General features: G+C 73.3%; 102 protein-coding genes and 1 pseudogene (2 of these 103 only partly in view). 52 read left to right on the plus strand and 51 right to left on the minus strand.

The genetic code is table 11. The features are described from left to right. The 3 genes from ACE1OC_RS35210 to ACE1OC_RS35220 all read left to right on the plus strand — a co-directional run. Nucleotides 1–1383 carry the 3' portion of an APC family permease gene (locus ACE1OC_RS35210; protein ID WP_407840387.1) on the plus strand. 246 nt of this gene lie to the left of the window's left edge, so 1383 of the gene's 1629 nt are visible here — the last part of the coding sequence; its start codon lies beyond the left edge, outside the window; it ends in the stop codon at nucleotides 1381–1383. A 100-nt stretch (nucleotides 1384–1483) separates the two neighbouring features. Then, nucleotides 1484–1912 (plus strand): universal stress protein, encoded by a 429-nt coding sequence (locus ACE1OC_RS35215; protein WP_250745068.1) that lies wholly within the window; start codon nucleotides 1484–1486, stop codon nucleotides 1910–1912. A 313-nt stretch (nucleotides 1913–2225) separates the two neighbouring features. Beyond that, nucleotides 2226–3737 (plus strand): FUSC family protein, encoded by a 1512-nt coding sequence (locus ACE1OC_RS35220; protein WP_250745087.1) that lies wholly within the window; start codon nucleotides 2226–2228, stop codon nucleotides 3735–3737. Here the strand turns inward: ACE1OC_RS35220 and ACE1OC_RS35225 are convergent. After that, the gene (locus ACE1OC_RS35225) at nucleotides 3711–4739 is read right to left on the minus strand and encodes a LuxR C-terminal-related transcriptional regulator (protein WP_407840388.1); all 1029 of its coding nucleotides are present in this window, start codon (nucleotides 4737–4739) and stop codon (nucleotides 3711–3713) included. The two genes, ACE1OC_RS35220 and ACE1OC_RS35225, sit on opposite strands and share 27 nt — an antisense overlap. A 136-nt stretch (nucleotides 4740–4875) precedes the next feature. On the opposite strand from ACE1OC_RS35225, the gene ACE1OC_RS35230 reads away from it, so the two are divergent. From ACE1OC_RS35230 to ACE1OC_RS35240, 3 genes are all read left to right on the plus strand, one after another. Then, a complete protein-coding gene (locus tag ACE1OC_RS35230; protein WP_407840389.1) occupies nucleotides 4876–5169 on the plus strand; it encodes a hypothetical protein in 294 nt (97 codons plus the stop codon). A gap of 227 nt (nucleotides 5170–5396) precedes the next feature. Beyond that, nucleotides 5397–6554 (plus strand): nitric oxide synthase oxygenase, encoded by a 1158-nt coding sequence (locus ACE1OC_RS35235; RefSeq protein ID WP_407840390.1) that lies wholly within the window; start codon nucleotides 5397–5399, stop codon nucleotides 6552–6554. A gap of 56 nt (nucleotides 6555–6610) precedes the next feature. Next, entirely contained in the window at nucleotides 6611–7699 is a 1089-nt protein-coding gene (locus ACE1OC_RS35240; protein WP_407840391.1) for a lactonase family protein, read from the plus strand. Nucleotides 7700–7973: 274 nt separating this feature from the next. On the opposite strand, the gene ACE1OC_RS35245 is transcribed toward ACE1OC_RS35240, so the two are convergent. After that, complete coding sequence (locus ACE1OC_RS35245) at nucleotides 7974–8888, minus strand: sirohydrochlorin chelatase (RefSeq protein ID WP_407840392.1); 915 nt, start codon at nucleotides 8886–8888, stop codon at nucleotides 7974–7976. 132 nt (nucleotides 8889–9020) lie between these two features. After that, complete coding sequence (locus ACE1OC_RS35250) at nucleotides 9021–9707, minus strand: uracil-DNA glycosylase (RefSeq protein WP_254381347.1); 687 nt, start codon at nucleotides 9705–9707, stop codon at nucleotides 9021–9023. Between the two features lie 181 nt (nucleotides 9708–9888). On the opposite strand from ACE1OC_RS35250, the gene ACE1OC_RS35255 reads away from it, so the two are divergent. Next, nucleotides 9889–11523: a vWA domain-containing protein gene (locus tag ACE1OC_RS35255; RefSeq protein WP_407840393.1), complete on the plus strand. Its 1635-nt coding sequence runs from the start codon at nucleotides 9889–9891 to the stop codon at nucleotides 11521–11523. Nucleotides 11524–11589: 66 nt separating this feature from the next. On the opposite strand, the gene ACE1OC_RS35260 is transcribed toward ACE1OC_RS35255, so the two are convergent. Further along, on the minus strand, nucleotides 11590–12681 hold the full coding sequence (locus ACE1OC_RS35260) for a WD40/YVTN/BNR-like repeat-containing protein (protein ID WP_407840394.1): 1092 nt from the start codon (nucleotides 12679–12681) through the stop codon (nucleotides 11590–11592). A 202-nt stretch (nucleotides 12682–12883) separates the two neighbouring features. Between ACE1OC_RS35260 and ACE1OC_RS35265 the strand changes: the two genes are divergently transcribed. Then, nucleotides 12884–13984, plus strand: coding sequence for an NADH:flavin oxidoreductase/NADH oxidase (locus tag ACE1OC_RS35265; RefSeq protein WP_407840395.1), 1101 nt, complete (start codon nucleotides 12884–12886; stop codon nucleotides 13982–13984). 133 nt (nucleotides 13985–14117) lie between these two features. Beyond that, entirely contained in the window at nucleotides 14118–14465 is a 348-nt protein-coding gene (locus ACE1OC_RS35270) for an ArsR/SmtB family transcription factor (protein WP_407840396.1), read from the plus strand. A 39-nt stretch (nucleotides 14466–14504) separates the two neighbouring features. Here ACE1OC_RS35270 and ACE1OC_RS35275 read toward each other — a convergent pair whose 3' ends face one another. Then, on the minus strand, nucleotides 14505–15860 hold the full coding sequence (locus ACE1OC_RS35275; RefSeq protein WP_407840397.1) for an FAD-dependent oxidoreductase: 1356 nt from the start codon (nucleotides 15858–15860) through the stop codon (nucleotides 14505–14507). Nucleotides 15861–15912: 52 nt separating this feature from the next. Then, complete coding sequence (locus ACE1OC_RS35280; protein WP_407840398.1) at nucleotides 15913–16566, minus strand: DUF305 domain-containing protein; 654 nt, start codon at nucleotides 16564–16566, stop codon at nucleotides 15913–15915. An 85-nt stretch (nucleotides 16567–16651) separates the two neighbouring features. Here ACE1OC_RS35280 and ACE1OC_RS35285 point away from each other — a divergent pair, with 85 nt between their 5' ends. After that, nucleotides 16652–18133, plus strand: coding sequence for an LVIVD repeat-containing protein (locus ACE1OC_RS35285; protein ID WP_407840399.1), 1482 nt, complete (start codon nucleotides 16652–16654; stop codon nucleotides 18131–18133). On the opposite strand, the gene ACE1OC_RS35290 is transcribed toward ACE1OC_RS35285, so the two are convergent. The 4 genes from ACE1OC_RS35290 to ACE1OC_RS35305 form a co-directional block, all read right to left on the minus strand. After that, nucleotides 18124–18768 carry a TetR/AcrR family transcriptional regulator gene (locus tag ACE1OC_RS35290; protein ID WP_407840400.1) on the minus strand — a complete coding sequence of 215 codons (645 nt, stop codon included), beginning with the start codon at nucleotides 18766–18768 and terminating at the stop codon, nucleotides 18124–18126. The two genes, ACE1OC_RS35285 and ACE1OC_RS35290, sit on opposite strands and share 10 nt — an antisense overlap. A gap of 37 nt (nucleotides 18769–18805) precedes the next feature. Continuing rightward, a complete protein-coding gene (locus ACE1OC_RS35295) occupies nucleotides 18806–19570 on the minus strand; it encodes a phosphatase PAP2 family protein (RefSeq protein ID WP_407840401.1) in 765 nt (254 codons plus the stop codon). Nucleotides 19571–19676: 106 nt separating this feature from the next. Beyond that, nucleotides 19677–20615: a M56 family metallopeptidase gene (locus tag ACE1OC_RS35300; protein WP_407840402.1), complete on the minus strand. Its 939-nt coding sequence runs from the start codon at nucleotides 20613–20615 to the stop codon at nucleotides 19677–19679. Nucleotides 20616–20700: 85 nt separating this feature from the next. Next, on the minus strand, nucleotides 20701–21261 hold the full coding sequence (locus ACE1OC_RS35305) for a DUF5134 domain-containing protein (RefSeq protein WP_407840403.1): 561 nt from the start codon (nucleotides 21259–21261) through the stop codon (nucleotides 20701–20703). Nucleotides 21262–21395: 134 nt separating this feature from the next. Here ACE1OC_RS35305 and ACE1OC_RS35310 point away from each other — a divergent pair, with 134 nt between their 5' ends. Beyond that, nucleotides 21396–21938, plus strand: a complete 543-nt coding sequence (locus tag ACE1OC_RS35310; RefSeq protein WP_407840404.1) for a GNAT family N-acetyltransferase — start codon at nucleotides 21396–21398, stop codon at nucleotides 21936–21938. Between the two features lie 69 nt (nucleotides 21939–22007). On the opposite strand, the gene ACE1OC_RS35315 is transcribed toward ACE1OC_RS35310, so the two are convergent. Further along, nucleotides 22008–22700, minus strand: coding sequence for a glycerophosphodiester phosphodiesterase (locus ACE1OC_RS35315; RefSeq protein ID WP_407840405.1), 693 nt, complete (start codon nucleotides 22698–22700; stop codon nucleotides 22008–22010). A 192-nt stretch (nucleotides 22701–22892) separates the two neighbouring features. After that, a complete protein-coding gene (locus ACE1OC_RS35320; protein WP_407840406.1) occupies nucleotides 22893–23468 on the minus strand; it encodes a PadR family transcriptional regulator in 576 nt (191 codons plus the stop codon). Nucleotides 23469–23564: 96 nt separating this feature from the next. On the opposite strand from ACE1OC_RS35320, the gene ACE1OC_RS35325 reads away from it, so the two are divergent. From ACE1OC_RS35325 to ACE1OC_RS35350, 6 genes are all read left to right on the plus strand, one after another. Then, a complete protein-coding gene (locus tag ACE1OC_RS35325; protein ID WP_407840407.1) occupies nucleotides 23565–24692 on the plus strand; it encodes an LLM class flavin-dependent oxidoreductase in 1128 nt (375 codons plus the stop codon). Nucleotides 24693–24703: 11 nt separating this feature from the next. Then, nucleotides 24704–25798, plus strand: a complete 1095-nt coding sequence (locus ACE1OC_RS35330; protein ID WP_407840408.1) for an alpha/beta hydrolase — start codon at nucleotides 24704–24706, stop codon at nucleotides 25796–25798. Between the two features lie 81 nt (nucleotides 25799–25879). After that, nucleotides 25880–27295 (plus strand): DUF6421 family protein, encoded by a 1416-nt coding sequence (locus ACE1OC_RS35335; RefSeq protein ID WP_407840409.1) that lies wholly within the window; start codon nucleotides 25880–25882, stop codon nucleotides 27293–27295. Between the two features lie 26 nt (nucleotides 27296–27321). After that, nucleotides 27322–28083 (plus strand): SDR family NAD(P)-dependent oxidoreductase, encoded by a 762-nt coding sequence (locus tag ACE1OC_RS35340; RefSeq protein WP_250738887.1) that lies wholly within the window; start codon nucleotides 27322–27324, stop codon nucleotides 28081–28083. Then, the gene (locus tag ACE1OC_RS35345; protein ID WP_407840410.1) at nucleotides 28080–29183 is read left to right on the plus strand and encodes a threonine aldolase family protein; all 1104 of its coding nucleotides are present in this window, start codon (nucleotides 28080–28082) and stop codon (nucleotides 29181–29183) included. The genes ACE1OC_RS35340 and ACE1OC_RS35345 overlap by 4 nt, the downstream gene beginning before the upstream one ends. Before the next feature lie 51 nt (nucleotides 29184–29234). Further along, complete coding sequence (locus tag ACE1OC_RS35350) at nucleotides 29235–29834, plus strand: transglutaminase-like domain-containing protein (protein WP_407840411.1); 600 nt, start codon at nucleotides 29235–29237, stop codon at nucleotides 29832–29834. Here ACE1OC_RS35350 and ACE1OC_RS35355 read toward each other — a convergent pair. Beyond that, nucleotides 29770–31074: an MFS transporter gene (locus ACE1OC_RS35355; protein WP_407840412.1), complete on the minus strand. Its 1305-nt coding sequence runs from the start codon at nucleotides 31072–31074 to the stop codon at nucleotides 29770–29772. The genes ACE1OC_RS35350 and ACE1OC_RS35355 overlap by 65 nt on opposite strands. A gap of 251 nt (nucleotides 31075–31325) precedes the next feature. Here ACE1OC_RS35355 and ACE1OC_RS35360 point away from each other — a divergent pair, with 251 nt between their 5' ends. Continuing rightward, a complete protein-coding gene (locus ACE1OC_RS35360; RefSeq protein ID WP_407840413.1) occupies nucleotides 31326–32546 on the plus strand; it encodes an alginate lyase family protein in 1221 nt (406 codons plus the stop codon). Between the two features lie 85 nt (nucleotides 32547–32631). On the opposite strand, the gene ACE1OC_RS35365 is transcribed toward ACE1OC_RS35360, so the two are convergent. Next, nucleotides 32632–33354 carry a lysophospholipid acyltransferase family protein gene (locus ACE1OC_RS35365; protein WP_266959746.1) on the minus strand — a complete coding sequence of 241 codons (723 nt, stop codon included), beginning with the start codon at nucleotides 33352–33354 and terminating at the stop codon, nucleotides 32632–32634. 361 nt (nucleotides 33355–33715) lie between these two features. On the opposite strand from ACE1OC_RS35365, the gene ACE1OC_RS35370 reads away from it, so the two are divergent. From ACE1OC_RS35370 to ACE1OC_RS35390, 5 genes are all read left to right on the plus strand, one after another. Beyond that, on the plus strand, nucleotides 33716–34015 hold the full coding sequence (locus ACE1OC_RS35370) for a TlpA family protein disulfide reductase (protein ID WP_266960466.1): 300 nt from the start codon (nucleotides 33716–33718) through the stop codon (nucleotides 34013–34015). 181 nt (nucleotides 34016–34196) lie between these two features. Continuing rightward, on the plus strand, nucleotides 34197–34742 hold the full coding sequence (locus ACE1OC_RS35375) for a flavin reductase family protein (protein ID WP_407840414.1): 546 nt from the start codon (nucleotides 34197–34199) through the stop codon (nucleotides 34740–34742). A 201-nt stretch (nucleotides 34743–34943) separates the two neighbouring features. Further along, the gene (locus ACE1OC_RS35380; protein WP_407840415.1) at nucleotides 34944–35729 is read left to right on the plus strand and encodes an electron transfer flavoprotein subunit beta/FixA family protein; all 786 of its coding nucleotides are present in this window, start codon (nucleotides 34944–34946) and stop codon (nucleotides 35727–35729) included. Between the two features lie 60 nt (nucleotides 35730–35789). Then, the gene (locus tag ACE1OC_RS35385; RefSeq protein WP_250738899.1) at nucleotides 35790–36752 is read left to right on the plus strand and encodes an electron transfer flavoprotein subunit alpha/FixB family protein; all 963 of its coding nucleotides are present in this window, start codon (nucleotides 35790–35792) and stop codon (nucleotides 36750–36752) included. A gap of 183 nt (nucleotides 36753–36935) precedes the next feature. Further along, the gene (locus tag ACE1OC_RS35390) at nucleotides 36936–38234 is read left to right on the plus strand and encodes a DUF6986 family protein (protein WP_407840416.1); all 1299 of its coding nucleotides are present in this window, start codon (nucleotides 36936–36938) and stop codon (nucleotides 38232–38234) included. Nucleotides 38235–38303: 69 nt separating this feature from the next. Here ACE1OC_RS35390 and ACE1OC_RS35395 read toward each other — a convergent pair whose 3' ends face one another. Beyond that, nucleotides 38304–39290 carry a LacI family DNA-binding transcriptional regulator gene (locus tag ACE1OC_RS35395; protein WP_407841780.1) on the minus strand — a complete coding sequence of 329 codons (987 nt, stop codon included), beginning with the start codon at nucleotides 39288–39290 and terminating at the stop codon, nucleotides 38304–38306. 207 nt (nucleotides 39291–39497) lie between these two features. Between ACE1OC_RS35395 and ACE1OC_RS35400 the strand changes: the two genes are divergently transcribed. Then, entirely contained in the window at nucleotides 39498–40538 is a 1041-nt protein-coding gene (locus ACE1OC_RS35400) for an NUDIX hydrolase (RefSeq protein ID WP_407840417.1), read from the plus strand. A gap of 131 nt (nucleotides 40539–40669) precedes the next feature. On the opposite strand, the gene ACE1OC_RS35405 is transcribed toward ACE1OC_RS35400, so the two are convergent. Then, nucleotides 40670–41374, minus strand: a complete 705-nt coding sequence (locus tag ACE1OC_RS35405; RefSeq protein ID WP_407840418.1) for an MBL fold metallo-hydrolase — start codon at nucleotides 41372–41374, stop codon at nucleotides 40670–40672. 99 nt (nucleotides 41375–41473) lie between these two features. After that, nucleotides 41474–42838: a dipeptidase gene (locus tag ACE1OC_RS35410; RefSeq protein WP_407840419.1), complete on the minus strand. Its 1365-nt coding sequence runs from the start codon at nucleotides 42836–42838 to the stop codon at nucleotides 41474–41476. A gap of 301 nt (nucleotides 42839–43139) precedes the next feature. On the opposite strand from ACE1OC_RS35410, the gene ACE1OC_RS35415 reads away from it, so the two are divergent. Continuing rightward, a complete protein-coding gene (locus tag ACE1OC_RS35415) occupies nucleotides 43140–44435 on the plus strand; it encodes a geranylgeranyl reductase family protein (protein ID WP_407841781.1) in 1296 nt (431 codons plus the stop codon). A 139-nt stretch (nucleotides 44436–44574) separates the two neighbouring features. Here ACE1OC_RS35415 and ACE1OC_RS35420 read toward each other — a convergent pair whose 3' ends face one another. Then, nucleotides 44575–45033: a nitroreductase/quinone reductase family protein gene (locus ACE1OC_RS35420; RefSeq protein ID WP_407840420.1), complete on the minus strand. Its 459-nt coding sequence runs from the start codon at nucleotides 45031–45033 to the stop codon at nucleotides 44575–44577. Between the two features lie 148 nt (nucleotides 45034–45181). Here ACE1OC_RS35420 and ACE1OC_RS35425 point away from each other — a divergent pair, with 148 nt between their 5' ends. Together ACE1OC_RS35425 and ACE1OC_RS35430 are read left to right on the plus strand one after the other, a co-directional pair. Next, a complete protein-coding gene (locus ACE1OC_RS35425; RefSeq protein ID WP_407840421.1) occupies nucleotides 45182–45880 on the plus strand; it encodes a TetR/AcrR family transcriptional regulator in 699 nt (232 codons plus the stop codon). A gap of 220 nt (nucleotides 45881–46100) precedes the next feature. Then, nucleotides 46101–47078 carry a spherulation-specific family 4 protein gene (locus ACE1OC_RS35430; RefSeq protein WP_407840422.1) on the plus strand — a complete coding sequence of 326 codons (978 nt, stop codon included), beginning with the start codon at nucleotides 46101–46103 and terminating at the stop codon, nucleotides 47076–47078. Here the strand turns inward: ACE1OC_RS35430 and ACE1OC_RS35435 are convergent. From ACE1OC_RS35435 to ACE1OC_RS35445, 3 genes are all read right to left on the minus strand, one after another. Beyond that, nucleotides 47064–47468, minus strand: a complete 405-nt coding sequence (locus ACE1OC_RS35435) for a glyoxalase/bleomycin resistance/dioxygenase family protein (RefSeq protein WP_407840423.1) — start codon at nucleotides 47466–47468, stop codon at nucleotides 47064–47066. The two genes, ACE1OC_RS35430 and ACE1OC_RS35435, sit on opposite strands and share 15 nt — an antisense overlap. A gap of 28 nt (nucleotides 47469–47496) precedes the next feature. Next, complete coding sequence (locus ACE1OC_RS35440) at nucleotides 47497–47748, minus strand: DUF6332 family protein (protein ID WP_407840424.1); 252 nt, start codon at nucleotides 47746–47748, stop codon at nucleotides 47497–47499. A 68-nt stretch (nucleotides 47749–47816) separates the two neighbouring features. Further along, on the minus strand, nucleotides 47817–48572 hold the full coding sequence (locus ACE1OC_RS35445) for a maleylpyruvate isomerase family mycothiol-dependent enzyme (RefSeq protein ID WP_407840425.1): 756 nt from the start codon (nucleotides 48570–48572) through the stop codon (nucleotides 47817–47819). Between the two features lie 74 nt (nucleotides 48573–48646). On the opposite strand from ACE1OC_RS35445, the gene ACE1OC_RS35450 reads away from it, so the two are divergent. Together ACE1OC_RS35450 and ACE1OC_RS35455 are read left to right on the plus strand one after the other, a co-directional pair. Then, a complete protein-coding gene (locus tag ACE1OC_RS35450; protein ID WP_407840426.1) occupies nucleotides 48647–49324 on the plus strand; it encodes an alpha-ketoglutarate-dependent dioxygenase AlkB family protein in 678 nt (225 codons plus the stop codon). 43 nt (nucleotides 49325–49367) lie between these two features. After that, on the plus strand, nucleotides 49368–50771 hold the full coding sequence (locus ACE1OC_RS35455) for an ROK family transcriptional regulator (protein WP_407840427.1): 1404 nt from the start codon (nucleotides 49368–49370) through the stop codon (nucleotides 50769–50771). Nucleotides 50772–50816: 45 nt separating this feature from the next. Here ACE1OC_RS35455 and ACE1OC_RS35460 read toward each other — a convergent pair whose 3' ends face one another. Further along, nucleotides 50817–51437 (minus strand): ATP-binding protein, encoded by a 621-nt coding sequence (locus tag ACE1OC_RS35460; protein WP_407840428.1) that lies wholly within the window; start codon nucleotides 51435–51437, stop codon nucleotides 50817–50819. A 255-nt stretch (nucleotides 51438–51692) separates the two neighbouring features. On the opposite strand from ACE1OC_RS35460, the gene ACE1OC_RS35465 reads away from it, so the two are divergent. Both ACE1OC_RS35465 and ACE1OC_RS35470 read left to right on the plus strand, forming a co-directional pair. After that, entirely contained in the window at nucleotides 51693–52820 is a 1128-nt protein-coding gene (locus ACE1OC_RS35465; protein ID WP_407840429.1) for a PLP-dependent cysteine synthase family protein, read from the plus strand. 83 nt (nucleotides 52821–52903) lie between these two features. After that, a complete protein-coding gene (locus ACE1OC_RS35470; RefSeq protein WP_407840430.1) occupies nucleotides 52904–53602 on the plus strand; it encodes a hypothetical protein in 699 nt (232 codons plus the stop codon). Between the two features lie 248 nt (nucleotides 53603–53850). On the opposite strand, the gene ACE1OC_RS35475 is transcribed toward ACE1OC_RS35470, so the two are convergent. Further along, nucleotides 53851–54342, minus strand: a complete 492-nt coding sequence (locus tag ACE1OC_RS35475) for an SRPBCC family protein (RefSeq protein WP_407840431.1) — start codon at nucleotides 54340–54342, stop codon at nucleotides 53851–53853. Nucleotides 54343–54456: 114 nt separating this feature from the next. On the opposite strand from ACE1OC_RS35475, the gene ACE1OC_RS35480 reads away from it, so the two are divergent. Then, nucleotides 54457–54969, plus strand: a complete 513-nt coding sequence (locus ACE1OC_RS35480) for a GNAT family N-acetyltransferase (protein WP_407840432.1) — start codon at nucleotides 54457–54459, stop codon at nucleotides 54967–54969. 43 nt (nucleotides 54970–55012) lie between these two features. Here the strand turns inward: ACE1OC_RS35480 and ACE1OC_RS35485 are convergent, their stop codons facing one another. From ACE1OC_RS35485 to ACE1OC_RS35505, 5 genes are all read right to left on the minus strand, one after another. Further along, nucleotides 55013–57496, minus strand: a complete 2484-nt coding sequence (locus ACE1OC_RS35485) for a right-handed parallel beta-helix repeat-containing protein (RefSeq protein ID WP_407840433.1) — start codon at nucleotides 57494–57496, stop codon at nucleotides 55013–55015. A 105-nt stretch (nucleotides 57497–57601) separates the two neighbouring features. Then, on the minus strand, nucleotides 57602–58213 hold the full coding sequence (locus ACE1OC_RS35490) for a hypothetical protein (RefSeq protein ID WP_250738933.1): 612 nt from the start codon (nucleotides 58211–58213) through the stop codon (nucleotides 57602–57604). Nucleotides 58214–58484: 271 nt separating this feature from the next. Next, entirely contained in the window at nucleotides 58485–59309 is an 825-nt protein-coding gene (locus tag ACE1OC_RS35495) for an MOSC domain-containing protein (protein WP_407840434.1), read from the minus strand. Nucleotides 59310–59381: 72 nt separating this feature from the next. Further along, entirely contained in the window at nucleotides 59382–59966 is a 585-nt protein-coding gene (locus tag ACE1OC_RS35500; RefSeq protein ID WP_407840435.1) for a DUF6643 family protein, read from the minus strand. A 257-nt stretch (nucleotides 59967–60223) separates the two neighbouring features. Further along, entirely contained in the window at nucleotides 60224–61399 is a 1176-nt protein-coding gene (locus ACE1OC_RS35505) for a glycosyltransferase (RefSeq protein ID WP_407840436.1), read from the minus strand. 231 nt (nucleotides 61400–61630) lie between these two features. Between ACE1OC_RS35505 and ACE1OC_RS35510 the strand changes: the two genes are divergently transcribed. Next, nucleotides 61631–62449: a glutamate racemase gene (locus ACE1OC_RS35510; RefSeq protein ID WP_407840437.1), complete on the plus strand. Its 819-nt coding sequence runs from the start codon at nucleotides 61631–61633 to the stop codon at nucleotides 62447–62449. Nucleotides 62450–62499: 50 nt separating this feature from the next. Here the strand turns inward: ACE1OC_RS35510 and ACE1OC_RS35515 are convergent, their stop codons facing one another. Then, on the minus strand, nucleotides 62500–63438 hold the full coding sequence (locus tag ACE1OC_RS35515) for a GlxA family transcriptional regulator (RefSeq protein ID WP_407840438.1): 939 nt from the start codon (nucleotides 63436–63438) through the stop codon (nucleotides 62500–62502). A 222-nt stretch (nucleotides 63439–63660) separates the two neighbouring features. Between ACE1OC_RS35515 and ACE1OC_RS35520 the strand changes: the two genes are divergently transcribed. From ACE1OC_RS35520 to ACE1OC_RS35530, 3 genes are all read left to right on the plus strand, one after another. Continuing rightward, the gene (locus tag ACE1OC_RS35520) at nucleotides 63661–64350 is read left to right on the plus strand and encodes a DJ-1/PfpI family protein (protein ID WP_407840439.1); all 690 of its coding nucleotides are present in this window, start codon (nucleotides 63661–63663) and stop codon (nucleotides 64348–64350) included. A gap of 67 nt (nucleotides 64351–64417) precedes the next feature. Continuing rightward, nucleotides 64418–64768, plus strand: a complete 351-nt coding sequence (locus ACE1OC_RS35525; RefSeq protein WP_407840440.1) for a hypothetical protein — start codon at nucleotides 64418–64420, stop codon at nucleotides 64766–64768. Next, entirely contained in the window at nucleotides 64765–65301 is a 537-nt protein-coding gene (locus tag ACE1OC_RS35530; RefSeq protein WP_407840441.1) for a hypothetical protein, read from the plus strand. Before ACE1OC_RS35525 ends, ACE1OC_RS35530 begins: the two co-directional genes overlap by 4 nt. Here the strand turns inward: ACE1OC_RS35530 and ACE1OC_RS35535 are convergent. Together ACE1OC_RS35535 and ACE1OC_RS35540 are read right to left on the minus strand one after the other, a co-directional pair. Continuing rightward, nucleotides 65270–66259, minus strand: a complete 990-nt coding sequence (locus ACE1OC_RS35535; protein WP_407841782.1) for an ADP-ribosylglycohydrolase family protein — start codon at nucleotides 66257–66259, stop codon at nucleotides 65270–65272. The genes ACE1OC_RS35530 and ACE1OC_RS35535 overlap by 32 nt on opposite strands. 8 nt (nucleotides 66260–66267) lie before the next feature. Further along, nucleotides 66268–66867 carry a TetR/AcrR family transcriptional regulator gene (locus ACE1OC_RS35540; protein WP_407840442.1) on the minus strand — a complete coding sequence of 200 codons (600 nt, stop codon included), beginning with the start codon at nucleotides 66865–66867 and terminating at the stop codon, nucleotides 66268–66270. 93 nt (nucleotides 66868–66960) lie between these two features. Here ACE1OC_RS35540 and ACE1OC_RS35545 point away from each other — a divergent pair, with 93 nt between their 5' ends. The 4 genes from ACE1OC_RS35545 to ACE1OC_RS35560 all read left to right on the plus strand — a co-directional run bounded on the left by ACE1OC_RS35545 (nucleotide 66961) and on the right by ACE1OC_RS35560 (nucleotide 70784). Next, a complete protein-coding gene (locus ACE1OC_RS35545; RefSeq protein WP_407840443.1) occupies nucleotides 66961–68037 on the plus strand; it encodes an FAD-dependent oxidoreductase in 1077 nt (358 codons plus the stop codon). 73 nt (nucleotides 68038–68110) lie between these two features. Further along, complete coding sequence (locus tag ACE1OC_RS35550) at nucleotides 68111–68626, plus strand: hypothetical protein (RefSeq protein ID WP_407840444.1); 516 nt, start codon at nucleotides 68111–68113, stop codon at nucleotides 68624–68626. A 40-nt stretch (nucleotides 68627–68666) separates the two neighbouring features. Then, nucleotides 68667–70280, plus strand: a complete 1614-nt coding sequence (lnt, locus tag ACE1OC_RS35555) for an apolipoprotein N-acyltransferase (RefSeq protein ID WP_407840445.1) — start codon at nucleotides 68667–68669, stop codon at nucleotides 70278–70280. A gap of 9 nt (nucleotides 70281–70289) precedes the next feature. After that, nucleotides 70290–70784 carry an NUDIX hydrolase gene (locus tag ACE1OC_RS35560; RefSeq protein WP_407840446.1) on the plus strand — a complete coding sequence of 165 codons (495 nt, stop codon included), beginning with the start codon at nucleotides 70290–70292 and terminating at the stop codon, nucleotides 70782–70784. Here ACE1OC_RS35560 and ACE1OC_RS35565 read toward each other — a convergent pair. Then, nucleotides 70757–71551, minus strand: a complete 795-nt coding sequence (locus ACE1OC_RS35565; RefSeq protein WP_407840447.1) for a trypsin-like serine peptidase — start codon at nucleotides 71549–71551, stop codon at nucleotides 70757–70759. The genes ACE1OC_RS35560 and ACE1OC_RS35565 overlap by 28 nt on opposite strands. A 142-nt stretch (nucleotides 71552–71693) precedes the next feature. Continuing rightward, nucleotides 71694–73208, minus strand: a complete 1515-nt coding sequence (locus tag ACE1OC_RS35570; protein ID WP_407840448.1) for a hypothetical protein — start codon at nucleotides 73206–73208, stop codon at nucleotides 71694–71696. A 182-nt stretch (nucleotides 73209–73390) separates the two neighbouring features. Here ACE1OC_RS35570 and ACE1OC_RS35575 point away from each other — a divergent pair, with 182 nt between their 5' ends. Then, nucleotides 73391–74680, plus strand: coding sequence for an ATP-binding protein (locus ACE1OC_RS35575; protein ID WP_407840449.1), 1290 nt, complete (start codon nucleotides 73391–73393; stop codon nucleotides 74678–74680). A 340-nt stretch (nucleotides 74681–75020) separates the two neighbouring features. Further along, nucleotides 75021–75344 carry a DUF6191 domain-containing protein gene (locus ACE1OC_RS35580; RefSeq protein WP_407840450.1) on the plus strand — a complete coding sequence of 108 codons (324 nt, stop codon included), beginning with the start codon at nucleotides 75021–75023 and terminating at the stop codon, nucleotides 75342–75344. Here the strand turns inward: ACE1OC_RS35580 and ACE1OC_RS35585 are convergent. The 5 genes from ACE1OC_RS35585 to ACE1OC_RS35605 all read right to left on the minus strand — a co-directional run bounded on the left by ACE1OC_RS35585 (nucleotide 75341) and on the right by ACE1OC_RS35605 (nucleotide 80676). Continuing rightward, the gene (locus ACE1OC_RS35585; RefSeq protein WP_407840451.1) at nucleotides 75341–76036 is read right to left on the minus strand and encodes a hypothetical protein; all 696 of its coding nucleotides are present in this window, start codon (nucleotides 76034–76036) and stop codon (nucleotides 75341–75343) included. The genes ACE1OC_RS35580 and ACE1OC_RS35585 overlap by 4 nt on opposite strands. After that, nucleotides 76033–77658, minus strand: coding sequence for a serine/threonine-protein kinase (locus ACE1OC_RS35590; protein ID WP_407840452.1), 1626 nt, complete (start codon nucleotides 77656–77658; stop codon nucleotides 76033–76035). The genes ACE1OC_RS35585 and ACE1OC_RS35590 overlap by 4 nt, the downstream gene beginning before the upstream one ends. Nucleotides 77659–77770: 112 nt before the next feature. After that, nucleotides 77771–79027, minus strand: a complete 1257-nt coding sequence (locus ACE1OC_RS35595) for a Tm-1-like ATP-binding domain-containing protein (protein WP_407840453.1) — start codon at nucleotides 79025–79027, stop codon at nucleotides 77771–77773. A 48-nt stretch (nucleotides 79028–79075) separates the two neighbouring features. Then, nucleotides 79076–79552 carry an NUDIX domain-containing protein gene (locus ACE1OC_RS35600; RefSeq protein ID WP_407840454.1) on the minus strand — a complete coding sequence of 159 codons (477 nt, stop codon included), beginning with the start codon at nucleotides 79550–79552 and terminating at the stop codon, nucleotides 79076–79078. 71 nt (nucleotides 79553–79623) lie between these two features. Then, nucleotides 79624–80676 carry a cation diffusion facilitator family transporter gene (locus tag ACE1OC_RS35605; RefSeq protein WP_407840455.1) on the minus strand — a complete coding sequence of 351 codons (1053 nt, stop codon included), beginning with the start codon at nucleotides 80674–80676 and terminating at the stop codon, nucleotides 79624–79626. Nucleotides 80677–80845: 169 nt separating this feature from the next. Between ACE1OC_RS35605 and ACE1OC_RS35610 the strand changes: the two genes are divergently transcribed. The 3 genes from ACE1OC_RS35610 to ACE1OC_RS35620 are packed head-to-tail and all read left to right on the plus strand — an operon-like array spanning nucleotide 80846 to nucleotide 84812. Beyond that, entirely contained in the window at nucleotides 80846–83191 is a 2346-nt protein-coding gene (locus ACE1OC_RS35610) for an FHA domain-containing protein (RefSeq protein ID WP_407840456.1), read from the plus strand. Nucleotides 83192–83196: 5 nt separating this feature from the next. Continuing rightward, on the plus strand, nucleotides 83197–83814 hold the full coding sequence (locus tag ACE1OC_RS35615; protein WP_407840457.1) for a hypothetical protein: 618 nt from the start codon (nucleotides 83197–83199) through the stop codon (nucleotides 83812–83814). Continuing rightward, complete coding sequence (locus ACE1OC_RS35620; protein ID WP_407840458.1) at nucleotides 83814–84812, plus strand: serine/threonine-protein kinase; 999 nt, start codon at nucleotides 83814–83816, stop codon at nucleotides 84810–84812. Before ACE1OC_RS35615 ends, ACE1OC_RS35620 begins: the two co-directional genes overlap by 1 nt. Nucleotides 84813–84820: 8 nt before the next feature. Here ACE1OC_RS35620 and ACE1OC_RS35625 read toward each other — a convergent pair whose 3' ends face one another. After that, nucleotides 84821–85207, minus strand: a complete 387-nt coding sequence (locus ACE1OC_RS35625; RefSeq protein WP_407840459.1) for a hypothetical protein — start codon at nucleotides 85205–85207, stop codon at nucleotides 84821–84823. 165 nt (nucleotides 85208–85372) lie between these two features. After that, nucleotides 85373–86674, minus strand: coding sequence for a streptophobe family protein (locus ACE1OC_RS35630; RefSeq protein ID WP_407840460.1), 1302 nt, complete (start codon nucleotides 86672–86674; stop codon nucleotides 85373–85375). A gap of 200 nt (nucleotides 86675–86874) precedes the next feature. Between ACE1OC_RS35630 and ACE1OC_RS35635 the strand changes: the two are divergent. After that, nucleotides 86875–88209: pseudogene (locus ACE1OC_RS35635) on the plus strand (DUF6777 domain-containing protein); the annotation flags it as partial. Nucleotides 88210–88736: 527 nt separating this feature from the next. Here the strand turns inward: ACE1OC_RS35635 and ACE1OC_RS35640 are convergent. Both ACE1OC_RS35640 and ACE1OC_RS35645 read right to left on the minus strand, forming a co-directional pair. After that, on the minus strand, nucleotides 88737–89657 hold the full coding sequence (locus ACE1OC_RS35640) for a C40 family peptidase (RefSeq protein WP_407840461.1): 921 nt from the start codon (nucleotides 89655–89657) through the stop codon (nucleotides 88737–88739). Nucleotides 89658–89686: 29 nt separating this feature from the next. Continuing rightward, entirely contained in the window at nucleotides 89687–90820 is a 1134-nt protein-coding gene (locus ACE1OC_RS35645; protein WP_407840462.1) for an SPFH domain-containing protein, read from the minus strand. Nucleotides 90821–91351: 531 nt separating this feature from the next. On the opposite strand from ACE1OC_RS35645, the gene ACE1OC_RS35650 reads away from it, so the two are divergent. After that, the gene (locus ACE1OC_RS35650; protein ID WP_407840463.1) at nucleotides 91352–93493 is read left to right on the plus strand and encodes a SpoIIE family protein phosphatase; all 2142 of its coding nucleotides are present in this window, start codon (nucleotides 91352–91354) and stop codon (nucleotides 93491–93493) included. A 37-nt stretch (nucleotides 93494–93530) separates the two neighbouring features. Here the strand turns inward: ACE1OC_RS35650 and ACE1OC_RS35655 are convergent, their stop codons facing one another. Next, complete coding sequence (locus ACE1OC_RS35655; protein WP_407840464.1) at nucleotides 93531–94268, minus strand: DUF4328 domain-containing protein; 738 nt, start codon at nucleotides 94266–94268, stop codon at nucleotides 93531–93533. 230 nt (nucleotides 94269–94498) lie between these two features. Here ACE1OC_RS35655 and ACE1OC_RS35660 point away from each other — a divergent pair, with 230 nt between their 5' ends. The 3 genes from ACE1OC_RS35660 (at nucleotide 94499) to ACE1OC_RS35670 (ending at nucleotide 100401) form a co-directional block, all read left to right on the plus strand. Next, the gene (locus tag ACE1OC_RS35660) at nucleotides 94499–97351 is read left to right on the plus strand and encodes a phosphodiester glycosidase family protein (RefSeq protein WP_407840465.1); all 2853 of its coding nucleotides are present in this window, start codon (nucleotides 94499–94501) and stop codon (nucleotides 97349–97351) included. Nucleotides 97352–97460: 109 nt separating this feature from the next. Further along, nucleotides 97461–97877 (plus strand): VOC family protein, encoded by a 417-nt coding sequence (locus tag ACE1OC_RS35665; protein WP_266959843.1) that lies wholly within the window; start codon nucleotides 97461–97463, stop codon nucleotides 97875–97877. 133 nt (nucleotides 97878–98010) lie between these two features. Further along, the gene (locus ACE1OC_RS35670) at nucleotides 98011–100401 is read left to right on the plus strand and encodes an ATP-binding cassette domain-containing protein (RefSeq protein ID WP_407840466.1); all 2391 of its coding nucleotides are present in this window, start codon (nucleotides 98011–98013) and stop codon (nucleotides 100399–100401) included. A gap of 38 nt (nucleotides 100402–100439) precedes the next feature. On the opposite strand, the gene ACE1OC_RS35675 is transcribed toward ACE1OC_RS35670, so the two are convergent. The 3 genes from ACE1OC_RS35675 to ACE1OC_RS35685 form a co-directional block, all read right to left on the minus strand. After that, nucleotides 100440–102371, minus strand: coding sequence for an ABC transporter permease (locus tag ACE1OC_RS35675; protein WP_407840467.1), 1932 nt, complete (start codon nucleotides 102369–102371; stop codon nucleotides 100440–100442). Between the two features lie 151 nt (nucleotides 102372–102522). After that, nucleotides 102523–103338 (minus strand): molybdate ABC transporter substrate-binding protein, encoded by an 816-nt coding sequence (gene modA / locus ACE1OC_RS35680; RefSeq protein WP_407840468.1) that lies wholly within the window; start codon nucleotides 103336–103338, stop codon nucleotides 102523–102525. Between the two features lie 161 nt (nucleotides 103339–103499). Continuing rightward, nucleotides 103500–103895 carry a TOBE domain-containing protein gene (locus ACE1OC_RS35685; RefSeq protein WP_407840469.1) on the minus strand — a complete coding sequence of 132 codons (396 nt, stop codon included), beginning with the start codon at nucleotides 103893–103895 and terminating at the stop codon, nucleotides 103500–103502. Between the two features lie 149 nt (nucleotides 103896–104044). Here ACE1OC_RS35685 and ACE1OC_RS35690 point away from each other — a divergent pair, with 149 nt between their 5' ends. Continuing rightward, complete coding sequence (locus tag ACE1OC_RS35690) at nucleotides 104045–104434, plus strand: RNA-binding S4 domain-containing protein (protein WP_351442498.1); 390 nt, start codon at nucleotides 104045–104047, stop codon at nucleotides 104432–104434. A gap of 558 nt (nucleotides 104435–104992) precedes the next feature. Continuing rightward, on the plus strand, nucleotides 104993–108055 hold the full coding sequence (locus ACE1OC_RS35695; RefSeq protein ID WP_407840470.1) for a carbohydrate binding domain-containing protein: 3063 nt from the start codon (nucleotides 104993–104995) through the stop codon (nucleotides 108053–108055). Between the two features lie 57 nt (nucleotides 108056–108112). Here ACE1OC_RS35695 and ACE1OC_RS35700 read toward each other — a convergent pair whose 3' ends face one another. The 5 genes from ACE1OC_RS35700 to ACE1OC_RS35720 form a co-directional block, all read right to left on the minus strand. Beyond that, complete coding sequence (locus ACE1OC_RS35700; RefSeq protein ID WP_407840471.1) at nucleotides 108113–108853, minus strand: class I SAM-dependent DNA methyltransferase; 741 nt, start codon at nucleotides 108851–108853, stop codon at nucleotides 108113–108115. 67 nt (nucleotides 108854–108920) lie between these two features. Then, the gene (locus tag ACE1OC_RS35705; RefSeq protein WP_407840472.1) at nucleotides 108921–109322 is read right to left on the minus strand and encodes a response regulator transcription factor; all 402 of its coding nucleotides are present in this window, start codon (nucleotides 109320–109322) and stop codon (nucleotides 108921–108923) included. A 23-nt stretch (nucleotides 109323–109345) separates the two neighbouring features. After that, complete coding sequence (locus ACE1OC_RS35710; protein WP_407840473.1) at nucleotides 109346–109591, minus strand: response regulator transcription factor; 246 nt, start codon at nucleotides 109589–109591, stop codon at nucleotides 109346–109348. Continuing rightward, a complete protein-coding gene (locus ACE1OC_RS35715) occupies nucleotides 109588–110739 on the minus strand; it encodes a sensor histidine kinase (protein WP_407840474.1) in 1152 nt (383 codons plus the stop codon). The genes ACE1OC_RS35710 and ACE1OC_RS35715 overlap by 4 nt, the downstream gene beginning before the upstream one ends. Nucleotides 110740–110983: 244 nt before the next feature. Continuing rightward, nucleotides 110984–112295, minus strand: partial view of a plasma-membrane proton-efflux P-type ATPase gene (locus ACE1OC_RS35720; protein WP_407840475.1) — the 3' portion only. The gene runs 1265 nt beyond the window's last position; the window shows 1312 of its 2577 coding nt (coding positions 1266–2577); the start codon falls outside the window, past its right edge — the gene reads right to left on this strand; the stop codon is at nucleotides 110984–110986.

Below are 112295 nucleotides of genomic sequence, written 5' to 3' on the forward strand. Positions count from 1 at the left end.
GCGCTCGCCGGCATCTACGCACCCGGCGTCATGCTGGCCTCCTTCGTCCCGATGCTGCTGATCGCCGCCGCCTTCTACTACCTCAACAAGGTCGACCAGGACTGCGGGACCACCTTCTCGTGGGTGACGCGCGCCATGGGCCCCTGGGCGGGCTGGCTCGGCGGCTGGGCCATCGCGATGACCGGCGTCCTCGTCATCGGCTCGCTCGCCGACGTGGCCGTCCACTTCGGCCTGCTCGCCGCCGGACTCGACAGCTGGGCAGCGAACGAGGCACTGCGCCAGACCCTGACCGTCGTCGTGATCCTGGCCATGACCGCGGTCTGCGTCATCGGCACCGAGATGTCGGCCCGGCTCCAGGACGTCCTGATCCTCGCCCAGGTCTTCTTCCTGCTGGCCTTCGCCGTGGTCGCCCTCTACCGCGTCTACGCCGGCACCAGCAGCCTCGACGGCACCAGACCCGCGCTCGAGTGGCTCAACCCCTTCGGCGCCGGCGGCGCCGCCCTCACCGGCGGACTGCTGCTCGGCGTGTTCATCTACTGGGGCTGGGAATCGGCGGTCAACCTCACCGAGGAGGTCGAGAACTCGGCCACCGCACCCGGCAAGGCCGGCATCTGGTCCACCGTCGTCCTGCTGGTGACGTACCTGTCCGTCGGCTTCGCGGTCGTCGGCTACGCCGGGACGGAGTTCCTCGCCGAGAACGCCGGCGAGGAGGAGGCCGTCTTCGCGGTCCTCGCGCACGAGGTCATGGGCGGCTGGGACTGGATGGTCCTGCTCGCCGTCTGCACCTCCGCCCTCGCCTCCACCCAGACCACGATCATCCCCGCCTCCCGCACCGCCCTGTCCATGGCCCGCCGGCACGCGCTGCCGCCGAAGCTCTCGCACATCCACCCCCGGTTCCGGACCCCGGACGTGAGCACCTGGTGGGTGGCCGGCATCGCCATCGCCTGGTACCTCGCCGTCAACCAGATCAGCGAGAACGCCCTCCTGGACTCGCTGACCGCGCTCTCCCTGCTGATCTCGTTCTACTACGCGCTCACCGGCCTGGCCTGCGCCGTCTACTACCGCCGCCACCTGCTGGAGAGCATGCACAACTTCCTGCTCATCGGGCTCGGCCCGGTGCTCGGCGCCGGCCTGCTGGCCTGGCTGCTCGTGCAGTCGGTCGACGACATGTCCAACCCGGAGAACTCCGCGAGCGGCGTCTCCTGGTTCGGGCTCGGCCCGCCGCTGGTCATCGGGATCGGCATCGCCGTCGTCGGCGTCCTCGTCATGTGCTTCTGGCGGATCAGGGACGGCCGCTTCTGGCAGGAGCGCCGCGGCGTCGCCGACCCGGCCCTCGTCCACGCGCCCAAGAAGTCCCGGAGCGAGGCAGCCCCGAAGCCCTGAACGCCGCGGCCGCGCAGACCTGAACGGCGCAGCCCCACAGCCCCGAACGCCACAGCCCCACAGCCCCGCAGCACCGGCCGCAAGGCGGAGAGGAGCCCCGATGTCCGTCGTCCTCGGGTACGACGAGTCGCCCGGCGCCGAGCGCGCCCTGCGCGTGGCCCTGGAGGTGGCCACCGCCTTCGGCGAGCCGCTCGTCCTCGTCTACGGGGCCGCCGCCCCGGGCCTCACCGGTGAGGAGTACCGCGCGCACCAGGAGGCCGTCCGGGAAGCCGGTCGCAGCGCGCTCGCCCGGGCCGTGGAGGCCGCCGACGAGGCGGGCGTACCGTCCACGGTCGAGGTGGCCGACGCGAAACCGGCCCAGGCGCTGCTCGACGCCGCCGAACGGCACGACGCCCGGGTGATCATCGTGGGGAGCTGGGGCGACAGCCCGATCCGCGGCGCCCTGCTCGGATCCACCCCGCACAAGCTCCTGCACCTCTCCCCGGTCCCGGTCCTGTGCGTCCCGACCGAGCACGCTCCCGGGGACTGACCCGCCGCTCCGCCTTCGGCACGCGAACCGCGGTACGCCGCCCGGCGGGTCCGTTGGTCTTCCCGTGGCCGAAGATCACCGCCGCCTACTGTGCCATTGGCCCAGTGAACGCGGGCCGAGTTGAGCCATTGCCCCCGCGAATGCTTATCTGTGTCGTATCCATGTATCTACGGCGCCACGCAGCGCCGGACGGCAACGAAGCCGCTCCGGACCGTGGTGCCTTCGCCGTGCCCGTCCACCGCCCACCACCCCCGGGCGGACGCGGGCCCGGCGTGCTCCATCGCAAGGGGGGCGGCACACCGCCGTGAAGAGGATGTTCGTGGCTCCGGATCCGGGGCGCGCAAGACTCAGGAACGCGTCCCGCGCCGTCATCGGCGTCGCTCTCGCCGTGGCCGTGGCCGAGCTCTGCGGGCTCTCGCTCGTCGCGTCGATCACCGGGGGACTGGCCGCCCTGCTCGCCCTCTTCACCGTGACCGACTCGACCGTGCGCGCCCAGCGGGTGACCACCGCCCTGCTGCCGGCCGCCGGATTCCCCGTGCTGGCCCTGGCCACCACCCTGCACGGCGTACCCCTGGCCCGCGACGCGGTGTTCGTCGCCGTGGTGTTCGCCGGGGTCTACGCCCGCAGGTGGGGGGCGCGCGGCCACGCCCTCGGGATCTTCGCGTTCATGAACTTCTTCATCACGCAGTTCCTGCACGCCCGGCCCGGGCAGCTGCCCGAGCTCTACGCGGCCGTCGCGCTGGCCCTCCTGTCGGCCGGCGCCGTGCGGTTCGTGCTGTGGCCGATCGAGCGCCGCGTACCGCCCGCCGCCGTACCGCCCGCGCCGCCCGGCACCGGGCTGGCCCGGCCGACCACCCGCCAGGCCTTCCAGGCCACCGCCGCCTGCGCGGTCGCGCTGGGCATCGGCCAGGCCCTGTCGGAGGACCGCTGGTACTGGGCCGTCGGCACCACCTGGTGGATCTTCGTCAACACCACCTCGCGCGGCGAGACCCTGGTCCGCGGCTTCCGCCGGGTCGTGGGCACGGTGTTCGGGATCGGGGCGGGCCTGCTGATCGCCATCCCGCTGAACGGGGCGCCGGCGCCCACGGCCGCCCTGGTGGCGCTCTGCGTCTTCGGGATCTTCTACACCGCCGCCGTGTCCTACAGCTGGATGATGCTGGCCGTCACGGTGATGGCCGGCCTGCTCTACGGACTGCTGGGCGTACTCGATCCGGGTCTGCTCGTGCTGCGCCTGGAGCAGACGGCCGTCGGTGCGGTGTGCGCCGGGCTGGCCGTGATCCTGGTGCTCCCGGTGACCACCCACGCGACCAACGACATGTGGATCCAGCGTGCCCTGCGCTGCGTGCGCACCTGCACGGCCGAGGCCGCGGCCCGGCTGGCCGGCTCCCCGGTGGCCGACCCCGCGCCGCACGCCGCGGAGCTGGAACTCTTTCTGGGCCGGGTACGGCTCTCCCTGGCTCCGCTCGTCCACCCGCTGAGCCCCTACCGCGGCCGCAAGGCCAGGGCCCGCCGGGTGCTGGCGCTGCTCGACGAGTGCGCCGTGGAGGTCCGCGGGCTGGTCTCGGTGGCGGCGGACCCGGACGCGAGCCACGACGCCCGGCTCGCGGCGGCGTGCTGGCGCGTGGAGGCCGCGGTGGAAGCCCTGCTGACGCCGGAAGCGGAACGCGCAGCGGAGGCGGAGCTCCGGCCGGCCGGAGCGGCCGTCAACCCCGCGCGGCCCGCCTCGGGGCCCGCGCTGGCGCACCTGCACGGTCTGGAGCGGCTCCTCGCCCAGCTCGACGGACCCCTGCGCAGTGCGTCACGCTCCCCGCTGGTGGGCGCCTGACCCCGGCGTGCCGGGCGCGTCCCGGCCGGTGTCGAGGACTCCGGCCTTCGCGAGGCTGAAACCGAGTTCGGCCCTGCTGCGGCTTCCGAAGCGGGTCGAAGCGCGTTTGATGTGCGCGCCGATGGTGCGGGTGCTCAGGCCGAGGCGTTTGGAAATGGCATCGTCCGTATGCCCCTTCACCATGAGTTCCAGAATCGCGCGCTGGATTTCGTCGGTGAGCCGGGGAGGGCGTTGTCCCGTCGTGTCGAACTCGACGGGGACGGCCCGTTCCCACACGGCCTCGAAGGTTTTCGTGAGGTATTGGATCAGGCCGGGTTCGCGGATTTCCAGGGCGTACGCCTCCTTTCCGCTCTCGGCGAGGACCGCGATGAAGGCGGCCGACCGGTCGCACACGATGAGCCGCTCGAACCTCTCGCCCGCCGTCCGCACTTCGGCGCCCTCTTGGGTGACCCGTTCGATGTGGGCGAGCGTCGGGCCGTGCGCGCGGACGGTGTGGCCGTAGATGGTGCGCTGGCGGACTCCGCGGCCGGCCAGGGCGAGGTCGCGGGGCAGCGCGTCGGTCAGAGCTCCGGAGGGCCGGCCGCCCTCGGAGTGGGCGCTGAGCAGTTCCTCCGAGCAGGTCTCCAGGGCTCCCTGGACGGCGGTGTCGATGACCTCGCGGCCGATCAGCGGCTGTATGTGGGCCTGGTGGCGCTGGCGTTCGTGCCGGTAGACGGCGTCCAGCGGGGAGAGGGAGGCGATCAGGGTGTCGAGGGCGGCCCGCTGGTCCAGGATGGCCCGCTTGATCGGCCGCGCGAGGGTGATCGCGGCGACCGAGGGCGGTACCGGGAGGTGTTCGGGGGAGCCCTCCAGTTTCCGCAGCAGCCCGAAAGCGACCAGGCACCTCGGAACGGTCCCCGATAAGCCGCCCTCGCGTAATGCCCGTCGGTAGGCGGCCGCGCAGTCGCCGCAGACCGACGTGCAGCGGCCGTCCATGTCGGGATGTGCGGTGTTGGTGTTCATCTGGACCCCCTTCTTGTTCCGGCAATGCAAGATCAGGATGCCCCGGCCCGTTGGCTGGGGGGGAGCGGAACGGCAGGATCCTTCCTGCCTGGTGATCGCGAAATGACCCACATGACCGGTGGCGGGAGTGGCGACGGTGAAGCGAAACATTCGTTCCGAACGCAGGATTCCGCCCGCGGGACCGACCGAGGCGCTGGACCTGCTGGCCCGGGCGCGCAAGGCCGTGGACGAGGCGTACGGATCCGACGAGCAACTCGCCCGGGTGGCGCTGCACTTGATCGACTGCGCCGCCGACGCCTCGGCCCTGCTCTCCCGCGAAGGCGGCCTGGAGGCGGCCCGCGAGGCGCTGGGCTCCGCCCGCTCCGCGGTGGTCGCCGCCACCGCGGCGGTCCGCGTGATCCACGACGCTGACCGCGCCACCCGCCTCTGAGCCTCCGGTCCGAGCGTCCGGAGATGCCGCGGATGGTACGTCCGTCCCTGTCCCGTCCGCAGGCCGATCGATGAAGATCACACGGAGGAGTGTTCCGGGCGCGCCTTCCGCACACCGCTGACCTGCGGCGTGTACAACGGGTGATTGTTCATTGCACATTCATCCGGCATGGCGTCGTTATACGGCGCGCGGGGTGGACCTGGTCGGACAGGGGGTAACCGCCCGGAATGGAAATACTTCAAGAGTGCTCCAGCACCGCTCAGGTGTGGGAAGCGGCCGAGGAGTTCATCCGACTGTTCCACAGGGAGCACGCCGGCAGTGCGGACGCGGGTGATCCGCGCGAGCGGCTCGCCGCCGTACGGGCCGAGCTCGCCGATACGGGCACGTACCGGCACACTCCCGAGGAGCTGGAGCACGGCGCCCGCGTCGCGTGGCGCAACAGCAACCGCTGCATAGGCAGGCTGTACTGGAACTCGCTGCGCGTCCGCGACCGCCGCGAGCTCACCGACGCCGACGGGATCGCCGAAGAGTGCTTCGAGCACCTGCGCGAGGCGACCAACGGCGGCCGGGTCCGGCCCACCATCACGGTCTTCGCCCCCGACACCCCGGACCGTCCCGGCCCGGTCATCTGGAGCGAACAGCTGGTCCGGTACGCCGGCTACGGCGACCACCCCTCGATAACCGTCGGCGACGCCCGCAACGCCGAGCTCACGAGCGCCCTGCTCGCCCTCGGCTGGTCCCGCGGCCCCGGCACCCCCTTCGACCTCCTCCCGCTGGTCGTGCAGGGGGTCGACGACAAACCCCGCTGGTTCGACGTCCCGCAGGACGCCGTGCTGGAGGTGCCCATCGAGCACCCCGACGGAGCGGCGGGCGGTGACGGCTGGTCGGACTGGGGCCTGCGCTGGCACGCCGTACCCGCGATCTCCAACATGTGCCTGGAGATCGGCGGCATCCACTACCCGGCGGCGCCCTTCAACGGCTGGTACATGGGTACCGAGATCGGCGCCCGCAACCTCGCCGACACCGACCGCTACAACCTGCTGCCCGCGGTCGCCCGCCGCATGGGCCTCGACACCGCCAGCGACCGCTCCCTCTGGAAGGACCGCGCCCTCGTCGAGCTCAACCGGGCGGTGCTGCACTCCTTCGACCGGGCCAAGGTCACCATCGCCGACCACCACACGGAGTCCCGGCGCTTCCTGACCCACCTGGAGAAGGAGGAGCGCAAGGGCCGTGACGTGGGCGCGGACTGGTCCTGGATCGTGCCCCCCATCTCCGGATCCGCGACCCCGGTCTTCCACCGCACCTACGAGGACCGGCCGAGCTCGACCGCCTACGTCCACCACCCCGGCGCACAAGAACGGGCCCAAGGGCGGGATTTGGTCTAGACCCTTCTGTTACCGTCGCTCGGGAACGGATCCGGAACGGCGGAGAGGGGCCTCTCGTGGGCGACGCGGACAGTGGTGTGGGCGGTACGGACCGTACGGCCGACGGCGGCGGACACCGGGCCTGGATCGGCTCGTTCACCTCGGGGGGCGGCCGCGGTGTCACCACCGCGGCCGTGGATCCGGCCACCGGAGCGCTGACCCCGCTCTCTGCCACGGACGCCGTCGCGGACCCCTCGTACCTGGCCCACGACCCCGTCACCGGCGTGCTGTACGCCGTGAGCGAGACCGAACAGGGCGCCGTGGGCGCCTTCCGGACCGCCGCCGCGGGGCTCGTCCCCCTCGGCGCGGCCGTCCCCGTCGGCGGCTCCGGCCCCACCCACCTCGGCGTGGCCGGGCGCCGGCTGCTGACCGCCAACTACACCTCGGGCAGCGTCAGCAGCCTCCCGCTCGCCGCCGACGGCTCGATCGGGGAGCCCGCCGCCGTACTCGTCCACCAGGGCTCCGGCCCCGACGCCGGCCGGCAGAAGGGCCCGCACGCCCACCAGGTGCTGCCCGCCCCCGGCGGCCGCTGGGTGCTCAGCGTCGACCTCGGCACCGACTCGGTACGGGTCTGCGCGCTCGACCCCGCCACCGGAACCCCGGTGCTCCACGCCGAGACCGCGCTGCGCGCCGGAACCGGCCCCCGGCACCTCGCCTTCCACCCCTCCGGCGAGGTGGTCTACGTCCTGCACGAGCTGGAGCCGCAGCTGACCGTCTGCCGCTGGAACGGGCGGTCGGGTGAGCTCCAACCGGTCGACGAGGTTCCGGTCGCTTCCACGGGCGCTCCAGGGGCCGCAGCGGCCTACCCCTCGGCGGTCGTGACCTCGCCGGACGGCAGATTCGTCTGGGCGGCCGTCCGCGGAGCCGACGCCATCGCCACCTTCTCCCTCGCCGACGGCGCGGAGAAGCCGCTGCTCACGAGCACCGTGCCGTGCGGGGGCACGTGGCCGCGCGATCTCACCGCCGACCCCTCGGGGCGTCGGCTGTACGCGGCCAACGAGCGCTCCGGCGACGTCACCTGGTTCGACGTGGACCGGGCGACGGGCGAGCCGCGCCGGGCCGGCTCGGTGGCCGTGCCCGCCGCCACCTGCGTGGTCTTCGGGTAGGGGGTGTCCGCGAAGTCCCGTCGGCCGCCCGAAGGGCGGCCCCGCGGGGTCTGGTGCGTGCTCTCGGTGTGCCGGGCGGAAGTCCGTGTACTGGACGTACTCGGGATTTCGCCCGGTGCGCCGAGAGCACGTGCCAGGCGCCGCGGGGCAGGCGGGACTTCGCGGACACCCCCTAGGCCGTACCGCCGTACGTACGAGGGCCCGCGCCCCGGCTCGTCCGATTCGGAACGGTCCGGGGCGCGGGCCCTCGTGCGTACGGCATGAGCCGGGGAGGTCAGTGGGCGGCGGCGCCCAGGGTGATTCCGAGGGCGGCGGAGTACTGCGCGACGGCCAGCTTGCCGAGCGCGGGGTACGCGCCGAGCACGTCGGCGGCGCTGCAGCCGGCCTCCTTGCAGGCGGTGTCGAGGAGTCCCTCGGCGGCCTCCGGGCCGACCAGGTACGGCGCCAGCGCGAGCTGGGTCGAACCCTCGCGGCGGAGCTGGTCGGCGATCGCGGCCACCGAACCCTCCTCGTCCAGCGCGGCGGCCATCACCGGCACCGCGAGGCGGGCGGCCAGCAGCATGCCGGTGATGCCCGCGGCCTGCACGGCCTCCTCGCCACCGGTGGTGGCCAGGACGATGCCGTCGGCGGCCGTGGTCACGCTGAAGAGCCTGGCCCGGTCGGCGCGGGCGAGACCGGCCTCGGACAGCCGCACGTGCAGCCCCTCGGCGAGCAGCGGGTGCGGACCGAGCGGGTCGGCGAGTTCGGCGGCGGCCGAAGAGTCCATCAGGGCCTGGCGCATGCGGCGCAGCAGATCCCCGTCGGGGCCGGCCAGCAGGGGGACGACCACGGCGTCCGGGCCGGTCGGCGCGGGCACCTCCTGCCCGGCGGCGCGGGCGGCCTCCGCGCGGGCGGCGCGGTCGCGGGCGACGGCGGTCAGCACGCCGGACAGGGACGGGAACTCGGTGGCGTCGTCACCGTCGAGGAAACCGACCCGGGCGTCCAGGCCGGGCAGCTCGGAGCGGCCGATGCTGATGATCTCTTCCGCGATCCCCCGCGAGGCGGCGGAGGGGGCACCGGGCACGGCGAGCACCAGCGCGGGCGCGCCCTCGGGCGCCACCGCGGGCTCGGGCCGGCGGTGCCGTCCGGTCTGGCGGGGTCGCGGCATTCGTACGGGCAGGCCATTTGCGGGCCCAGTGGGGGAGCTCATGGCGCCGCATGCTACTGGTTTATCGAAACCGGGTGTTCGGGCAGGGCCTTCTCCGGCGGCATCTGTCCGTATTTATCCAAGGAATGTCAGATACCGTTCAACGATCCGGTCACCCTCCGGACACCTCCGTGGTCATCCCGCGGCGGGAAGCCGCCAGTCCACGGGCTGCGCGCCCTGGCGGACCAGCAGGTCGTTGGTCCTGCTGAACGGCCTGGAGCCGAAGAACCCGTTGTCCGCGGACATCGGGGAGGGGTGCACCGACTCCACGGCCGGCAGATCGCCCAGCAGCGGCCGGAGGTTGCGCGCCTCGCGCCCCCACAGCACCGACACCAGGGGCTTGCCGCGGGCCGCGAGCGCGCGGATGGCCTGCTCCGTCACGGCCTCCCAGCCCTTGCCGCGATGGGCGTTGGGCTTGCGCGGGGCGGTGGTGAGCGACCGGTTCAGCAGCAGGACGCCCTGCCGGGTCCACGGGGTCAGATCCCCGTTCCGGGGCCGTCCCGTGCCGAGATCGGCGTGCAGTTCGCGGAAGATGTTGTCCAGGCTCGGCGGCCACGGGCTGACTTCGGGAGCCACGGAGAAGGACAGGCCGATCGCGTGCCCCGGCGTCGGGTACGGATCCTGCCCGACGATCAGCACCTTCACCTCGTCGAAGGGCTGCTGGAACGCGCGCAGCACGTTCGCGCCCGCGGGGACGTAGGTCCTGCCCGCCGCGATCTCCGCGCGCAGGAAGTCGCCCATCGCGGCGATCTGCGCCGCCACCGGCTCCAGAGCCCGGGCCCAGCCCGGCTCGACGATCTCGTTCAACGGTCGCGCTGCCACGGTCGATCACTCTACTGGCCCAGTCCGCCGCCCGGCGCCACACCTCGGGAGGGCGCCGGGTCCCGCGGCGCCCCACCGGCCGTCCGTTGTCGCTTCGATACCTGTTCGCAACTGGTTCGATTGCTCCAACTCCCCGTCCCCGACGTCACATTCATCACCGACGACGTTCGAGGGAGACGGTATGGAGCCCCACGAGGACCGCACGCCCGGCACGCCCCGCACGCCCAGTACGCTCCGCACGCCCAGCGCCTCCGGCGCATCCCGCAGGGCCCGTCCGGCCCGGCGCAGAACGCGCGGCAGACTGGCCGCCGCGCTCCTCGCCGGCGGCCTCCTGCTGACCGGCTGCGGAGGCGGCGGCTCGAACCGCAGCGCCGACGGGGAATGGAAGGGCGGCGACTCCAAGCCGCGGCCGTCCGCCACCCGCCCCGGCGGAGAAAGCACGGAGGGCGAGAGCGACGGACGGCGCCCCACCGGACCGCCCGCCGACTACCTCTCCACCTTCGCGCTCGACGTGGACACCGCCAGCTACGGGTACGCCCGACGCACCCTCGGGGACGGCAAGCTCCCGGACCCCGCCACCGTGCGCCCCGAGGAGTTCGTCAACAGCTTCCGGCAGGACTACCAGGAACCCGACGGCGACGGCTTCTCCGTCACCGTGGACGGAGCCCGCACCGCCGAGGCGAACTGGTCGCTGGTCCGCGTCGGCCTCGCCACCCGGGTCGGCAACGGCGGGGCGGACGGCGCCGAGGCCCGGCCGCCCGCGGCGCTCACCTTCGTCGTGGACGTCTCCGGATCCATGGCGGAGCCGGGCCGCCTCGACCTCGTCCGCACCTCCATGGGCCTGATGACCGACGAGCTCCGCGAGGACGACTCGGTCGCCGTCGTCACCTTCAGCGGCAAGGCCGAGACCCGGCTGCCGATGACCCGGGTCGAAGGCCACCGCGACCGGATCCACGAGGTGATCGCCGCACTGCGCACCGCCGACTCGACCAACGTGGAGGCCGGGGTCACCCGCGGGTACGAGGTCGCGGTCGAGTCGCTGCGGCCCGGGGCCACCAACCGCGTCGTCCTGCTCTCCGACGCCCTGGCCAACACCGGGGCCACCTCCGCCGACACCATCCTGAAGCGGATCGGCGAGGCCCGGACCAAGCACGGGATCACCCTGTTCGGCGTGGGCGTGGGCAGCGAGTACAACGACGCCTTCATGGAACAGCTCGCCGACCGGGGCGACGGGCACACCACTTACGTCTCCGACAAGGAGGGCGCCCGCAAGGTGTTCTGCGAGGACCTCCCGGCGCAGGTGCAGCTGCGGGCCCGCGACGCGAAGGCGCAGGTGGCCTTCGATCCGCAGACCGTCGAACGGTTCCGGCTGATCGGCTACGACGACCGCCGCGTCGCCGACGGTGATTTCAGGAACGACGCCGTGGACGGGGGAGAGGTCGGCTCGGGCCACTCCGTGACCGCCCTGTACGCGGTACGGCTGCGCCCCGGCGCCACCGGACACCTGGCGACGGCGACGGTGCGCTGGCTGGACCCGCGCACCCGCGCGCCGCACGAGGAATCCGGCAAGATCGAGGCGGCGGCCCTGTCCGGCGACGTGTGGACCGCGGCGTCCACGCGCTTCCAGGTCACCGCGGTGGCCGCCTACTTCGCCTCCGCCCTGCGCGAGCGCGACGGCGGCTGGGAGCGGGTGCCGGGCGCCGTCCCGCTGGGGAGCCTGGCCGGGCACGCGGACCGGCTGGCCGGGAGCACCGAGGATCCGGCCGTGCGCCAGCTGGCGCAGGCCGTGCGCCAGGCCCGCGGACTCACCGGCTGAGGACCCCGAACCGGGTCGGGACCCGGGTCAGGACCCGGGTCCGCACGCCGCTACGGGGCGCCGCCGCTAACCGTGCAGCACGGCGGCCCGTACGCACAGGACGTCGGGGAGGTGCTCGGCCAGCAACTGCCAGCTGTCCCCGTCGTCTTGGCTGGCGTACAGCTCGCCGTTGCGGTTGCCGAAGTAGATCCCGGCCGGGTCCGCGTCGTCCGTGCAGAGCGCGTCGCGCAGCACCGTGCCGTAGTGGTCCCCGGCCGGGAGGCCCTTCGTCAGGGGCTCCCAGGTCGCGCCCGCGTCCTGGGTCCGGAAGACCCGGCAGCGGTGCTCCGCGGGGACGCGGTCGATGTCGGCGTTGAGCGGGAAGACGTAGGCGGTGCCGGGCCGGTGCGGGTGGGCGGCCACCGCGAAGCCGAAGTCGGAGGGCAGGCCGGCGCCGATGTCCGTCCAGCGGGTTCCGGCGTCGTCGCTGCGGTAGACGCCCCAGTGGTTCTGCAGGTACAGCCGGTCGGTGTTCCCGGCGTCCTGGGCGATCTTGTGCACGCACTGGCCGAACTCGGGGTCCGGCTCGGGCAGGAACACCGCCGAGACCCCGTGGTTGGACGGGGCCCAGCTCGCCCCGCCGTCCCTGGTCCGGAACACCCCGGCCGTGGAGACCGCCACCGTGACCAGGTCCGGGTCGCCCGGGTCGGTGATCACCGTGTGCAGGCCCTCGCCGCCGCCACCCGGGACCCACTTGTCCCGGGTCGGGTGCTCCCACAGGGGGCGGACCAGCTCGAAGGACTCGCCGCGGTCGGCGGAGCGGAACAGCGCGGCCGGCTCGGTCCCGGCGTAGACCACGCCGGGGGCCTCGGGCCCGGCCGGATGGAGCTGCCAGACCCGCTCCAGGGAGGCTCCGGTGTCCTCGGGGAACTTCACGGCGGCCGCGGCGGGCTCCCGCCAGGTCGCGCCCAGGTCGTCGGAGCTGAAGACGGACGGCCCCCAGTGCGTGCTGTCCCCGGCGACCAGGAGCCGGGGCGCGGCGCCGCGCCGGTCGATGGCGACGGCGGAGACCGCCTGGGCGTTGAAGTGGGGCTCCCCGAACTCCCAGGTGCCGCCGGAGCCCCGGCGGCCGATGAACAGTCCCTTGCGGGTCCCCGCGAGCAGTACCACGTCGGTCATGGCCGACACCTCCGGACGTCTTTGTCCTGCACGGCAGCTTTCCAGCCAGTCTGCACCCGGCCACTGACAGCGGCCGGGTGCCGCGCGCGAGCCCGCCCGATCATACGAAGAGTCTCGTACTACGAGAGATTTCGTAGTACGGTGATCCTCGTACTTAGCGGCCGGTTCCCCGGTGCGCTTCCAGTCGCCTCTGGAGACCCACATGAGTGCTGCCCCCGTATCCTTCGCCGCGCTGTTCCAGCCGTGGACCATCCGCTCGGTCACCGTGCCGAACCGGGTGTGGATGGCCGCGATGTGCCAGTACAGCGCCGAGCCGACCGGTCCGGACACCGGCGTGGCCAACTACTGGCACTTCGCGCACTACGCGGCCCGCGCCACCGGCGGTACCGGCCTGATCATCCAGGAGGCCACGGCCGTCTCCCCCGAGGGGCGGATCTCGCCGTATGACCTCGGCATCTGGAACGACACCCAGGTCGAGGCGCTGCGCCGGATCACCTCCTTCCTCAAGGGTCAGGGCGCGGTCCCCGGCATCCAGATCGCCCATGCCGGCCGCAAGGCCTCCACCGACCGCACCTGGAAGGGCGGGCAGCCCGTCGGCCCCGAGGCGCACGGCTGGCAGCCCAGTGCCCCGAGCCCCGTGCCGTTCTCCGAAGACCATCAGGTCCCGCACGAGCTGACGGTCGGGGAGATCCGGGACGTCGTGGAGCAGTTCGCGGCCGCAGCCCGGCGCTCGCTCGCCGCCGGCTACCAGGTGGTCGAGATCCACGGCGCCCACGGGTACCTGATCGGCGAGTTCCTCTCCCCGCACAGCAACAAGCGCACGGACGAGTACGGCGGCTCCTTCGAGAACCGCACCCGCCTCGCGCTCGAAGTCGTCGACGCCGTACGGGCGGTGTGGCCCGAGGAGCTGCCGCTGTTCTTCCGGATCTCCGCCACCGACTGGCTGGAGGAGGACGGCTGGACCGCGGACGAGACCGTCCGGCTGGCCGTGCTGCTCGAGCAGCACGGCGTGGACCTCCTCGACGTCTCCACCGGCGGCCTCGCCCCCGGAGTGACGATCCCGGTCGGCCCCGGCTACCAGGTGCCGTTCGCGGCCCGGGTCAAGGCCGAGACCACCCTCCCGGTCGCCGCCGTGGGTCTGATCACCGAGCCCGAGCAGGCCGAGAAGATCCTGGCCAACGGCGAGGCGGACGCCGTCCTGCTGGGCCGGGAGCTGCTGCGCGACCCGTTCTGGGCCCGCCGCGCGGCCGCCGAACTCGGCGCCGAGATCCGTACGCCCGTGCAGTACCACCGCTCCTGGTGAACAGGTGCGGCGCGGGGACGGGGGTCCCGCGCCGCACCCGCCGTTCGGCTCCGCTCCTACGATGGTTCTCGTACGATGGAGGCGCATACGGCGTCGTGGCAGCGCAGCATCACCCAGCGAGTGGAGTACGGACATGACGGAACGTGACGCGGCCCGTGTCCTCGCCCACCCCGAGGCCGCCGAGATCCGGCTCGAAGGCGTCCTGCACGCCCTCTCCGACCCGGTCCGGCTCTCCATCGTCCGCGACCTCGCGGCCACGGAAGCCGAGCTGGCCTGCTCGTACTTCGAGCTCCCGGTCACCAAGTCCACGACCACGCACCACTTCCGCGTCCTGCGCGAGAGCGGCGTCGTGCGCCAGTGCTACCGGGGTACGGCCAAGATGAACGGGCTGCGCCGTGCCGAGCTGGCGGAGCTGTTCCCCGGGCTCCTCGACGGGGTCCTCGCGGCCGCCGCCGCCGAGCAGGCGCGCGACGACGGCTGAGGCGCGCGACGACGGCTGAGGCGTGCGCGCCCCGGCGCGTCAGTCGGTGCCGCCCGCCGCCGCCAGCAGGCCCTCCCAGTCCGGGATCTTGACGGAACGCCGGCCCAGGGACCGCCCCAGCTCCGCCTCCGCCGTCTCGATGGCCAGCCACCCCGGCCACCGGACGGGTCGCAGCCCGGCCTCGCGCAGGGCCTCCAGCGGGTCCCGCTCCCGGTCGCGCCGGGCCAGCGCCCCCGCGTCCTGGAGCAGGGAGGAGGCCGTCTCCTTCGCACAGGGCCGGTTGGTGCCGATGACCCCGGTCGGGCCGCGCTTGATCCAGCCCGCCACGTACTCGCCGACGGAGGCGCGGCCCTCCCGGAGCACCCGGCCCGCCGCGTGCGGGACGGTACCGCGCCGCTCGTCGAAGGGCAGCCCGTCCAGCGGGACGCCCTGGTACCCCACCGAGCGCAGCACCAGCTGGGCCGGGACGTCCTCGTAGACCCCCGTGCCGGTGACCCCGCCCAGGCCGTCGGGGGCCGTCCGCTCGAACCGCATCCCGGTGACCCGGCCGTCCGGCCCGCCGAGCACTTCCACCGGGCGCAGGAAGAACCGCAGCGCGATCCGCCGGTCCCCGCCGCTCGCCGGAGCCGCCGCCCAGCCGCGCAGCACCTCCACGTTGCGCCGGTTCACGGCCGGCAGGGCCGCGCCCGGGTCCGCGTACGCCGGGTCGAGGGCCAGTTCCGCCGGGTCGGCCAGTGCGTCGACGCCCGGCAGGGTGCCCAGCTCGCGCAGCTCCTTGGTGGTGAACTTGCCCTGGGAGGGCCCGCGCCGGGCCACCATGTGGATCGCGCGCACCCCGCTGGCGCCGAGCGCCCCCAGGGCCGGCTGCGGCATGTCGGTGGGGGCCAGCTCCGGTACGCCCCGGGCCAGGATCCGCGTGACGTCGACCGCCACGTTCCCGGCGCCGACCACGATCGCCGCATCCACCCCGGGCAGCCCGAAGGCCTCGGCCGCGGCGTCCGGATGGCCGCTGTACCAGGAGACGAAGGCCGTGGCGGAATGCACCCCGGCGAGGTCCTCGCCGGGGATGCCGAGCATCCGGTCCCGGGCCGCGCCGACGCAGTAGACCACCGCGTGGTACAGCTCCAGCAGCCGGGCGGTGGACAGGGCGTCCCCGCCGACCTCGACGTTCCCGAGGAAGCGGATCCGCTCGTCCTCCAGCACGGTGCGCAGGCTGCCCTGAAGAGACTTGATCTTCTCGTGGTCGGGGGCCACCCCGTAGCGCACGAGCCCGTACGGAGCCGGCAGCCGGTCGAACACGTCGACCCGGATCCCCGGCACCTCACGCTGCTGTACGAGTGTCTGTGCGGCGTAGACCCCGCTGGGGCCCGATCCGACGACGGCGATACGAAGCACGGCGGAGCTCCTCCCGCAGGTGTTCCCAGCATGACACCGGGTGCCGGGGCCGTCAGCCCATCGCGCGCATCCGGTGGATCTCGGCGCTCTGCGTGGCCGCCACCTCGTTGGCCATCTCCTCCACGGCGGCGTTGTTGCCGGCGGCCAGGACCTCGCCGGTCATCTTCAGGGCGCCCTCGTGGTGGGCGGTCATCAGGGTGAGGAAGAGCCGGTCGAACTCCGGCCCCCTGGCCGCGGCCAGCTGCCCCAGCTGTTGCTCGGTGGCCATGCCGGGCATCGCCGCGTGGTCATGGCCTCCCGGGGCGGCGGTGGGTGCCGGGTTGCGGGCCACCCATCCCTCCATCGCGCCGATCTCGGGCTTCTGCGCGGCCGCGATGCGATCGGCGAGCCGCTTGACCCCCTCGGCGGAGGCCCGGTCGGGGGCCAGCGCACTCATGGTCAGGGCCTGCCCGTGGTGTTCGATCATGTTCCGCACGTACGCTCGGTCCGCCGCGTTGGGGCTGTCGTCGGGCAGCTCCCGGGCCGCTTGTTCGGGGGAGATGGTGCGCGCCTTCTCGCCGGGTCTGCCGGGGGCGATCACCGCCGCCTTGCCGTCCGCCGCGCCGTCCGCGCCGCCGCCGTCCGTGCAGCCGGCGAGGGGGAGCAGGAGCCCGAGGGTCAGGGCCGCTCCGACGATTCGCCCGAGTGAGACTTTCGCCATGTCCATGCAAAGGACCATACTGCCGGGGTCCGCGTTCCGTTCCCACCACGGGCGGAACCGATCGGACCCATGGGAGGGCACAGTGACCTCGATGCACACCAGCAGAGCGCGGCGCAGATCCCTGGGAGTGGCCGCAGCCGCGGCCGGACTCCTCACCACGTTACTGGCGGCCGGACCCGCGGCCGCCACCCCCGACCCGGGCGACCTGCTCCCGGGCGTGGGCGCGCCGCAGAGCGCCGCCACCGCGGCCGGCGCGGGACGGGAGTTGGCCCCCGGCGAGATACCCGGCCAGGACGAGATCGTCCACAGCCGGAACATCAAACCCTTGGCCAACATCCCGAGCACCGACCCGAACCAGATCAACTCCGACATGGCGTTCCAGGGCAAGTACGCCTACGCGGGCAACTACAACGGCTTCGTGATCTACGACATCGGCAACCCCAAGGCGCCGAAGAAGGTCACCGAAGTGCTCTGCCCCGGCGGGCAGAACGACATATCGGTAGACGGTGACCTGCTCTTCCTGTCCACCGACTCCTCGCGCAGCGACGACTCCTGCAACAGCGTCTCGCAGCCCGCCACGGAGAAGTCCTCGTGGGAGGGCATCAAGATCTTCGACATCAAGGACAAGAAGAACCCCAAGTACATCAAGTCCGTCGAGACCCCGTGCGGCTCCCACACCCACACGCTGGTGCCGGGCGGCCGGAACGCGTACCTCTACGTTTCCTCGTACAACCCGAACGACGCCTTCCCCGACTGCAAGCCGCCGCACGACGGCATCTCGGTCGTGAAGGTCCCCAAGAAGAACCCGACACAGGCCGCGGTCGTGGCCTTCCCGATCCTCTTCCCGGACGGCGGCAACCCGGGCGGGCCCACCAACCCGGGCGTCTCCAAGACCACGGGCTGCCACGACATCACCGTGCTGCCCTCCAAGGACCTCGCCGCCGGCGCCTGCATGGGCGACGGCATCCTCTTCGACATCAGCAAGCCCGAGGAACCGCGCGTCATCGACCGGGTCCAGGACAACGTGAACTTCGCGTTCTGGCACTCGGCCACCTTCAACGAGCGGGCGAACAAGGTGGTGTTCACCGACGAGCTGGGCGGCGGTGGCGGCGCCACCTGCAACGAGGCCACCGGCCCCACCCGGGGAGCCGACGGCATCTACGAGATCACCGGCCGCGGCGACCAGCGCAAGCTCGTCTTCAAGAGCTACTTCAAGATCCCGCGGATGCAGGCCGACACCGAGAACTGCGTGGCCCACAACGGCTCGCTGATCCCGGTCGGCGGCGGCCGCGACATCATGGTCCAGGCCTGGTACCAGGGCGGCATCTCCGTCTGGGAGTTCACCGATTCCACCAGCCCGAAGGAGATCGCCTACTTCGAGCGGGGCCCGCTGACCACCGACAAGCTCGGCCTCGGCGGCTCCTGGTCCGCGTACTACTACAACGGGCACATCTACTCGAACGACATCGTCAAGGGCCTCGACGTGCTGCGGCTCGACGACTGGCGCACCGACAGTGCCAAGTGGGTGTGGCTGGACCGGCTCAACGTGCAGACCCAGCCCGACTACCGCTGACGCGGAGAGGGAAACGTTCCGCCGGGCGGTCCACCGTCCGGCGGAACACCCAGCTCCCAGTCCAGCCCGTAGCGCTGGAACAGCTCGGCCCGCAGCCGGGCGGCCGGCATCGGAGCGCCCGGCAGCAGCACCGCCACCACCGCGCCCATCAGCAGCGCCCGCAGCAGCGGATAGTCGGTGTCCACGTCCGCCGATCCGTATCGGCCGACGGTGTCCCGCAGCAGCTCCGCGAGCCGCTGCTGCTCGGCGCACTGGACGAAACCCTCCGCCTGCAGGATCCCCGCCATGTGGGTCCGCATCAGCCGCGGCCGGTCCATGGCCAGCCCGAGGATCGCGTCGATCGCCCGGGCCAGGCGCTCCCTGCCCGCGTCGGGTCCGGCCGGCCGGGGCTCCCGCTCCAGCGCCGCCTCCAGCGTGAGGTGCATCAGCCGGTGCACGGCGGACTGCAGCAGCTGGCGCTTGCCCGGGAAGTAGTAGGACACCAGACCGCGGGCTGCTCCCGCCCGGTCGGCGATGTCGCCGAGGGTGGTGGCCTCGAAGCCGCGCTCCCCGACGAGCTCGACCGTGGCGTGCAGCAGCCGCTCCCGGGAACGCCTGCGCAATTCTTCATTGACCGATGCGCTGCGCGGGGACATGCTTGCTCCTGCGTTGACTGGCTCGCGGCCAGTATACTCAGCGCGCCGGACCGCCTGCTCTGGGCGACACGGGGGATCGCCCAGAGCAGGCACCGTCCGAGACCGCGAGCGCCACGATCACCGCACCGAGCAGCCAGCCCCCCAGGACGTCCGAGAACCAGTGGACGCCCAGGTAGATCCGGGTGAAGCCGACCCCGAGGACCGAGACCGTGGCCAGGAGCAGCGCCACGGCCGCGCGTGACCGCCCGGGCGGGCGGGAGTCCGGGTGGGGGAGCGGGCGGGAGGGCGAGCGGGAGACCCGGTCGGAGAACGGCCGGGCCGGCCCGCGCGCGACCAGCCACACGAGCAAGCCGCAGACCACCATCGCCGTCATGGCGTGCCCCGACGGATAGGCGGCGTAGTCCGCGGAGACGACGGGATCCGGCCATACCGGCCGCTCCCGTCCCACCCAGACCTTCAGCCCCTGGCTCACCGCCGAGGCCGCGAGGGTGGCCAGGGCGATCCGCAGCGCGCACCGGCCGTTGCCCCGCCACCACAGCAACAGGCAGGCAGCACCCGCCAGGGCCCGCATGGTCCACGGGTCCCAGACCCAGTCGCTGAGCACCCGCACCAGCCCGGTGACCCCGGGGTGGGAGACGGCGTAGGAGTGCAGATTCCGCGCGATCCGGCCGTCGAAGGACAGCAGCGGAGCCCAGCCGATGGCCACCAGGACCGTCAGCACGATCGCTGCGAGCGCGGCGAGCGCCACGGCGAACAGCGCGCACGCTCGTGAGGTCTGCAACCGTACGTGGGCGTTCCGCATCCGCCGATCCTCGCATCCGGCGGCGTCGATGCCCCGTAAGGGCGACTGCCCCGCGATCCGATAGGGACGGCGAAAGGGACGGCGAGAGGGACGGAGAAAGAGAGGCCTAGCTCAGCGCGCTGAGCCCCGGCCCGAAGGCCACCAGCACCGGAACCGCCGGAGCCAGCAGCGCCAGGGCCGTCAGCCGCATCCGGCGCACCGCCGACAGGCGCGGCGCCGCCGCCAGCAGCCGCCGGACCCGTTCGGGGACGTGCGCATGCGGCGCGGGGGACGGGCCGAAGACCCCGCGGTCCTCGTTCAGGCCGATCAGGGCCAGGGCCGTGGTCAGGCGCCCGTACCGGCGCGAGGCCACGTCGTCGGCCGCCAGCTCCACCAGCCGGTGCATCTGCGCCTCGAACGCGGCGAAGACCGGGACCTGCGGGAACCCCCCGGACAGCGCCCGCGAGCAGTGCAGCAGCCAGTCGTGCCGGGCCGCCGCGTGCCCCTGCTCGTGGGCCAGTACGGCGTCCAGCTGACTCCCCTTGAGCCGGCCCAGCGCCGCCGTCGTGACCACCAGCTGCGGGACCGGACCCGGCAGCCACCAGCTGTCGGGCCGCCGCCCCTCCAGCACCACGAGCCGCGCCCCGGTGGCCTGCTCCCCGGGCAACAGCGGGGCCCGCAGCAGCAGTTCGGCGCCCTGTGCCCGCCGCCGGGCGCGAGCCCGCAGGATCTCCCGGGCGAGCATCGCTCCGGTCCACAGCCCGCCGCCCGCCAGCGCGACGGCGGTTCCCGCGGCCCAGAGCCCGCCCGCGGCGTCCAGCGCGTAGGCGTCGACCACGCCGTTCGGAGCCGGGGCGAACAGCCTGCCCCGTACGGCCTGCCAGGCGGCGGCCGCGCTCAGCAGCATCGACAGCGCGAAGCACAGCAGGACGGCGCCGACCACGCACTGCCACACCCACAGGGCCACGACGGGTTCGTGCTCGGGCCATTGGGCCCGGGCCAGCAGGCGGGGTGCGAGCACCGCGGTCAGGGCGCCGAGCAGCAGGAGAACGGCGGGGACCATCATGGGCCTCAGCCTAGGAGCGTGCGACTACCTGCGGGTATGGTCCGGGCCAAGGGTGACGCAGGACACGTTTGCCCCGCCGGCGTCCTCACATCGTGAGCAGCATCGCCAACATCCCCATTCCCATGGCCAGTCGGCAGGCCCGGATCACTTCCGCCGGTCCTGCGGGCGCTCCGGTGGCCCCCGCGGCGCCGACGGTGACCAGCCGGGCGCCGCCCAGCACCACGTACCCGGCGTAGTAGAGGAGCAGCAGGCCGGTGAGGAGCGGCAGCCCGGCGCCCTGCCCGTGGGCGTGGCCGGCGGACCCCGGTGAGGCGCCCGCGCCGGTACCGGCGGCCAGCGCCATGTAGACCATGGTCAGCGAGCCCACCAGATGGTGCGCGTGGTGCGGACCGCCGCGCAGCAGCCACATCGCGTGCAGCGCCGCCGCGCAGAAGACCGCGCCGAGCACGGGCGCCTGCCAGTCGCCGCCCAACCGCAGCGGCACCGCCATCAGGGCCATGCCGAACCCCATCGCCGCCTCCCCGGCCGCCGGTCCGCCGCCGGCTCTCCCCGCGCGCCGCAGACAGTACGCCCCGCTCACCGCACAGAGCAGGACGAGGAGCCAGGCGGAGACGGAGGTGGAGAGGGACGTGGCGGGACCGTGCACGGCGGAACCTCCCGGTTCGTCGGCTTCACCGGAAGAGATGCCCCCTTCACACGGCCATCACGCCGGGCGCGGTTAGGCTCTGTGGGACAACCGGAAGACGCACGTCCCAGACCTCGCGCAGAACGGAGCCCTCGATGCCGAGCGCCGCCCCCCACGCCTTGACCTACCGCAGTGCCGTGGAGGGGGACGTCCCGGCGATCGTGGCGCTCGTGGAATCGGCGTACCGGGGAGACTCGAGCCGCGGGGGCTGGACCACCGAGGCGGACTTCCTGGACGGTCAGCGGACCGACGCCGAGGACGTGGCGGCCCGGATCGCCGCGCAGCCCGCGGGCCTGCTCCTCGTGGCGGAGCGCGACGGCGAGATCGTCTCCTGCTGCCACCTCGAGCACCGCGGTGATCACGTCTACTTCGGCCTGTTCGCGGTCCGCCCCGGCCGGCAGGGCGACGGGCTGGGCAAGGCGGTCATGCTGGAGGCGGAGCGCCGCGCCCGCGAACAGTGGGCGGCCAAGGAGATGCGGATGACCGTGATCACCGTACGGGAGGAGCTCATCGCCTTCTACGTGCGCCGCGGTTACGAGCGCACCGGCGAGTTGAGCCCCTTCCCCTACGGGGACGAGCGGTTCGGCGTTCCGCTCCGCGACGACCTGGCTTTCGAACTGCTCGTCAAGACGCTGTAGTCGCGGCGGCGGCCGTGGCGGCGGACGGGGCGGTGTGCCGCCCGACCCGCCGTCCGCCGTGCGCGGTCCTCAGGCGGTGAAGCGGCCCGTGGAGCGGATCTCGGGGAAGTCGGTGAGCACGCCGTCGAGTTCGAGGGCCCGCGCCAGCCGCAGCCGCTCCAGCGTGTTGACCGTCCATCCCGTCACGCGCAGCCCGGCCTCGTGCGCCGCCTCCACGGTGTGCAGGGTGAGGTGGCCGATGTTGAGGGCCACCGTCTCCGCGCCCGCCAGGGCGGCCCGGGCGACGACCTCCCCGGCGTCGGCCGGGGTCTGGTTCGCGTAGAGCACGGTCCGTACGCCCGGCACCAGCCGGGCCGCCTCCACGAGCACCTCGTCGCGGAAGGACGCCACTTCCACCCGGCCGGTCAGATCGCGGCGCAGCAGCAGCTCCGCGAAGGTCCCGACGGCGGCGAGGTCGTGGACCTGGATCCGGAGCGGGGCGCGGACCGCGTCGACGACCTCGTCCAGGACCGGCACGTGCTCGCCCTCTCCGGCGTCCAGCTCGCGCAGTTCGGCCAGGGTCAGATCGGCCACGGCTCCCGAACCGTCGGTGGTCCGGTCCACCTCGGCGTCGTGCAGGACGACGAGGGCGCCGTCCTTGCTGAGCCGCACGTCCAGCGCGACGACGTCCATGCCGGAACGTTCCGCGCGGACGAACGAGCGCAAGGTGTTCTCCGGTTCGACACCCATGACCCCGCGGTGCCCGATGGTGAGGAAAGTCAAGGTTCTCATCCTTCCGTCGACGGCGGCTCCCCGCGCGGTCGCGGTGTCCCGACCGGCCGCGCGCGATGTGAGGCGCATGCTAGTGCGCCCCGCATGCGATGAAACCGCCTTTGCAGGGGCTCCGCAACGCCGTCCGGCCGCTTCCCGACGGGGTTGCCGGGGGCTGGGGAGCGCCCGGCGCGGCGTGCGTGGTCACCCGGTGGTGGGCGCGTCCCCACCGGCTTGACGTTCCTGCCCGTCCTGCCCGTCCAGCCCGTCCAGGTCCGCCAGCAGCGCCCGGGTCAGCTCCAGTTCGGCCAGGTGCTGTCGCTCGCTCCAGCGCAGGGCGAGGACCGGGAACGCCCAGTCCGGCTCGGTGGCCGCGTGCGCCATGGCCTCCCGTACGGAGGCCAACTCCTCGGTGGTGCGCTCCAGATGCTCCGTCACCATCCCGCGCAGCCGCTCCGGCTCGGCCAGGTGCCCGAGCCAGACCCGCAGCAGCAGACCGTGCTTGAGCACCGGGGGGCCCGCCTCGGAGGCGTCGGAGGCCCAGCCGGCCAGTGCCTCGCGCCCGGCGGGGGTGATGCCGTAGCGGCGCTTGGCCCGCGCCTCTTCGGGCCCCGAGCGCACGGAGGCCGCGTAGCCGAGCTCCTCCAGGCGGCGCAGTTCGGCGTAGATCTGGCTGATGGCCGGGGACCAGTAGAAGAAGCGCAGCGAGGAGTCCGCCCACTTCTTCAGCTCGTAGCGGTCCGCTCCCCGGGGAAGGACAGCAGGCCGAGTACCGCCCACGCGGTCGGTGGAAGCTCTTGCTTCTTCGGCTTCTGACTACTAGTCATATTCCGAATTGAAGTGAGACCGGGTACGGGACGCAACCCTGGAGGCACCGTGAAATTCTCCGTGATCTTCGAAGCTCAGCTCGCCGACCCGACCGTGGAACGGGAGCACCAGGTCATCCGGGACTGCGTCGAGCAGGCCGTGCTCGCCGAGCAGATGGGGTTCGACCGGATCTGGGCCGTGGAGCACCACTCCTTGAAGTGGTACGCCCATATGTCCGCTCCCGAGATCTTCCTGACCTGGGTGGCGGCCCGGACCAACACCATACGCATCGGGCACGGAGTCGTGTGCATGCCCTTCGCCTTCAACCACCCCGTCCGGGTCGCCGAGCGGGCCGCGATGCTCGACCTGCTGTCCGGCGGGCGGGTCGACCTCGGGGCCGGGCGGGGCGGCACCGTGCAGGAGACCTCGCTGTGCGGGGTGGACAAGGACCGCACCACGGCGGAGGTGGAGGAGGCGCTGCGGATCATCGGGAAGGCGTGGCAGGAGGAGGAGCTGGAGTACCACGGGGAGCTCATCGACATCGATCCGCACCCCATCCTGCCGCGGCCGAGCCAGTGGCCCCATCCGCCGCTGTTCCTCGCGTGCAGCCGGGCCGAGACCCTGGTGCAGGCCGCGGAACTGGGCGTGGGGGCGTTGGTGATGGGATTCGCCGGGCCCGAGTCCATCGCGGGGATGCGCTCGGTCTACGACGCCGCGATCGCCGGCCGGGACGGCGGCCGCTTCGTCTCGACGGCCGTCAACGACCACTTCTCGGTGCTCTGCCCGACGATCGTGCTCGACGACCCCGACGAGGCCCGCCGGATCGGGATCCGGGGGCAGCGGTTCTTCGCGCAGTCCATCGGCCACTGGTACGGCGGGGCGGGGGTGCCGGACGAGGCGGTGGTCGCGGGCGCCGACGAGCGGGCGGAGATGCGCAGGGCGGCCGAGCAGGTGGTGGCCCGGCTGCACGAGCAGGACATCCCGGTGCGGCCCACCGCCACGGCCACCTTCAACGCGGACCACGCCTACGGGAGCGCCGACGAGGCGATCGCGTACGTGGAGCGGCTGCGGGAGGCGGGGGCCGACGAGATCATGTGCTTGATCCAGATGGGCACCGTGCCGCAGGAGGCCTGCCTGGAGACCCTGCGGCAGTGGGGCGAGAAGGTCATCCCGCACTTCGCGAACCAGCGGGCGTAGGGGGCGCCGCCATGACGGATGTGACTGCTGGGGTTGTTGCGGCGGACGGGGCCGACGGGGCCGACGGGGCTGGCGGGGCTGACCGGGCTGGCGGGGCCGACGGGGCCGACCGGGCTGGCGGGGCCGACCGCCTCGATCCCGCCGCCCGGCCCTACGTCGACGCGCTGGCCTCCCTCTTCCCCGACCTCGGGGGGCGGGTCACCGACGCCGACGAGGCCCGCCGGATCCTCGCCGCCGTGCCCTCGACGGCCCGGCCGGCCGTCGTGGGCGCCGTGGAGGACCGGGAGGTCCCCGGGCCGGCCGGGGCGCCGCCGGTCCCCGTGCGCGTCTACTACCCCGAACCGGAGCGGTGGCCGGGCTCCCGGCCGACCGTGGTGTTCTGCCACGGCGGCGGCTGGGTCCTGGGCGACCTCGACAGCTACGACGCCACCGCGCGGGCGCTCTGCCGGGCCTCCGGCGCCGTCCTGGTCTCCGTGGACTACCGGCGGGCGCCCGAGGCCCGCTTCCCCGCCGCCGTCCACGACGCCTACGCCGCCCTGTGCTGGGCCGGCGCACACCTCGACGAGCTCGGCGGGGACCCGGGCGCCCTGGTCGTGGTGGGCGACAGCGCCGGCGGGAACCTCGCCGCCGCCTCCTGCCGGCTGGCGCGCGACCGCGGGGGCCCGGCCGTCGCGCTCCAGGTGCTGATCTACCCGTGCCTGGACGCCGCCCGGGACACCGGGTCCTATCGGAGCAACGCCGAGGGCTACTTCCTGACCGCGGCGCACCTGCGCTGGTTCTGGGAGCAGTACCTCGGCCCCGGCGGCGACGGCGGCGATCCGCTGGCCTCCCCGCTCGCCGGGGACCCGCGAGGGCTGCCGCCCGCGTACGTGGTGGTCGCCGGCTGCGATCCGCTGCGGGACGAGGGGGTGGCGTACCACCACCGGCTGCTCGGGGCCGGGGTCCGTTCGGCCCTTGACTCGCACCCCGGAATGTTCCACGGGTTCCTCGCGCTCGCCGGGGTGCTCCCCGAGGCCCGTCACGCCTTGGCGCGACTGGGCGGAGTCATCGACTCCGCGCATACGAACGGGAAGACTTTCGGTGAAATGGGGGGTGACGCAGGATAATTTCCCGGATCTCCTCTTGAGTGGGAGAGCCTCACCCGTTTACGCTGTGCCGACGTGAGGTTCTCCTGTGGAGGAAGTGACATGACGGAAACTCTTGTGCCGGGCATCGGCGGTGCCGTGACGACCGCTGGTGTACGGGTGGTCGACCACCCGGCGTGGCCCGAGCTCAAGGCCGCCGTGGAGGAGATCCGGCCCTGGCAGTCGGCCGACGGCTCGATCGACTTCGAGAGCGAGGGCTCGCACATCCGCGAAGCCGCCCCGGCCGCGGTCGAGCGCGTGATCGAGGGCATTGAGGCGCTGTCGCCGCTGCTCCCGCACGCAGCCGCTTACCACCGCGCCCTCGTCGGCGACCTGCGCAAGTGGGCCGACGGCGGCTTCGGCGTGCCCGACTTCCTCGACTCCCTGCTGGCCTTCGCCCCGGCCGCCGAGCGCGCCGACGGGCTCCAGCACCTCGTGGTCTTCCCGATGTACACGCAGAACGGCAACCCGGACCGCAACCTCGAAGCCGTCGTGCTGAAGATGGTGTGGCCCGAGTGGCTCTCCGAGCTGGAGCGCACCCGGTACGACAACCCGCTCTTCCTCGGCATCACCTTCGAGGACTTCACCCCGGGCTACGACACGCACTCCGCCGTGCTCTTCCCGGAGACCATCGCGGTGCGCGAGGCCCCCGAGCGCTTCACCTGGGGCGGGATCTTCTGCGACCGCGAGGCCGCCCGCTACCGCAAGGTCACCGAGGCCGCCGTGGACATCCTGGGCATCGAGCTGCCCGAGGACATCGCCCGGATGGTCGAGGACCAGGAGCGCTGCGAGAAGGCCTTCGTCCTGTGGGACATGGTCCACGACCGCACCCACAGCCACGGCGACCTGCCGTTCGACCCCTTCATGATCAAGCAGCGCCAGCCGTTCTGGATGTACGGCCTGGAGGAGCTGCGCTGCGACCTCACTGCCTTCAAGGAGGCCGTGAAGCTGGAGTCCGAGGGCAACGAGCACGGCCGCGACGTGCAGTACGCCGTCCTCTTCGACCGGATGTTCCGCTTCCCGGTGTCCGGCGACCGCACCCGGAACTACGACGGCCTCGGCGGCCAGCTCCTCTTCGCGTACCTCCACAAGCACGACGTCGTGCGCTGGACGGACAACAAGCTGAAGATCGACTGGATGCGCGCCCCGCAGGTCACCAACCAGCTGTGTGCCGAGATCGAGGACCTCTACCGGGCCGGCATCGACCGCCCGAAGCTCGTCCACTGGTTTAAGGCGTACGACCTGGTCGCCGAGTACCTCGCCCCCCACCCGGGGTCCAAGTGGGCCAAGGGCCCCGACGCCCTGGACCTGACGCAGCCGCCGCGCAAGCTCGTGGACGACGTGCTTCCGGACGAGTTTCCGCTGAGCATGTTCTATGAGGCCCTGGCCAAGAAGCTCAAGGGCGTGATCGCCTCGACCAAGGGCATCACGGCAGGGAACGCCGCGGACCGCGAGACCGCTGCGCGGGTAGCCGCGTGAGCGCTCGCCCACAGGAGGCTGCACAGATGAACGGCTCCGGTAACGGAAACGGGAAGCTCCACGGGGCGGTAGTGGCGGTGGCGGGGGCCGGCGGGCCCGCGGGCCGCGCCACCCTGCTCCGCCTCGCCGAGGCGGGAGCCGTGGTCGTCGCCTCCGACGCCGACGCGGCCCGCCTCGCGGAAGCGGTGGACGCCGCGCGCTACGCCCACGGCGGCGCCACCATCACCGGTGACACCGTCGACCTGCTCGACCTGGACGCCACCAAGGCCTGGGCCGACCAGACCGAGAAGGAGTTCGGCCGCATCGACGGCCTGGTCCACCTCGTCGGCGGCTGGCGCGGCAGCACCACCTTCACGGACACCGACCTCGCGGACTGGGCCTTCCTGGAGAAGCTCCTCATCCGCACGGTCCAGCACACTTCGCTCGCCTTCCACGACGGACTGCTGCGCAGCGACCGCGGCCGCTACGTCCTGGTCAGCCAGTCCGGTGCGCACAAGCCGGTCGCCAACAACGCCGCGTACAACGCGGGCAAGGCGGCGGCCGAGGCCTGGACGCTCGCGATGGCGGATTCCTTCCGCAAGGCGGGTGGCGAGGACGGTCCGGGCGCCGCGGCTGCGATCCTGGTGATCAAGGCATTGGTGCACGACGCGATGCGCGCCGAGCGTCCCACTGCGAAGTTCGCGGGCTTCACCGACGTCAAGGAGCTGGCCGAGGCCATCGCCGGCGTCTGGGAGCGGCCCGCCACCGATGTGAACGGACAGCGCCTGTGGCTCACCCCCCAACCGTGAAGACCGGTGTCGTGAAGACCGCGATACGCAAGTCCGCGGCGAAGACCGACGCCCGCCGGCACCACGACCCGGCGGTACGCGGTTTCGCGAGCGACAACTACGCCGGGGTGCACCCGGAGATCCTCGCGGCCATCGCGCTCGCCAACGGGGGCCACCAGGTCTCCTACGGCGACGACGAGTACACCGAGCACCTGCAGCAGGTCTTCCGCGGCCACTTCGGCCCGCACGCCGAGGCCTACCCGGTCTTCAACGGCACCGGCGCCAACGTGACCGCCCTGCAGGCACTCACCGACCGCTGGGGCGCGGTGATCTGCGCCGAGTCGGCGCACGTCAACGTCGACGAGGGCGGTGCGCCCGAGCGGATGGCGGGCCTCAAGCTGCTCACCGTCCCCACCCCGGACGGCAAGCTCACCCCCGAGCTCATCGACCGGCAGGCCTGGGGCTGGGAGGACGAGCACCGGGCGATGCCGCAGGTCGTCTCGATCACCCAGAACACCGAGCTCGGCACGGTCTACACCGTGGACGAGATCCGTGCCATCTGCGAGCACGCGCACGCCAAGGGGATGAAGGTCCACCTCGACGGCGCCCGGATCGCCAATGCCGCGGCCTCGCTCGACGTGCCGATGCGCAGCTTCACCAACGCGGTCGGCGTGGACGTGCTGTCCTACGGCGGCACCAAGAACGGGATGATGGCCGGCGAGGCCGTCGTCGTGCTGAACCCGGACTCCGTCCGGCAGATGAAGCACATCCGCAAGATGTCGATGCAGCTCGCCTCCAAGATGCGCTTCGTGTCGGTGCAGCTCGAAGCGCTCCTCGCGAAGGACCTGTGGCTGCGCAACGCCCGCCACGCCAACGCGATGGCGCAGCGGCTGGCGGCCGGGGTGCGCGAGACGGACGGGGTGGAGATCCTCTACCCGGTGCAGGCGAACGCCGTGTTCGCGCGGCTGCCGCACGAGGTCTCGCGGCGGCTGCAGGAGCGCTACCGCTTCTACTTCTGGGACGAGATCGCGGGCGACGTCCGGTGGATGTGCAGCTACGACACCCAGGAAGAGGACGTGGACGGCTTCCTCCAGGCATTGAAGGAAGAGCTCGCACGCTAGCGGCATAAATCTATAGGCATGCAGTCGGATGCATGAGTATGCTCCTGGATCATGGAACTGATCCAGGAGCATTCCGACGTTACCGCCTATCTGGCCGCCGATGACGTGGTCGACCACGATCATCCGCTGGTCGACGAGACCGCCGACGCCCTGTGGACGGCCACGGGCGACGCATATTCATACGCCAAGGCGGCCTTCGAGTTCGTCCGCGACACCATCCCGCACTCCGCCGACTCCGGGGACGACCGCGTCTCCTGGCGCGCCTCCGACGTCCTGGCGACGCGCAACGGCATCTGCTACGCCAAATCCCACGCGCTGACCGCGCTGCTGCGCAACCGGGGCATCCCGGCCGGCCTCTGCTACCAGCTCCTGGGCGACGACGACGGATCGAACCTCGTCCTCCACGGCCTCGTCGCGCTGCGCCTGCCCGGCAGCGAGGGCTGGTCCCGGGTGGACCCCCGGGGCAACAAGCCGGGCGTGGACGCGCAGTTCACCCTGGACCACGAACAACTCGCCTTCCCCGTCCGCCCGGAGCTCGGCGAGATCGACTACCCCGGGCTGTACGCGGCCGCGCACCCGGCCCCGCTCAAGGCGCTTCGGGAGTCCGTGGACCGGGCGCAGTTGTGGCGGAACCTGCCGACGGCGCTCTAGGGCCTGTCGTCAAACTCCCGTCTGCCGCGCGACGCCTGGCACGCGCTCTGGCTGCGACCCTGCCCGGGTCCGCCGCCCGGGCGGGGCCGTGCGCCGCCACGGCGGTGTGCAGCAGGGCCGCTGCCAGTTGCAGGGCGGCGATCGCGAGCACCAGGATCCAGGGCGGTGCGGCGGCGGCGAGCCCCACGAGCGCGGCGCCCGTCGACGCGGCCGTCACCTTCAGTCCGGCACCGAGGGTGAACACCTGGGTCCGGGCCTCCTCGGGTGCGAACTCCGAGCGGATGCGCAGGGTGGCCGTCAGCAGCGGGCCGTCGCACACCCCGGCGGCCGCGAACGCCACCGCCGTGAGGGTGACGGACGGGGTGAACGCGGCAGCCGTCAGCGCCACCCCGGTCGCCGCCATGGCCCAGCGGGCCAGCCGGCCCGGCGGCACGGACGTGATCCGGCCCAGGGTCAGGGAGCCGGTCAGGGCGCCCAGGGCGAAGGCGGTCATGAGCACCCCGCCGCCTCCCGGGCTGCCGAGCGTGGTGGCCAGGAGCACCGCGGTGGTGGTGAGTGCCCCGATGCCCACGAAGGCCAGGGTCGTGGCCGAGGTGACGGCCCGCAGCTCCCGGACCCGCCACAGGGCGGCCAGTCCGGAACCCAGCCCGGCCCGGGGTGCGCCCGGGGCGGGCCCCGGGCCGGGGTTCGCGTAGGGGAGCGTCGCCGCCAGGGCCGCGGCCAGTGCGCCGGAAGCCGCGAGGAGGACCATCGCCGGCCCGGCCGAGCCGAAGGCCGCGACCAGGCTGACGGCCGCCGGAGCGGTGACCGCGGCGCCGTTGTAGGTCGACGCGTCCCAGCCGTACGCCCGGTCCCGCGCGGGACCCGGCGGGACCAGCCCCGCCACCAGGCTCGACAGCCCGCCCGTCACCATCGGCCCGCAGGAGCCGCCGAGGACCGCCACCGCGAGCACCACCGGTGTCGGAGCCCGCCCGAGCAGGAACGCCATTGCCGCCACGGCCGTGGTGAATCCCGCCAGGGTGCCCACGTGGAAGAGGCGGGGCCGGCGCGACCTGGCCGCGGCGGCGCCCGCGAGGGGAGCCGCGAGCACGTGCGGAGCCAGCCAGGCGGTCAGGACGAACGCGCCGTGGGCGGCGCTCCCGGTCCGCTCCAGGGCGAGCAGCACGACGGCCATGCCCATGCCCTCGGAGGCGAAGCGCGCCGCCAGTGCGGCGGCCAAGTACCGCCCGAGCCCCGGCATTCCGGCCCCTTTCGCCAGGTGACGTGGCAGAGGGGTGCGAGGTTACGCCATACAGGTGTAGGGCGAAAGGATCGCGGTTTTCGGTCAATAGGAAACTTTCCTGTCTGACATCGTTGTCGGCTTGGCATGCGCATGAGTATCTTCGGCCGCAGGATCCCCCCACGGACCCCAACGGACCCGCACGGACCCCAACGGACCCCAACGGACCCCAACGGACCCCCCACCTCCGACCTCCGACCGGAAGGCGCTTCATGCGTTACGGAGTCCCCGCCGGGCTGCTCGCCGCGGCCCTCGGCCTGGTCGCGGCGCTGACCCTCGCCCCCACCTCTGCCGCCGTCACCCCCGACACTCCGAACACCCCTGCCGCACTCGCCGCCGCCCCCACGGCCTTCGCCCATCCCGGAGTCCTGAACAGCCGCGCCCAACTGGACTTCGTACGGGCCAAGGTGCAGGCCGGGCAGCAGCCGTGGAAAGCGGCCTTCGACGACATGCTCGCGAGCCGGTACGGGTCGCTGTCCCGGACGCCCAAGCCGCGCGAGATCGTCGAATGCGGCTCCTACTCCAACCCCAACCTCGGCTGCTCCGACGAGCGGGAGGACGCCATAGCCGCGTACACCGACGCGCTCGCCTGGTACATCACCCGCGACGCCCGGTACGCGAAGAAGTCGATCGAGCTGATGGACGCCTGGTCCGCGCGGATCAAGGACCACACCAACAGCAACGCCCCGCTGCAGAGCGGCTGGGCGGGCTCCACCTGGCCGCGCGCCGCCGAGATCGTCAAGCACACCTACACCGGCGGCTGGCCCAACCAGGGGCGCTTCGCCATGATGCTGCGCGACGTCTACCTGCCCGAGGTGATCGGCGGGAAGCCGAACAGCAACGGCAACTGGGAACTGATCATGATGGACGCCGCCGTCGGCATCTCGGTCCACCTCGACGACCGCGCGAGCTACGACAAGGCGCTGGCGATCTACCTCGGCCGGGTGCCCGCCTACTTCTACCTGGCCTCCGACGGGCCGCAGCCGAAGTACCCGCCGCGCTCCACCATCGACACGAGGAGCGAGCTGATCGACTACTGGCACGGCCAGAGCACCTTCGTGGACGGTCTGGCGCAGGAGACCTGCCGGGACTTCGGCCACACCGGCATGGGCATCGCGGCGGCCCTGCACGTGGCCGAGACCTCGCGCATCCAAGGGCGCGACCTGTACCCGGAGTTCAAGGACCGGTTCCGGCACGCGCTGGGCTTCCACGCCAAGTACGAACTCGGTGAGGCCGTGCCCTCCTGGCTGTGCGGCGGGAGCCTCACCAAGGGCTTGGGTCCGGCCACGGAGGTCGGCTACAACGCCCTGCACACCCGGCTCGGCGTCACGATGGAGAACACCCGCCGGCTCACCGAGGGCCGCCGCCCGGCCGGCACCGAGAACCACTTCGAGGCGTGGGAGACGCTGACCCACGCGGAGAACCCGAACTGACGCCCGCACCCCCGGCGCAGGACCGCGGCCCCGCCCGATGGGCGGGGCCGCGGTCTGCCGCAGGCTCAGTGCGTCCCGGCGGGCCTCAGCCGGCTTCCTTGACCTGCGCCGGGGTCGGCGCGGTGCCGCCGAGGTGGGCCGGCAGCCACCAGGAGTCCTCGGCGCCCTTGGGCTTGGCCGGGTAGGCGGCCTGGGCGGCGTCCAGCAGTTCCTGCACCCGCTCGCGCAGCCGGCGGGTGATGGCCCCGGCGTACTGGTCGGCGGGCGCCTCCAGCGGCTCGCCCACCCGCATCGTCACCGGGATGTGGCTGCGCTTGAGGTCCTTGGGGCGGCCCTTGGTCCACATCCGCTGCGTCCCCCACAGCGCCACCGGGATCAGCGGGACGCCGGCTTCCTGGGCCATGCGCGCCGCACCGGACTTGAAGCTCTTGAGCGTGAAGGACTGGGAGATCGTCGCCTCCGGGAACACGCCGATGATCTCGCCGGAGCGCAGCGAGTCGAGCGCGTGCTGGTAGGCCGTCTCGCCCTGGGCGCGGTCCACCGGGATGTGCTTCATCGCGCGCATCAGCGGACCGGACACCTTGTGCCGGAACACCGACTCCTTCGCCATGAAGCGGACGAGCCGCTTCTGCGGGCGCGCGGTCAGCCCGGCGAAGATGAAGTCGAGGTAGCCGATGTGGTTCGACACCAGAACGGCCCCGCCCTTGCGCGGGATGTTCTCGGTGCCCTTCATGTCGATGCGGACGTCGAGCGCACGGAAGAGGGTGTGCGCGGCACCGATAACCGGGGGGTAGACGAGCTCAGCCATGGTGGGGAGACCCCGCTTTCTGCCTGGAGGTGCTCCCGGCCGGAAGTTACGGCAGCGTAGGTACGCGGCCATGGGGATCGTGCCCCATACGGGAGCCGCAGGCCAGCCCAGACGCCCGTGCACGGCGAGATTCTCGTCACGCCGGGAATGCGGAGGGTCCGCGAGGCGCTCCGATCAGCGTACGACCGTACCGGGATGATGGACGAGTGCCCGTACGGGCCAGGCGACGGCTGAGACGGGGGCGCGGGTGCGCGCAGGCGAGCGGGACGAGGGCGCGGACGGGACCGCGGACGGGACCGCGGACGGGACCGCGGACGGGACCGCCTGCGAGGCCGCGGGCGCGGGCCGGGACGACGGCCGGCTGGGCATCGCCGAACTGGGAGCCGAGCCGGGGGAGCGGGCCACGCTCGTGCAGTTCTCCAGTGCCTTCTGCCAGCCCTGCCGGGCCACCCGGCGGATCCTGGACGAGGTGGCGGCCATGGTCGGGGGCGTCCGGCACATCGAGATCGACGCCGAGAAGAACCTGGACCTCGTACGGGCCCTGGGCATCGTGAAGACCCCGACCGTACTGGTCCTGGACGCGGCCGGCCGGATCGTGCGGCGGGCCGCCGGGATGCCGCGCAAGGCGGACGTGATCGCTGCCCTGGGCGCCGCCGTGTGACGCGGGGCGCGGAACTCGCCCGGTGGCGGGCGCCGGGGGCGCCCGGTGAGCCGGTGCACGCGTCCGCACGCAGCGTGACGCGCCCTACATCTGACCGATGAGGCTTGACTGTGTACACGAGAGATCGCCAGGCTTGCGATATGCGGTATGAACTCCTGCTTTACGGACGGGGCACCTCCTGATGACGGCTCCGACGGCTCCTTCCCCGCGGGCCGGCGCAGGCCTGCCCGGCTCGCCCGCGCTGCTGCGCTCGGTGTTCCGCCGGCACGCCGCGGGCGTCGCCGTGATCACTGCCGAGAGCAGTGGCCGGCCGGCGGGATTCACCGCGACCTCGCTCAACTCCGTCTCGGCGGACCCCCCGCTCCTGTCGTTCACCATCGGCACCGGGTCCTCCAGCTGGCCCGCGATACGGGACTCGGAGCACCTCGGGGTCCACATACTCGGTGAGCACCAAGGGGAGTTGGCGGGCCTGTTCGCCCGCAGCGGGGCCGACCGCTTCGGTCCGGCGACCGACTGGGTGCCCGGCCCGCACGGGGTTCCGGTCCTGGGCGGCGTCCTGGCCTGGCTGGTGTGCCGGGTCGTGGCGCGGGTTCCGGCCGGCGAGCACCGGGTGATCATCGCGGAGGCGGTCGCCGGGGACCCGGCGGGGGATCCCGTGGGCGATCCGGCCGGGGAGGGCCGTCCGCTGCTGTACCACCAGGGGCGCTTCAACGCGTTGAGGGACTGAATCGTCCCTGCTGGGGCCGGTTCCGCCGGCGTTGGCCAGATCACAGTTCACCGGCCTTGCAACCTGGCGGAACCCGCTGTGTACTGACGAGTAACATTCCTGAACGGGGCGCGGGCCGCCCCGGCGGGAACGGCCCGAGATGGCGCCTATGCTGCCTGAACAAGGCGGTACCAGAAATGTCGATGCGGTAGGAGAGCCGGCGTGAGCCTGAGGATCGTTGTCTGTGTGAAGTACGTGCCCGACGCCACTGGCGACCGGCAGTTCACCGAAGACCTGACCGTCAACCGTGACGACGTCGACGGCCTGCTGTCGGAGCTCGACGAGTACGCCGTCGAGCAGGCGCTGCAGATCGCCGACGAGGCCGACGACGCGGAGATCACCGTCCTGACGGTGGGCCCCGAGGACGCGAAGGACGCGCTGCGCAAGGCGCTGTCCATGGGTGCCGACAAGGCCATCCACGTCGAGGACGACGACCTGCACGGCAGCGACGTCATGGCGACCTCGCTGGTGCTCGCCAAGGCGATCGAGAAGGCCGGTTACGACCTGGTCATCACGGGCATGGCCTCGACCGACGGCACCATGGGTGTCCTCCCGGCGATCCTGGCCGAGCGCCTGGGCGTCCCGCAGGTCACCCTGCTGTCCGAGGTCAAGGTCGAGGACGGTGTCGTGACCGGCCGCCGCGACGGCGACTCCGCGAGCGAGCAGCTGGAGGCTTCCCTCCCGGCGCTCGTCTCGGTGACGGACCAGTCGGGCGAGGCCCGCTACCCGTCCTTCAAGGGCATCATGGCCGCCAAGAAGAAGCCGGTGGAGGCCTGGGACCTGGAGGAGCTGGAGATCGAGTCCGACGAGGTCGGTCTCGAAGGCTCCTGGACCGCGGTCGACTCCGCGACCCAGCGTCCGGCCCGCACCGCCGGCACGATCGTCAAGGACGAGGGCGAGGGCGGCAAGTCGCTGGCCGCCTTCCTTGCGGAGCAGAAGTTCATCTAAGAGCTTCGGTCCCTTCCTCAAACGCCCCCTGACTACTTCGCATTCGCAGGAGCATCCCCAATGGCTGAAGTCCTCGTCTACGTCGACCACGTCGACGGCGCCGTCCGCAAGCCCACCCTCGAACTGCTGACGCTGGCCCGCCGCATCGGCGAGCCCGTCGCCGTCGCCCTCGGCGCCGGTGCCGAGGCCACCGCGGCCGTGCTCGCCGAGCACGGTGCCGTCAAGGTCCTCACCGCCGACGCTCCGGAGTTCTCCGACTACCTCGTCGTACCGAAGGTGGACGCGCTCCAGGCCGCGTACGCCGCCGTCTCCCCGGCGGCCGTGCTGCTCCCCTCCTCCGCGGAGAACAAGGAGATCGGCGCCCGCCTGGCCGTCCGCATCGGCTCCGGCATCATCACCGACGCCACCGACCTGGAGGCGGGTGACGAGGGTCCGGTCGCGACGCAGGCCGCGTTCGCCGCGTCCTTCAGCACCAAGTCCCGCGTCTCCAAGGGCACCCCGGTCATCACCGTGAAGCCGAACTCGGCCCCGGTCGAGGCCGCTCCGGCCGCCGGCACCGTCGAGGCGCTCGCCGTCACCTTCGGCGCCCTGGCCACCGGCACCAAGGTCACCTCCCGCACCCCGCGCGAGTCGACCGGCCGTCCCGAGCTGACCGAGGCCGCGATCGTGGTCTCCGGCGGCCGCGGCGTCAACGGCGCCGAGAACTTCCACATCATCGAGGCCCTCGCGGACTCCCTCGGTGCGGCCGTCGGCGCCTCGCGCGCCGCCGTGGACGCCGGCTGGTACCCGCACTCCAACCAGGTCGGCCAGACCGGCAAGTCGGTCTCCCCGCAGCTGTACATCGCCTCCGGCATCTCGGGCGCGATCCAGCACCGCGCGGGCATGCAGACGTCGAAGACGATCGTCGCGATCAACAAGGACGCCGAGGCCCCGATCTTCGACCTCGTCGACTACGGCGTGGTCGGCGACCTCTTCGCGGTCGTCCCCCAGCTGACCGACGAGATCAAGGCGCGCAAGGGCTAAAACCCTGCCGCAGGCGCTGACCTGCGGGTAAGTGGTCTCCGGGGCCGTGTGGTGTTTCTCACCGCACGGCCCCGAGTCGTTTGTCCAGGACGGCGGAGGGACCATTGACTGAGCGGAACCCCGTGACTAAATTCTGTAATGCGGATCTAAGATTCCGTGAAGCGGAAAAGAGGAGAGTGCACGATGGGTCAGCAGGAGAAGGTGGCGACGAGCCTCGCAGGCGCGGTCAGCGAGGGCATCAGCGCTTCCCTCAAGCCGGTGGACGCGGAACTCGCGCGCCACTACCCGGGCGACCCCGGCACCCGTCAGCCCATCCACACGGTCTACGTGCCCGGTGACGTCTTCGACGCGGACACCATCCGCACCTGGGGCGACCAGGCCCTCGCGGCCCTCGACGAGCACGCCCCGGACGCGGCCACCTTCGCCAAGGTGCTCGGCATCTCCGACGAGCTGGCGGTACCGGTCTACGACCGCGTCCGCGCCAAGCTCGCCTCCGAGCCCATCGAGGACCTCCGCGTCGACTTCGAGGACGGCTTCGGCGTCCGCTCCGACGAGGAGGAGGACCAGGCCGCGGCCCGCGCCGCCCGCCTCGTCGCCGAAGCCTTCTCCAACGGCACGAACGCCCCGTACATGGGCATCCGGATGAAGTGCATGGAGTCCAACGTCCGCGACCGCGGCATCCGGACCACCGACATCTTCCTCTCCGGCCTGCTCGCCCACGGCGGCCTGCCCGAGGGCCTGGTCCTGACCCTGCCCAAGGTCACCTACCCCGAGCAGGTCACGGCCTTCGTGCAGCTGCTGGAGGCCTTCGAGACCGCCCGCGGCCTGCGCCCGGGCCGGATCGGCTTCGAGATCCAGATCGAGACCAGCCAGTCCATCCTGGCCTCCGACGGCACCGCCGCGGTCGCCCGGATGATCGAGGCCTCCAAGGGCCGCGCCACCGGCCTGCACTACGGCACCTTCGACTACAGCGCCTGCGTCGGCGTCTCCGCCGCGTACCAGTCGAGCGACCACCCGGCCGCCGACCACGCCAAGGCGATCATGCAGGTCGCGGCCGCCGGCACCGGCGTGCGCGTCTCCGACGGCTCGACCAACGTCCTGCCGATCGGCACCACCGAGCACGTCCACGAGGCCTGGAAGCTGCACTACGGCCTCACCCGCCGCGCCCTGGCCCGTGCCTACTACCAGGGCTGGGACATGCACCCGGCGCACCTGCCGACCCGCTACGCGGCCGTCTTCGTCTTCTACCGCGAGGGCCTCGAAACCGCCGCCGCGCGCCTGAAGGCGTACGTCGCCAAGATCGAGGGCGACGTCATGGACGAGCCCGCCACCGCGAAGGCCCTGGCCGGCTACCTGGTCCGCGGCCTGGACTGCGGCGCCGTCGGCGCCGACGAGGTCACCGCCCTGACCGGCCTGACCCGCGCGGAGCTCGACGCCTTCGCCATCCCGCGCCGCTCGGCGACGCTGACGGCCACCGCCTGAGGCGAGTAGCCCCCGTACGAGGCCCGGCCGGTCTGCCCCCGGCCGGGCCTTCGGCGTACCCGGAGCTGCTCAGCAGACCGGTGGGAGCTCGCCCGAGCCGCGGGGGATCAGGCGGGTGGGGAGTTCGATGCGGGCCGGGGGGAGGTCGGCGCCCGCCAGGCGCTGGAAGAGGCGGTCCGTGGCCACCCGGCCCAGGGCCGCGGCGTCCTGGGCGATGACCGTGATGCCCGGGTTCAGCAGATCGGCGAGTTCGAAGTCGTCGAAGCCGACCAGGGCCACCGGGCGGGGCAGGGACGCGAGGACGCGCACGGCCGTGACCGTCACGCGGTTGTTGCCCGCGAAGAGGGCCGTGACCGGCTCCGGGCCGGACAGCATCGCCCGGGCGGCGGCCGAGACGCGCTCCGGTGCCGTCGTGCCGAGGGAGACCCAGGCCCCGTCGACCGGCAGGCCGGCGTCCGCCATGGCCGCGCGGTAGCCCCGCAGCCGCTCGGTCGCCGTGTGGATGTGCGGCTGGTCGCCGATGAAGCCGATCCGGCGGTGGCCGCCCGCGATCAGGTGCGCCACCCCGGTCACGGCGCCCCCGAAGCTGTCGGACAGCACCACGTCCGCGTCGATCCGGCCCGCCGGGCGGTCCACGAACACCGTGGCCACCCCGGCCCGGATCTCCGGCTCCAGGTAGCGGTGGTCGTCCCCGGCCGGGATCACCACGAGCCCGTCCACCCGGCGGGCGCACAGCGCGAGCGCCAACTCCCGCTCGCGCTCCGGGTCCTCGTCGCTGGAGCCGTTGATGAGCAGGGCGCCGTGGGCGCGGGCCACCTCTTCCACGGCCCGGTTGAGCGGCCCGTAGAAGGGGTCGGAGAGGTCCTCCAGGACCAGGCCGACGGTGGCGGTGCGCCCCTTGCGCAGCACCCGCGCGCTGTCGTTGCGGCGGAAACCGAGCGCGTCGATGGCCTCCTGGACCCGCCTCTCGGTGTCCGGGGTGACCCCCGGCTCCCCGTTGACCACGCGTGACACCGTTTTGAGGCCCACGCCGGCCCGGGCCGCCACGTCCTTCATGGTCGGCCGGTTGCCGTAGCGGGGCTCGGGCGGGCGGCGGGTGTGCGGCACGGTGTCGGACCTCCAGGGGGACGGGCGCTGCGGCGGTGCGGGCCCGGCGCTGCGGACAGGCCCCTGACCTTGAGGATAAGCACTCGGCGGAGCGCCGGGGTTTCCGTGGCAGGGTGGTGCGGGCAAGCCACTGGGGGCATCGGGAGAGGGGTAGACGTGATTGTCTGGATCAACGGCACCTTCGGCGCCGGGAAGAGCAGCACAGCGCGCGAGCTGACCGGCCTCCTGCCGGAGAGCACCTTGTTCGACCCGGAGTTCATCGGTGACGCGCTGCGCGTGCTGTTGCCGCGCAAACGCCTCGCGGAGGTGTCCGACTACCAGGACCTGCCGAGTTGGCGGCGGCTCGTCGTGGACACGGCGGCGGCGATGCTCGCGGAACTGGGCGGGGTGCTGGTGGTCCCCATGACGCTGCTGCGGCAGGAATACCGCGACGAGATCTTCGGCGGGCTGGCGGCGCGCAGGATCGCGGTGCGGCACGTCCTGCTCGCCCCGGGGGAAACGATCCTTCGGGAGCGGATCGCGACTCGGGAGGAGCCCGGGGCGGCGGCGGACGTGGACCTGCGGGTGCGGCAGTGGGCCTACGACCACATCCCGGCCTACCAGCACGCGCTGGGCTGGCTCGCGGCCGACGCGCACGTCATCGACAACGGGACCCTGACCGTACGGGAGACGGCCGAGCGGATCGCCGAGGCCGTACGCACCGACACGGCACGGGTCTGCGACATCGTGCAGACCCCGCAGCCGACGCGCGAGACGGTCGCGGCCGGGGTGCTGCTCTTCGACGACGCGGACCGGGTGCTTCTGGTGGACCCGACGTACAAACCGGGGTGGGAGTTCCCCGGCGGGGTCGTCGAGGCCGGGGAGGCACCGGCGTGCGCGGGGGTACGGGAGGTCGAGGAGGAACTCGGGCTCGTACTGGAGCGCCTCCCGGAGCTCCTGGTCGTGGACTGGGAGCCGCCGGGCCCCCCGGCGGGCTACGGCGGCCTGCGGCTGCTGTTCGACGGGGGCCGGCTGTCGGCGGCGCAGATCGGGCGGCTGCGGCTGCCCGGACCGGAGCTGCGGGCCTGGCGGTTCGTGACGGAGGAGGAGGCGGCGGACCTGCTGCCGCAGGTGCGCTACGAGAGGCTCCGGTGGGCCCTGCGGGCGCGCGAACGGGGCCGGGCGGCGTACCTGGAGGCGGGCCGGGCGGTGCCGTAGCAGGGCGCGGGCGCCAGGGCGCGGGGCGGGAGCACGAGGGCCGGGGCGCGGGCGCGGGGGCGGGAGCGTGAGGGACGGGGGCCGGGGAGCGGCCGGGGGCGGGTCGACCCCGGCCCGGCCCCTTGTCCGGATCAGGCGGTCGGGTCCGCTGCCGCTCGTGCTGCCGCCAGGAGGGTGGCCGCGGTGTCCGAGGTCACGGGGTCGCCGTGGCCGAAGCAGGCGACCGAAGGGGCCAGCGCGGCGAGGTGGAGCATCGACTCGACGGCCCGGGCGCGGTCCACGTTGAAGACGCCGAGCATCACCTGGCCGACACCGGCGACGCAGTCGCCCGTGAACAGCACGCCGTGCCGCGGGAGATGGACGCCGATGCTGCCCGGGGTGTGGCCCGGAGCGTGGACGACGACCGCGCCGTCGCCGAAGGGGAGTGCATCGCCGTCCTTCAGCTCCCTGTCCACCCGGGTCGGCGGGGCCTCGGGAACCGTCAGGCCGTGTGCGTACAGCGGGAGTTCCCAGTCCAGCAGTACCGGCTCCGGGACCGGCCGCTCGCCGCGGATCACCGGCGCGTCGAGCGCGTGGGCCAGCACCTCCGCGCCCCAGCGCGCGGCGAGTTCGCCCGCCGCTCCGACGTGGTCGCGGTGGCAGTGGGTCAGGACGATCCGCTCCAGCCGCTCCGGCAGCAGCCCGAGGGAACGTATCGCCCCTTCGATCGCGTCCGCCGAACCGGCGTGGCCCGCGTCGATCAGAGTCAGGGAGTCACCGTCGCGCCAGAGGTAGGCCTGGCCGATGGGGAAGCGGAGCATGTGGAGGCGGTCGGGAACGACTTCTACGAGATCCATCACCCGAACGTACGGGGACGAACCACGCCGCCGGCGGAGGTTGCGCCGGTGGCGTGGTTCGCCCGTAGCAGAGCGTTCGGGGAACCGCCCGCGACACCGTCAGGCGCGCTTGGACTCCGCGTAGTTGAGGAGGAACAGCGCCTCCGTGACCGACAGGCGCTCCAGCTCCTCCGGGGAAACGCTCTCGTTCACCGCGTGGATCTGCGCCTCCGGCTCGCTCAGGCCGATGAGCAGCATCTCCGCGTCCGGGTACAGCTCGGTCAGCGTGTTGCACAGGGGAATGGAGCCGCCCATGCCGCTGATCTGCATCTCCTGGCCCGGGTAGGCCACCTTCATGGCCTGCGCCATCGAGGCGTACGCGGGGCTGGTCGTGTCCGCCTGGAACGGCTGTCCCTGGCCGACGACTTCGAGCTCCAGGCGGGCCTTCCACGGGGTGTGCGCCACCAGGTGGGCCTCCAGCAGCTTGATCGCCTCCGCCGTGTCCACGCCCGGCGGCACCCTCAGGCTCACCAGCGCGCCCGCGCTCGCGTGCACCGAGGGGGTGGCACTGGCCAGCGGCGGGGAGTCGATGGCCAGCACGGTGACGGCCGGCCGGGCCCACAGCCGGTCCGCGATCGTGCCCTCGCCGATCAGCTCGACCCCGTCGAGCACCTTCGCGTCGGAGCGGTAGTCCGACTCCGGGTACTGGAGCCCCTCCCACACACCGTCCGAAGCCAGCCCGTCCACCGTGGTCGAGCCGTCCGGCGCGCGCAGGGAGGCCAGCAGCTGGATCAGGGCGGCCATCGCGTCGGGGGCGGCCCCGCCGAACATGCCGGAGTGCAGGTTGCCGCCCAGGGTGTCGATCTTGACCTTCAGCAGGCACATGCCGCGCAGGGTCGCGGTGACCGTCGGCAGGCCCGTACGGAAGTTGCCCGCGTCGCCGATCACGACGGCGTCGGCGGCCAGCAGTTCGGGGTGGGCCGTCGCGTACTGCTGGAGACCGCCGGTGCCCTGCTCCTCCGAACCCTCGACGATCACCTTCACGTTCACCGGGACGCCGCCGTTGGCCTTCAGGGCGCGCAGCGCGAGCAGGTGCAGGATGAACCCGCCCTTGCAGTCGGCGGTGCCGCGCCCGTACCAGCGGCCGTTCCGCTCGGTCAGCTCGAAGGCGGGGGAGATCCAGGCCGCGTCGTCCAGCGGGGGCTGCACGTCGTAGTGCGCGTACAGCAGGACGGTCGGGGCGTCCGCCGGGCCGGGCAGGAACCCGTACACCGACTGGGTGCCGTCGGGGGTGTCGAGCAGCGCCACGTCCTGGAAGCCCTCGGTGCGCAGCGCGTCGGCCACCCAGTTCGCGGCGGCCTGGCTCTCGCTCTGGGGGAAATGGGCCCAGTCCGCCACCGACTGGAAAGCCACCAGCTCGGACAGCTCCTGCTTGGCGCGGGGCATCAGCGAGGCGACGGTCTCGGCGATCGGATGAGACGGCATGGGCACGCTCCTCTTGGGTGCGACGTTGGTGTACGTGTACGGGTTACGTATACGCCTCCCGCATGCGCGGGGTGTGCGTATGCGGGCTACGGCAAAAGACTCTTCCGATCCTCGCACAACGGGGCAGTCGATCTCGCGCCGTAGGATTTCCCCGGCATCGGAGCAACGGCATGAACCGCATGATCAGGAGCAGCAGCACATCGTGAGCAGCGACGAGAGCGACAGCGGCGACGTACGCGACGCGGCGGCAGGACAGACCGCTCAGGGGGCGGACGCGCAGACGGCCGGGGCGACCGGCGAGGTGTGGGACGTGGTCGTGGTCGGGGCGGGGCCGGCCGGGTCCTCGGCCGCGCACGCGGCGGCCGCCGCCGGGCGGCGCGTTCTGCTGTTGGAGAAGGCGGAACTGCCCCGGTACAAGACCTGTGGCGGAGGCATCATCGGCCCCTCGCGCGATGCGCTGCCGCCGGGTTTCGTGCTCCCCTTCAAGGACCGCGTCCACGCGGTCACCTTTTCCCTGGACGGGAAGTACCCCCGGACCAGGCGCTCCAAGCAGATGTTGTTCGGGCTGATCAACCGGCCCGAGTTCGACGCGGCGCTGGTCGCCGAGGCGGAGAAGGCCGGCGCCACGGTCCGTACGGGTACGGCCGTCGCGCGGGTGGAACAGCACGGGGCGTCCGTGCCCGACCGGCGCACCGTCGCGGTGGTCCTCGCCGACGGCGAGACCGTGCTGGCCCGGGCCGTGGTCGGCGCGGACGGCAGCGCGAGCCGGATCGGCGCGCACGTCGGCGTCGAGATGGACCAGGTCGACCTCGGCCTGGAAGCGGAGATCCCCGTCCCGGAGACGGTCGCCGCGGACTGGAAGGGCCGGGTCCTCATCGACTGGGGGCCGCTGCCCGGCAGCTACGGCTGGGTCTTCCCCAAGGGCGACACCCTCACCGTCGGCGTCATCTCGGCGAAGGGCGAGGGCGCCGCCACCAAGCGGTACCTGGACGACTTCATCGCCCGGCTGGGCCTGTCCGGCTTCGAACCGGCCCTCTCCTCCGGGCACTTGACCCGCTGCCGGAAGCCCGGATCGCCGCTTTCGCGCGGGCGGGTCCTGGTCGCGGGCGACGCGGCCGGACTGCTGGAGCCGTGGACCCGGGAGGGAATCTCCTTCGCGCTGCGCTCGGGGCGGCTCGCCGGGGAGTGGGCCGTGAAGATCTCCGAGGCGCAGGACGCCGTGGACGCGCGCCGCCAGGCCCTCAACTACGCCTTCGCCGTCAAGGCAGGGCTGGGCGTGGAGATGGGCGTCGGCAAGCGGATGCTGGAACTCTTCGAGGCCAAGCCGGGCCTGCTGCACGCGGCGATCACCGGCTTCCGGCCGGCCTGGCTGGCCTTCGCGCGGATCGCGCGGGGGTCGCTGACGCTGGCCGAGATGGTGCGTACGTACCCGCTGGCGCGCAAGGCGCTGCACGTGCTGGATGCGCGACAGGCGCGGAGCCGGGGCGCGGGGCCGGGCGGGGCCGGCATCGAGTCCGGGTCGGAGTCGGAGTCGGGTTCCGGGTCCGGGTCCGGCTCCGAGGAGCTGGGCGGAGCCCAGGGAGGGGCCAAGGGCTGAGTCCGGGTCCGTTCCCGGGCTGAAGTCGCCGTCCCCGGTGGGAGAACGGCGGCGTCGAAGTGCGGAGTGTGGCGGTCTTGCCGGTATGCCGGTGAGGCCGCCGCCGCGTTTTCGGGGGTGGGTGGTCAGGGGTGGGTGGTCAGGGGGTGAGCGTGATGCGGAAGACCGGGTGGTCGGGGGCGGCGGCCCGGAGTTCGGGCTCGGAGGACTTTGCCGTGACCCCGTTGAAGAACCGGTTGACCTCCCAGCCCCACTTCTTCAGGTAGCCACGCAGCACGACGGCCTGCTCGGTGGGGTCGGTGATCTCGGTGACGGTGAAGGTCTGCACCGTGCGGCCCAGACGGAGTTCGCCGCCGCCCGCGGCGCGCATGTTGCGGACCCACTGGGAGTGGCCGCGGGCGGAGACCAGGTACTGGGTGCCGTCCTGGTGGTACGGGTTCACCGGGATCCGCTGCATCATGCCGGAGGTGCGGCCGCGCACCGACAGCTCGGCCGTTCCGGCCAGGCTCATGCCCAGGCGGGCGAGCTTGCCGATGAGGGCGTTGAAGCGGATCCCGAGCGGGCCGGCCTGGACGTAGTACGGCTTGGGCGCGTTCATGGTGGCCTCCGAGGCATTTGGGAGAGCACTGCTCTCGCTTGAGAACAGTGTGCACGGATCGCCGCTCCAAAACAAGAGCAGTGCTCTCTAAATGGAGCGTCGCTCTCGTCGGTGGGCAGTGCTCTGTCCGCGTGGCAGACTGACCCCCATGAGCACCGTGCGAGGGGCGAGGGAACGAGCCCGCATCGAAGTCACCGCCGCCATCAAGGACGAGGCGCGCCGCGCACTCGCGGCGGAGGGCGCAGCCAAGCTCTCGCTGCGCGCCGTCGCCCGCGAGCTGGGCATGGTCTCCTCCGCCCTCTACCGCTACTTCCCCAGCCGCGACGAGCTCCTCACGGCCCTCATCGTCGACGCCTACAACAGCGTCGGCGCCGCCGCCGAGGCCGCCGACTCCCGCTCGCTCGCCGCGGGCGGCACCCCCCGCGCCCGCTGGGCCGCGGTCTGCGCGGCCGTCCGCGCCTGGGCGCTGGAGCACCCGCACGAGTACGCCCTCATCTACGGCTCGCCCGTCCCCGGCTACACCGCCCCGCTCGACACCGTCGGCCCCGCCTCCCGCGTGGGCAACGCCCTCATCGGCATCGTGCGCGCCGCCTACGAGGGCCGCGGCATCGCCCTCCCGCCGCTCCCCGCCGAGCTGCGCCCCGAGGCCGCCCGCATGGCCGCGGACTTCGCCGAAGGACTGCCCCCCGAGGCCGCGGCAGCCCTGGTCGCCGCCTGGGCGCAGCTCGTCGGGCTGATCTCCTTCGAGCTGTTCGGCCAGTTCAACCGGGTCGTCGAGGACCGCGACACCTTCTTCGCGCACGCCGCCGGACAGCTGGCGCAGGGGGTCGGACTGCCCGCCGTATAGGGCCGGGCCGGGCCACGCAGGGCCGGGTCGGCGGGGGCCGGGGAAAGTTCGCTTGTCAGTTCCTCCTACGGAAGCAGGGGATTCGGCCCTGGTGCGCCCAGCGGCCCGTCTAGTGTTCCTCGGGCCGGGGTCGGGTCCTGTCCCGGTTGCCGTTCCCGGCGCCCGGCCACCGCCCCGGCGCCGTCCTGCCGTCGCCCCGCCGCCGCCCCGAGGAGCCGTCATGACCCGCGCCGCGAAGGCCGTTTACGCCGTCCTGGCCACCCTCTTACTCGCCGCGCCGGCGCCGGCCGTCACCGCGTCGGCGAGTTCGGAGCCGAGCCGCGCCCAGGCCCGGGACCGCACCCCGGCTCTCGCCCCGGCCCCGAGCCCCGCGGTGAGACCGACGCCCCGGGCGGCCGGCGTACGGGGCCTGGAGATAGCCGTCCCGGCCTACGTCTGGGCCGACGACCCGATGCTCGCCGATCTCACCGCCACCAGCCCGGCCGCCTCGGTCGTGGTCCTCAACCCGGGCAACGGCGACTCCCCGTTCGACGCCCCCTGGCAGGCCCGCGCCGACGTCCTGCGCACCGGCACCACCGCCACCGGCGAGAAGACCAAGGTGCTGGGCTACGTCCACACCGACCACGGCAACCGCGACATCGCGGCCGTGAAGGCCTCCGTGGACAACTACCTCAAGACTCCCGACGGCCGCCTCCACGTGGACGGCATCTTCTTCGACGTGGTCAGCCGCGACTGCGGTCCGGCCAACGCCACCCGCGACCACTACGCGGAGCTCCGCCGCTACGTGCAGGACACCATGGAAGCCGTGGCCCCCGGCACGTCGGACCTGGTCGTCAACAACCCCGGTACGGCCATTGCCGACTGCTACCTGGAGCCCGGCCGCCGCACCGCCGACGTCTTCGTCACCTTCGAGGACACGTACGCGGCCCACACGGGCGCTGGCTGGCTCGGCGGCAACGTCTTCAACGCACTCACCGGATACCGCTCCGGCGCCGAACTCGACCCGAGCGGCACCGCGTTCTGGCACCTCGTACACGACGTCCCGGACGCCTCCGCGATGCGCGCGACGCTCCGCACGGCCTTCGAACGCGGCGCGGGCTACGCCTACGCCACCAGCGCGCAGATGCCGAACCCCTGGGACGCCCAGCCCGGTTGGAAGTACCGCGCCCAGACCTCGTACGCCTCAACCCTGGGCTGAGCCGCGCTCCGTCCGCCCGACCGCGGTGATCTCGACGGTCCGGCCGTCGGGGTCCACGAGCCGGTGGCGCCCCGGGGCGAGCGGCGGACGCGCCGCGGACGCGTCCACGGCCAGCCCCAGCCGCAGGACGCCCGTGAGGCGGTCGTCGCCGGCGGGATAGAGCTCGAGGACCATGCCGTCCGGGAGGACGGCCGCGTAGTGGTCCGGCCCGCGGCCGTGGCGTTCCGCGGTGAACGCCAGGCCGAGGTCCGCGTAGAACCGGCGGCAGTCCTCCAACTGCGGCGTGTACAGCACCAGGAGCGAGACCCGGGCCGTGGACGCCCGTCCTTCACCGTCGGGGACGGCGACGCTCTCCGTCGGCGGGGCGGGCCGTACGGCCGGGGAATCCATGCGGCCCACTCCAGAAGCGCTCGGGGCCCTATCGGCCGTCGTTCTCGGGGCGGCGGGCGAAGCGCCACAGGACGTGGGTGATCCGGAGGAGGAACACCGTCGCGGCCAGGGCGCCGCCCACCGTCGCCAGGATCCGGCCGGTCGTGGGGGAGAGGTCGAAGGCCAGGGCGGGGGCGTACAGTGCCGCGAAGACCAGTCCGGCCGCGAAAACGCCACTGACGAAGGCGTACGCGATCTCGATGGTGATCGCGTCCCGGTCGGCCTGACTGCGTCGGTCCATGGGCGCAGTCTCGCCGCCCGAGCCGCGTCCCGACAAGGGCGCCCCCGGCGTTTCGGCATGCCAGGGGGTCAGATTCCGGCCTTGTCCGCCCAGAGCCGGGCCAGTTCCGCGTCGCCCGTCACGCCCGGTCCGGTGAGTGGCCGCCGGTTCCACAGGGCCGAGTAGAGCCAGGAGGCCTCGCCCGTCAGCGTGCAGTCCGCCTCCGCGTCGACCGTGCCGTAGGCGTCTCCACGTACCGTGCGCGCCGGCTCCTGAGACAGGTGTACGGTCCACACCGCGCCCGTGTCGCAGGCCCGTACCCGCATCACCCGCGGCTCCGCGGTCCGGACCCGGCTCCGCGGCCGTGCGTGGAACCCGGTCAGCAGCTCGTCCACCCCGTCCTCCGCGAAGCCGGGGTCCACCGGCCCGAAGGGCACGCCCAGCGCGGCTTCCGCGTCCATCCGGTGCACGGTGGTCTCGTGCGCCTGGCGCCGCGCCCAGAAGGCCAGCGGCGAAGGCGGCGCGGTCGGCAGGAAGGTCCAGCAGTGCACCTCGGCCGATGACCCGGAAAGGGTCCGTACCAGCGTCGCGTGGCCCTCGCGGAACCAGGCCAGCAGTTCGGAGCCCACCAGCTCCGGCGCGTCCGAGAACGGCGCCCGCTCGGTCAGACCCTGTGCAACGTACCCGGTGGCCCACCGGTGCACGGAGCCCGTGTGGCGCAGCAGATCGGCGACCCGCCACTGCGGACAGGTGGGCACCAGGGCATCCGTACCGGCCCGTTCGGCGACGTCGGCGAGCTGCTCGCCCTCGCGGGCCAGGGTCTGCACGTACCCGGTGATCTCCATGTCAGGAGTCTGGCAGCCGTCCGCGGGGACGGACAACGAAGGATGATGGGGTCACGGAGGAGGTGGCGGAGGTCGTGGAGCACCCGGACACGGAGCACTCGGACGGCGAGCTCTTCCCGCGAGAGCGGGCCGAGATCGTGCCCGGGGCCGTGCACGTGCCCGATTGGCTGGGGCCCGGGCGGCAACGGGAGCTGGTGGAGGCCTGCCGGGAATGGGCCCGGCCGCCCGCCGGGCTGCGTACGGTGCGCACGCCGGGCGGGGGGACGATGAGCGCCCGGCAGGTGTGCCTGGGGCTGCACTGGTACCCGTACGGATACGCGCCCACCGCCGTCGACGGGGACGGCGGGCCGGTCAAGGCGATGCCCGACTGGCTCGCACGGCTGGGACGCAGCGCCGTGGCCGCCGCGTACGGGCAGGATCCGGATCCGGGCGTCGCGTACGACATCGCCTTGGTCAACTTCTACGAGGGCGACTCCCGCATGGGCATGCACCGGGACGCCGAGGAGCGCTCGGAAGCCCCGGTGGTCTCGTTGAGCCTGGGTGATTCCTGCCTCTTCCGCTTCGGCAACACCGCCTCGCGCGGGCGTCCGTATCGGGACGTTGAGCTGCGCAGCGGGGATCTGTTCGTCTTCGGCGGGCCCGTCCGACGGGCCTTTCACGGGGTGCCGAAAGTCCTGCCCGGCACCGCTCCGCCGGGCCTTGGGCTGACCGGGCGGCTGAACATCACGCTCCGGGTCGGAGGGCTCGGCTAGCGGGCGGCGTCCTCGACCCTCCGATCATGCGAGGATCGCTGTCATGAACGGCAACGGGGCCCCGCGGCGGGTGGGGGATGTGACCACGGTGTCCGCTGGGACGGACGGGATGGGCGGGACGGACAGAGCGGAAGGGACGGGCGGGGTCGAAGGGGCCGGCACGGCCGAGGGATCCGACAGGGCCTCGACCTCGGCGTCGGCGTCGGCCTCCGCTTCGGCCTCCGCGTCCGCGGCAGCCGGCTCCGCACGGACCAAGCTGGAGCGGGGCCGCGGCGCGCTCGGGCCGGCGCTGGAGCTCGTCCACACCGGCCGGGCCCCGACGCGCGCGGTCCTGACGGCGGAGCTCGGTGTCACCCGCGCCACCGCCGGAGCCGTCGCCGCCGAGCTGGAGGCGCTCGGCCTGATCCGCGTGGACTCCCGCCCCGGCGGGGCCGGCGGAACCCAGGGCCGCCCCTCGCACCGGCTCTCCGTGGACGAGAACGGCCCGGTGGCCCTGGCCGCGCAGGTGCACTCGGACGGGTTCCGGGCCGCCCTGGTCGGGCTCGGCGGCCGGATCGTCGCCACGGCTCCCGGAAGGGTGCCCGTGTCGGCCGACCCGGCGCAGGTCCTCCGCGCGGTCGTCGAAGCCGGGGCCGCGTTGCTCGCGCAGACCGGCCGTCGGTGCATCGGCGCCGGCCTCGCGGTGCCCTCGGCGGTCGCGGAGCCGGAGGGCACGGCGCTGAACCCGCTGCACCTGGCCTGGCCCGCCGGTTCCCCCGTGCGGGCCATCTTCGCCGACTGCGTGAAGGAGGCCGGCATCGACGGCCCGGCGCTGACCGGCAACGACGTGAACCTCGCCGCGCTCGCCGAGCACCGGCACGGCGCGGGCCGCAGCGCGCAGCACCTGCTGTGCGTGGCCACCGGGCACCGCGGGGTCGGCGGGGCGCTGGTCCTGGACGGCCGTCTGCACAGCGGGAGTTCGGGCCTGGCCCTGGAGGTCGGCCACCTCACCGTGAACCCCGAGGGGCGCGCCTGCCACTGCGGCAGCCGCGGCTGCCTCGACGTGGAGGCCGACCCGCTGGCCTTCCTCACCGCCGCCGGGCGCACCCCGGGCCCCGAGGTGTCCCTGCTCCAGCAGGCCCGTGACCTGCTCCGCGAGGAGTCGGCGGACCCGGGGGTGCGGGCCGCCACCGAGGAGCTCATCGACCGGCTCGGCCTGGGCCTCGCCGGCCTGGTCAACATCCTGAACCCGGACCGGATCATCCTGGGCGGACTGCACCGCGAGCTGCTCTACGCCGACCCCGAGCGGCTGCGCGCGGTGGTCGCGGACCGCAGCCTGTGGGGCCGCAGCGGCGGCGTGCCGATCCTGCCGTGCACGCTCGACCACAACAGCCTGGTCGGCGCCGCCGAGCTGGCGTGGCAGCCGGTGCTGGACGACCCCCTCGGGACCCTGGGCACGGCGGCCTGACTTCAGGCCTCGACGACCCCTCCGGGCGGCTGCCGCGGCCGGAGGCTACCCGGGCCGGGCGCCGACCGAGGCGGTCACCGACAGGCCGGCGGAGACCGGCTCGGGGGGTGCGGCGACGGGCGGGGCCGGCGCGGGACCCCGTACGGGCTTCTTCTCGGGCAGGAGCGCCGGCCGCTCGGCCAGGAGCACCGGGTGGCGTTCCGGGGCGGCCGGGCCGGGGGCGGCGCGCAGGGAGAACCACACCACCTTGCCCGGGCAGTCCTCCTGCTGCCGGGCCCCCCACGCCTCGCTGAGGGCCTCCACGAGCGCGAGCCCGCGGCCGGAGGTCTCCAGGGCGTCGACCGGTGATGTGCCCGCGGGGCGGGCGGCCCCGGACGCCTCGGCGGTCCCGGAGTGCCGGAGCATCGGGAGGCGGGGGTCGCTGTCGTAGACGGAGACGGTCAGCCGGCCGAGGCGGAGTTCGATCTCGACGGTGCACGTCTTGTCCGGCTGCGCATGGCGGTGGACGTTGCTGAGCAGCTCCGTCACACCGAGCGCAGCCCGGTCTATGAGCGGATCGAGCTGCCAGTGGCGCAGTTGCGCTGAAACGATTCGGCGGATCTGTCCGATCCGCAAGGGCAGGGCCTGCAGTTCGACGACGCAGTGCCTGCGGGAATGACTGATCACGGCTGCGACTCCCCGACATCAGTGTTACGGGTGCTGCACCCTCGGTGACGCCTCCCCAGGGTCACCCACTGTGGGCCGGTGTGCAACCGAACGCGACCGAAAGGCATCCGCATGGATACCCAAAGTGACCGTTTGTGCAGGTGAGGGGGGTACATTGCGAAAGCGGACGGAGCAAGGCGAATCGGCGCCGGGCCGGCCGAGGGCTCGGGGACATCGGGACATCGGGACATCAGGACATATGAAGGAGCACGGCGCATGAGCACCACCGGGACGACCGCCACGACCATCGACGTCGACCGCAGCGACGCGGATTACCGCGCGTGGCTGAAAGAGGCCGTCCGCAAGGTTCAGGCGGACGCGAACCGCTCGGCCGACACCCACCTGCTGCGCTTCCCGCTCCCCGAGGCCTGGGGCATCGACCTCTACCTCAAGGACGAGTCCACCCACCCGACGGGCTCCCTCAAGCACCGCCTCGCCCGCTCCCTGTTCCTCTACGCCCTCTGCAACGGCTGGATCCGCCCCGGCCGCCCCGTCATCGAGGCCTCGTCCGGTTCCACCGCCGTCTCGGAGGCGTACTTCGCCAAGCTGATCGGCGTCCCGTTCATCGCCGTCATGCCGCGGACGACGAGCCCCGAGAAGTGCCGGCTCATCGAGTTCCACGGCGGCGAGTGTCACTTCGTCGACGACTCGATGAAGATGTACGAGGAGTCGGCCGAGCTGGCCGCCCGCACCGGCGGCCACTACATGGACCAGTTCACGTACGCGGAGCGGGCGACGGACTGGCGCGGCAACAACAACATCGCCGAATCGATGTACCAGCAGCTGCGGTTGGAGCGTTACCCCGAGCCCGCCTGGATCGTGGCCACGGCCGGCACCGGCGGCACCTCCGCGACGATCGCCCGCTACGTGCACTACATGCAGCACGACACCCGCATCTGCGTCCCGGACCCGGAGAACTCCTGCTTCTTCGACGGCTGGACCCGCAACGACCCGCACGCGACGAGCGATTGCGGCTCGCGCATCGAGGGCATCGGCCGGCCCCGGATGGAGCCGAGCTTCGTCCCCGGTGCCATCGACCGGATGATGCGCGTCCCGGACGCCGCGAGCGTCGCCGCGTGCCGTGCGCTGGAGCGGGTGATCGGCCGCAAGGCCGGCGGCTCCACCGGTACCGGGGTGTGGAGCGCGCTGAAGATCATCTCGGAGATGGTGGCGGAGGGCCGCACGGGCAGTGTCGTGACCCTGCTCTGCGACGGGGGCGAGCGCTACCTCGACAAGTACTACTCCGACGCGTGGCTGGCGGAGCAGGGGCTCGACATCACCCCGTACGCGCGGACGCTCGACACCATGCTGGCCACCGGCGTGTGGAGCGAACCCGTCGGCTGAAACGTTTCCCTGTCCGGGACCGGCGTCGCTGGCTACGCTGTGCTGACTTCGGGCGCGGGGCGGGCAGTGCGGGGCGGGGAGCGATGGCGGAGAACGCGGGCAGCGGCGGCGGCAGCGGCGGCGACGGTTCCGGGAGCGGCAGCGGTACGAGTGGCGAAGGCGCGGCCGGCACAGGGCCGTTGACCTGTCCCCGGTGCGGCCGGGAGGACCAGGTGCTCGGCGTGTCCGCCGCGTACCTGCGCTCCAAGGCGAAGATGCGGGTGGAGCGCGGTGGCGGCGAGGACGACAGCGTCACGACCCGCGAGGAGAACTCGGCGCTGGCCAAGGCCCTCGCGGTCGCTCCCGACGAGCCGGACAACGGCACCGCGGGCTGCCTCGGCGTGCTGCTCATTCTCGCCTCGATCGGCGCCTTCGTCTGGAGTGCGATCGAGGGGAAGTGGTTCGAGGACGGCAGTACGTTCCCGCGCCTCTACGGGACCGACGGCGGCGGCCCCTTCGCGGTCGACCCACCCGCGACCTATCTCGTCTGGATCGGTGCGGCCCTGCTGCTCGTCGGCATCGTCCTCCTCGCCCTCTCGGGCCGGGCCGTACGGGCCTGGCGCCGCCGGACCGAACCGGGCCGGGTGGCCGCCGACCGCGTCTGGGCGGACGGCTGGTACTGCGGCCGTTGCGGCACGGTCCACTTCGCGGGCGAACGGGCCCTGACCCTGCAGGAGTTCCGGACCCGCGTCTGGTCGGCGGGCGGCTACGGGGACCTGGCGATGCGGCACCCCGCGGTCTGAAGCGGTGACGGGCCCGTGGCGGGGAAACCCGTGGGCACGGCGGCGCCGGCTGCTTACGCTGTGCGGACTTCGAGCACGACGCGCCTCGGGGGGAACCGCGGCGGGCATCGAGTGCAACAGGCCGGAGCGGGACTCGGGGGCGGGCGCGCCCCGTGCGTGCCCCACTTCCGTCGGTCCGACCAACTGCGGCCGGTCCAGGCGGTGTTCCACTTCGAAGGAGAGTCCGCGGCGCTGACGCTCCAGGAGTCCTACTGGTCCGCCCCCCGCCGCCGCTCCGCCAGCCGCAGGTCCAGCGTGCGGACCGCCGAGCGGAACGAGTGGCCGAGCCCCGGCCGGGCCGCGGTGAGGGCGAAGCGCACGGCGGTCGGGCCGTCCGCGGCGAAGGTCCACTGGACGTGGGTGCCGGAGCCGGAGGGGGTGAGGAGCCACTCCTCCAGCAGGGCCCGTATGCCGGGGGCGTTGGTCGTGTCGACCCGGTACGCGTAGCGCCGCTCCGGATCCGCGGCCATGATCGTTTCCTGGAACCGGATCCCGCCGGCCAGTTTGATCTCGCGCCCGGCGCCGCCGTGCGTGGGCCGGGCCAGGGTGACGGCCCGGAACCAGCTCGGCCAGCCCTCGACCTCCTCGGCCAGCGCCCGGTACACGTCCTCGGGAGCGGCCGTGGTCCGGCCGGCGAAGACCAGGCGGGTGGGGGCGACCTCGATGAAGTCCAGTCCTACGGGGCGGAGTCGGCGGGCCATGGCGGCACTCCCTCGGTTCGGCGAACGGACGGTGGCATCCGGCGGGCTGTCACCTTAGCTGTCGGTCCGTCAGTTGTCCGCCGTGGGGTCGGTCGGCGCGGGACAATGTCGTACATGCTTATCAGAGCAGCACACACCGGCGAGCTGTCCCTCCTGCAGGACATCGAGCGGGCCTCCGGTGAATGCTTCCGGACCATCGGCATGCCGGAGATCGCCGACGACGAGCCGCTTCCGCTGGAGGAACTCCTCGGCTACCGGCGGGCCGGCCTGGCCTGGGTCGCGGCCGAAGGCGCCGGGGCGGGCACCCCGGTGGCCTATCTCCTCGCCGACCGGGTCGACGGGAACCTCCACGTCGAGCAGGTGTCGGTGCATCCGCACTGCGCTCACCGCCGCATCGGACGGTCCCTGCTGGAACACCTCGCGGAGCGGGCCCGGGCGGAGGGCGCCGCCGCGCTGACCCTCACGACCTTCACCGACGTGCCGTGGAACGCCCCGTACTACTCCCGATGCGGATTCCGGACCCTGGACGAGAGCGGCCTCGGGCCCGGCCTGCGCGACATCCGCGACCGTGAGGCCGTGCACGGGCTCGACCGCTGGCCCCGGGTGTGCATGCGCCGCGACGTGTGAAGGCGCGTGCGGGGCCGGCGGTCGGCGGGGCCCGCGGTCAGGGTCACAGGTCCGGGAGGTCCGCCGGGTACAGCAGGGTGAGATCGTCCTTGCTCGGCTCCGACAGCTGCGCGACCCGCCCCGCGTGCCGCTCGACCATCGACTCGAAGGTCTGGCGTGCGGTGCGGCCGTTGCCGAAGGCGGGCCCCTTGGGCAGGTCGGTGAAGTACGTCAGCAGGGCGTCGGAGGTCTTCTCGCCGAGCAGGTACTCGTGCTCCTCGGCCTGCTGTTCCACGATCCGCAGCAGCTCCTCGGGCCCGTAGTCCCCGAAGGTGATGGTCCGGGAGAAACGGGAGGCCACCCCCGGGTTCACGGTGAGGAAGCGGTCCATCTCCTCCGTGTACCCGGCGACGATCACCACCACCGCGTCCCGGTGGTCCTCCATCAGCTTCACCAGGGTGTCGATCGCCTCGCGCCCGAAGTCACGGCCCGAATCCTCGGGCGCCAGCGCGTACGCCTCGTCGATGAACAGCACCCCGCCGCGCGCCCGGTCGAAGGCCTCCTGGGTGCGGATCGCGGTGGACCCGATGTGCTCGCCGACCAGGTCGACCCGGGACACCTCCACGAGGTGGCCGCGCTCCAGCACCCCGAGGGAGGCCAGGATCTCCCCGTACAACCGGGCCACAGTGGTCTTGCCGGTACCGGGGGAGCCGGTGAAGACCAGGTGGCGGCGGACCGAGGCGGCCTTGAGCCCCGCCTGTTGGCGGCGCCGGCCCACCTCGATCATGTCGGTGAGCGCACGGACCTCGCGCTTGACGCTGTCCAGTCCCACGAGCGCGTCGAGGTGCCCCAGCACCTCGACCGAACCACGGGCGGCGGGCTGCCCGGTGGTGCCGGAGTCCGGTTCGTCGGCCGGCCGCTGGGCCGGCACCCGCTCGGCCGTGCCCACCGCAGCGGGGCCCGGAGCCGCCGACACCGTACGGATCCCCGTACGGATCCCCGTACGCTCCCCATCCGCCCCCACGCCCGCACCGGACCCGGCGCCCGCGCCGGAGGGGGACCGGGCGGCGAGGCGCGGTCCGGACTCGTCGCTCGTGCAGTCCTCGGCGAGCGGGCCGTCCTCCGCGAACTCGTAGCCCCCGCGCGCACAGCGCTCGGTGTGGCAGCGGTGCAGGGAGGTGCGGCAGCCGTCGATGACGTGGAAACCGAAGCCCGCGCTGCCCGTGACCCGGCACGCCGTGAAGGTGCCGCGCCCACCGGCGGACACGTAGAAGCCGGCTTCGGCGGGGGAGGTGACCGTGCACCGCTCCAGCGCGGGATCCGCGCCCTTGGTGACGATCACGCCGGTCTGGACGGAGTCGATGGAGCAGTTGGCGAGGGTGCCGCCGCTGCCGTGATCGCGGAACCAGGCCCCCGTCGCCGCCTCCCGGATCCGGCAGTCGTCCAGCTGGGCCGTCGCCCCGTCGCTCACCGAGACGGCGGTGTTGCGCACTTGGGAGATGTCGCTGTCCACGACGTCCACGCGCGAACCCCGGTCCAGGACGAACAGCGCGTCCGGTACGTCGTGCACCCGGCAGGAGTCCAGCGAGACCCCGGCTCCGTCGCTGATCCAGACGGCCGGATAGTCGCCGGTGCTGTCGTGGATCTCGCAGGAGTCGGCGACGACGCGGGTACCCGGATCCCACACGGACAGACCGTTGCGGCCGAAACGGCGGACGCTGGTGCGGCTGAGCGTGAGCACCGAGCGGGAGCGCAGGTCCACCGCGTTCTCGGGGATGTCGTGGATGTCGCAGCCGGCGAGCGTGAGCACGGCGTCCGTGTCGAGGGTGACCCCGTCGGCCGAGGTGCGGTGGACCGCGCAGTCGGTGAGCACGGCCGTGGCCCGGGCGGCGATCTGCACGCCCGCGCCCTTGATCTCGTAGACCTCGCAGCCCAGCGCCTCCAGGCCCGAGCCGTCCCCGGTCACGGCGATGCCGGCGCCCGTGGCGTGGTGGATCCGGCAGCGCTCCAGCCGTGGGCGGCCACCGCCGCGCACCGAAACCCCGGTCTGGCCGGCGGCCACGACCTCGCAGTCGGCGAACACTCCGCCGCCGCCGTCCAGTACGGCGATCCCGATCCCGGCCGGATTCTCCACCGTGCAGCGCCGCACCAGCGGCCGCGCACCGCTCCCGCGGACCTCGATGCCGGCCGCCGACCGGGTGCTCACGCGCAGGTCGGTGAGTTCGGGGGAGCCGTCCTCGACGAGGAGCGCGGGCGCCGTGGGGTCCTGGCCCTCCAGGTGGAGGTCCTGGACGACGGCCGAAGCGCGGACGGTCAGCGCGACCCCGTCGAGCGGTGCGATCCGCACCGAACCCAGCGACCCCTCGGGGCCGCGCAGGGTCACGGCGTGGTGCAGCACCAGATTCTCCCGGTACGTGCCCGGCGCGATGGACAGGACGTCGCCGTCGCCCGCCACGGCCAGTGCGGCGGTCAGCGTCGGATAATCACCGGAGCGGCGACGCCACCGCGAGGAACCGCCGTGCGTCACCTGGACCGTGCCCTGAGCCATGGTGCTGTCGTGCCCCCACCCTCGTGTTCCGTAAGTCCGCCTGCCGGCCGGAGCTGCGGCTCCGGCGCTCCACCGTAGCGCGCGCGGGGCAGGTGAGTTGCCAGGTCAGCTGCCCGCATCCGCCCGGCCCCAGTCCGGCCCCGCCGCGGCCCACGCGCGGTCCAGCCGGATGTACCGCCGATGCATGAGCCTTCGTACGACCAGACGGCGAAGCGTCTCGACGAGCGCGGCGATGCCCAGGGCCGCCGCGAGCCCCGCCACGCCCGCGTGGAAACTGGCCGAGGAGGGGTCGAGGGGCTGTCCGACGAGCCGGCCGTGCGTATCGGTCCATATCCGGAATCGGTCGCCGGGATGCGGCGGCTCCTCCGCGGCCGGCACCGTCCCCTGGTGGTTGCTGCCGTCGGGCGCCGTCCACGACGCGACGATCTGCGTGCGCTGCGGGGTCTGGCGCTGCGCCGCCGGATCGGTGGCCGCACCGAGGAGCGGATCCGGGGTCGGCCGGACCACCACCGCCGGTACGAGATGGCGCTCCTCCCGCTGTTCGCGCGCGGCCCGCTGCAGCGTGCCGTCCACCCGCACGCCGGCGGCCCAGCCGATGGCCGGAGCCACCAACAGGACGCACAGCAGCGCCGCGAAGGCCATCCAGGCCTCGAATAGATCCGTCTGGCGGCGCAGCGGATTGCGCCGCCAGCGCCACACTCCCATTGCTGTCCGCACGGTCCGGCTCCCCCTACTTGTGCCAGTCTGCGCCTGCCTGCCGTCCCAGCCTCCCGCATGCCCCGGCCACCCGCATTCCGGGACGCGCGAGACGTGTGTCACCCGATCCGGCGCTCACCTCCCGAATGTTCCAACGGGCAGGCGGTGGCGGTTGGTTCCAGGGGGACGCGAGAGTCGCTCGAAGGTGTCATTCCGGGTGGTCTCACCGGCCCCTCCCGCAGCTTCTCGGCCTCCGGCGGCTTCTCGGCGCCGGGTAGGGCCGCGGGCGTCCTCACGCCAGGACGCGCACCTCGTCGCCGACCCGCAGCGTCCCCAGCCGCACCGGCACCAGCAGCCGGCCGAAGGCCAGCGACTTCCCGATCCGCCGGTGCCTGGCCAGGGTCTGGAGCGGCTCCTTGCCGCGGATCGCCGTCGTCTGGTCGGTGGTCGTCACGACACAGCGTCCGCACTCGCGCGCCCCGCGGAAGACGGCGTCGCCGATCGCGACGCGCTCCCAGCCGTCCTCGGCCCACGCCTCCGCTCCGGACACCACCACGTTCGGGCGGAACCGGTTCATCGGGAGGGGGCCCTCGCCGGGATGGGATCCCCGGGCGATCAGCGCGTTGAGCGCGTCCAGCGAGGCGAGGGTGGTGATCAGCAGCGGATAGCCGTCGGCGAGGCTCACGGTCTCGCCGGGCAGCGCGTACGCGGGATCGACCGGCCGGCGGACGGCCGGGTCGTCCAGGTGCACCAGGTGTGCCGGTACGCCCAGGTACGCGGTGAACCAGTCGGCCGCGGCGCGCGCCGCCGCCACGGTCTCGATCTTCTTGCCGAAGAGCATCACCGGCTCCAGCGGACCCCGCTGCGGGACCTCCACCGTCAGATCCGCCATGCCCGGCGCCGAGACCTCGAACCCGCCGCCCCCCAGCGGACGGGCCCGTGCCAAGGCCAGCCTCGGCTGCTGGCGTTGGGTGATGACCGTGCCCTCCCCGTCCACCACCGCCCACCTGCGGTCGCCGGACAGACCCCAGGGCTCCACGGCCACCTCGTCGGGTGCCGTCCCCGCCACCGATTTGACGGGATGGACGTGGAGCGCCTGGACACGCAGATTCACCATGGGGAAATACTGCCAGCCGTCCTCACGGACTCCGCGGCGACCTCGTCGAAGAGGGCCGGCCGGCCGTGGCGGTCAGTAACCGCGCCCCTGGGGCTGGTACGGACGTCCGTACGGGTCCTCGAACGAGGCGGCCGGGACGGGCGCGGGCTGCGCCTGCATCGGACGCGGCGCGGCCGGGCGCATGGCCTCGTACCCGGTGCTCGTGGCGACCGGGCGGGGCTGCTGCGGCTGGGGCTGCGGAACGTAACCCGTGCGGGCCGCGAACGGCTGCGGCTGCTGCGGAACGTACGGCACCGGCGCCTGCTGGAGCGGCATCGGCATCGACATGGGCTGCGGCATCGGGGCCATCTGCTGCATGTGCGGCATCTGCTGGGGTGCGGCCTGCTGCTGGTACGGGTACCCGTACGCCGGGGCCGGTTGTTGTTGCGGGCGGGCGGGCGGCAGCGCTGCCGGCAGTGCGGGGAGCGCGGACGCGAGGGCCGGGAGGTACCCACCGCTCGAGTAGCCGGCGCTCGGCGAGTCGTAGGCGGCGGGGACGCGGATCGGGGCGATCTGCGGGGTGCCGCGTTCGGCGACGAGGGAGTCGTAGATAGGGGTGTCCGGGAAGGAGGGCGCGGAGTAGTAACCGCCGCCATAAGTGGAGCGGGGGGAGGTCATGGACCTAAGTTAAGCCCACGACTTCACCGGGTCCATAGCGAGGTGCCGTCAACACCGCCCTGACCTGCATATTCGCAGGTCAGGGCCACAGCTTTCACTTCACGTTCACGTGCACGTTTTGGTCACTTCCGCCCCGTCTTGCTCCTACTCGTACTCACCGGTTGGGTGTTGCACGAATGTGGCGCCGGCTTCGCGCTGACGAGGCGTCACAACCCCGTGACCTCGGACGACGTGAAGTCGAAGGACGAAGTCCGGTTTCAGGCGTCGCCGGGGCGGGCATAGGTACGGCCCTTCCATGCCGCTCCGCGCCCGCGGTAGTGCTGCACGGCCGAGTCGACGGTCATCAGGAGGTAGAGCAGCGCGGTGAGCGGGAGCAGCGGTGCGAGGGCCGCCGGCTGGCGGTAGTAGCGCAGCATCGGCAGGTACGTGCCGGCCATCAGCAGCCAGGCCAGGCCCCCGGCCCAGGCGACGGCGGGCCGGCCGGAGGCGAGGCCCGCGAGCAGCGCCGCCGGCGGCACGAGGTACACCAGGACCAGCCCGGCCACCGTCCCGGTCAGGAGGGCGGGGTGGTGGCGCAGTTGCGCGTAGGCGCTGCGGGAGACCATCCGCCACAGGTCCGCGAGGGAGCTGTACGGGCGCACGCTGTCCACCCGCTCCGCGAGGCCGAGCCAGATCCGCCCGCCGGTGCGCTGGACCGCCCGGGCGAGCGAGACGTCGTCGATGACGGCCTGCCGGATCGACTCCGGGACCCCGGCCCGCACGGCCGCCTCGGTGCGCAGCAGGACGCACCCGCCGGCGGCGGCCGCGGTCCGGGCGGCGGGGCGGTTGATCCACCGGAAGGGGTAGAGCTGGGCGAAGAAGTACACGAAGGCCGGAACGATCAGCCGCTCCCAGACACTGACGGCACGCAGCCGGGCCATCTGGGAGACCAGGTCGAGGTCGGCCGTCGTCGCGGCGCAGACCAGCTCGCGCAGGCTGTCGGGCGCGTGGGCGATGTCTGCGTCGGTGAGGAGGAGGTAGTCGGGGACGGGGCCCGCGCCGGAGCGGGCGTGGGTGATGCCGTGTCGCAGCGCCCAGAGCTTGCCGGTCCAGCCCGCGCCGGGCTCGCCGGGGGAGAGGACCGTCAGGGGCAGCCCGCCGGGGTGCGCGTCGGCGAGCCGCCGGGCGAGGCCGGCCGTGCCGTCCGTGCTGCCGTCGTCGACCAGGATGACCTCGGCCTCGCCGGGATAGTCCTGTGCGAGGAGCGAGGGCAGGCTGTGCGGCAGCACCTCGGCCTCGTCCCTGGCCGGGACCACGATCGCGACGGACGGCCAGCGGGCGGGGGCGTGCCGGGCGGGCAGGCGCGTATCGGTCCGCCAGAACATGCCTTGGCCGAGGGCGAGCCAGAGCCAGACGGCGAGCGAGGCGCACGCGGCGACGAGGAGGTAACCCATCCCGGCAGTCTGCCGGGAGCGGCACCGCGGGGGGTGCCGGGACACCGGGGTTCGGCCGTCCGGATCGGGGCGGGGGCACGGGTGCGGGGGCACGGGTGCGGGGCACGGGTGGGGCGGCACCGACAGCCCCCGGGCGGGAGTGCGGTCGCCCGGGACCGCTTCGCCGTCGGGTGGGGGGTCGGCCGGGCCCGTTGCCCCGGGTGGAGCGGGGGGATCGATTAAGGTGACCAAGTGAAGATCGCCCTCATGGACTCCGGTATCGGCCTCCTCGCGGCGGCCGCCGCGCTGCGGCGGCTGCGGCCGGACGCGGAGCTGGTGCTGTCCAGCGACCCCGACGGGATGCCCTGGGGCCCGAGGACTCCGCAGGACCTCACCGGGCGGGCCCTCACCGTGGCGCGGGCCGCCGCCGCGCACCGGCCGGACGCGCTGATCGTCGCCTGCAACACCGCTTCCGTACACGCCCTGCCCGCGCTGCGCGCCGAGCTGGAGCCGTCGATCCCGGTCATCGGGACCGTACCGGCGATCAAGCCCGCCGCGGCCGCCGGAGGGCGCGTGGCCATCTGGGCCACCCCCGCCACCACCGGCAGCCCCTACCAGCGCGGCCTGATCCGCGACTTCGCCGACGGGGCGCGCGTCACCGAGGTGCCCTGCCCGGGACTGGCCGACGCCGTCGAGTCCGGCGACGAGGCCGCCGTCGTACGGACCGTCGCCGCGGCCGCCGCGCTGACCCCGGCCGACGTCACCGACGTGGTGCTCGGCTGCACCCACTACGAGCTGGTCGAAGCCCCCATCCGGGCCGCGCTCGACCGGCGCACCGGCGGTGGCGCGTACGTGTTCCACGGCTCCGCCGAACCCGTCGCCGTCCAGGCCCTGCGCCGCCTCGGCCTCCGCCCGGAGCCCGGCCTGCCGTACGCCGGCGGCCTGACCGTCCTGCTCAGCGGCCGCCCCGGCACGCTTCCCGGGGCCGCCCTCAAGTACGCCGAAGGCCGCCTGCTGACCGGGCGGAGCGCGGGCGTGGGGGAAGTGGTCGGAGGATCCGTCTCGGGCTGACCCCCGAGGGCGCGGACCTCACAGGGTGCGGACCTCAGAGGGTGCGGACCTCAGCTGAACGCGCGGCGGTAGGCGTGGGGGCTGACCCCGGTGGTGCGCTTGAAGCGGTCGCGGAAGGCGGTGGGCGAACCGAAGCCGACCTGGGTGCCGATGCGTTCGACGGAATGCTGCGTGGTCTCCAGGAGGTGCTGCGCCTGGCGGATGCGGGCGCGGTGGAGCCACTGGAGCGGGGTGCTGCCGGTCTGTTCGCGGAAGTGGCGGATCAGGGTCCGGGTGCTGGTTCCGGCGCGGGCGGCGATGTCGGCGAGCGTGAGGTCGGAGGCCAGGTTCTCCTGTAGCCAGGAGAGCAGGGGTTCCAGCACGGAACCCCGCGGGGTGGGCACGTGGTCGTGCACGATGAACTGCGCCTGCCCGCCCTCCCGCTCCAGGGGCATGACGGACAGCCGGGCCGCGTCGGCGGCGACCGCCGAGCCGTAGTCCTTGCGGATCATGTGCAGGCACAGGTCCAGGCCCGCGGCGGCGCCGGCCGAGGTGAGGATCCGGCCGTTGTCGACGTACAGGACGTCCGGGTCGACCTCGATGTCCGGATAGGTGGCGGCGAGGAGATCGGCCGCCATCCAATGGGTCGTCGCCCGCAGGCCGTTCAGGAGTCCGGTGGCGGCCAGCGGGAACGTCCCCGAGCAGACGGAGGCGATGCGCGTGCCCTGCTCGGCCGCCGCCAGCAGCGCGGCGCGGACGGCGGGGGCGAGCGGGGCCGTGGGTACGTCGGTACCGGGCACGATGATCGTGTCCGCGCCCTGGAGTCCGTCCAGCCCCCACGGTGCGCGCAGGCCGAAGGAACCCGCGTCGACCTCCGGCTGCTCCGCGCACACCCGGATCTGGTAGCCCGGACGGCCGTCCGGTAGGCGGGTACGGCTGAAGACCTCGATCGGGGTGGCCAGATCGAAGGGGATCACCCGGTCCAGGGCGAGGACGGCGACAGTGTGCATGGCCGGAACATACCCGGTTGCCGCGTTCCCCGGATGGGCCTGGTGATCCTGGGACCGCATCTTCGTGCAGGTCGGAGGAGTCTGCGAGCCGGGAGGAGGTCGTGGCGTTATCCCGTTGGAAGGTGTCATTAATGCCACTGGGGCGGGGGGCGCAGGACCCATAGCGTCGAGGGCGAGCCCGGACCGGCACGGACCGGGCCGCCGCACGCGGAGGAACCCTTCATGCACGCCCAGATCGTCCTGTTCGACGGCTTCGATCCCCTCGACGTCATCGCCCCTTACGAGGTCCTCCACGCCGGGGGCACCGCATCCGGCGGCGCGGTGAGCGTGGAGCTGGTCTCCGCCGAAGGGCCGCGCGAGGTGGTCAGCGGCACCGGGGGCCTGGTGCTGCGCGCCACGGGCGCCCTGGACCTCGACCGTGCGGGCCTGGTCCTGGTCCCCGGGGCCTTGGGCCGTGTCGGAGAACCCGGCGAGGTCCCGGACCTGGACGCGGGCGAGGGGCAGCGGCGGCAGGACGAGTTCATCCCCGTCCTGATCGGGCGCACCCTGACCACCGAGCTGCCCGCGCTGCTCGGGGCGGCGATGGCCAACCCGCGGATGACGGTCGCCGCGGTGTGCGGGGGCTCGCTCGTGCTGGCCATGGCCGGCCTGCTGGAGGGCCGCCACGCCACCACCCACCATCTGGGCCTAGACGTGCTCGACGCCACCGGTGCCCACGCCGTGCGCGCCCGCCTCGTCGACGACGGGGACCTCGTCACCGGCGGCGGCGTCACCTCCGGGCTGGACCTGGGCCTGTACCTGCTGGAGCGGGAGGTGGGTCCGAGGGTCGCGCAGGCCGTGGAGGAACTGTTCGCCCATGAACGCCGCGGCACCGTCTGGCGCGCGCGGGGCCCGGCCCCCGTCGGCTTCTGACCGGCGCACCAGGTACCCGCGGCCCCGCCCGCTCCGCACCCCTGCACCTCTACGAAAGAACCACAGCATGTCCGTTGAAGGAACCTGGGACCTGACCGTCTCCACGCCCATCGGCCGGATCAACGCCGTAGTCGAGCTCCTGCGCCAGGACGGCGTCCTGACCGGGATCGCCCGCGGGGCGGGGGAGGAGGTCCCCCTCGCCGACCTCACCCTCACCTGCGACCCAGACCTCGACGGCGACCGCCTCACCTGGAAGCAGGCCGTCGCCAAGCCGATGCGCCTGAACCTGGCCTTCGCCGTGACGGTGACCGGCGACGCCCTGGCCGGGACCTCCAAGGCCGGCCGCCTCCCGGCGTCCAAAGTCACGGGCCGGCGCCGCGCCACCGGCGTCGGGACGGACGCGGAGCCGCGCCCGTGACGAAGCTCTTCCTCTCCCTGCACGTCCTCGCCGCCGTCCTGGCCATCGGTCCGGTCGCCGTCGCCGCGAGCATGTTCCCCGCGGCGCTGCGCCGCGCCACCAGCGCGGCGAGTACCGGTGCGGCGAGTACCGGCGCGTCGGCTGCCGGTGCCCCGGGTGACCGCGACGCCCTGGCGAACCTGCGGCTGCTGCACCGCGTGTGCCGTGTCTACGCGGCCGTCGGCACCGCGGTTCCCGTCCTCGGGTTCTTCACGGCCAGCAGCCTCGGAGTCCTCGGCAGCGGGTGGCTGATCGCCTCGATCGTGCTGACCACCGCCGCGGCCGCCGTCCTCGCCCTGCTGATCCTCCCGGGCCAGGACGCCGCCCTCATCGCCCTGCCGGAGCCGGAGCGGGAGCCGGTGCCGGAGCAGGGACCCGCTCCCGCCGCCCGGTCCGCCGCTCGCCTCGCGATGCTCACCGGGGTCTTCAACCTGCTGTGGGCCACCGTGACCGTCCTGATGATCATCCGCCCGGGCTCCACCACGGGAGCCTGACGGTTCCGCTCCCGCCGCCCGGGGTCCATGCCTCCCCGGCGGCGGAGGCCGCTCCGGCCGTCGCGAGGCGCCGGGCGAGTTCCCGTAGCGCGGCGGCGTCCACCACGTGGTCCCCGTAGCCCGGCACGGGTACGTGCAGCGGGGTCGTCCAGGCCTCCGGGACCGCCGCCGCGCCGTACCGTGCCCCGGCCAGGGTTCCGGTCACCGCCGCCACCGTGTCGGTGTCGCCGCCCAGGTCCACGGCGGCCCGTACGGCCTGCGCGAAGCCCGTCGTGGTGCGCAGCGCCCACACCGCCGAGCCCAGGCAGGGCCACACCGCCCCGTTGAACTCGGTGGCCAGGTCCGGATGCCAGTCCGGGGCCAGGACCCGGGCGTACCGCTCGCGGTGGTCGAGGTGGACCTGCTCCAGCGTCGCGGGCAGCGCGCCGAGCGGGTCACCGCCGTCCAGGGCCACGCGTACGAGCTCGTGCAGGACGGCCGTCCCTTCCCAGGCGGCCCGGTCCCCGTGGGTGAGCGCGGCGATCCGCCGGGCGGCGTCCATGGTCGCGTCCCGCCCGGCGGGGGCGAAGTACACCGCCGAGGTCGAGGCGCGCATCAGGGAACCGTTGCCCGCCGCCCGCGCGTTGACCTGGAAGTGCAGCGCGGCGGCCAGGTCCCACGGGTCGCCGCTGGTCAGCACGATCTCGGTCTGGAGCCCGATGTCCTTGGGGTCCCCGGCCGCCCAGCGCCGGAACCGGTCGAAGACGTCGGGGAGTTCCAGCCCGCCGCACTCCAGCAGCGATGCGCCGACCAGCACCGCCATCTGCGTGTCGTCGGTGGCCTCCCCCGGATCCCAGCCACCGCCCCCGCGCATCTCCTCACCGCGGGCACCCAGCTGCCCGGCGGGCCCGAACTCGTAGGGAGCCCCGAGCGCGTCCCCGGCCGCCGATCCGAGCACGGCGCCGACGGCGCGGTCCATCCGGTCGGTCACGGGCCCTCCTCCTTCGGCCCGGGGCATACGCGGTCCAGCAGGCCGCGGGCGAAGGCGTCCAGGTCGTCCAGCCCGGCCGCGGCCAGGGTGGCCGGGGCTCCCGTCAGGAGGTGGAGGACGGCTCCGTGCAGGGCGAGGGTGAGGGCGCGGGCCCGCTCCGGACCGGCCGGCAGTCCGGCGGCGGCCAGCAGCTGCCCGAACGCCGCGAAGTCCGCCGCCGCGATCGGGTCCAGCAGTGCGGCCAGCCACGGTCGACGGGTCGCCTCCGCCTGGAGCTCCATGTACGCCACGACGCGCGGCCGGCCGGCTCCGGCCGTATCGCGGAGCAGTCCGGCGAGCAGCGCGGCGAGTCCGGCCCGGTCGCCGGGACCCGGGCCGGCCCCGGCGAGCCGGGCGGCGAGTTCCCGGTACTGCTCCAGGCAGCGCTCGGCGACCGCGCGCAGCAGTTCCTCGCGGGTCGGGAAGTAGTTCTTGGCGGTGCCGAGCGGCACGCCGGCCGCCGCGTCGACGGCCCGGTGCGTCAGGCCCCGCCCGCCCGCCTCGGAGAGCACGGCGACGGCCGCGTCGCGCAGCCGGTCCCTTCGGTCCTGGTTCACCTTGTCAGCTTAACCACATCTGTGGTACCACAGATGTGGCACCACAGGTGTGGTGGTCGATCGGGCTGGGGAGCGGCGAGCGAGGGGTGCGCCATGGGCGTGAGCGCGGGGGACAGGGGCGCGGAGAAGGGCTCCGCGCTGGTCGTCGGCGCCGGGGTGGGCGGTCTGGCCACCGCCATCGGCCTGCGGCGGGCCGGGTGGGAGGTGGCCGTCCTGGAGCGCCGGGCCGAGCCGGAGCGGTACGGAACCGCCTTCGGCATCCACCCCACGGCCCAGACGGCCCTGGACCGGCTCGGCCTGGGCGACGCGCTCCGGGCGCGCGCGGTCCCGTACCGCGACGCGCAGATCCGGCGCCCCGACGGCCGGGTGCTGGCCGCGCTCCCCCTTGAGCGGATCGAACGCAAGGAGGGCCGACCCGAACTCCTCATCTCGCGGCCCTACTTGATGGACGCGCTGCACGCCGAGCTGATCCGGCTCGGCGGCACGGAGATCGCGTACGGGCGGGCGTACGAGGCTTCGGCCGCGCGGGGCGCCGACCTCCTCGTCGGCGCCGACGGGATCAACAGCGCGGTCCGCGCCGCCCGCTTCGAGGGCGGGAGCCGGCCGCGCGAGCTCGGCTCCACGGCCTGGATCGGCACCGCCGGGTTCGAGACCGGCGTCTACGGCGAGACCTGGGGCCGGGGCCGCTTCTTCGGGATGACCCCGGTCGAACCCGGGCGCACCAACTGGTACGCCACCGTTCCCGAGGCCACCACGGCCGAGGAACTGCGGGCCGCCTTCGCCGACTGGCACGACCCCGTCCCGCGCGTGCTCGCCGACACCGACCCGCAGACCTGGATCCGCTACCGGATGCGCCACCTCCACCCGGCGCTGCCCTCCTTCACCCGCACGGCCGGGCCCGGACCGGTCGCGCTCGTCGGCGACGCGGCCCACGCCATGACCCCGAACCTCGGCCAGGGCGCCTGCACCGCGCTCCTCGACGCGGAGGCCCTCACCCGGGCCGTCGCCGCCCACGGCCCCGGCGGCCTGCCCGCCGCACTGCGCGCGTACGACGGCGAACGCCGCCGCAGCGCTCAGCGGGTGGCATTCGGCTCCCGAACCCTGCACCGCTTCATCACCGTCCGCCGCCCGGCCCTGCGCGACGCGCTCGTCGGTCTGCTGCCGGGTTAGCCCGCCCCGGTCCACGTCATTCGTATCGAGAGGGTCGGTGGCGGCCCTGCGGAACGTGAGTACGCTGCTACACATGACGGGTCACCCGCCGGGACCGCTCTGGACGGGCCGGGCATCCAACCGTGTGCAGTGGCTGCTCGCCGGAGCCGGTGCGGCCTTTCTGGCGCTCGGGATCGAGATCGCCGTCGACCACGCCTGGGGCGCCGGTATCGTCGCGCTGCTCATGGCGGTGATCGGCTGTCTCGCCGCGGGCCTGCTCATCCTCTTCGGCACCCTCGCCTTCGTGCACGCCGCCGTCACCGTCGACGCCGAGGCCGTCGAGGTGCGCTGCGGGCACATCGGGCTGCCGCGCCGCAGGATCCGTCTCACGGACGTGGAGGCCGCCGAGTACCTGCCCCGGATCACCCCCCAGCAGTGGGGCGGCTGGGGCTACCGCTGGCGCCCCGAGCGGGGGACCGCCGTCATCGTCCGGCGCGGCGAGGGCGTGGAGCTGCGGCTCGGCGACGGCAAGCTGTTCACCGTCACGGTCGACGACGCGGAGAACGCGGTCCGTGTGATCCGCACCCATCTGCGCACCCTGGCCCACTGACGCCGCCGCCGGCACAGCGAGGGGACGTACACTCCGCCAGATGAGCAGCAGTGCGACCCGCGCGGCCGGGAACGATGCCGGGAACGACCAAGGGCAGGGGCCGGTGCCGGAGACGGAGACCCTGGCGGGATCGCCCGCGCGGCGGTGGGCCGGCCGGCTCGCGCGGCCCGCGTGCGCCGTCCTCTCCGGAGTGCTCCTCTACCTCAGCTTCCCGCCCCGCACCCTGTGGTGGCTGGCCCCCCTCGCCCTCGCCCTGCTCGGCTGGTGCCTGTACGGGCGCCGCGCGCGGGCCGGTTTCGGCCTCGGCGTGCTGCACGGCCTCGGCTTCCTGCTGCCGCTGCTCGTCTGGACCGGCGAGGGCGTCGGCCCGGTGCCGTGGCTGGCGCTCGTCACCCTCGAATCCCTGCTGATCGGCCTCACCGCCCTCGGCATCGCCCTCGTCAGCCGGCTCCCCGGCTGGCCGCTGTGGGGCGCCGCCGTCTGGATCGCCGGCGAGGCGCTGCGCGCCCGGGCCCCCTTCGGCGGTTTCCCCTGGGGCAAGCTCGCCTTCGGCCAGCCCGACGGGGTCTTCCTGCCGCTGGCCGCGCTCGGCGGCACCCCGCTGCTCTCCTTCGCCGTGGCCCTGTGCGGATTCGGGCTGTACGAGGTGCTGCGCGTCGGCGCCGACACCCGCCGGGCCACCGCCGCACTGCTCGCGGCCACCGCCGTGGCCGCCCCGCTCGCCGGGGCGCTGGCCGCCCGGCCGCTCGTCTCGGACGCCGCCGAGGACGGCACCGTGACGGCCGCCGTCATCCAGGGCAACGTCCCGCGCGCCGGATTCGACTTCAACGCCCAGCGCCGCCAGGTCCTGGACAACCACGCCAACCGCACGATCCAGCTCGCCGAGGACATCAAGCTCGGCAAGGTCGCGAAACCGGACTTCGTCGTCTGGCCGGAGAACTCCTCGGACATCGACCCGTATGCCGAGCCCGATGCCTACGCCGTCATCGACAACGCGGTCAAGACCATCGGGGTGCCCGTCGCCATCGGCTCCGTGCTGGCACCGGAGACCGGCCCGCTGCGCAACACGATGATCCTGTGGGACCCGGTCAAGGGCCCCGTCGACACCTATGACAAGCGCAAGATCCAGCCCTTCGGCGAGCGCATCCCGATGCGCTCCTTCGTCCGTCTCTTCAGCTCCGACGTGGACCGGGTCCGGCGCGACTTCGGCCCCGGCAAGGAGCCCGGGGTCTTCGACATGGCGGGCAGCGGGGTCGGCATGGTCACCTGCTACGAGGCCGCCTTCGACGACGCCGTCCGCTCCACCGTCCAGGCCGGAGCCCAGGTCATCGCCGTGCCCAGCAACAACGCCACCTTCGGCCGCACCGAGATGACCTACCAGCAGCTCGCCATGGACCGGGTGCGGGCCGTGGAGCACAGCCGGACGGTCCTGGTGCCCGTCACCAGCGGGGTCAGCGCCGTGATCCGTCCCGACGGCGAGATCGTGCAGCAGACGAAGATGTTCACGGCCGACGCCCTGGTCGCGGAGATCCCGCTGCGCTCCACGCAGACCCCGGCCACCCGCTTCGGCCCGCTCGCCGAGTACCTCCTGCTGGCCGTGGCCGCGGCCGGACTCGGCTGGTCCTTCGCACGCCGGATGCGCAGGGCCTCGTAGGGTCGGGGCATGACCACACCTGACTTCATCCGCACCCTGCGCGCCACCGCGGGTCACCAGTTGCTGCTGCTGCCCGGGGTGACCGCAGTCGTCGTCGACGACCGGGGGCAGGTCCTGCTGGGCCGGCGCGCCGACACCGGCCGCTGGTCGGTGGTCGGCGGGATCGCGGAGCCGGGGGAGCAGCCGGCCGACACGGCGGTGCGCGAGGTGTACGAGGAGACGGCCGTGCGGTGCGTACCGGAACGGGTGGTGCTGGTGCAGATGCTCCCGCCGATCACCTACCCGAACGGGGACGTCTGCCAGTTCCAGGACATCACCTTCCGCTGCCGGGCCACGGGCGGGCAGGCGGCACGGGTCAACGACAACGAGTCGCTGGAGGTGGCCTGGTTCGAACCGGACGCGCTGCCGGAGCCGCTGGAGTCCTTCGCGGTGGACCGGATCCGCCAGGCGCTGAAGGACGAGCCGACCTGGTTCGCTCAGCCGTTGTCGGACGCCTCGCGGTAGAGCTCCACCGCCTGATCGCCCATGACCGCGCTGTACGAGACCTCCGGCACGGTCCCGCCGCCCTCGTAACCCCCGAGGACGCCCGCCAGGGCGCCGTCGACGAGCCAGGGGCTGCCACTGGTGCCGCCGCTGAGGTCCGGGCACTCGATGCGGCGCTGGGTCTCGGAGAAGAGCGTCGTCGCGTTGGCGCAGTACAACGGGGACTCGTCGCCGCTCGGGTAGCCCACGATGGACACCGTGGCGTCGGCCGGCTGCTGCGCGACGACCGGGAAGCCCCCGACCACGTCCTCGACCCGCCGGCCGTCCGCCTGCCCGCCGTCCACCGGGGTCACCGTCGCGAAGGCGATGTCCTCGTCGGGGTCCTCGCCGTCCGTCCAGCCCGGAGCCACGTACGTGCCGGTCAGCTTCCACAGACCGTACGGTGCCTCGCCGTCGCGGTAGCCCGGGGCGAAGAAGGTGGTGTCCGGGCTGCCCAGGCAGTGGGCGGCGGTGACGATCACGTCCCGGTCCTGGCTGCGCACCACGGAAGCCGTGCAGAAGTGGCCGCCGTCGAGGCCGCCCGCGAAGAGCGCACCGACCCGCCCGGCCGTCCCGTCGGCCGCGGCCGTGACCGTGACGCCGAGCGGCGGTTCGGCCGACGCGTCGGGGACGTCGACGCTGAGCAGGGCCGTCATGGCGGCCAGGGCGAGCAGGATCCGTGCAGCGCGCCGGCCACGGGCACGGGCGCGGGAGCGGCGGTCCGGTCGGGAGGGGAGGCACTGGATCATGCTCCGAGCCTCACGCGCGAACCTGTGACCGGAGCCGGGGAATCCGTATGAATCCGCTGTGAATCGGCGGGCCGAGGAGGACGGGGAGGCGGGCGGGGCGTCGGGCGGCCCGTGTGCGGAGGGTCGGGCAGGCCGACCGGCGTCAGCCGCGCCGCTCGTACACCGTCACCCGGCGGCCGCGCACCTGCCGGTCCTCCACCACGGTGAACTCGGCCCGCAGGACCCCCGCCTTCGCCCGGTCCGCCGGGGATCCCGGGGGCTTCGCCGCCTTCCCCGAGTCCGTCACCAGGAGGACCCGCCGCTGCTCCCGCAGGGCCGCGGAGATCCGTGCCGGGTCGGCCTCCTCGCCCTTGAGGGTCCCCGACTCCGCGGGGCCCCGGGACAGGGCGATGTCCTTCAGGCCGGCGAACGCCCCGGGCGAGACCAACGCAGTGTCCCGCCGGGCCGCCGGGGCGAAGAGCACCGCGTCACCGTCCCGCTTCAGCGCGGACACCTCCCCGGCCACCGCCAGCACGTCGTCCACCCGGCTGGCCGGAGACCTGTCGGCCAGGGCCACGGGCAGCAGCGCCACCGCCGAGACCGCGAACGCGACGGGCACGAGTGCGCCCGACGCCCTCGGGTACCGGGGGGCGAGGGCCCGTACGGCCGTGCCCAGCGCCGCGCCGATCAGCAGGGCCAGACCCAGCATGGAGAACAGTACGTACCGGTCCAGGAACAGCGGCTGGACCAGGGAGACGGCGGCCAGCCCCAGCAGGGGCACCGCCAGCAGCGGCAGTCCGACCGAGGCCGCCGTCAGCCGGGCCGGGAGACCGGTGCGCGGCCCGCCCGCGAGGTCCGCCCACGCACCCAGCGCGCCCACCGCCAGCAGGACGCCCGGGCCGATCATCATGTGCCAGGTCAGCGGCGGGATCCAGGACACCTGCCCGGACTGGGTCCGGCTGAACAGGATCAGCGGCAGCGCCCCCGCCACGGCCGCCGCCGAGGCGAGCAGCCAGGGCGCCACGACGCCGCGCCGGGCCCGCACCCACCACAGGGTCACCGCGTGGGCGGGCAGGATCAGCAGGGAGAACCAGTTCAGCAGGGCGCAGACCAGCACGAGAGCCCCGTACGCCGTCCAGCGCGGCCCGGTCCGCCGCCCGGGACCGGCTCCGCTGCCGGCTCCGTCACCGTCTTCGGCTCCGGGGCCCGCGATCAGCGAGACGAGCAGCAGGGTCGACAGTCCGGCCCCGCCCGCGATCAGCGCGTACGACCGGCCCTCCTGGAGCTGGAACTGCACGGCCGGCAGCAGCCCGAGGGCCAGCCCGCCGCCCAGCCCCGCCCACGGACCCGCCAGCCGGCGTCCGATCAGCGCCACACAGCCGGCGGCGACCGCAACGGCCAGCACCGAGGGCAGGCGCAGGGTGGTCGTGCTCGCCCCGAACACCTCGAAGAGCAGGTGCATCAGCAGGTAGTACAGCCCGTGGACCGCGTCCACGTTGCCGAGCAGGTGCCAGATCTCACCGGGGGAGCGCTCCGCCACCTGCCAGGTTGCGGCCTCGTCCCGCCACACGCTGTTCTGCCGGGAGAGCCCCCACATCCCGAGCGACAGGGTCCAGAGGACCGGCACCAGCCACACGAGATACGGCCGTCGGACACCGGTGGATATGTGGGAACTCATGAAAGCGTGACGATCCTCGAGCAGCCGTTCGGGCGGAAAGCACCAGTCTATGGACGATGCGGAGGGTTCCCGGACCGGCTGTTGTGCACGACGGAGCGTGATCAAGGGGCCCGCCCGCCCCTAGCCTCGCGGCAGCAAGGTGCGCAACAGGCACGCAGAGCACGAACGAGGGGCGGTACCCGGTGAACTGGCTGATCCACGACTACCGCGAGAGCGATCTCGCGGCCGTTGTCCATCTGATCGACACCACGGCCGAACTCGGCCAGGAGTCGGTCTTCTCACTCGCCGAATGCATCAGCGCCCTCACCGACCGGCAGCCCTGCGTGGTCGCCGTCCACCAGGGCGTCCCCATCGGCGCCGCCCTCGCCTGCGTCACCGGCGAACGCGCCTGGGTCATGCGCATCGCCATCGCCGCCGGCTGGCGCGGCCGCGGCCTGGCCAGCGCGCTGCTCGTGGAGCTGGAGCGACGGCTGATCGCCGCCCGCGTCGGGCGCATCGCGTACGTCCTGCCCGAGGAGGACCTGCTCGGAGAGGGACTGCTCAACGCGGGCTATACCCGGCAGCCCGCCGTCGCCTACTTCGAGAAGACCGAGCCGCTGCACGGCCCGGCCGCCGGCCTCCTGGACGACCTCGGCGGCCGCTTCCTGCCGAGCGACCTGTGGGCCAAGGTCGCCGGCATGGAGACCGAGAAGGACCTCATCGAGCGGCGCGTGGTCCTGCCGCTCGCCGAGCCCGAGCGGGCCGCCGCGCACGGGGTGCGGCCGCCGCGCGCCATCACCCTCTTCGGCCCGCCCGGCACCGGGAAGACCACCTTCGCCCGGGCCATCGCCTCCCGGCTCGGCTGGCCCTTCGTGGAACTGCTGCCCTCCCGCCTCGCCGACGAGGGCAACCTCGCGGCCGCGCTGCGCGACGCGTTCGCCCGCATCGCCGAGCTGGAACGGGTGCTCGTCTTCATCGACGAGGTTGAGGAGATCGCGCCCGTGCGCACCGAGCCAGCGCAGCCCGGCGGGATCCACGGCGTGACCAACGAGCTGCTCAAGCTGATACCCGGCTTCCGCGAGGGCGACGAACGGCTGCTGGTCTGCGCGACCAACTCCATCCGCTCCCTCGACCCGGCCTTCCTGCGCCCCGGCCGCTTCGACTACCTGATCCCGATCGGCACCCCGGACCCGGGCGCCCGCGCCGCGATCTGGGCCCGGTACACGGCGGGCCGTCCCGATGTGGACGTGGCGGCGCTGGTGGAGGCGACCGAACTGTTCACCCCGGCCGACATCGAGCACGCGGCCCGGATCGCCGCGCAGGTGTCCTTCGAGCGGGACCTGGAGGCGGTGGGAGCGCGCGGCGCGGCGGCGGCCCAACTGGGCGCGAGCACGGAGGACTACCTGGCGGCGGTGGCGCAGTGCCGGCCGACGGTGACGCCGGAGATGACGGGAGAGTTCGCGGCGGACATCACCGCGCACGCCCGCTTCTGACGGGGAGGCGCCCGGAAGGGAGCCGCCCGAGCTGCCTGCACGCCACGGACGGGCAGGCGGAAATGGCCCGCAGCCACTCCCCAAAGCGGCTGCGGGCCTCCCGCGCGGACTTGGCATCCGTGCGGGACGGCCACGTTCCTTTGGGGTGTATCGCCGGCTGGAACGTGGCTGCAAGGGTGCCGTGAGGGCCGCATCCCTGATGCCCTCGCCAACACATTCGAGTCAACCAGGGCGGGGGTGGCGGCGCCTCGGCCGCACGGCCACGATCCTCCCGGCCGGAAGGACCGGTCGGCGGGCCCGGGCCGTTGGCCGAAAGGAGGACCGGGGTTAGGGTCGGGCCATGGCCTTCGTCGTTTTCATGACCCTCCCGGGGCTGGCGCTGCTGCTCACGGCCATCGCCTTCCTCGACCTCGCACTGGAGCGCGCGGGCCGCGCCGGCCTGCTGCCCTGGCGCTGGAACGGCCGCAAGGGACAGATGTCCTCGACGGGCTTCGAGCAGCTGCACGCGAGCTTCTCGCCCGGAAAGCAGAACGAGCTCAAGGAGCGGCAGAGCGCGCTGATCATGCGCGACGACGAGGAGGACGGCGCCCCGCCCCGGTCCCGCGTGGACCTCGACGGAGGGGGCGCGGTGATCCGGCTGCCCGCCCCCGGCTCCCGCCCCTAGGGACGGCAGCGGTACGTGAACTCCGCTGCGGCTGTGCGCCGTACGGGAGAGACGAGCTCGAGCTCGGCCTTCGCGGGGTAGGTGCCCGCGCCCTGGAAGGTCCACAGCAAGTGCAGCCGGGCCTCCTTCCGGCCGCTCGGCACCCGCTCCCTGAGCTGCTCGGAGCGCGTGCCGTCACTGCGCAGCCAGCGGTACGTGAGGACCCCCGGCCGCCCGTTGGTCCGTACGACGGCCACCACGTCGGCGGTCCCGTCGCAGCCGGGCCCCCCGGCAGCGGCCGCGTCAGTTGACACCGCCAGGTCCCGGACCTCCAGAGCCGGGCCGTAGCGCTGCCAGCCCAGGTAGCAGAGGACCCCGATCAGGACCACGGCGGCCAGGGTGTAGCGCCGCCACTCGCCGCGTCGGCGGGGAGCGGGGACGGGGAACAGCGGGAACGGCGCGGGCAGTGCGGCCGTCACCCCGGGCCCGAAGCGCAGGACCGAACCCTCGACCCGGTCGGGCACGGCACCGACCGGTACGTCGAACCGTGCGGTCGGGCCGGTCCGTTCGGCCGTACCGGACCAGTCGGTGCCGCCGGCGAGGCCGAGCCGTTCGGTCCGCTCCGTGCCCCCGGGCGGACCGGTGATCCAGTGGCTGCCGAGCACGGTGGCGCTGTAGTCGTCGTCGCCCTGCGGGGCGTGGGGATCGCTCATGCCGGCTTGCACCCCCGGATGTAGATGCTCTGGACGGAACTCTGGTTGGCGGCGGCCGGCTGCGTGGTGGCGCGGACGCTCCAGTAGCAGCCGGCGCCCTGCGCGAAGGTGTGCGCCAGGGTCTGGGTACCGGGGCTTCCGGCTCCGAACGCGACCGTCTGGCGGCCGTCGGGCACGGTCAGGGCGCCCTTGTCGTCACCGGTGAACCACTCGACGACCAGGGTGTACGGGCCCGCGCCGTCGCTCTCCACGGAGAAGCCGGCCTCGGTGGCACCCGGGCCCGTCTGCCGGAAGGAGGTGACGTTCACCGCGGAGATCTTGACCTTCGGGGACGGAGACGGGGTCGGTGTCGGTGTGGGGGTCGCGGACGGAGTCGGGGACTTGGTCACCGTCCAGCTCGGCTTCGGCGTCGGTGTCGCCGTGGGGGTCGGCATCGTGTAGCTCGGACTCGGGCTCGCCGACGGCGACGCGGACGGTGTCGGTGTGGCCGTGGCCGTCGGTGACGCGGAAAGGCTCGGTCCGGGCGCCGGACCGACCGGGCCCGGCGTCGACGCGCTCGACGTCGCGAAGGCGTTGAGCGCCATCGCGCCGCCCGGCTCGGAGCCCATCGCCTGGTAGCCGAGCACGGCCACCAGCCCGAGCACGAGCGCCGCTCCCGCCGCGAGCAGCCCGCGCCCGCCCGGGGACCAGCCCGGGGGAGGCGGCGGCAGGACCGTGGTGGCCAGCGCGGTGGCGCCCTGCGCCGGGGCGCCCGCCGAGGGGAACAGCAGGGGCAGCAGGGCCGCCAGCGCGGCCAGCTTGCGCTGTCCGCGCTCCTCCCAATGGGGCCCGTACGCCGCCAGGGCCACCGCCTCCAGCTCCGCGACGAACGCGTCGGCGTCCTCGGGCCGTTGTTCGGGGGCCTTCGCCAGTCCCCGCCGGATCAGCGGGCGCACCGGCTCGGGTGCCTCGGTCTCCGGGACCGGAGCCTCGATGTGCTGGACCGCGAGCTCCGCGAAGTTCTGCCCGTCGTACGGCTTGCGGCCGGTCAGGCATTCGAAGAAGGTCGCCGTCGCCGCGTACACGTCGGCCTCGGGCGACGCGGGCCGGCCCTGCCACTGCTCCGGGGCCATGTACGCGGGGGTGCCCGCCGCCCCGGGCGTCGTGCCCAGGGGGGTGGCGATCCCGAAGTCCACCAGCTTGGAGGTCCCGTTGGCCGCGACCAGGACGTTCGCCGGCTTGTAGTCCCGGTGGACCACACCGGCCCGGTGGGCGTCGGCCAGCCCCAGCAGGGAGCCCTTCAGCAGCACCAGTGCCGCTTCCGGTCCGGTCCGTCCGCACTGCCCCAGCAGGGCGTTCAGCGGGATGCCGTCGACGAGCTCCATGACGATCGCAGCGCCGCCGGGCGCCTCGACGTACTCGTACAGCCCGACCACGTAGGGGGAGCGCAGGGCGCCGAGCAGTTGGGCCTCGGCCCGGAACTCCCGGACGAAGACCGGGTTCTCGAGCATCCGGTCGTTCAGGTACTTCACCGCGACGGCCGTGCCGGTGCCCTCGTGGACCGCGAGGACCACGCGGCCGCTGGCGCCCGAACCGAGCTCGCGGACCTCCGAGTAACCGGGAACCGACCACACGCCGTTCATGCCTTCCCCCTTGCCGTGGCGTGACCGCGCCCCGGAGCCGGTCGTTCCAGGGACCGGCCATCACCTGGGACACATTTCCGCCACGGCCGGTTCCCTGTCCAGGGGTCGGGCGTCAGGCCGCCGCCGCCCGCGCCCCGATCATGGAGTGCAGCCGGTCGGCCGCCGCCCGTCCGAACTCCGGATCGTTGATGTGCGTGTCGTAGTCGTGGATCCGGGCGGCGCTGCCCCGCAGCCCGTCGCGCAGTGCCGAGAACAGCGCCCCGTCGGCGTCGGGGTCGTGGTAGGGCCCGCCGGGGGCGCCGAGCGTGGACAGTCCGCGCAGGGGGACGCAGACGGCCGTGGGGCCGGTGGCCGCACGGAGTTTGGCGGCGACCCGGCGGCCGAGTTCGGCGCACTCGGCCTCGGTCGTACGGATCACCGTGATCGAGGGATTGTGGACGCGGACCCGGCGGTACCGGACCCGTTCGGGCAGGTTCTCCATCGGGCCGAACTTCACCATGTCCAGCGCCCCCAGGCTCACCACCTGCGGGATCCCGGCCCGCCCGGCGGCGCTGAGCCGGTCGGGACCGGCGGTGAGGATGCCGCCGCACAGGTCGTCGGCGAGCTCGCTGAGGGTGAGGTCGAGGACACCCGCGAAGACGCCCTGGCCGGCCAGGGTCTCCAGGGTCCGGCCGCCGGTGCCGCTGACGTGGAAGACCAGGACCTCGTAGCCCAGTTCGGTCAGCCGTTCCCGGGCCGCGTCCACGCCGATCGTGGTCACGCCCGCCATGCTCGCCGCGATCAGCGGCCGGGGTCCCGAGCCCAGCAGGGCCGACCGGGGCGACTCCGAGGCGGAGCGCGCGAAGGACTCGGCCATCCCGGCCACGGCCGCGACGGCATTGGTCAGGACCGGCGCCGAGATGCTGTTGATCCCCGCGATGTCCACGACGCTGTACATCATCGTGATGTCCGCCGATCCGACGTACGGGGCCACGTCCCCGGACGCCATGGAGGAGACCATCACCTTCGGGACGCCGAGCGGCAGGGCGCGCATCGCCCGAGTGGCGATGGAGGTCCCGCCGCTGCCCCCGATCGCGAGGACTCCGTGCAGCCGGCCCTCGGCGTGCAGGCGTAAGAGGGTCGCTTCCGCGCCCCGGGCCATCGTGGTCACGGCCGCACCCCGGTCGGCGGCCGTGCGCAGTTCGGACAGTTCCGTTCCCGCGGCCCGCGCAACCGCTTCGCGCGGTACGTCGGCGGGCACCCGGGGCTCGTTCATGATTCCTGTGTCGACCGTGATCACTTCGACGCCGGCGCGCAGCAGCCTCTCGCGCAACCAGCCGTACTCCACACCCTTGGTGTCCAGGGTTCCCACCAGCACGACGTTCGTCATACGTGCAATGTCCATGCAGGTGGGGTTTGTTGGCAAGTAAAGGTCGGGTCAACCCTCGTTCGCCAGGAGGTCCAACAGCCTTTCCAGGAAGGGAATCTGAGACACCACCAGCTTGGTTCTGGCCACCGCGGGAGCGAACCACTCGACCCGGTCCAGCTCGGGGAACTCCTCCGTCCGCCCCGACTTCGGCGGCCATTCCATGGTGAAGGTGCCGGGCACCGCGAGGGCCGGATCCAGGTCCGCGCGCACCGCCCAGATGGTCACGAGCTTCCCGCCGATCATCCGCACCTCGCCCAGCGGCAGGTACGGACCCTCCGGCGGGGGCAGCCCGATCTCCTCGGTGAACTCCCGGCGGGCGGCGTCGCGCGGGGTCTCCTCGGGCCCGTACTCGCCCTTCGGGATCGACCAGGCCCCCGCGTCGCGGCGCTCCCAGAGCGGGCCGCCCATATGGCCGAGCAGGATCTCCACCCCGGATCCGGGGTGCGGGCGGAACAGGAGCAGTCCGGCGCTGCGCTTCGCGGTCATGGGCCCATCCCTACCCCGTCCGGGCGCGGCTCAGGCAGCGGCCCGGGCCGGGGCCCGGGCCGGGGCGGGGCTCAGTGGTCGTGCGGGCCCTGGCGGTGGACCGGGCCGTGGGCGTCCGCGCAGTGCGTGTCGGCGGCCCGGTCCTCGCCGGGGCGGCCGACCGTGAGGAGGGAGTCCTGGGCGTGGTCCACCTGGAGGGTGGTGTGCGTGATCCCGTACTCCTTCGCGAGCAGGGCCTCCAGGTCCCGGCGCACGGCGTGGCAGTCGCCCTCCGGGGCCACCAGCACGTGCGCGGACAGCGCGGCCTGCCCGGAGGTGATGGTCCAGATGTGCAGGTCGTGGACCTCCGTGACCGGCGGCTGGCCGACCAGGCGGTCGCCGACCGTGTCCGGGTCCACGTGGGCCGGGGCGGCCTCCAGCAGGATCCGGCCGGACTCGCGGACCAGCCCGTAGCCCGCCTTGACCATCAGGACCACCACGACGAGCGAGGCGATCGAGTCGGCCTGCCGGAACCCGGTGGTGAGCACGATGAGACCGGCGACGGCGGTGCCGATGAAGGCGAACAGGTCGTTGAGGATGTGCTGGTAGGCGCCCTCGACGGCCAGGGAGGTGCGGTTCGCCTTCGAGATGCACCAGGCCGCCGCGATGTTGACGACGATGCCCGCCAGCGCCGTCACCAGCACCAGCCCGCCCTCCACGGGCGGCGGATCCAGCAGCCGGCGTACGGCCTCGTACGCCAGCCAGACCGCCAGCAGCAGCAGGGTGAGGCCGTTGGCCTGCGCGGAGAGTATCTCCGCGCGCTTGAGGCCGTACGTGAAACCACCGCGCGCCGGCCTGGCGGCCAGCCGCATCGCGATCAGCGCGAGGACGATCGAGACGGCGTCCGTCAGCATGTGCGCGGCGTCGGAGATCAGGGCCAGGGAGTGCGCCAGGACGCCGATGACCACCTCGATGGCCATGAAGCCCGTGATCAGGCCGAGGGCGATGCCGAGCCAGCGCCGGTCGGCGTCGGCGGCGACCCCGTGGCTGTGCCCCGCGTGACCGTGCCCCGCGTGACCGTGGCCTTCGTGACCGGCGGTACCGATGGTGTCGTGGTCGTGGGGCGCGTGATCGTGCGCGCTCATGGTGTCCCCCGTGAGTCGTGGCGAATCGCTCGCGCGTTCCGCTTCGCCTGAAGTGAAGCGCACCTCGGGGCGATGGGCAAAGGCTGCAACGGGGACCGTTGTCATTACCCATAACGCAGGTCTGACCTGCGGTTATGCCGGGCGCGCCGGATCGTGGGAAAATCGCCCCATGGCCCAGCGCCCCGGTGTGCCGACCGCGCCAGAGCTCCTCCTGGAAACGGACAGGGGCTCCACCGCGATGAGCCCGCGCCGGACGTACCACGTCGGCCGGGACCCCCTCTGCGAGATCTGCCTCGACGACGCCCGCGTCTCCTGGCACCACGCGATCCTGCGTCCGGACGGCGACCACTGGACGCTGGAGGACGAGGACAGCACCAACGGAACGTGGGTCGACGGCCACCGCGTCCGCGAGTGGGCGGTCGGCGTCGGCAGCGAACTGCGCTTCGGCAGCGCCGCCGACGGACCGCGCGTCCGCTTCGCCGAACCCGCCGCCGCCCGGCCCTCCTCGGTCTCCCGCCCGGACATGACCACCACCTTCCGGCGGCCGACCTCGGTCCGCCCGCTGGCCCCCCAGGCCGCCGTCCGCATCGGCCGCGCCCCCGACAACGACTTCGTCATCGACGACCTCGTCGTCTCCCGCCACCACGCCGAACTGCGCGCCCGCCCCGATGGCAGGTACGAGATCGCGGACCTCGGCAGCCACAACGGCACGTACCTCAACGGCGCCCGCCTCACCGGGGCCGCCGCCATCGGCGAGGGCGACATCGTCGGCATCGGCCACTCCGCCTTCTGCCTGGTCGGCGACCAGCTCCAGGAGTACGTGGACACCGGCGAGGTCTCCCTCGACGTCCAGGACCTGCGCGTGGCCGTCGACAACGGCCGCAAGACCCTCCTCGACGGCGTCTCGTTCCCCGTCGGCGCCACCACCCTGCTCGCGGTGGTCGGCCCCAGCGGCGCCGGCAAGTCCACCCTGCTCGGCGCGCTGACCGGCCTGCGCCCGGCCGACCACGGCACCGTCCTCTACGACGGCCGCGACCTCTACCGGGACTACGCCGAGCTGCGCAGCCGCATCGGCCTCGTCCCGCAGGACGACATCCTGCACGCCCAGCTCACCGTGCGCCGCGCCCTCGCCTACGCAGCCGAGCTGCGCTTCCCGCAGGACACCGCCAAGGCCGAACGCGAGGCCCGGGTCGACGAGGTGATCGGCGAACTCGGCCTCCAGCAGCGCGCCGACCAGCCCATCCACAGCCTCTCCGGCGGCCAGCGCAAGCGCGTCTCCGTCGCCCTGGAACTGCTGACCAAGCCCTCCCTGCTCTTCCTGGACGAACCCACCTCCGGGCTCGACCCGGGCATGGACCGCTCGGTGATGAACATGCTGCGCGGCCTCGCCGACGACGGCCGCACGGTCATCGTCGTCACCCACAGCGTGCTCAACCTGAGCGTCTGCGACCGCCTCCTGGTCCTCGCTCCCGGCGGCCGCATCGCGTACTACGGGCCCCCGGACGAGGCGCTCGGCTTCTTCGGCTTCGAACAGTGGCCCGAGGCCTTCGAAGCCTTCGAGAACGAGCGCGAGCGCGACTGGGCCGGGGAGCACCGCGCCTCGCCGCTGCACCGCCGCTACGTCGACGTCGCCGGCCGGGTCCCGCTCGCGGGGGCCGGCGACAGGGCCGCGGGGATCGCGCCCAAGCCGCCGCCCAAGGCGCAGAGCTGGGGCTCGCAGCTCTCCACCCTGATCCGCCGGTACGCCGCCGTGCTCAGCGCCGACCGCACCTTCCTGATCATCATGGTCGCCCTGCCGTTCGTCATGGGTGCCATGGCCCGGGCCCTGGCCGGCAGCGAACTCAACGCGGAGACGGCGCTCAACGCCCTGTTCATCCTGTGCGTGGGCGGGGTCCTGACCGGAGCCGCCAACGCCGTCCGCGAACTGGTCAAGGAACGCGTCATCTACCAGCGCGAACGTGCCGTGGGGCTCTCCCGGTCGGCCTACCTGATGTCCAAGGTGGTGGTCCTCGGCGCCATCACCGTCGGCCAGGCGGTGGTCCTCACCCTCGTCGGCCTCGCCGGGGTCAAGACCAACGCCCCCGGCGGCAAGGGCCTCTTCCTGCCCCCGCTGATCGAGATCACCCTCGTCGTCGCCCTGCTGTCCGTCACCGCCATGGTGCTCGGACTGCTGATCTCCGCCCTGGTGACCAAGGAAGAGGTCACCATGCCGCTGCTGGTCCTGCTCACCATCGTGCAGGTCGTCTTCTGCGGCTCCCTGCTGAAACTCACCGGGGTCCCCGTCATCGAACAGTTCGCCTGGTTCGTGCCGGCCCGCTGGGCCATGGGCGCGATGTCGGCAACCATCGACCTCGGAGCCATCGTGCCCGGCAAGATCACACAGGACCCGATGTTCGACCACAAGCCCCGCTTGTGGCTCACGGAGGTGGCGGCGCTCGTCGGACTGGCCGTGCTGTTCGGCGTACTCGTGGGCCGGGTGCTGCGCCGCCACGAGCCGGCCATCATGCGGAAGTAGCCGCGATGACCAGCCCCGGCCAAGCCGCGGAATTCCGGCCCACCCACATCGTTCCGCAGGACGGACTCCCCGCATGGGAGACCCCGGACCTGTCCCGCCCGACGGTGGCGCTCGACGCCTTCCTCCCCGTGCGGCTGCTGACCCGGCGCGGGGAATGGGGGGAGGTCCTGTGCGCCAACGGATGGTCCGCCTGGGTCGACGGGCGCCTGCTCCTCGCCGTGCCGCAGCCCCCGCCGACCGGCGGGCGCCCGCTGACGCGCGTCGAGGACCCGCAGCCGCTGCTCACGCGGTGTGCCGAGGATCTGGAGCGCTACCGGCGGGCCGTCACCGACCTCGCCTCCGGGCGGCTCGACCCCGAATCCTTCCGGCGGTCCCTGCGGGGACTGCGCGTCGGCGTCGTCGTCGACGGGGAGTCCGTGTGGCTCTACGACGAGACGGCGGGACGGTGGATGTACGGGGACGGGAGCCGCCTGGCCACCTACGCGGTCGTCGCGGGACCCGGTGCCCCGCCCGTGCCGCAGACGCCGCCGCCGGAAGCCGACACCGAGGGCCGTGGCGACGTACGAGACGTTCCGCACGAGCCCACGAAGATCGTGGAGCTGCCCCGGCCGGAGGCGGGCTGATGGGCTCCGAACCGGCTGCGGAGCCGTTCCGCGGGCGGGAGTCCGACCTGCGGGGGCGGCAGATCGCCGGGTACGTGGTGGAGGCCGAGATCGGGCGCGGGGGGATGGCGGTCGTCTACCGCGCGCACGACGTACGGCTGGACCGGACGGTCGCCCTGAAGCTCCTCGCGCCCGAACTGGCGCGCAACGACGTCTTCCGGAAGCGGTTCGCGCACGAGTCGAAGGTGGCGGCGGCCATCGACCACCCGCACATCGTGCCCGTCTTCGAGGCGGGGGAGACCGACGGGATGCTGTACATCGCCATGCGGTACGTGCCCGGCCAGGACCTGCGGGCCATGCTCGACCGGACGGGCCCGCTGCCCGTGGAGGCGGCGGCCCGGATCGCCGGCCAGGTCGCCTCGGCCCTGGACGCGGCGCACGCCCACGACCTGGTGCACCGGGACGTGAAGCCCGGCAACATCCTGGTCGCGGGCGGCACCGACAGCGAACACCCCGAGCACGTCTACCTGACCGACTTCGGGCTCACGAAGAAATCGCTGTCGCTGACCGGGTTCACGAGCGTCGGGCAGTTCGTCGGGACCCTGGACTACGTGGCGCCCGAGCAGATCGCCGGGAAACCGGTCGACGGCCGGTGCGACGTCTACAGCCTGGGGTGCGTGGTCTACGAGACCCTGGCCGGCGGCCCGCCCTTCGAGCGCGACGACGACATGGCGCTGCTCTGGGCCCACCAGTACGATCCGCCGCCGGCGGTGTCCACGCGGCGGGAGGGACTCCCGCCGGGGGTGGACGAGGTGCTGGCCCGGGCCCTCGCGAAGGCGCCCGAGGACCGGTGGGGGAGCTGCCTGGAGTTCACGGGGGCGCTGCGGCACGCGGGTGCGGGGGAGGGCCCGGGCCCCGGGGTGGCGGCGTTCGTCCGTGTGCCCGACCGTGCGCCCGCCCGGGCGGCTTCCGACGGGCCGCCGCCACCGCCGCCCAGGTGGGCGCTGCCGGTGTTCTAGTTCCGGCCCTAGTCCTGGTCGGGGGAGGGCGCGCACACGACGTGGGCCGTGACCTCGGCGTGTGCGGCCGAGGCGTACCAGCCCTTGCGGCCGTGTGCGTCGACGACGGGGTGGGAGGCCAGGACGGTGTGCCGGAGGGTGCCGTCGCGGCCGTGGTCCCAGTGGGTGGTGGAGTACCCGCCGGACTGCACGGCCGTTCCGCGCGGGCAGAACACCCTGCTGACGGACACCGCCTGCGCGGAGGAGTCCTTGCGGCCGGTGTCGCCGGAGAGGTGGCGGGCGCCGGGGCCGGTCGCCTGCGTGGGCAGGGCGGTGGAGAGGGTCAGGGCCAGTGCGGAGAGGGAGATCAGGCCAGCGGCGTGAAGCGGCCGGAACAGGCCTTTGGTCATGTTCACGGAGACGAGCGTGTCATGCGGAAACGATCCCCCGATGAGCCGATGTGCGTCCGTTCACTCGAACGGCGCAACGGGTGGGCGGGGTGGGCGGCCGGTGCGGGCGGCCTGGTCAGGGGGTCAGCGGGTCAGCGGGTCAGGAGGTCAGCGGGCCAGCGGGTCAGCGGGTCAGCGGGCGGCGGGACCGGCCTGCTCGGCGGGGGTCCGGCGGCCGGGTTCGCCCCGGCGGCGGGGGAGCAGGGCGCCCAGGAAACCCGCCACGGCGCCCGCGAGGAAGGCGAGCCCGACCGTGCGCCAGAGCAGCGGGCGCAGCTCCACGTTGCCGCTGAGGTCGTCGACGTCGCCGAGACCCAGCAGGGTGAGGCCGAACTGGGCCTGGATCCGGGCCAGCAGGCAGACCACCAGGGTGGCCAGGGCCAGGGCGACGGCCAGGTGGAGGGCGTGCTGCCAGGGACGGACGTGCGCGGGCGAGCGGGCGGCGGCCAGGGCCCCGGCGGCGAGCAGGAGGACGACGGCCAGCACGACGAGCCACCACGCCCGGGAGTCCCGCTCGGCGAGCGAGGCCACGTCGATGGTGGACAGGTCCGAGGCCGCGCCGGAGTCCCGGCCGGTGACGCGCAGCACCTCGTCCAGGACCCGCGGTACGGGCAGCCCGAACGGACCCTCCGCCTTGCCCTCCCAGGCCCCGCCGAAGCCGAGGGTCAGGGCGGGCCAGACCAGGTTGGGCAGGCCCAGCAGGATGACCGCCAGGGTGCGGTCCGCGTGCCCCTGGGTCCCCGCCACGACCAGGCCGACCCCGATCCCGAGGACGACGTACGCGAGGAGCAGTGCGACCACGGCGAAGGCCGCGGGCCGCACCGCCGCGTGGAAGCGGACCAGCCCCGTCGGGAGCGGTGCGCGCCGGGACACCAGCAGGGAGACCAGCAACAGGCCCAGGATCCACAGCAGTCCGTAGCCGAGGCTGGCGGGGATCGCGGCCTCGAAGCCCACCTTGGGGCCGGCGTCGAGGACTTCGCCGATGTCGCCGAGGACCGAATCGCCGGTGGAGACCGTGAAGTTCTGGCGGGACAGCAGGGCGACTCCGGTCAGTGCCGCCAGCCAGAGGAGCACCAAGGGCGCGGCGCGGGCGAGGAGTTCGCGCACGCCCGCCACGGCACGGTTGTGCAGGGGGCGCAGGAAGAGCCAGCCGGTGGTCAGCGCGCCGGCCAGGCTGACGGAGAGGGGGAGTACGGACAGGCTCGCGTCGGCCCCCGCCAGGAAGCCGGCCCCGCCCGTCACCTCGACCGACCCGCCCGCGGCCATCAGGACGACGGCGGCCACGACGTGCGGGAACGCGCCGCCGGGCAGATCGCCCGCGCCGGCGAGGGCCAGCCCCGCGGCGCCGACGACGGCCATCACCGCGAAGCCCGCGAGGACCGCGACGAGGGCGTCGCGCCAGGCTCGCGCGGCCGGTGCCGTTGGATGGCTCACCCTGCCACCGTAGGCAGCTCCGCTTGCGGCCACCACCCGGACGGCGCACACAATGGTCGCCAGGAGTGCACGAAATCCGGAGATTTCCGCTGATGACCCGTGGAAGTTCCATAACGGAACGTCCACGGAGCAACGACCGAAGGGTCCGCAGCGGAACGTCCACAGGGGACCGGAACCCCTCCGCCTGGGAAGAAGAGCCCGTGACCACTCAACCCTCCGGCCAGCAGCCGCCGTGGCCGACACAGCCGTCACAGCCGCCCTCGCAGCCGCCGCCGTCGTCGTCGTCCGGGCGCCCCACGGGCCCGCCGTCCGGTCCCCTCTCCGGGGGCCGGGAAGGGCCCCCGCCACCTCCGCCGCCGGCCCCTCCCGGAGGATCCGGGAGCGGGGTGCCTCCCGGGCCCCCCGAGCCCCCGCACAAGCCCTGGTGGCGCTCCGTACCCCGGCTCGCCACCACCATCGTCGCCCTCGCAGCCGCCGTGACCCTGGCCGTCGTCCTGACCAGGCCCAGCGGGGGCGGGGGTACCACCACCTCCGCGGGCAACGAGGTCTTCCTGCAGCCCGCGGCGGCCTCCGGGCCCGACCCCTTCACCGAGTCCACCGCGGCCAAGCAGGCCACGGCGCCGCCCGAGAGCCCGCCGCCCTCGACGCCGGACAAGAAGCCCGAATCGAAGCCGCCGGCGAATCCCCCGTCGTCCGCGGCGACCACGACCACCCGCAGCGTCAGCGGCGCCTCGCCGGAGCTGTACGGGGGCACGCCGAACGTGCCCGCCTGTGACGTCGAGAAGCAGATCCGGGTCCTCTCGGCGCAGCCCTCCAAGAACGCCGCCTTCGCCTCGTCGCTCGGCATCCAGCCGACGGCCGTGCCGTCGTACCTGCGCTCGCTCACCCCGGTCCAGCTCCGGGTGGACACCCGGGTCACCAACCACGGCTACGTGGACGGCCGCTCCACCAGCTACCAGTCCGTACTCCAGGCCGGGACCGCCGTGCTCGTGGACGACCGGGGGGTGCCGCGGGTGCGGTGCGCCTGCGGGAACCCGCTGGGGCCGCCGGTGGCGCTGAAGGCCAACCCGAAGCGGTTCGGGCAGCCTTGGACCTCGTACCAGCCCTCGCGGGTCGTGGTCATCGCGCCGTCCGTGATCATCGTGAACAAGTTCGTGATCTACGACTACGGCAACGGCCGCTGGTACGAGCGTGACCGGGGCCACCACCAAGGCCGCCACGACAGGCCGATCCCGCCGCCGGTGATCCCGACCCCGATCTTCACCACCCCGCCGCCGTCGCCGACGTTCACGTCGCCGTCCCCGACGGGCACTTCGCCCTCGCCGACGGACACCTCCACGTCGTCGACATCGCCGTCCCCGTCGGTGTCGCCGTCCGAATCCTCGTCCGAGTCGCCGTCTCAGTCCCCGTCCGAGTCGCCGTCGGAGTCCCCGTCGGTCTCGCCTTCGGAGTCGGCCTCGGAGTCCCCGTCCGAGTCGCCTTCGGAGTCCGTGTCGGCGTCGGCGACCGGGTCGGAGTCACCGTCCGAGTCGCCCTCGGAGTCCCCCTCCGAGTCACCGTCCGTCTCGCCGTCCAAGTCGGCCTCCGCGTCCGCGGGCCGGACGTCGCCGACGCCGTCCCCGTCGCCGACGCCCGAGAAGAGCTCGGTGGCGCCGACGCCCGAGAAGAGCTCGGTGGTGCCGGAGCCCCCCGCGACCTCGGCGCGGCCCGAGCCGCCGAAGCCGAAGCCGACGCCCCCGCCGCTGATCTCGGAGGAGCCCGAACTCCAGCCGCCGCCGCCCCCGCCGCCGACCCAGGCGCCCCCGCCCCCGCCGCCCCCGCCCCCGCCGCCGCCCCCGCCCCCGCCGCCGCCCCCGCCCCCGCCGCCGGCCACCTCACAGGCCCCGCCGCCGCCCCCGCCCTCCCCGGTCGGGCCCGGAGGCGACACCGACCAGGGTTCGGACGGAGGCCCGGCCGGTAACAGCAACCAGTAGGACCCCGCCCGACACGAAGACCTCCCCGAGGGCCATCGGCCCTCGGGGAGGTCTTCGTGTCGGGCGGGGTCCGGGCCCTGCGGACGCCGCTAGCGGACGCGGCCGTACATGTTCGGGTTGTACGCGCTGAAGCTGGAGACGCGGACCTGCTTGCCCGGGCGGGGGGCCTCGATGTACTTGCCGTCGCCGAGGTAGATGGCGACGTGGTGGATGCCCGAGGTGCTGCCGTTCGAGGTCCAGAACACCAGGTCTCCGCGGCGCAGCTCGGAGCGGGAGATCGGGGTGGTGGCCCGGTACTGGTCGGAGGCCACGCGGGGGAGGGTGATGCCCGCGGAGCGGTACGCGGCCTGGACCAGGCCCGAACAGTCCCAGCCTCGGGGGCCGTTGCCACCCCAGACGTACGGGTCGCCGAGGTGGCTGTTGGCGAAGGAGATGGCGCCCTCCGTGCCCTGGCGGATGGGCGTTCCGGAGGAACCCGAAGAGCCGGAGGAGCCCGAAGAACCGGACGAGCCCGAGGAGGAGCCGGAGCCGCCGGCGAAGCGCTCGTACTTGTCCTTGTGCTGGGTCCAGCGCCACCAGCCGGTGGAGTCCTTGTACCAGTACACGCGGTCCGTCGCGTCCCAGCCCGCGCGGCCGCGGAAGGTCGGCTCGGAGGTGCGTACGGAGGAGGACGAGGAGGAGGATGAGGAGGGAGACGAGGCGGCGGCGGAGGAACCGCCGCTGCTCGCCACGTACTTGCTGTAGTGCTGCGTCCAGCGCCACCAGCCGGTCGCGTCCTTGTACCAGTACTTCGAACCGTCCCAGCCGGCGTGCGCCGGTGCCGGCTCGGCGGATGCGGTGCCCACTCCGGTGCCCATCAGCAGCGTGGCGCCGACGGCCGCGACCACGGCGCCGCGCAGGGTGCAGCGACGGCGGCGGGTCGCGGCGGCCGTCATGGCCGTCGTGCCGCGCGCGCAGCCGGTGCAGTCACAGCTGTCGGGTATTTCTTCGGTGAACTCGGGCGTGCGCATGCATGATTCCTTTTCCATCGGGGGTGTTGTCAACGCGCGTCGGCGGCAGGGCCGCGCGCCGTGTAGAAGGCCACGGTCAAGTCCTTGACCAGGGCCTTGCGTTCGTAGTCGTCCAGGCTCACGAGCCCGCGGTCCGACATCCGGTGAACGGTGTCGTCGACGGCGTCGAGCACGGAGGTGAGGACGGAGTCCCGGTGCCGCGCGTCGATCGAGGCGACCCGGCGGCGCTGCATCGCGGCGGCGACCTCGGGGGCGTACTCGACGTGCAGCGGCCGGGCGGAGAAGACTTCGACGCCGACGGCCTTGCACTCGGCGGCGAGCAGTCGGGTCAGCTCGTCGCCGACGGCCTCGGTGTCCCGCAGGGTTTCCGGCCCGTCCGGCTCCGGGCCGAAGGAGTCGGCGGGCATCCGGGAGAGCACCCGGGCGGTCGCCGACTCCACCTGTCCGCGCAGGTACGCGGTGTGGTCGTCGACCGCCAGCAACGCGCGGGCGGTGTCCCTGACCCGCCATACGACGAGGACGACGGACCGCAGCGCGGTGCCCTCGGAGTCGACGACGCAGAGCGGCTCGCTGCGCCAGTGGCGCAGCCGGACGTCGACGCGGGTGTGGCGGCGCAACGGGTTGGACCAGATGAGGCCGGTGCGCCGGATCGTGCCGCGGTAGCGGCCGAACAGGGTCAGCGACCAGGCCTGGCCGGTGAGGCCGCGCCGCAGTCCGCAGAGCGCGGTGAGTGCGAGGAGCGCGCAGCACACGACGACGGCCAGGGGCCAGGCCTCGGCGGGGGAGGTGGAGGGGCGGAGTTCCTCGAACCGCGCGAGGACGGCGGCGCCGCCCGTGGCGAGCGCGGCGGTGAGCAGGGCCCACCAGCCGGAACAGGCCCGCGCGGGGTGTTCGGTGAGCTCGGGGTCGAGCACGGCGGGAAGGGTCCGGGGGTGGGCCGGAGCCGCCGTGGCCGGAGGGGCGGGCCGGGGTATCGCCGTGCGGACGGGGGCCTGCCGAAGGGTGTCGGGATCCGTCGGCGCGGGGCCGGACCGGCGGGGTCCGGCCGGGGCGCCGGGGGCAGCCGGACCGTCGGGGCCCGCGGCGGTCGCGGTGCGGGAGCCGTCCGGTCCCTCGTCACGGAAGAGCGGCCCGAGGACGAGCGGATCCCGGTACGGACGCACGACCAGACTCCCGCGCCCGGTACGGGCCCCGTGCCCGGCGGCCGGGCCGGAGCCGGAGCCGGCACCGGCACCGGAACCGGAGTCGGAGTCGGAGTCGGTGAGAGGGGCGGATATGTGTCCGGGGGTCTGGGCCCCTTCCTCCGTCCTTTCCGCCCCTCCCCTCGGTATTCCGGCCGGTTCTCCGGTCGTCTTCGGCGCTCGCGACAAGCCACACCCCACACAGCCGTGGGCGTCAACGGCCCCGTTCCGGGGGGTTCCTGACGCCAGCAAAGATGATCATGAACGGATCGATCTTCGCGAAATCGTACAAGTCGGCTATTCAGCGAAAGTCACGACAGGCCGGGACTTTGGTCCTTTTTCGTCCGCCGCCCGGTGTCCAGGGGGCGCCGCTAGCACACAAAGGGGATCGGGGCCCGTTCGACACGCCGCACCCGTCCTTCGCGTACCGCGAACCCGCACCCTTGCCCCGGTACCGTCCCGGCAGGCTCCCGCGCACCGGCACGGACCGGCGAAGAGTGAGACCCTGAAGGTGTGGCCGAAAGGGGAGTGACCCCCCAGGTCGAGTGGCCTGCCCGGACGGACACGAGCCTCGCGCTCAACCACATGGGCACCTTCGACTGGGACCTCGACAGCGGGCAGATGTTCCTGGACACCACCGCCCTCGAGGTCCTCGACCTGCGCCCCGAGGAGTTCACCGGCACCCCCGCCGGACTGCGGGCCCGCCTCGCGCCCGGCGAAGAGGTCCGGCTCGACGCGCGGGTCGCCCAGGCGCTGAAGGCCGGCCACAGTCACTACGGGGCCTACGTGCGCAGCCGCGACCGGGAAGGCGCCCCGGGCTGGACCCATGTCCAGGGGCGCATCCTGCGGGACCCGCACGGGCGTCCGTACCGGATCATCGGGATCCTCCGCGACGCCGTCCACGACCCCGGCGAGCCCGGCGCGGCCGGTGAGCGCGACGAGGGCCGGCGCCGCATGACCGGGGTCATCGAGCGGACCACGGCGATCCTGGCGCACGCCCGCACCGTCAACGACGTCACCGACGTCCTCAAGGACCCCGAGGCCCTCGGCCACCTCGGCGCGGTCAGCGTCATGCTCGGCGTGGTGGACGGCGGCCGCATCCACCTGGTCGCGGAGGGGCAGCTCGGGGCGTACGTACCGGAGACCGAGTACACGCGGATCGACGCGCCCCTGCCGATGAGCGAGGCGGTACGGACCCTGCTGCCGGTCTATCTGTCCTCCCGCGAGCAGTTCCAGCGCCGCTACCCGGACCTGTGGCCGTACATCGAGCCGCTGGCCGTCCGCAGCGGGGTCTACCTGCCGCTGATCGCCCAGGGCAGGCCCGTCGGCGCGCTCGGGCTGCTCTACACGCGGGAGGGCGACTTCGACGCCGAGGAGCGCAACGTGCTGATGGCCCTCGGCAGCGGCATCGCGCAGAGCCTCCAGCGGGCCATCCTCTTCGAGCAGGAGCACGACCTCGCCGAGGGCCTCCAGACGGCCATGCTGCCGCGCCGGATCCCGGAGGTGGCGGGCGCGCAGATCGCCGTGCGGTACCGCGCCGCCCGGATGGGACGGGACATCGGCGGCGACTGGTACGACGTGGTCCCGCTCGGCGAGGGCCGGGTCGGCGTGATGATCGGCGACGTGGAGGGCCACGACACGGACGCCGCCGCCGTCATGGGCCAGCTGCGCATCGCGCTGCGCGCGTACATCGCCGAAGGCCACACGCCCGGCGCGGCCATGGCGCGGGCCTCGGCCTTCCTCCAGGACCTGGAGACGGAACGCTTCGCCACGTGCACGTACGCCGACATCGACCTCACCAGCGGCATGGCCCGGCTGGTCCGTGCCGGGCACCTCGACCCCGTGGTGCGGCGCGGCGACGGCAGTTGCCACCGGGTACAGGTGGCGGGCGGGCTGCCGCTGGGCCTGCCGGTGCCCGACCCGGGGGCGCCCGGTGCGGGTGCCTCCGGCGGCGACGCGGGGGCTTCCGGCGCCCCGGGCGCTTCCCGCGCCGCCGGTACGGGATACCCCGTCACCAGCCTCGAACTGCACCCCGGGGACACCCTGCTGCTGTGCACGGACGGTCTGACCGAACGGCCCGGCGGCGACCCCGACACGGGGGTGCGCGAGCTCATGGAGGCGGTCCGGGACGGACCGGCGGACGTGGAGGAACTCGCCGACCTGCTGTGCGACCTGGTCGGGGACTCGGGCGGCGGGGACGACATGGCCCTGCTCCTGCTGCGCCGGCGCGGCACCCCGCTCCCGCGCGGCGGCGGCCCGCTGCGCCACCGCCTCACCCCCGGGGACCCGGACGCCCCGGCGATGGCCCGCCACCTGATCCGGGCCGCAGCCGCGGCGTGGGGTGCGTGGGAGCAGGCCGACGAGATCGAGCTGGCGGCGGACGAGCTGATGACCAACGCGCTGGTCCACACGGACGGTGTCGGCGGGGTCAGCATGCGGCTGACCCCGGAGGGCCGGATCCGGATCGAGGTGGAGGACACCAGCAGCGCGCTCCCGCGGCGCCGGGAGGCCGACGATTGGGCGGTGTCGGGGCGCGGCCTGATGCTGGTGGACCGGCTCGCGGATGCCTGGGGCGTGGAGCCTCGGGGCGGCGGGAAGTGCGTGTGGTGCGAGTTCGCCGTCCAGTCCCCGTCCCGGGAGCCCGGCGTCGCGTAGGCGCGCGGGCCCGCCGGGGCCGGGTGGGTTTCGCGGGCTACTCGGCCGCGAACGGGCCCGGGCCCTGCGCGGCCTTGGCGATCTGCATCGCCGTCAGTCCGCGCACGAAGCGGATCGCGAGGACCGAGGCCGCGAGCAGCACGACCCCGTACACGGCCGCGGCGGTGGCCGCCGTCGCGAGCCCGTCCGCGTCGTCGGCACGGTCGTGGAGGATGCCGAAGACGCGGTTGGCGAACAGCGCGGCGATCCACACCAGCCACCACGTGGTGATGGGGGCCGTCGAGACGGGCCGGTGGGCCGCGTCCGGCCCGCGCAGGCGGCTGGCGGACCAGATCTCCTTGGCCGTCTTGTACGGGATGCGGAGGAAGGCGAAGGGCACGAACCAGCCGCCGATGGCCCAGGCCGCAGACCTGGTGACCGCGTCCGGGCCGAGGATCAGGGCGTTGTGGTGGACGCGGTGGAACCAGGTGATGAACAGGGCCGCGGTGACGATCAGCAGGGGAATCTCGAGGAGGCCCGCCAGGGCCATCAAGGTGTCCGGCAGGGTGCCGCCGTCCTCGGTTCCCGCATCCGGGTAGCTCCCGTTCCGCAGGGCGAAGCCGAGGTACAGGCCGGTTCCGGTCAGGAGCAGGGCGTACAGGCCGGAGAGTGCGAGCAGGGCGGTCGTGGCCGTCGCGAGCCCCCCGGGCGGGCGCAGCAGAGCGACGGGCTCCGGGGTGAAGTCCGGCACCGGCTCGTCGACGGGCTGCGGTGAGCCGGTCGCGCTGAAAGACATGAAGTCGTACCCCCGGGAACAGGTGACATGCGGAGAAGGCCCGTCGGCCCGCCGCCATGTGGTCACGGTCGAAGATGTGGCGGGGCCAAGATTTCAGACCGCACCTTTGGATGACTTGGATCGCCCGCCGGGGCGGCTTCCCGGGGCCGGTGCGGGCGAATGGCTGACAGTCACCGAACTAGCGCTGTGTTCATGTGCTCATATGCACGGGGCTGGCCGATCCTGCCTGGATGTCCCCCCTGCGCCCCCTGCGCCCGCTGTTTTCCGTCATGCTGCCGGCCCTGCTCACCGTGCTGCTCGCGGCCCCGGCGCCCCCGTCGGCCCACGCCTCCGGGCACGGCAAGGGCGAGGGGATCGAGACGGACCGTACCGCCCGGCAGATCGCCCCCGGGGTGCGGCTGGAGTCGTACGACCGGCTCGAAGCCGACCGGTGGCTGCGCATCGACGAACTCGACGTGCAGTTGGCGGGCACAGGCACAGGCACAAGTACGGGTACAGGCACGGGCGCGGGATCCGGTGTGCGCGTGGAGTACCTCGGCGGCCGCGGGCACGCCACCGTCTCCGACTCCGCCGCACGCCACCCGGCCGGGCCCGGCCGCCGCGTGGTCGCCGCCGTCAACGGCGACTTCTTCGACATCCGGGGTACGGGCGCCCCGCTCGGCCCCGGCATCGGCGCCGGACGGCTGCTGCACGCGGCTTCGCCCGGCGCGGGACAGGCCGTCGGATTCGGCGCCGGCGGACCGGGCCGGGTGCTCCGCCTGACCCTCGACGGGAGCGTCACCCTGCCCGGTGGCGCGGTCCGCCCGCTCGCCGGTTTCAACACCGCGCGGCCGCCCGCCGAGGGCTTCGCCGCCTACACCGCCGACTGGCCGGCGGACGGACTCCCCGCGTCCGGACCGGCGGTGGAGCTGCGCGACGGCCGGGTCGCGGCCGTGCGCGCGGCGGTACGCCGTCCCGCGCGCCGGGAGCGTCCCGCACCCGGGACCACCCTGCTGGTCGCGGCGGGCACGGCGGCGCGGGAACTCGCCGCCCTGCGCCCCGGGGACGCGGTCGCCGTGGCGGCCCGGCCGCTGCCGGTCGGGGGCGGGCCGCTCCCGGCGAGCGCGGTCGGCGGCCGGGAGGCGCTCGTGGTGGCCGGGGTCCCGCAGAACCACGACGGCGAGCCGAACAACGCGGCCGCGCCGCGCACCGCCGTCGGCTTCTCCCGCGACGGCCGCCGGGCCCGCCTGGTCACCGTCGACGGCCGCCAACGCGACAGCGGAGGGCTGACCCTGACGGCGCTCGGCCGGCTGATGCACCGTCTCGGCGCCCACGAGGCCCTCAACCTGGACGGCGGCGGTTCCTCGACCCTGCTCGCGGCGCTGACCGGGGAGTCGGCCCTGACCCTGGAGAACTCCCCGTCCGAAGGCCGCCGTCGCCCGGTCCCCAACGGCTTGGTCCTGACCGCCCCGGCCGGCACCGGGCGCGCCACCCGCTACCGGATCGAGCCCGTCGGCGGCGCGGCGCGCGCCTTCCCCGGCCTGACCCGGACCCTCAGGGCCACCCCCTACGACGCGCAGCTCGGCCCGGTGCCCGCGCAGCCGGGGGCTCCGGGGTGGTCCCTCCCGTCGGGCCGGGGCCGGATCGATTCCGGCGGGGTCCTGCGCGCGTCGGGCCCCGGTGCGGTGGAGGTGCGGGCGGGCCTCGGAGCGGCGAGCGGGGCGCTCCGCCTCGACGTGCTCGGGGAGCCGACCCGGGTCCGGGCCGTGCCGGAGCGGATCGGGTTCGCGGAGGAAGGGGAGACCGCACGCTTCGTCCTGACCGGGTACGACGCGCAGGGCGCCGCCGCGGTGGTCGAACCCCGGGACGTGGAGCTCGACTTCGACCGTTCCCGGTGGCAGGTGGCCGACGACGGGCGCGGCGGATTCACGGTGACCGCCCGAGTCCCGAACGCGACGGGTGAGTTGCGCGCCACGGTGCGCGGGATCCCGGCCGGGACCTCGGGCGGGTCCCGCGCCTCCGTGGCCCCGGCCCGGCTGGCCCTCGGGGTGGGCCTGGCGGACGTGCCGCTCGCGGATCTGGAGGATGCCGCCCGCTGGACCGGTCCCGGCGCCGCGCCCGGGGAGGGCCGCCCCGGCCGGGGGCTCGCCCTCGCACCGCCCGCCGGGGGCGGGACCGCCGCGGCGACCCCGCCCCGTCCCCTCCGGGTCCCCGAACTGGCCCGCTCGCTTTCCTTCTGGGTGCACGGCGACGGTTCCGGGGCCCGGCCCGCGGTGGAACTCGCCGACGGCCAGGGAGCCGCCGTCACCCTGCGCGGGCCCGCTGTCGACTGGACCGGCTGGCGGGAGATCGGCCTGCCGCTCCCGGCGATGGCGGAGCGCCCCTTCGCCGTGACCCGACTCGCGGCCACCGCCGCCGCCCCCGCGCCCACCCGCTCCAAGGCCCGTACCGGAGCCACGTCAAAGGCTCCGGCCGAGAGCCCCGCCCCGCGGCTGCTGCTGGACACCCTGGCGGCGCGGACACCGCCGACCGGGGTGGTCCGTACGGCCGACGCCCCCGATCCGATCGTGGCCACGGCGGCCCGGGTGGACTCCCGGCCCTGGCGGTTCGCGATCGCGCCCGCCGGTGCCCGGCCCGCCGGTGCCCGGCCCGCCGCGGCCGCTGCCCCGACCGCGGCCGTCGACTTCGCACTGACCGGCACCGGCCGCCCGGCCTTCGTGCACCGGGGCGTACGGTTCCTGCCGCTCGGCTCCACGCGCCGCACCCTCGCCGGCGGCGGGCTGGAGCGGATCACGGCCCTGCGCGCGGCCCTCGCGACGGCCGCCCGGGAACCGGGTACGGGTGCGCTGGCCGTCGTGGAGCCGTACGCACCGCAGGCCGTCGACCGCAAGGAGGCCGCCCTGCGGCTGCGCCTCCTGGCGGAGTTCCGCCGGGCCACCGGCAAGCGGGCCGTGGTCCTCACCGTCGGCGCCCCCCGCTTCGCGGCCGGCCGCACCGAGGGCGTGCTCACCGTGGCGGCCCCGCGCACCGGCCGCACCGTGATCGGCGCCGACGCCTTCGCCGCGGGCGACTGGCTCTCCGTACTGCCGGCCGCGGGCCGGTGAACCCGCGAACCCACGAACCCACGAACCCACGAACCCGCGAACCTGCGAACCTTGAACCGGTCAGGAACGGAGAAGCCCCGGCCGCCCACCCGCCCGTAGCGTGAAACCCATGGACATCAACCTTTCGCAGTGCTTCATCGCCGTCGACGACCACGACACGGCGATCCCCTTCTACCGGGACGTCCTCGGTCTCGAGGTCCGGGGCGACGTCGGCTTCGAGGGCATGCGCTGGGTGACCCTCGGGTCGCCCGCGCAGCCCGATGTGGACATCGTCCTCGAACCGCCCGTCGCGAACCCCAACGCCTCGTCCGCCGACCGGGAGGCCATGACGGAACTGCTGGCCAAGGGCCTGCTGCGCGGTGTCATCTTCAGCACCGACGACTGCGACGCCACCTTCGAACGCATCCGGGCCGCGGGCGGCGAGGTGCTCCAGGAGCCGATCGACCAGCCGTACGGCGTCCGCGACTGCGCCTTCCGCGACCCGGCCGGCAACATGCTCCGGTTCCACCAGCCGCGCAAGCGCTGAGATCCACTGCCCCTCTTACCTGGTGCCGCCCCCGGATGACACCGCCGATCGGGTAGACAGGGGAGCGTTGCCGCGACCGAGAAGGCGGCGCCGGCCCGACAGAGCGGCGTCAGCCCAACAGTATGGAGACACGATGAGCAAGGTCACGAGGACGGGCACGCAGTCACCCGAGCCGCACGCCGCCGACGTCCACGACCTGATCCGCGTACACGGCGCGCGGGTGAACAACCTCAAGGACGTCAGCGTCGAGATCCCCAAGCGCCGGCTCACGGTCTTCACCGGCGTGTCCGGCTCGGGCAAGAGCTCCCTGGTGTTCGACACGATCGCCGCCGAGTCGCAGCGGCTGATCAACGAGACCTACAGCACCTTCGTCCAGGGCTTCATGCCGACCCAGGCACGGCCCGAGGCGGACGTCCTCGACGGGCTGACCACCGTGATCACCGTCGACCAGCAGCGGATGGGCGCCGACCCCCGCTCGACGGTGGGCACCGCCACCGACGCGAACGCGATGCTCCGCATCCTCTTCAGCCGGCTCGGCAAGCCGCACATCGGCTCGGCCAAGGCCTTCTCCTTCAACGTGGCCTCGATCAGCGGGGCCGGCGCCGTCACCATCGAGCGCGCCGGGCAGACCGTGAAGGAGAAGCGCAGCTTCAACATCACCGGTGGCATGTGCCCGCGCTGCGAGGGCCGGGGCTCGGTCAACGACATCGACCTGACCGCGCTGTACGACGACACCAAGTCGCTCAGCGAGGGCGCCCTCACCATCCCCGGCTACACGATGGAGGGCTGGTACGGCCGCATCTACGCCGGCTCAGGCTTCTTCGACATGGACAAGCCGATCCGCAAGTACACCAAGCGGGAGCTGCACGACCTGCTCCACAAGGAGCCGACCAAGGTCAAGGTCGACGGGATCAACCTCACCTTCGAGGGGATCATCCCCAAGCTCCAGAAGTCGATGCTGTCCAAGGACGTCGAGGGGCTGCAGCCGCACGTCAGGGCGTTCGTGAAGCGTGCGGTGACCTTCAGCGTCTGTCCCGACTGCGAGGGCACCCGGCTCAACGAGGGGGCGCGGTCCTCGAAGATCAAGAAGATCAGCATCGCCGACGCCTGCGCGATGCAGATCAGCGACCTGGCGAAGTGGGTCCGCGACCTGGACGAGCCCTCGGTGGCCCCGCTCCTCGCCACACTGCGCCAGACCCTCGACTCGTTCGTGGAGATCGGGCTGGGCTACCTCTCCCTCGACCGGCCCTCGGGCACGCTGTCCGGCGGCGAGTCCCAGCGCGTCAAGATGATCCGACACCTCGGCTCCTCGCTCACCGACGTCACCTACGTCTTCGACGAGCCCACCGTCGGCCTGCACCCCCACGACATCCAGCAGATGAACAGCCTCCTGCTGCGGCTGCGCGACAAGGGCAACACGGTGCTCGTCGTGGAGCACAAGCCGGAGACGATCGCCATCGCCGACCACGTCGTCGACCTCGGCCCCGGCGCGGGCCAAGGGGGCGGCACCATCTGTTTCGAGGGCACCGTCGAGGGGCTGAGGGCGGGCGACACCATCACGGGCCGGCACTTCGGAGACCGCGCACGCCTGAAGGAGACGGTGCGCGAGCCCAACGGAAAGCTGGAGATCCGCGGAGCGAAGACGCACAACCTGCGGGGCGTCGACGTCGACGTACCGCTCGGGGTGCTCGTCGTGGTCACCGGCGTCGCCGGCTCCGGCAAGAGCTCGCTCGTCCACGGCTCGATCCCGGCGAGCGAGGGAGTCGTCTCGGTCGACCAGGGCGCGATCCGCGGCTCCCGGCGCAGCAATCCGGCCACCTACACCGGCCTGCTGGACCCGATCCGCAAGGCCTTCGCCAAGGCCAACGGCGTGAAGCCGGCCCTGTTCAGCGCCAACTCCGAGGGCGCCTGCCCCGCCTGCAACGGTGCCGGGGTCATCTACATGGACCTGGCGATGATGGCCGGCGTCTCCACCACCTGCGAGGAGTGCGAGGGCAAGCGCTTCCACGCCTCGGTCCTGGAACACCACCTCGGCGGCCGCGACATCAGCGAGGTCCTCGCGATGCCGGTCACCGAAGCCGCCGAGTTCTTCGGCGCGGGCGAGGCGCGCACCCCGGCCGCGCACCGCATCCTGGAGCGGCTGGCGGACGTGGGGCTGGGCTACCTCAGCCTCGGACAGCCGCTCACCACGCTCTCCGGGGGCGAGCGGCAGCGCCTCAAGCTGGCCACGCACATGGCGGACAAGGGCGGGGTCTACGTACTCGACGAGCCGACCGCGGGCCTGCACCTCGCCGACGTCGAGCAGCTCCTCGGCCTCCTCGACCGCCTCGTTGACTCGGGCAAGTCGGTGATCGTGGTCGAACACCACCAGGCGGTCATGGCGCACGCCGACTGGATCATCGACCTCGGCCCCGGAGCCGGCCACGACGGCGGCCGGATCGTCTTCGAGGGCACCCCCACCGCCCTGGTCGAAGCCCGCGCCACCCTGACCGGCGAGCACCTGGCCACCTACGTGGGCGCCTAGGCGCCGGGCGGCTCCAGGGCGCGCTTCCAGCGCGCGCCCTAGAGCCGTACGAGGGTGACCTCGGTCGCCTTCACGCTGGTCCACACCGCGGCGCCGTCGACGAGTCCCAGTTCGGCGGCGGCCTCGGGGGTGATCTCCGCGACGAGGTCGGGCGCCTGCTCCGAGCCGACGAGCACGCGCAGCCGGCTGCCGACCGAGGTGATCTCCCGTACGGTGCCGGGCCATACGTTACGAGGGCTGCCGCTCGGGCGGTCCCGGTGCACCGACACCGCCTCGGGGCCGATGATGGCGAGCGCCTGCGCCCCCGCGGGCAGGGCCTCGGCCACCACCAGGCGGCCCCCGGCGGCGAGTTCCAGCCCGTCGGCCGAGGCCGTGCCGGGCCAGGCGTTGCGCCCCAGCATCCGGGCCACCCACGGGGAGCGCGGGTGCCGGGTCACCTCGGAGGGCGGAGCGTCCTGCAGGGTCCGCCCGTCGGAGAGTACGAGGACACGGTCGGCCAGGGACACCGCCTCGACGGGGTCGTGCGTGACGATGAGGCAGACCCCGCCGAAGCCGGCCAGATGGGTGCGCAGGGTGTGCCGGACGTGGGCGCGGGTCGTCTGGTCCAGGGCGGCGAGCGGCTCGTCGAGCAGCAGCAGCCGGGGCCGGGCGGCCAGTGCGCGGGCCAGCGCCACCCGCTGGGCCTGCCCGCCGGACAGCTGGGCGGGCTTGCGGTGGGCGAGGTGCCCGACGCCGAGCCGGTCCAGCCAGGCCTGCGCCTCGGCCCGGGCCACGGCCCGGGGCACCCGGCGGGCGCGCAGCCCGTACGAGGTGTTGGCGAGCGCGCTCAGGTGCGGGAACAGTGCCCCGTCCTGGGGGACCCAGGCGACCTGGCGCCGGTGCGGGGGCAGGCCGGTCACGTCGGCGTCGCCGAGCCGGAGCTCGGCATGGGCGCGGGGGGTCAGGCCGAGCAGGGCGCGCAGCAGGGTGGTCTTGCCGGCGCCGTTCTCGCCGACGACGGCGATGGTGGTGCCGGGTTCGGCGTCGAGGGTGAGCTCGTTGAAACCGGTGACGGTGGCGTGCAGCGGCCAGTGCCCGCCGTCGGCCGGGGACCCGGGCGGTACGGGGCCCACGGGCTCCGTACCGGCGGCCTCCTCGGCGACCGCGAACGCACCGGGGTCCTTGCGGGCCGCGGGGGTTCCCGTCCACCTCCCGCGCAGGGCGATGAGTACGGCCATGGCGATCACGAGCAGCAGCAGCGACACCGAGGTGGCGGCCTCGGGCTGGTCCTGGAGCAGCAGGTAGACCTGGAGCGGCAGGGTCTGGGTGGTGCCCGGAAGGTTGCCCGCGAAGGTGATCGTGGCGCCGAACTCGCCGAGCGCCCGGGCCCAGGTGAGCGCGGCTCCGGCGATCAGGCCCGGGGCCACCATCGGCAGCGTCACCGTGAAGAACACGCGCAGCGGCGTGGAACCGAGGGAGGCGGCGGTCTCCTCGTAGCTCGGCCTGAGACCGCCGAGGGCGCCCTCCAGACTGATCACGAGGAAGGGCATCGCGACGAAGGTGGCCGCGATCACCGCACCGGAGGTGTGGAAGGGCAGCGTGATGCCGAAGGTGCCCTCCAGCCAGGGTCCGAGCAGTCCGCGCCGGCCGAAGCCGAGCAGCAGGGCCACACCGCCGACCGTGGGCGGCAGCACCATGGGCAGCAGGACCAGCGAGCGCACCAGCGCCTTGCCCTTGAACTCGACGCGGGCCAGCAGCCAGGCGAGCGGCACCCCGAGGAGGAGGGAGAAGCCGAGTGCCCACAGGGACACGACCAGCGAGAGCCGGAGCGCCTCGACCACACCGGGGCTGGTGAGGTGCGCGCCGAGATCGCGCCAGTGGGTGCGGGTGAGGATGCCCACGAGCGGCATCAGCAGGAACGCCACGGCGAGCAGCGCGGGGAGCGCCAGGGCCACGGGGGGCCGGGCGCGGCGGGTACGGAGTCTGCTCATGTGGGTTCCTGGCCGGGGATGTCGGGACGCCGCCGGGACGTCGGGACGCCCGGGCGGCGTGTGAAGCGTAGTGCGGCGGGAGGTGAACGGAGAGGGACCGCCCGTCCCCCCGGACCGCGCGGTCCCTCTCCGTCACCGGACCGTCGGGCCGCTACGGCTTCTGGAAGCCCGCGTCCTGGAGGATCTTCTGGGCCTCCGGGGTGGTCAGCCACGCCACGAACGCGGCCGCGGCCTCGGCGTTCTTGGAGCCCTTGAGCGAGGCGGCCGGGTACGAGGCCACGGCGTTCTCGGCGTCCGGGATCTCCACCACGGCGACCTTGTCACCGGACTTGAGGGTGTCGGTCTTGTAGACGAGACCGGCGTCGGCCTCGCCCAGCTCGACCTTGCTCAGCACGGCGCGGACGTTGGGCTCCTGGGAGACCGGCTTCACCTCGATCTTCTGGGCGTCGAGGATCTGCTTGCTGTAGCGGCCGACCGGGACCTCGGGCGCGGCCAGCACGACCTTGATCTTGGTGTCGGCGAGGTCCTTGAGGCCGGCGATCTTGAACGGGTTGCCCTTGCCGGTGGCGATGACCAGACGGTTCTTGGCGATGATCGCCGGGTCGTTGGTCTGGGCCAGCAGGCCTTCCATGGTCTTGGTGTCGGCGGTGACCAGCGCGTCGGCCGGGGCGCCCTGCTTGACCTGCGCGGCGAGCTCCTGCGAACCGGCGAAGGAGAAGGTGACCTTGGTGCCCGGTTGCGCCTTCTCGTACGCGGCGCCGGCGGTCTTGAAGACGTCGGTGAGGGAGGCGGCGGCGAGGACCGTCAGGTTCGCGGCCTTGGGCTCGGCGGACGCGGAGGCGCCCGGGGAGGCGGCCGCGTCCTTCTTGTCGTCGCCGCTGCCGCAGGCGGCGAGCGCCGGCACGAGCAGGGCGGCGGAGAGGGCGAGTGCGGCGGTGCGGCGGTTCAGGGGCAGGATCGGGGACATGAGCTGGTGCTCCTCGGTCGGGTCGGCGGCCGGCCTGGTGCCGGATGCGCGCGGTGGTGACCCGCGCCGGTGACGGGCGGAGCGGGTGGGGACGCGTCGTACTGAGCGGTACTGGGCGGTACTGGACTGGGTGGCGCCGGGCGGGGTGGTGCCGGGCGGGGTCAGGCGCGGTCGATGTGCACGCTGGTCGACTTCACGCGGGCGGTGGCCCGCATGCCGACCTGCAGCCCGAGTTCGTCGACGGCCTCCCGGGTGAGGAGGGAGACCAGGCGGTGGGGACCGGCCTGCATCTCGACCTGGGCGGCCACGTCGCCGAGCTTGACGGCGGTGACGATGCCCGGGAAGGCGTTGCGCGCCGAGGTGTAGGTCTCGCCGTCCTCGGTGTGTGCCCCCTGGGCCACCTCGATGGAGAAGGCGGCCAGGGCACGCCCGTCGATCAGCCGGCGACCGCCCTCGTCGCGATGGGTCGCGACGCGGCCGGCGTCGGCCCAGCGGCGCGCGGTATCCGGGCTGACGCCCAGGAGACGGGCCGCCTGACCGATGGTGTAGGACTGCATGTGCGACAAGGTAGGGGCATGTGTGCGGCATTTGCAATTCCATTGGGATGATATCCATGGCAGATACCGGCGACCTTGTCGTAACCGCCAAAAACGATTCCGCTTCCACGGGCTCGGTCCGGTCCGGCTCGCCTCGCTAAAGTCGGGGCATGGCTGAAGAGGGAACCGCGGGTACGGGGTCGGCGCGGGTCGACGTGTGGATCTGGTCGGTCCGGCTGACGAAGACGCGGGCGATCGCCGCCACGGCGTGCCGGGCGGGACACGTGCGGGTCAACGGGGAGCGCGCGAAGCCGGCACAGGCGGTGCGGGCCGGGGACGAGGTGCGCCTCTTCCACGCGGGGCGCGAGCGCATCGTGGTGGTCCGGCGTCCGGTGTCCAAGCGGGTCGGCGCTCCGGCAGCCGCCGAATGTCTGACCGACAACAGCCCGCCGCCGCCGACCCCGGTGGAGGCGGCGGTGGTCGGCATCCGCGACCGCGGCGCGGGCCGCCCGACCAAGCGCGAACGCCGCGAGATCGAAACCCTGCGCGGCGGCCGCTAGGGCCTGTCGTCAAACTCCCGTCTGCCGCGCGACGCCTGGCACGTGCTCTCGCCGCACCGGACGGAAGCCAAGTACGTGTCCAGTACGCGGGCTTCCGCCCGGCACGCCGAGAGCACGCACCAGACGCCGCGCGGCCGCCCTTCGGGCGACGACGGGATTTTGACGACAGGCCCTAGGGGCGTCGCGGCGGAGCCTCACGGGTCCCCCGGAGGCTTCGCCCGTGCCGGCGGCTCCCGGGGCCGCCGTTCCGCAAGGGTGTGCGCATCTCGCCCATGTCGACTTATCGACTTTTTCTGAGTGGGCCCTGCAATCCGCCGGGCCCAGCCTCCTTGGTCGGCCCCGTGCGCCGACGACCCCTGCCCCACCCCTGTCGCCGCGCGGGTGGTGAGCCGCGTCCGCGAGGAGAAAATTTCTGCAAGCCATTGCGGCGGTTCTCACCGTAAAGGGTCCACAGGGGTCGCCTCGGTGTGACCAGTGGCGAGATTCCCGGTTCGCAAGGGGTTCACGCGCTGGTGACACACGGATAACCTCCCCGCAAAACCTTGCGGCAAGTTTTCAATGCCGCGGAGCTGCAGGGCTGTTGGGCCCCGCTTCGAGGAGCAGACCTTGAGATCACGTACGCGATCACATCCCGGAGGGCGGTCCACGGCCCTGGCCCTGGCCATCGCGGGATGTCTGGCGGCCGCGCTGCCGGCCGCCGGAGCCTCTCTCGCCGAAGCGGCCCCTGCCGCCGTGACGGCGGCGGGTGACGGCACGGCGACGGTCTTCTACTACACCAAGACCCGCAACTGGACTGCCTACAACATGCATTGGGCACCCGACGGCGGCAGCTGGACGACCGTGCCCGGCACCGGGATGGAAGCCGCCTGTACCGACTGGGTGAAGAAGACCGTCAGCCTCGGCGCGGCCGCCGGCCTCCAGGCGACCTTCAACAACGGCCAGGGGACCTGGGACAACAACGGGGGCAAGAACTACGCCCTGGGCACCGGGGTCATCACGGTCAAGGACGGGGTCGTGGCCCACAGCGACCCCTGCGCCGCGGACCCCGGCACCGGAACGGGAACCGGTGCGAGCGCCACCGTCTACTACGCGACGACCACGGTCGGCTGGTCGACCGTCAACCTGCACTGGGCCCCGACCGGCGGCTCCTGGACCACGGTCCCCGGCACCGGCATGGACCCGGCGTGCGCGGGCTGGGTGAAGAAGACGGTCCCGCTCGGCGCGGCCGCCGGACTCGCCGCCACCTTCAACAACGGCAACGGCACCTGGGACAACAACAGCGGCAGGAACTACGCCCTCGGCACGGGCCTGTCCACGGTGAAGGACGCCACGGTCACCGCGAACGCCGCCGACCCGTGCGCCGCAGTCGTCCCCGACACCACCGCGCCCACGGTGCCCACCGGCCTGCGGGCCGCCGCCACCGACGTGTCCACCGTCGTGACCTGGGACGCCGCCACGGACGACCGGGGAGTGACCGGCTACCAGGTCACCCGCTCGGGGGGCACCAAGGGGACTTTCCTCACCTCCGTCACCTCCACGGTCCTGACCGAATCGGCGCTGGAGGAGCGCACCGCCTACACCTACACGGTCAGGGCGGTGGACGCCGCGGGGAACCTCTCCGCCTCCTCCGTCGCGGCGGTCGCCACCACGGGCACCCGGCCCCCGGCCCCGGCCGGATCCGCGCCGCTGGGCGGGGACCCGCGCAAGGACCCGATCTACTTCGTGCTCACCGCCCGCTTCAACGACGGCGACGGCGCCAACAACCGGGGCGGCAGCCAGCATGTGAAGTCCGGGAACGCGGCCAACAACGACCCCATGTTCCGAGGGGACTTCAAGGGGCTGGTCGAGAAGCTGGACTACGTCAAAGCCCTCGGCTTCTCCGCGATCTGGATCACCCCGGTCGTCCTGAACCGCTCCGACTACGACTACCACGGCTATCACGGCTACGACTTCTACAAGGTCGACCCCCGCCTGGAATCGGCGGGCGCCTCCTACCAGGACCTGATCAACGCCGCCCACGCCAAGGGCGTCAAGATCTACCAGGACGTGGTCTACAACCACAGCTCCCGCTGGGGAGCCAAGGGCCTGTTCACCCCGACCGTCTACGGCGTGCGCGACGCGCAGTGGTCCTGGTACTACGACGAGAAGCAGGCCGGCTTCGAGTACGACGGACTCACCGTGGACCCCAAGAGCGGAAAGTCCTACTACAACGGCGACTTGTGGTCCACGGCCGAGCCGACCGGGAACACCTGCGTCAACTGGGGCACGGCCACGCAGTACAAGAGCGCCGAGGGCTACACGATCTACAACTGCCAGTGGCCCAACCCGACCTCGGGGATGTTCCCCAAGGCTCTGTTCCACAACTGCTGGATCGGCAACTGGGAGGGTGAGGACGCCCGTTCCTGCTGGATCCACGAGGACCTCGCGGACTTCAACACCGAGAACGCGACCGTCCAGAACTACCTCATCGGCGCCTACAACAAGTACATCGACATGGGCGTCGACGGATTCCGCGTGGACACGACCGTGCACATCCCCCGCGTCACCTGGAACCGGCGCTTCCTGCCCGCCATCCAGCAGCGCGTGGCCCAGCAGTTCGGCGCCCAGAAGGCCCAGGACTTCTACGTGTTCGGCGAGGTCGGCTCCTTCGTCAACGACAAGTGGAACCGCGGCTCGGCCAACCAGTCCGCCCAGTACTACACGTGGAAGGAGTCGGCGACGTACAGCGCGGACGACGCCACCGCCGCCGTCCAGCAGTACACGACCGACAACGACCCGGCCAAGCAGCCGACCAGCACCAACGCCTTCCTCAACGGCAACCTCTACCACGCCCCCGACCACAGCAAGTTCTCCGGCATGAACGTCATCGACATGCGCATGCACATGAACTTCGGGGACGCCGACAACGCCTTCCAGAACGGCAAGGACTCCGACGACAGCTACAACGACGCCACCTACAACGTCGTCTACGTCGACAGCCACGACTTCGGCCCCGGAAAGTCCTCCACCCGCTACGCGGGCGGCACCGACGCCTGGGCCGAGAACATGGCCCTGATGTGGACCTTCCGCGGCATCCCGACCCTGTACTACGGCTCCGAGACCGAGTTCCAGGCCGGCAAGCAGATCGACTGCGGCCCGACCTGCCCGCTCGCCGGCACCGGCCGCGCCTACTACGGGGACAAGCTCGCGGGATCGGTCACCGCCTCCGGCTTCTCGAAGGTCGCCTCGGCCACCGGCCCCGTGGCCGCCACCCTGGAATCCCCGCTCGTCAAGCACCTCCAGCGGCTGAACGAGATCCGCCGCGCCGTGCCCGCGCTCCAGATGGGCCAGTACTCCACCGAGGGCGTCTCGGGCGGCATGGCCTTCAAGCGCCGCTACACCGACACCGCCACCGGAGTGGACAGCTTCGCCCTGGTGGCCGTCACCGGGGCCGCCACGTACACGGGCGTACCCAACGGCACGTACAAGGACGCGGTCACCGGTGACGTGAAGACCGTCACCGGCGGCATCCTGTCCGTCCCGGCCCCCGGGAAGGGCAACCTGCGGGTCTACGTCCTCGACCTGAGCGGCAGCAACGCCGCCCCCGGCAAGGTGGGCGCCGCCGGCCCCTACCTGAAGTGACCGACGATCCCCTCCCGCAAGGGAGGGGATTCCCACTGCGCTCGCCCGGCGGCGGCCTCAGGCCGGCTTGCGCCACACGGAGACGTGCTTCGCGGAGTCCCGGGTGAACGGCGCCCCGTCCCAGTCCCCGACGCGGCGCTCCCTCTCGAGCCCGGCGATCCGTGCCATCAGGTCGAGCTCGGCCGGCCAGGCGTAGCGGTGCCGGGAGTTGTCGCGGCGGTAGCGGCCGTCGTCGCCGTCGCGGGTGAGGTGGTGCGAGACGAGGACCTGCTCGACGAGGTCGAAGGTGTCGAAGCCGAGATGCTCTTCGGAGACGTCGAACGGGACGGCGACCTGGCCGGGCGGCAGGAACCGCAGGGGTGGCACGCCCAGCTCGATGACGAATCGGCCGCCGGGCTCCAGATGACGTGCGGCGTTGCGGAAGCACTCGACCTGCTCGTCCTGGGTGAGCAGGTTCGTGATCGTGTTGTAGACGAGATAGACGAGGGCGAACTCGCCGGGAACGACGGTGGTGGCCATGTCACCGATGACCACCGGGAGCGCGTCCTCGTCGATCTTGCGCCGCAGCACCGACGCCATGTGCTCGGACAGTTCGATGCCCACGACCGGCACGCCGCGTTCCCGGAGCGGGACGCCCACGCGTCCGGTCCCGATGGCGAACTCCAGTGCCCGGCCGTCCCCGGCGAGTTCGGCGAGGAAGGCGAGTGTCGGTCCGAGAACGGCGGCCGAGGACATCTCGGTCTCCTCGGCGTCGTAGCGGTCGGCGGTCGCACGGGTCCACAGCTCACTGCTCGTCACGGGCGGCCACTTTGCCGGGCGCCGAGGTGCGCTGTCGACTCCTTTATCGGCGGCGCAGGAAAGCACGTCAGTGCAGGAGGCCCGTCAGGAGCTCGCGCTGGTCGTTGGCGAGGAGGGCGAGCTGCGTGCGGTCGTCCAGGCCGCACTTGTGGAGGGCGCGGGAGAGATGGGTCTTGACCGTGCCCTCCGCGAGGCCGAGCCGTTCGGCGATCTCCCGGTTGCCGAGTCCGTCGGCCAGTGCGACCACGCAGCGCAGTTCGCCCTGGGAGAGGCCGTGTACGCGCGCCAAGACCTCGGGCGTCGGCGCCGGATGGTGGTGGGTGGCGAAGCGGCTCATGACGGTGGAGATCACGTCGGGGCTGAGCACGGCCCGGTGTCCGGCCGCACTGTGCACGGCCTCGCGCATCTCCGCGCCCGAGGCGGTCTTCAGCAGGTAGCCGTCCGCGCCGGCCCGCCAGACCCTGGCCACCTGTTCCTCGTCGGCGATCGTCGTCAGGATGAGGATGCCGAGGCCCGGTGCTCCTCGCGCAGCAGCCGGGCGGTCTCGGCGCCGTCCGGGCCGTCGGGCATGGCCAGGTCGAGGAGGACGACGTCGGGGGAGTGCGCCGCGACGACCTGCAGGGCCTCGGAGCCCGAGCTCGCCTCGCCCACGACCTCGATCTCGTCCGGGACGGCGAGGATGGTGCGCAATCCCGCGCGGATGACGTCCTCGTCATCGGTGATCACGATACGGATCACTGCTCTGCTCCTTCGGGTGGGCAGGGGGCGTGGGCGCGCAGCAGGTAGCCGCCGCCCCGGAGGGCCTCGTCGGCACCGGCATCGGCATGCGGGCTCGGAGCGGGCCCGGTGACCGGCCCCGCTTCGAGCCCGCCGCCCAGCGACTCCAGGCGGCCGCGGAGCCCGGTCTGCCCGAGGCCGGTGCCCGGCGCGAGCGACCGTACGGGCGCTCCCGGCGGCCCGTTGCGGACGTCGAGCGTCCAGCCGGCGGGGTCCGCCCGCAGCGACAGCCGCACCGCCGAACCGGGCGCGTACCGCAGGATGTTGGTCAGCCCCTCGGTGACCACCCGGCGGGCTGCCTCCCGGTGGGCCGCGGGCAGCCGCTCGAAGCCCTCGGCGAACCCGTCCGCGAGCCGTACGTCGACCCCCGCCGCCCTGACGCTGTCGAGCGAGCGGCTCAGGGCGTCGAGTCCCGCGACGCCGTCCGGCGCCCGCGTGTCCAGCTCGCGCAGCCGGAGCACGGCGGTCATGCCCCCCAGATGGTCCGAGGCGGCCGCGCACTGCCGCTGCGCCGCGTCGAGGAGCCCGTCGGCCGCCGGATCCCGGCCGCCCACGGAGCTCCGTAGCGATTCGACCAGGATGTTCAGCAGGGCCACGTCATGGCCGAGCAGATCATGGAACTCCCGTACGAGCCTGCGCCGTTCGGCATTGACCGCCTCGGCCGCCCGCTCCCGGGCCACCTCCTGGAGGTGGGCCCGCTCCGCCAGGTGCCGGCTCCGGGTCGCGCCCACCACGCTCGTCAGGGCCACGGTGGAAGCCAGCAGGGCCAGGCTGGAGGGGGAGCTCTCGCGGATCAGGGGCGGGCCGGAGCCCAGTGCGCTGAGCGCGATGAGCTCGGCGGTGGCGGCCACCCCGAACCCGTAGGCGTAGGCGGTGCGTTGGTGGCGGCCGGCGGCGTAGGCGAGGAAGAAGAGGGCGATGAACTTCGCGCTGAGCGCGGTCGCGGCCAGGACCACGAGGGCGGCGATCGGGAAGCGGTTCCTGCGCCACAGCAGTGCGGCGCATGAAACGAGGATCCCCAGCCAGCGCAGCAGGGGGTGGCTGGCCCAGGACTGGTGCGCGATCTCGGCGTAGACCTCGAAGGGGACGGTGATCAGCAGGCACGTCACGGCGGCGACCCGGTCCCAGGCAACGGGTCCCCAGCGACGGGGTCCAGCCGGTGCGGCGCCGCACGGACGAGCGCGTTCCACCTCATGGCCCTCTCCCTCCTCACCTGCTGATACGCGGTTTCATCGTGTACGAGCACCCTGCCATCGGCAGGGAGCCCGGCCCGGCGTGCGACACGGCGTGCGACACGCTGCGCGTCCCGCCCGGAACCGGTCCGGGCGGGACGCGCACGAGGCGGAGGCCGTGTCAGTGGGCCAGGGACCGGACGCCGGGGCGGCGGTCCAGGAACCAGTGGGCGGCGAGCTTGAGCTGGTCCTCCAGGAGGAAGCAGCAGATCGCGTAGCCCCAGACGGCGGCGGCCCAGCCCCAGCCGAGCGGGGTCATGCCCACACCGAACACGGTGACCAGGGTGGCGATGGTCTGGGCGACGGCGACCGCGATGACCAGGGGCTTGGCCGGGGCGGGGGAGGTCCAGAACCGGCCGCGGGTGCGGGTCACGAAGATGGTCAGCTGACCGGAGACCGACAGGCTGAGGTAGACGAGGGAGTGGATCAGGCCGTCGCTCAGGTGGAAGACCTCCCGGCCGAGGACGAAGAGCAGGAAGGTTTCGGCGACGCCGACCACGCCCAGCACCGTGGCCACGGTCAGGACGCTGCGCATGTCCCAGGTCACGGGCTTGTGGGAGCCGCGGACCTTGTCGTAGGCGATCGTGAGGATCGCGCCGTCGTTCAGCAGGGCCAGCAGGACGATCATCATCGCGGTGACCGGGAAGAAGTTGTACGCGACGATCGTCAGGGTGATCAGGCCGAGCACCCGGATGGTCTCCGTGATGCGGTAGGTGGCGTAGTTGACCATCCGCTGGATGATCTCCCGGGCCTGGCTGATCGCGTGGGAGATGACTGACAGGCCCGGTGTCAGCAGCACCACGTCCGCGGCGGCCCGCGCGGCGTCCGTGGCATCGGCCACGGCGATGCCGGCGTCGGCCTGCTTCAGCGCCGGGGCGTCGTTGACCCCGTCGCCGGTCATGCCGACGATGTGGCCGCGCTCCTGGAGCATCTTGACGATGCGGTACTTGTGCTCCGGGAAGACCTGCGCGAAGCCGTCTGCGCTCTCGACGAGCTCGACGAGTTCGGCGAGCTCCGCCTCCGGCCTGCTGTCGTCCAGCGCGTGGGTGTTCAGGATGTTGTCGCCCATCCCGATCTGCCGGGCCAGCTCCCGGCTGATGGCGACCTGGTCGCCGGTGACCATCTTCACCGAGACGCCCAGCTCGTTCGCGGCGGCCACGGTGTCCGCGGTGTCCTCGCGGGGCGGGTCGGCCAGCGGCAGGATGCCGAGCAGGCGCCAGGCGCCCGACTCGTCGGTACGGGCCACGCCCAGGGAGCGGAAGCCGCGGGCGGCGAACTCGTCGGCGATGCGCGCCACGTGCGCGGCCGCCGGGTCCCCGTCGCAGAGCCGGGCGATGACCTGGGGGGCGCCCTTGCTCACGTGGTACGAGTCCGGCGCCGGGCCGGGACCGGGGCCGAAGCCGACGGTGGCTTCGGTGCGCTTGGTGACCGGG

Origin of the sequence: Streptomyces stoeckheimensis (assembly GCF_045822005.1) — a bacterium.
Taxonomy (GTDB): Bacteria; Actinomycetota; Actinomycetes; order Streptomycetales; family Streptomycetaceae; genus Streptomyces; species Streptomyces stoeckheimensis.

Bases quoted from the DNA above. Each gene is read 5' to 3' on its own strand.
- ACE1OC_RS35215 (WP_250745068.1), top strand. From the start codon at position 1,484: ATGTCCGTCGTCCTCGGGTACGACGAGTCGCCCGGCGCCGAGCGCGCC.
- ACE1OC_RS35220 (WP_250745087.1), top strand. From the start codon at position 2,226: ATGTTCGTGGCTCCGGATCCGGGGCGCGCAAGACTCAGGAACGCGTCC.
- ACE1OC_RS35225 (WP_407840388.1), bottom strand. From the start codon at position 4,739: ATGAACACCAACACCGCACATCCCGACATGGACGGCCGCTGCACGTCG.
- ACE1OC_RS35235 (WP_407840390.1), top strand. From the start codon at position 5,397: ATGGAAATACTTCAAGAGTGCTCCAGCACCGCTCAGGTGTGGGAAGCG.
- ACE1OC_RS35245 (WP_407840392.1), bottom strand. From the start codon at position 8,888: ATGAGCTCCCCCACTGGGCCCGCAAATGGCCTGCCCGTACGAATGCCG.
- ACE1OC_RS35255 (WP_407840393.1), top strand. From the start codon at position 9,889: ATGGAGCCCCACGAGGACCGCACGCCCGGCACGCCCCGCACGCCCAGT.
- ACE1OC_RS35260 (WP_407840394.1), bottom strand. From the start codon at position 12,681: ATGACCGACGTGGTACTGCTCGCGGGGACCCGCAAGGGACTGTTCATC.
- ACE1OC_RS35265 (WP_407840395.1), top strand. From the start codon at position 12,884: ATGAGTGCTGCCCCCGTATCCTTCGCCGCGCTGTTCCAGCCGTGGACC.
- ACE1OC_RS35270 (WP_407840396.1), top strand. From the start codon at position 14,118: ATGACGGAACGTGACGCGGCCCGTGTCCTCGCCCACCCCGAGGCCGCC.
- ACE1OC_RS35280 (WP_407840398.1), bottom strand. From the start codon at position 16,566: ATGGACATGGCGAAAGTCTCACTCGGGCGAATCGTCGGAGCGGCCCTG.
- ACE1OC_RS35285 (WP_407840399.1), top strand. From the start codon at position 16,652: ATGCACACCAGCAGAGCGCGGCGCAGATCCCTGGGAGTGGCCGCAGCC.
- ACE1OC_RS35290 (WP_407840400.1), bottom strand. From the start codon at position 18,768: ATGTCCCCGCGCAGCGCATCGGTCAATGAAGAATTGCGCAGGCGTTCC.
- ACE1OC_RS35295 (WP_407840401.1), bottom strand. From the start codon at position 19,570: ATGCGGAACGCCCACGTACGGTTGCAGACCTCACGAGCGTGCGCGCTG.
- ACE1OC_RS35300 (WP_407840402.1), bottom strand. From the start codon at position 20,615: ATGATGGTCCCCGCCGTTCTCCTGCTGCTCGGCGCCCTGACCGCGGTG.
- ACE1OC_RS35310 (WP_407840404.1), top strand. From the start codon at position 21,396: ATGCCGAGCGCCGCCCCCCACGCCTTGACCTACCGCAGTGCCGTGGAG.
- ACE1OC_RS35330 (WP_407840408.1), top strand. From the start codon at position 24,704: ATGACGGATGTGACTGCTGGGGTTGTTGCGGCGGACGGGGCCGACGGG.
- ACE1OC_RS35335 (WP_407840409.1), top strand. From the start codon at position 25,880: ATGACGGAAACTCTTGTGCCGGGCATCGGCGGTGCCGTGACGACCGCT.
- ACE1OC_RS35340 (WP_250738887.1), top strand. From the start codon at position 27,322: ATGAACGGCTCCGGTAACGGAAACGGGAAGCTCCACGGGGCGGTAGTG.
- ACE1OC_RS35350 (WP_407840411.1), top strand. From the start codon at position 29,235: ATGGAACTGATCCAGGAGCATTCCGACGTTACCGCCTATCTGGCCGCC.
- ACE1OC_RS35355 (WP_407840412.1), bottom strand. From the start codon at position 31,074: ATGCCGGGGCTCGGGCGGTACTTGGCCGCCGCACTGGCGGCGCGCTTC.
- ACE1OC_RS35360 (WP_407840413.1), top strand. From the start codon at position 31,326: ATGCGTTACGGAGTCCCCGCCGGGCTGCTCGCCGCGGCCCTCGGCCTG.
- ACE1OC_RS35365 (WP_266959746.1), bottom strand. From the start codon at position 33,354: ATGGCTGAGCTCGTCTACCCCCCGGTTATCGGTGCCGCGCACACCCTC.
- ACE1OC_RS35375 (WP_407840414.1), top strand. From the start codon at position 34,197: ATGACGGCTCCGACGGCTCCTTCCCCGCGGGCCGGCGCAGGCCTGCCC.
- ACE1OC_RS35385 (WP_250738899.1), top strand. From the start codon at position 35,790: ATGGCTGAAGTCCTCGTCTACGTCGACCACGTCGACGGCGCCGTCCGC.
- ACE1OC_RS35390 (WP_407840416.1), top strand. From the start codon at position 36,936: ATGGGTCAGCAGGAGAAGGTGGCGACGAGCCTCGCAGGCGCGGTCAGC.
- ACE1OC_RS35395 (WP_407841780.1), bottom strand. From the start codon at position 39,290: ATGAAGGACGTGGCGGCCCGGGCCGGCGTGGGCCTCAAAACGGTGTCA.
- ACE1OC_RS35405 (WP_407840418.1), bottom strand. From the start codon at position 41,374: ATGGATCTCGTAGAAGTCGTTCCCGACCGCCTCCACATGCTCCGCTTC.
- ACE1OC_RS35410 (WP_407840419.1), bottom strand. From the start codon at position 42,838: ATGCCGTCTCATCCGATCGCCGAGACCGTCGCCTCGCTGATGCCCCGC.
- ACE1OC_RS35420 (WP_407840420.1), bottom strand. From the start codon at position 45,033: ATGAACGCGCCCAAGCCGTACTACGTCCAGGCCGGCCCGCTCGGGATC.
- ACE1OC_RS35425 (WP_407840421.1), top strand. From the start codon at position 45,182: ATGAGCACCGTGCGAGGGGCGAGGGAACGAGCCCGCATCGAAGTCACC.
- ACE1OC_RS35430 (WP_407840422.1), top strand. From the start codon at position 46,101: ATGACCCGCGCCGCGAAGGCCGTTTACGCCGTCCTGGCCACCCTCTTA.
- ACE1OC_RS35435 (WP_407840423.1), bottom strand. From the start codon at position 47,468: ATGGATTCCCCGGCCGTACGGCCCGCCCCGCCGACGGAGAGCGTCGCC.
- ACE1OC_RS35440 (WP_407840424.1), bottom strand. From the start codon at position 47,748: ATGGACCGACGCAGTCAGGCCGACCGGGACGCGATCACCATCGAGATC.
- ACE1OC_RS35445 (WP_407840425.1), bottom strand. From the start codon at position 48,572: ATGGAGATCACCGGGTACGTGCAGACCCTGGCCCGCGAGGGCGAGCAG.
- ACE1OC_RS35455 (WP_407840427.1), top strand. From the start codon at position 49,368: ATGAACGGCAACGGGGCCCCGCGGCGGGTGGGGGATGTGACCACGGTG.
- ACE1OC_RS35465 (WP_407840429.1), top strand. From the start codon at position 51,693: ATGAGCACCACCGGGACGACCGCCACGACCATCGACGTCGACCGCAGC.
- ACE1OC_RS35470 (WP_407840430.1), top strand. From the start codon at position 52,904: ATGGCGGAGAACGCGGGCAGCGGCGGCGGCAGCGGCGGCGACGGTTCC.
- ACE1OC_RS35475 (WP_407840431.1), bottom strand. From the start codon at position 54,342: ATGGCCCGCCGACTCCGCCCCGTAGGACTGGACTTCATCGAGGTCGCC.
- ACE1OC_RS35480 (WP_407840432.1), top strand. From the start codon at position 54,457: ATGCTTATCAGAGCAGCACACACCGGCGAGCTGTCCCTCCTGCAGGAC.
- ACE1OC_RS35485 (WP_407840433.1), bottom strand. From the start codon at position 57,496: ATGGCTCAGGGCACGGTCCAGGTGACGCACGGCGGTTCCTCGCGGTGG.
- ACE1OC_RS35495 (WP_407840434.1), bottom strand. From the start codon at position 59,309: ATGGTGAATCTGCGTGTCCAGGCGCTCCACGTCCATCCCGTCAAATCG.
- ACE1OC_RS35500 (WP_407840435.1), bottom strand. From the start codon at position 59,966: ATGACCTCCCCCCGCTCCACTTATGGCGGCGGTTACTACTCCGCGCCC.
- ACE1OC_RS35505 (WP_407840436.1), bottom strand. From the start codon at position 61,399: ATGGGTTACCTCCTCGTCGCCGCGTGCGCCTCGCTCGCCGTCTGGCTC.
- ACE1OC_RS35515 (WP_407840438.1), bottom strand. From the start codon at position 63,438: ATGCACACTGTCGCCGTCCTCGCCCTGGACCGGGTGATCCCCTTCGAT.
- ACE1OC_RS35520 (WP_407840439.1), top strand. From the start codon at position 63,661: ATGCACGCCCAGATCGTCCTGTTCGACGGCTTCGATCCCCTCGACGTC.
- ACE1OC_RS35525 (WP_407840440.1), top strand. From the start codon at position 64,418: ATGTCCGTTGAAGGAACCTGGGACCTGACCGTCTCCACGCCCATCGGC.
- ACE1OC_RS35535 (WP_407841782.1), bottom strand. From the start codon at position 66,259: ATGGACCGCGCCGTCGGCGCCGTGCTCGGATCGGCGGCCGGGGACGCG.
- ACE1OC_RS35545 (WP_407840443.1), top strand. From the start codon at position 66,961: ATGGGCGTGAGCGCGGGGGACAGGGGCGCGGAGAAGGGCTCCGCGCTG.
- ACE1OC_RS35550 (WP_407840444.1), top strand. From the start codon at position 68,111: ATGACGGGTCACCCGCCGGGACCGCTCTGGACGGGCCGGGCATCCAAC.
- lnt (WP_407840445.1), top strand. From the start codon at position 68,667: ATGAGCAGCAGTGCGACCCGCGCGGCCGGGAACGATGCCGGGAACGAC.
- ACE1OC_RS35560 (WP_407840446.1), top strand. From the start codon at position 70,290: ATGACCACACCTGACTTCATCCGCACCCTGCGCGCCACCGCGGGTCAC.
- ACE1OC_RS35565 (WP_407840447.1), bottom strand. From the start codon at position 71,551: ATGATCCAGTGCCTCCCCTCCCGACCGGACCGCCGCTCCCGCGCCCGT.
- ACE1OC_RS35570 (WP_407840448.1), bottom strand. From the start codon at position 73,208: ATGAGTTCCCACATATCCACCGGTGTCCGACGGCCGTATCTCGTGTGG.
- ACE1OC_RS35580 (WP_407840450.1), top strand. From the start codon at position 75,021: ATGGCCTTCGTCGTTTTCATGACCCTCCCGGGGCTGGCGCTGCTGCTC.
- ACE1OC_RS35585 (WP_407840451.1), bottom strand. From the start codon at position 76,036: ATGAGCGATCCCCACGCCCCGCAGGGCGACGACGACTACAGCGCCACC.
- ACE1OC_RS35590 (WP_407840452.1), bottom strand. From the start codon at position 77,658: ATGAACGGCGTGTGGTCGGTTCCCGGTTACTCGGAGGTCCGCGAGCTC.
- ACE1OC_RS35595 (WP_407840453.1), bottom strand. From the start codon at position 79,027: ATGACGAACGTCGTGCTGGTGGGAACCCTGGACACCAAGGGTGTGGAG.
- ACE1OC_RS35600 (WP_407840454.1), bottom strand. From the start codon at position 79,552: ATGACCGCGAAGCGCAGCGCCGGACTGCTCCTGTTCCGCCCGCACCCC.
- ACE1OC_RS35605 (WP_407840455.1), bottom strand. From the start codon at position 80,676: ATGAGCGCGCACGATCACGCGCCCCACGACCACGACACCATCGGTACC.
- ACE1OC_RS35610 (WP_407840456.1), top strand. From the start codon at position 80,846: ATGGCCCAGCGCCCCGGTGTGCCGACCGCGCCAGAGCTCCTCCTGGAA.
- ACE1OC_RS35615 (WP_407840457.1), top strand. From the start codon at position 83,197: ATGACCAGCCCCGGCCAAGCCGCGGAATTCCGGCCCACCCACATCGTT.
- ACE1OC_RS35620 (WP_407840458.1), top strand. From the start codon at position 83,814: ATGGGCTCCGAACCGGCTGCGGAGCCGTTCCGCGGGCGGGAGTCCGAC.
- ACE1OC_RS35640 (WP_407840461.1), bottom strand. From the start codon at position 89,657: ATGCGCACGCCCGAGTTCACCGAAGAAATACCCGACAGCTGTGACTGC.
- ACE1OC_RS35655 (WP_407840464.1), bottom strand. From the start codon at position 94,268: ATGTCTTTCAGCGCGACCGGCTCACCGCAGCCCGTCGACGAGCCGGTG.
- ACE1OC_RS35660 (WP_407840465.1), top strand. From the start codon at position 94,499: ATGTCCCCCCTGCGCCCCCTGCGCCCGCTGTTTTCCGTCATGCTGCCG.
- ACE1OC_RS35665 (WP_266959843.1), top strand. From the start codon at position 97,461: ATGGACATCAACCTTTCGCAGTGCTTCATCGCCGTCGACGACCACGAC.
- ACE1OC_RS35670 (WP_407840466.1), top strand. From the start codon at position 98,011: ATGAGCAAGGTCACGAGGACGGGCACGCAGTCACCCGAGCCGCACGCC.
- ACE1OC_RS35675 (WP_407840467.1), bottom strand. From the start codon at position 102,371: ATGAGCAGACTCCGTACCCGCCGCGCCCGGCCCCCCGTGGCCCTGGCG.
- modA (WP_407840468.1), bottom strand. From the start codon at position 103,338: ATGTCCCCGATCCTGCCCCTGAACCGCCGCACCGCCGCACTCGCCCTC.
- ACE1OC_RS35685 (WP_407840469.1), bottom strand. From the start codon at position 103,895: ATGCAGTCCTACACCATCGGTCAGGCGGCCCGTCTCCTGGGCGTCAGC.
- ACE1OC_RS35690 (WP_351442498.1), top strand. From the start codon at position 104,045: ATGGCTGAAGAGGGAACCGCGGGTACGGGGTCGGCGCGGGTCGACGTG.
- ACE1OC_RS35695 (WP_407840470.1), top strand. From the start codon at position 104,993: ATGCCGCGGAGCTGCAGGGCTGTTGGGCCCCGCTTCGAGGAGCAGACC.